Below are 109,503 nucleotides of genomic sequence, written 5' to 3' on the forward strand. Positions count from 1 at the left end.
TCGCAAGGAAGGCTCCAAGGGCTGAATTTGATGTGCTTGACAGCTCCTTGAGCAGTATCCTGGCAGCCTCGTTGGTGGCGGTAGCGCTGGCTGCCGTGTTGATTTCCCGCAGGCTGCTGGATGCCATTGGCCAACCGGAGGCCTTTTCCCAGACTTTCGACAATGTGTTTCACCTGAACGCCATTCGTTACATCCTCGACACCGGCTCGGGATCGTCCCTTACTCTCAACTCAATGACAGGGGCTGCATCGTACCCAGCTGCATGGCATGATTTGGTTTCGCTGGTCGTTACTCTCGGCGGCGGCGCAATCCCAGTCTCAGTAAACGTTGTCAACATAGTTGTAGCTGCCGTCGTTTGGCCTCTCGGCTGTATCTGGCTCGCGCAGACCATCTGGGGAAGCCGTCCGGCGGTAGTCCTTTCAGCCGGTGTGCTTTCGGCAGCCTTTGGTGCTTTCCCTATTTCCCTACTGGACTTCGGGGTTCTTTACCCAAACTTTCTTGCTGTTGCGCTCCTGCCGCTGGTTATAGCCGCATCGCTGGAAGTCTTCGGGTTGTCGGCAGTGCCTATCCATTCCAGATTCATCGGACTGCTGGTCCTGCTGGCCGTTCTCCCCGGTCTTGCCCTTGCCCATCCCAGTGCTGCCATGGCCTGGATTGCGCTCATGTCGCCGCCTGCAACCTTTGTCTACGTCCGCCTTTTGGTGCGGACGCTGTCAAGCGCGCGCGGACGGACTCGGTTGATAGCTTCAGCGACCTGGCTTGCTGTTGCTGTGGTCGCCGTCGTCGTTGTGCGCATCCTCTGGGACGTCGTCCGCCCGCCGGCGGAGGCAGCGTTCTGGCCACCCGTGGAGAGTACTGGCCAAGCCATCGGTGAAGTAATCACCAGCTCGGCTATTGGACGTCCGGTGGCGTGGGTCGTCATGGCTTTAACGCTCATTGGGATCTTCGTTATCATCAGGTCTGGCCAGCAGCTGTGGTTGTTGGGTACTTATACAGTGGCGGCGTTCCTCTTCGTCGTGGTGAGTTCCTTCCCAGCAGATGAATTCCGAGCCTACTGGACAGGTATTTGGTACAACGATCCTCCGAGGCTTGCTGCACTGCTGCCGCTGGTGACAATACCACTTGCCAGCCGTGGTGCGTTTTTTGTCTGGGAACTCCTGCTCCAGGGGGCCACCCGTGGCCTGGAGGTCTTGCAGCGGACGCGTTTAGAGAGGTCAGGCACAAGGCTTGGGTACCCCGGCCGTTTACGCCCGGCCTTTTACGTCGGGGCTGCTGGTCTGGTAATTGTGTTGGGCCTGGCCTTTGCCACTCAGCGGGGAAACGTGCGCCAAGCCCAGGAGGCCATGGCCGGCTCCTATCGGCTGTCCTCTGACTCGGCCCTAATTTCCAGCGATGAATTGCTACTGATTGACCGCCTACCCGAAGAAGTGCCAGCTGAAGCAGTCATGGTAGGAAATCCTTGGAACGGCAGTTCCCTGGCCTATGCCCTTGCCGACAGAAAACTCATTCAGCTGCACATCCTTAGTGCTGTTCCAGAGGGGACTGCTGCTCTTCTGAATGGACCTACCCCGTCAAAGGGTGATCCTGCTGTCTGCCCAGCGGTTCGGAAGCTAAACATCAGTTACATTCTGGACTTTGGCCATCGCGAAGTGCATGGCCGGGACAGCGGTTACAAGGGACTGGACAGCCTTATCGCCTCTGGTATGGCAACACTTGAGGATTCGGAAGGCGAAGCGAAGCTTTACAAACTGCACCTCTGCGGGGCACAATAGCCCGAACTCCGGCGGGAACCCGCCGAGTTGGACTGTGCTCTTGCCGTCACCTCCTGAAGAGGAGTTGTGAGAGCCCTCTACCACCGGGCTTGAATGGACCTGTAGTTCATGTGGCGCTTTCCCTAACGTCCCGCTTGCGGTTCAGGGCCGCGGTGGCCTGTCAGGGACGGGATCCCTGCAATAGCCCGCATGATAGATGCACATCCCCATCGTAGAAGTGCGGTGCAACCTTAATGACAGCAGTCATCTCATGCCCTGAGCTGCACTCCAGACGCGCTGTGCTCACCTGCTCCGCCCATACGGGGCCCCCGTCCCGGTTCGTACCGGGGACGAAGTACATGGCTACGGCAAAGAACGCAAAACCCGCCAGGATAACTTTCTGTGAGCCCTGCTTCCGCCGGCTTAGTGACATCCCGAGCGTGGGAATTATAGCCAGGATAAACATCGTTGGAACGACGGAATACCGGGTGAAGCTGAAGAGTTCGACCCATTCTTTGCTGCTAAAGACCGCATAGTCGAAAAATATCGATCGATTGGCAATTACACAGGCAAAGTAAACAACGATGGAAGCGTAAGTGAAGAGAGCGATTATCATCCGCTCTTTGCGATTACCGATGGCAACGGCCGTGACGATGAGGCCAGCCACGGCTAGTACGGCCAACAGCAGGGGCGCTGCCCCAAAAGTCAGGACGAGTTGCACGACGCTGCCGGAATCACCGTAGACCATCGGTCCCGCCGTGTTGAGAGCCCAGCCCATGACTGCCGAAAGTGGATGTAGTTCGTAGTCCGTCCCGCCGGGGCGGGGATAGGCCAGTGTGGTGTACATCTGACCTGTGAGCCCAATCATCAGGCCCGCCCGCGCGTACCAGTACCCTCTCGTTTTGAACTTGACGAGCAAAAGGGGAAGGAAGATGATCGAGATTATTTCTGTCAAGGAAACTGCCGCCGCCGCAACGAACATAAGAATCCCAGAGAATGGAGACTTCGCTTGGCGTAGCAGGAGCCAGGGGGTTAACCACAGCAGGTACCAGTGAAGGTTTGCAAAGTTGCCAAGGGTCTCTATGGCGCCCACGTTGGTTAGCACTGGTATACCGGCCCATGCAGCCCGGACCCAGACGAGATCAGTCAGCGCACTTGAGCAGTAATAGGTGACGAGAGCGACACCTGCGAGCATCATGCAGGCGAGTATTGTCATTGCAATTGCATAGCTCTCAGGTTCGAACAATCGAACAATAATCGCAGCGGCAACCCGTGGCAAGACATGAAGGTAACCAGCATAAGGACGGAAGAAGGATGTCAAGCCAGCATGGTCCAGAGCGCCCGCAATGAAAATGTTCCCGTCCTCGGCCCACATAACTCCCCGGCTCCGCCCGGGGATCCTCCACAGGGCTATCAAGGCTAAGGAGACAAAGGCGAGTAGGTAGATGGACGCGGTCTTAATGGCAGACTTCAAAGGTTCCCCAGCGGTATCGCGCCCCAATTCGGGGCGATCACCTAACAACTTATTCGACTGGGCAAAAACTCGCCACTTGCGGCCTCCTGCCGACGGCGATTTGCTGTGCTGCCAGCCGTTGGTTCTCCGAGCTATCGGTGAACCGAAAGATGGCGTCGCAGGACGTGGACCTGGACTAGGGCAACGGCAACTTCAGAAACTGCCATGCCCCAGATGACTCCGGAGACGCCAAAAAATAGCGCTCCGGCCACTATTAGGGGAGTGCCCAGGACAGCGCCTACAACGGTCGAGGTGGCCAGGTCGCGAGCCCTGCCGATTGCTACGAGGCACGCTAGGCCAATGACCTGTGAAACTGCTACTGCAGCAAAGCTGACACCGACGGGAAGGCTTAGATCGTAACCAAAATCGGTGGGTTCCCGAACAAGAACCTGGGCAGCCACCGGACCCAGCCATACGAGACCGACTCCCCCTAGGAGCCCAAGCAGGGGTGCCAGTTGAAAGGCCCTCCTAATGCGGTGATTAAAGGACTCACTGCCTCCCTCCGGTATCCAGCCTTGGACAAACTGCAGCACAGGTGAGAAGGCCGTCACGGCAAACCGGAACAGGCGGTCCGCGATTGCATAGGTGCCCAACTGCGCCGGTATGAAGGTGTTCACAACCAATATTGGGAGATTGACATAAAAACTTCCTGTTGCGGCCGTGATAACCCCATGACGTTGCATGGACATCTGCTTCAGCGAGTTGCTAAGGGCGAAATTGGCCTTGGCGTAAAGGTTTTGGCGAAGGATGACGGCGGTGCTGATGCAGACGGCAACAAGATTGAAGACCAGTTGAGTAACGACCATCAGCGTGAAGTTTCCCGTCGTGACAAGTACGCCTAGGCCCGTCAGGGTCCCAAGCAGCTGGGGGAGCGCATCATAGAGGAACAGCCGGAGCGGTCGCCCTTCCCCCACGAAGTACCAGGAGGCGCCCAGAAACGGCAAGAGGTAGGCCACTGATGCGACCGAAACGAACACTGCTTCCCGGGGCCTGAGCGCGGTCATTAAGAGAATCATGAGCGGGGCAGCGATAAGAAGCAGGTAGGCCCGGGTCACGAGGGAATCCAGGAAAAGCTGAGGCCGCAAGGCCTTAGCCGTCGAAGCTACAAGACCTGGACCAACTGTTCCCCAGCCGAAGGCGACCAGGACACCGAACAAGGTCGCTTGTGACTGCACGAGGACTTGTACACCCCAGGCGTCCGCCCCGACAACGCTGGTTATGACCGGGATAGCCAGCAGCCCAACTATCGTGCCTGCCCCCACAGTCAGGGCGAAGGTCCCCAGCCTCAGGAGCGCGGACATGATTGCTTTCATAGGCGGCAATCCATCCTTTCGTACCGTGGCGCAGGGGCAATACCAAAGTCTCCAGCTTAGAGCAGCCCGAACCCCGGACGCGCCGGATGCGCGGCCCGTTCGACTAAGCTGTGTGGGTACCTCGCACCGCAAAGTCAGGATGATGCATGTCCGTAGCAGCCGTAGTTGTGTCCTATAACAGACTGAACTACCTGAAAAAGTGCCTAGCAGCTTTGGAGGGGCAGACACACCCACTGGATGAGATTATTGTCGTCGAGAATGGGTCGACGGACGGTAGCGCTGACTATGTAAGGCTAAAGCACCCGGGTATTACGCTTTTTGAAACGGGTGCGAACCTTGGGGGCGCCGGAGGATTTGCCTGGGGAATTGAACTTGCGTTGCAGCACGGGCACACTTTTGCCTGGTTAATGGATGATGACGCCGAGCCACACAGGAACGCACTGGCACCCCTGCTGAAGGCCATGGAGAGCGAACTGCGGCCAAGCTTCGCCGCACCCCTTGTTGAAGACGTGGCAGGGGAAGTAGTGGTGGGTAATCTTCCGACTGTTTCTACTGATGCAAATGCCCAGTTGGCCGCCCAGAAACTTGGTGGTATTGCCCTGGCCCATACAACATTTGTCGGCGTACTTATAGATCTGAAACTAGCAGCTGCCATGCCGCTGCCATACGCGGACTTCTTTATCTGGTTTGACGACGTCGAGTACACAAAGCGGCTGGCGCAGTCTTCTCTCGGAGTCCACGTTGTGGACGCCCGCATGATTCATCCAAATAATGCCGGGGTCGAGGACATGGGCTGGCGGCTCTATTACTACCTTCGAAACCAACTGTGGCTGACCCGGCTCAATCCCCGCCCTTGGTCGTTGACGAAACGTCCCGTCTTCAGGCTTGCTGAACTCGCTGTACTGGCAATGCAGCAGTTCCCGGTGGCAAAGGACAAGAGGCAGTGGCTTTTGGGTACCCTCAAGGGCCTGAGCGAAGGAATGTTCCGACTCCCAGCCGTGCTGAGTCCTGGCGACCTGCTGAAGACGTTGCCGGCGGGAAAGCGTATGCAGTTCAGCAAGAAACCTTAGCCTGCCATCCGCCGCAGGGCTGCAGCAAGGAGGATCTCAAGGGCCCTCATGCCCGAGACATTGCCCCTGCGGACGCCAGCGAACACAACCTGGATAAGCGGGAACGTGCTGGGGGAAGCATAGGAATCCAGGCTGGCGGGCAGATCGGCCGGGAGGCGGGCTGTGTCGTTGTTGATCCGTTCGAGTAAGGTTCTGGCCATCAGGGTCCGCCATCCCAGCCCGGTTTTGTAAATGATTCTGCAGATACTCTTCAGGGACGCATTGCCCTCGTAGCGCTTCACGAATCGGAGGGTGTTGCGGATGGAAGTAATCAAGCTCTGCCGGGATTCGCCGACCACGTTTCCGCCGTGCTGGATGTAGTCCTGCAGCACCAGGTTTTGGATGCTAATTCCCCCGCAAGCCAACGCGCAAAGTCCGATCCAGTGATCGTGGTACTGGGAGGGCGCGTGAAGTGAAGGGAAGGGCAGGGCCAGGTCAAGCACCTCGCGGCGAAAGACGCATAGGGACCCTGTCACTTGGTTGTTGGCTATAAGGTCGGCAGCTCCGACGTTTCTCCTGTCCGTAAAACTGCCGCGTGCCGGATCCCGGTCGATGGCAGATACTTCCGAGGTCACAACCCGCGCCTGTGCTGTAACAAGTGCGGCATGTTCCAGCCGGGGGAGGAGCGTCGACAACTTCTCGGGATACCAGTAGTCGTCCTGGTCGCTAAGGGCAACCCAGCGGGCTGCCGGCGGCACCGCTTTGAGAGCCCGCTCGAAGTTGTGGTGGAACCCGAGCCTACTGTCGTATCCGACAACCTGAAAGCGGTCATCATCGCCACATGCACGGAGCACCATGTCCGCAACACTTTGGTAGTCACCATCAACGGAGATGAGACAGATGAAGTTGCTGTGGGTCTGCGCCTGGATGGACAGCAGCTGGCGGGCGAACATGGGCTCATCCGGCTGATAGGCGGCTAGGGCCACCGCGCCGAACGTCCCTGCCATGCCGGACTGCCCGGAGGAAGAGGGGTTTGGCGTTGTCATCGGGCCTCCGGCTTTCTACCCAAGGCCACGAAGAAGGCCCGAATAAGCATAATTCTCGCCCGCACAATTACCTGCACAGGCCGACGGGTTTTCGGAGTCGTGTTGTCGTCATGAAGGCGCCGTGCCACCGTAGGCGTTGCCACGTGGACCATGTTCCGATTGAGGTTGGCCACAATGGCAATCCACTGATCGTGGGTCTCGGTCAAAAAGTCCGGAAAGGGGAGGATGAGCTTCTTTGCCGCGGCCCTGAAGGCCATGGTGCATCCGTAATAGGGGCGGATTCCTATCCAGGTGGCGACGAGGTTGGCTACCCACCGCCGGCTGTCGGATTCTTTGAGCTGGACCCGGTGGTACCTGTTGCCAGGACCACCGAAAACGGTGAAATTGCTGGCCGCGAAGTCTTTGGTTTGGAGGGCACTGATGAGGGCGTCCACACGCCCAGGCAGCCAGACGTCGTCCTGGTCCGACAACATGATGTATTCGCCCGTGCTGGCGGCCACCGCCTTTTCGAAGCTGGCAACGTAACCGTGGTTCTCCATGCTTGGCAGGAAAACGATGCGTGGGTCGCCAAGGCGACGGACGACGTCGCGGGTTGCATCCTTCGATGCATCGTCAACGATGATCAGTTCATCCTCCGGGGTCAGTTGGGCCAGGATGGATTGGACTTGCTCGGCTACATATTCCTGCCCGTTGTAGGTTGCCATGCAGACGGAAACGCGCACTGTCCCGGTCCCGGTCATGCACTGATCTTCCGCTGCAAAGCCGGGTCAATTTTGCCCAGGTGCCCGCGCCAGCCGTCGACGAAACCCTGCGCAAATGCACGGTACTGCCCTTTTCTGTTGGCCCCGTAAAGCATCCTGAACACGTCACTTTCCACTTGGAAGCGAAGCCTGCGAACCAGCCAAATGGGAAATCTGAAACCGTACTGCCGCCACAGATGGATGTTATTACGGGTCATGTAGTAAACCCGGAAGGGCGCATGTGAATGTACGTGGCGCTTCCTGCCCAAAATCGAGACGTGCCACCCGAGGAGCATCATCGGCTGTGCCTGGCCCAGGGCGTGGGTCATATTGCATCCCTTGCCGACGAGCGTGGCAAGGCCGTGGGACCTGACGCGAAGGTTGAATTCAGAATCAACGCAGTCGATGAAAAGTCGGCCGTCCAGCATTCCTGCGGTTTTCAAGGTGGAGACAGGAATGACAGCCCCGGACTGCAGGGGGTCGAAGGCCTCCGGGAACCGGGCACGTTTCCTCAGCAGTGGAACATCCAGGCCGTTGTGCGACTGCGCGCTGATCAGACCGACTTCAATTCCGCTGTCGCGGGCGTCCGCGCAGGTCTTTAGCGCGGCTGCGATATAGCCGTCATCAAGTGCGGAGTCCTGGTCCAGGGTGACCACGAAGTCCGGTGACCAGTTTTTCAGCGCAGTGTCGATACCCGCATTCAGCGCTGCGGCGATTCCGACGTTCCCGGGCATGCGCACCACTGTGCAGCCGAGGGCTTCTAAATCGCGCAGGACGGTGCTGGTTCGTCCGATGTCGGAGCCGTCGTCGACCACCACCGTATGGATGACCTGCCGGTTGAGTTGCTTAACCCTCTCCGGGAGGTCCTGGGGAGGGTGAAAGGCTGAAATTACAGCCACCACGCGCGGGTCACTCTGGTGCGTCACGTCGTATGGTTCCTTTTCGCTAACCCGAATAGACAGTTCCAATACCTCAGGGAACTGTCAGACAGCAGGCTTCAGTCTATCGTTGCCGGAAGGAGGCCTCCGTTTGTCCGCTGCCGGCCGGCGTGGGAGCGTTTACGAATGGCCGCTCGAGGCGACACGGTAGCATTGACGGGGTGCTCATCTCCGGGCAAACAGATCCAACCCTGTGAATTTTCAAGAAAAGGACCTACCTGGCACATGGCCATTGATGTATTGCTTCCCTATTACGGGGACGTCGACCTGATGAAACTTGCGGCCCAGAGTGTCATGAGCCAGCAGTTCGAGGATTGGCGTCTCATCGTGGTCGACGACGGATACCCCAGCCCGGAACCCCAGCGTTGGTTCGAGTCTATGTCGGATTCCCGAGTTAGTTACCTGAAGAACGAAGAGAACCTCGGCGCCAACGGCAACTACCGCAAGGCTCTTGAGCTCGCCGAGGCGCCCATCGTTGTGGTCATGGGCGCCGACGACATCATGCTGCCGAACTACCTCGACGTCGTTTCCAAAGCGTTCGAAGACTACCCCGAAGCCAGTGTCGTCCAGCCGGGCGTGCAGGTTATCGATGAGAAGGGCCGTGCCTGCTCGCCGCTCGTGGACATCGTGAAGAAGGTCTACGCGCCGTCTACCAAATCGACCGTGCTGCTGCAGGGTGAGAAGATGGCCACCAGCCTGGTCCGGGCCGACTGGGCTTACTTCCCGTCCCTGGCGTGGCGTACGGACGTAATCCGCCGCATCGGCTTCACGGAAGGTTTGCATGTAGTGCAGGACCTTGCGCTGCTGCTTGATATCGCCGCCGAGGGCGGCTCCATGGTGGTTGATCCGACACTGTCGTTTCTCTACCGTCGGCATTCGGCATCAGACTCCTCAGTCAAGGCCCTTGACGGCCGCCGGTTCGATGAAGAGCGCGCTTACTTCGAGGGACAGGCTCGGCGTTTCCGGGAACTCGGCTGGAACGGAACTGCGCGGGCTGCTGCTTTCCATACAACCTCACGGTTGAATGCCGCCACCTTGGTGGCCCGTTCGTTGATGATCGGAAAGACCGATTCGCTGCCCCGGTTGCTGAAGCATGTTGTGTCCTAGCGAACGACCTTAAGAAGCAGGTGGCTGCCCCGGGAACGGGGCAGCCACCTGCTTTCTTTAAGGCGTTGGATCGTGCGGCGGCATGGCTTCCGGCCTGGGCATGTTGCCGGCTGCATGGCCACCACGTGTTCGATCCTCTTCAAGTTCGAGAACCTTAAGCCGAAGGATTCCGACTTCCTCTGCCAATACCCGGATTTCGTCTTCAGCCTGCGACTGTTCAAAGGACAAGTGGAGGCAAACCGATACCAGCAGCACAAGGGCCATTGCGAACAGGAGGTTGGACGGCACCTGGACGCCCAGTACTCCGCTTAACCAGAAGAGCAATTGCGGGAAGGCCGCCAGCACCAGGACGCCGATCCCGATAATGATCCAGATGACAGCGTACTTCTCCCGCAAGTGCCGACGGCGCAACATCTCAAAGATGATGAGCAAGATGACCAGCACAAAAATGAAGCCAACAAGGGTGGCCATGGAAACTCCTAGTTGGATGACGGTTCGTTCTTCTTGCGCGTCAAGGCGAAGAGAAGCGCAAAAGCCGAACGGCCCAAATAGACGGCTGCCTTGACAGGGTCGTGGCTCGGGGTGCCTCCCTGGCGTTCGCGCATGGACACACCTACTTGACGGACGGTGCACCCGGAACGGATGGCAACGACCAGCGAGTCAATGGTGTCGCCCAGGTACTCAGCCGGATAATGGTCTACGTATTGGCGGATGGCCTTGGCGTTTGCGGCGCGGAAACCCGACGTGACGTCCGTAAGCCGGGTGTCAGCAATCCGGGAAATAGTCCATGCAAGCACATTCATGGCCCATTTTCGTGGCCCGCTAACCGTGTAGTTGCCCTTATCTGCAAAGCGTGCGCCGATGACTATGTCGGCCTCGTGCAGACCGTCCAGAACTGCCTTTATGTCCCGGGGATCATGCTGCCCATCGGAGTCAACTTGAATGACCTGGGTATAGCCGTGCAATTTTGCGTATTTGAAGCCAGCTCTCATGGCACCGCCCACACCCATATTAAAGGGGAGTTGCACAACCAAGGCACCCGCTTCCCGCGCCACCTGTGCTGTGCTGTCGCGGGACCCATCGTCCACCACCAACACGTCGCAGTCAGGGCCGAACTCGAACACTTCCCGGATGGTGTTACCTATGGCCTCCGACTCATTCCAAGCCGGCATGATCACCAGCGTCTTGCGACGCTGTTGTGGGGGAGTCATGCTCGATCTACGTCCAACTTTAGGTATTCGGCAAGACGCTCCGCAGCCTCTGGGACACGAAAACCAACTGAGTGCACCTTCGCCAGATTCAGTGTGCTGTTGAGGGGCCGCGGTGCTGCAGGTTTGTCCTTGAAGTACTCAGATGTGCTGATTCCCGTGACATCATTCCTGGAGGCTCCGGAGTGTTCGTAAACGTCCGCGGCGATATCGGCCCACGTCTGCGGCGTTCCTTCGTTGCTGAAGTTGTAAACGCCGTACTGTGGCTTGGCGTCAAGGAGATGCCTGATGAAGGCTGCGATGTCCTGTGTGAAGCTCAGCCGTCCTATCTGGTCATTGACGACGGAGGGCTTCACACCGCGGCCAGCGAGACTGGCCATTGTGCGAACGAAGTTATTGCCTTCGCCGATGACCCAGCTTGTCCGAAGAATGTAGTGCTTGGGAACAACGCTAACTGCGGCATCGCCGGCGGCCTTGCTCTGCCCGTAAACGCTCAGGGGGCTAAGCGGCTCATCTTCATCATGAACATCCCGTTCGCCGTCGAAAACATAGTCAGACGAGATATGGACCAGGGTAAGGTCATGCTCCACGGCTGTACGTGCCAACCGGGCAACCGCGGTGACATTGACGGCCCAAGCGGCAGCGCGGCCTTCTGCCGTTTCAGCCTGGTCCACGGCAGTGTAAGCGGCGGCGTTGACGATGGTGGAGTACTGCTTCCAGTTCCTCTGGCTGACACTGCTCTCATCGGAGAGATCAAACTCCTGGCGGCTGGCGAATTCCACCCCGGTGTCGCCGTCGTAAACCTTCCGTAGGGCCAGGCCCAATTGTCCATTGGCGCCGACGACCAGCGTCTTCTTGGGCGGCATGGGTACGACGTCGGCGAGGCGGGGATGTGCCTTGTCTTTGTCCGAGAGTTCTGCTTGCCCCAGTGGCACCGGCCACGCTATGGCCGCGGTCTCATCCGCCAGGTTGAGGAAGGTGTATTGTCCCTGGGCGTCCGCACTCCAGTGGTCATTGACCAGGTATGTATAGGCGGTGTTGTCCTCCAAGGTCTGGAACGAGTTGCCCACACCACGGGGGATGAAGATAGCTTGGCTGGGGTCAAGCTCAGCAGTGAAGACTGCACCGAACGAAGGACCCTCGCGCAGGTCCACCCAAGCCCCGAAGATCCTGCCGGTGGCTACAGAGATGAATTTGTCCCAAGGCTCTGCGTGGATGCCGCGGGTGGTTCCGGCCTTTTCGTTGAAGGAGATGTTGTTCTGGACAGGACGGAAGTCAGGCAGCCCCAAGGCCACCATTTTCTCCCGCTGCCAGTTTTCCTTGAACCAGCCACGGTTGTCGCCGTGCACCGGCAGGTCGTAGAGAACGACGCCGGGAATGGGGGTTTCGTGGGCAGCAAGCTTCCTTGAGAACTCCAAAGACATGGACTACTGGCCCTGTTCCTTGTATTTGGCTTCTGTGGCTGCTTTCTGGGGCCGCCACCAGTTTTCGTTGTCCCTGTACCAGGCGATGGTGTCCTCGATACCTTCGTCAAAATTGGAGAACTGCGGTTCCCAGCCCAGCTCATCGCGCAGCTTGGACGAATCGATGGCGTAGCGCAGGTCGTGGCCGGGCCGGTCCACCACATGGTCGTAGGCGTCCGGCGCTTGTCCCATGTGCTTGAGAATCAGTTCAACGACGTCCTTGTTGTTCTTCTCCCCGTCGGCGCCAATGAGGTACGTCTCGCCGATCTTGCCCTTGGCGATGATGGCCAGGACCGCGGAGGAGTGATCGTTGGCGTGGATCCAGTCCCGGACGTTTTCGCCCTTGCCGTAGAGCTTGGGACGGATTCCGTCGATGACGTTGGTGATCTGGCGCGGGATGAACTTCTCCACGTGCTGGTAGGGGCCGTAGTTGTTGGAGCAGTTGCTGATAGTGGCCTGCAGTCCGAAGGAACGCACCCAGGCACGGACCAGCAGATCGGAGCCGGCCTTTGTGGAGGAATACGGGCTGGACGGGTTGTACGGAGTCTCCTCTGTAAACCGCTCCGGGTCATCCAGTTCGAGGTCACCGTAGACCTCATCTGTGGAGATGTGGTGGAAACGCTTGCTGTGCTTCCGTGCCGCTTCTATCAGGGTGTAGGTGCCAATGATGTTGGTGTCCAGGAACGGGCGGGGATCGTGCAGTGAGTTGTCATTGTGGGATTCGGCTGCATAGTGAACCACAACGTCGGTGTCAGTCACCAACAGGTCCACCAGTTCGCTGTCTGCAATATCACCCTGGACAAACGTGAAGCGGTCCTCCGGGAGGCCCTTCAACGATTCCAGGTTGCCGGCGTAGGTCAGCTTGTCCAGAACGGTGACGTGGGAGTCAGTGTTTTCCAGTGCGTAATGGACAAAATTTGAACCAATGAAGCCGGCGCCGCCGGTAACAAGAAGTCGCTGCATAATTCCCAAGACTACCGGATTTGCCGCGGCACTAAGCGAAGGGAAAGATGGGTGCATGCGCGGAATAATACTTGCCGGCGGTACCGGCTCCCGGCTCCACCCCATCACACTTGGCGTCAGCAAGCAGTTGGTCCCGGTCTACGACAAGCCTATGATCTACTACCCGCTGTCCACGTTAATCCTTGCCGGGATCCGGGACATACTTATTATCACCACGCCCCATGACGCGGAGCAGTTTGAGCGTCTCCTGGGAGACGGCTCCCGGTTCGGTGTTTCCATCACCTACAAGCAACAACCATCGCCGGACGGACTGGCGCAGGCTTTTGTGCTCGGCGCGGACCACATCGGTGAAGACAGCGTTGCCCTCGTTCTGGGTGACAACATCTTCTATGGTCAAGGAATGGGGACGCAGCTTCGCCGCTTCAAGGACATCGACGGCGGCGCTGTCTTCGGCTATTGGGTGAAGGATCCGTCCGCATATGGCGTAGTTGAATTCGACGGCGATGGCCGAGCCCTGTCCCTTGAAGAAAAGCCATCCGTCCCCAAAAGCCACTATGCCGTTCCCGGGCTGTACTTCTATGACAACAACGTGGTGGATATCGCCAAGAACCTCGAGCCGTCGCCCCGGGGGGAGCTTGAGATAACTGACGTCAACAGGGCTTATCTGGACGCCGGAAAGTTGCAAGTGGAGATACTGCCACGGGGAACCGCTTGGCTGGACACGGGGACCTTCAACGACCTGAACGATGCTTCCAACTTCATTCGAACAGTCGAAAACCGTCAGGGTTTGAAGATCGGTGCTCCGGAAGAAATCTCGTGGCGTTTGGGGTTCCTGACCGATGACGAGTTGCGGGAACGCGCAGAGCCCATGGTGAAGAGCGGGTATGGAGCCTATCTGTTGGAACTGTTGGCCGAGAAAGGCCGCTAGCGTCGAAATGAAAACATGGAAAAAGGGTGAAGCCGAAAGCTTCACCCTTTTTCCTGCCCTTTAAGCGGCTAGTACGTCACGGTCCGACAACCCAAGGCGCTGTTACCTGTGGAAAAGGGAGAAATTCCGATGCCATAGGTGCACATCGTGTACGTCCCCCGTTGCGTCAGATCAACTTTGGCCACGTACCCGTGGATGCCTGATACGCCGAAAGCTTGGTTGACGTCAGCACGGTCGATGGTTGTGGAGAAAGTATATCCGGTGGTCTTTCCATCAGGTGCGGTCACGTATGCGTGAACGGGATTTGATAAAGCGGGCATGTCCGGGTCGTACGACCAGCCGGTAGCCACCAGCGAGGAGACGCCTCCTGCGCTTTGGACTGCTACTGAGTCCAGACGGCCCTGTGGTGCCCCGCTCTTACCTGCATCCGCAGAGCGGCAGCCTAGGAGCGGATTGTTGGGGGCCAACGGACTGGGTGCTATGGCATATGCGCAGACTGTATAGATGCCAGGACTGCTGATAGGTATCGACGGTTTATAGCCGTGGTCTCCCGGAACTCCGAGGATAGTGTTGACGTCAGGCCGGGGCTGGGTAGCTGTGAAGGGATAGCCCTTGATGGAGCCGTCAGGAGAGGTTACGTAGATGTGTACGTCGATGGGTTGAGCTGCATCTGCCTTATCGAGCGCCCAGCCAGAAACGTTTAGTGATGCAGACGTGCTCGTCTTGTTGACGGCTACCGCGTCCAAACTACCGACTGGAGTGGCGACCGCTGCGGCCTCAACAGAGCGGCATCCCAGGAGCGGATTTCCTGGTGCGAGCGGACTTAGCGCTATCGCGTAGGAACACACTTTATAGACGCCGGGAGCGCTGATGGGAATTGCTGCAGCGTAGCCATGATTTCCCGTGACTCCCAAGGCGCTGTTTACGTCCGCTCGGGCCTGGGAGGCCGTGAACGGATAGCTCCTGGTCAATCCATCAGGAGAGGTCACATAGACATGTATGGCGATGGATCGCGCTGCATCCCCGTGGTCCAATGCCCAACCTTTTACCGAGAGAGCGGCGGTTGTCGACGTTTTAATGAGGGTTGATTCGTCGAAGCTGCCGACTGGGGCAGCGGCGGGAGCAAAGTGTAGGTTCCGGCACGCGATTTCTGAATTGCTGTACTGCCCGATCGCATAGACGCAAAGCGTGTAGGTGCCGGGGCTTGTGATGGCAATATCCTTCTGGAAACCGTGGTTGGCGCCCAGTCGGAGAGCTTGATCAACGTCAGGGCGTGAGAGGTTGGCCGGAATAACGAAGCCAGTGCGCTTGCCGTCGGGGGCAGTGACATAGGCGTGAGCCTCGGTGGAGGTGGCTGGATTGGCCACATCGATCGCCCAACCGCGCACCGAAAGCGTCACCTTATCAGCGGTACGTATCTCTTTTGCCTCGTCCAGGCTTCCGATTGGCGGTTCAACACCTTTCGCATCCAGTGACTTGCACCCGATGGATGTGTTGCTGAAACTGCCTATTGCGTGCACGCAGACTTGGTAGGTTCCGGATTTTTGAATCCTTATTCGCCCGTCAAAGCCGTGCTGTCCACTCACCCCGAACGCAGCATTCACGTCAGGACGGGCTGTGTTGGCTGGGATCACGTACCCAGTGCGGGTGCCGTCAGGCGACGTGACATAGGCATGGGCTTCGGTTGAGACGGAAGGTCGTGCGAAATCGACGGCCCAGCCTCGAAGGCCGAGTTCGACGGTAGGGCCAGTACGTTGGAGTGTTAGCCCATCGAAGGAGCCACTTGGGGCTGGTGCGCCAGCGAAAGCACGAAGTGAAGCGTAATCGCCGTTCCAGACATTGGAGTCACCTGCAAAGGGTCCGGTACTGCTGTACTGCCAGATGCTGTAGGTGCTCCAACTTGCCGTTGGCACCGGTCCCGCATTGTTGGTCGGTGAGTTGGGGTAAGCAGCGACCCAAAGGGGGTAGTCACCAAACCCTGCTGGGTTGCCCAGGCACTGGTTCCACCAACTCGTGTTCGTGTAGATGACGGGAAGCCTTCCGGTCATCGAGCGAACGGTGTTGCCGAAGTCCCTCACCCATGATTGAAGCTGGGCCGGTGACATGTTGTAGCACGTGTTGCCGAAGTAGAAACCGTTTATGGTTTTGCCTTCATAGGGGTTGAACTCGAAGTCCAAAACGGGCGGCATGGTATATCCGTCGGCAGACCAGCCCCCACCGTTTTGAACGAAAAAGCGGGCCTGGTCCGCTCCCGAGGACCAGTTCGGAATAGCGAAGTGGTACGCGCCCCGGATCATGCCGACGTTTCGTGAACCCTGGTATTGCGAGCTGTACGACGGGTTGGTGTAGTAGTTTCCTTCCGTGGCCTTTACATAGGCGAACCTTGAGCCCATGTTCCACTGCTGCTGCCAGTCCACACTGGGCTGGTGTCCGCTGACGTCCAGGCCTTGGACACCGAAGGTGGGCATCCATGTGCCCTCTGAGGACAGAGACTCCGTGCTGAGGCGCCTGAACGATTCCGAGGGGGTTGATGCGGTGACTCGAGCGGAACGCTGTCCCATCTCAGCGCCGCCCACACCCACGGCCTCCGCCATGGACTGCGTGGCGTCTGCGGAAGGCCTGGCAGTCTGGCTTTCCGCTGAAGATGTCTTCTCGGGTGGCGGAGTCGTTGATGGAACAGTCGGAGCGGGTGCTGCAGTCTGCGAGGCATCACCAGTGGGCGAAGCTGTGGGGGTCGGCGGGAGTTCGACGGCGGAAGCGACCTCCGCAAACCCGGGGCCAGCAACCAGAGAGGCAGCCAAGAGGGCTATCCAAAATGGCTTCATTACAGGGTGACGGGACTGAGACAGGTTCCGTTTCATATTGGCTCCGGAGACAATGAGGCGCTCACAGGAGCCCTCATCTGGTTTGCTGTTCCGGCTGGTTCCCCAGGAATCACCGGGACAGGAAATTTTGACACTTAACGCGCTCACCATAGCACCGTGTTGCTGGTGGAAATAGAGGTGCTGGTGGTGCATGTGTTAATACTGTTGCGATCCTGCGCTTATCCACATAAAGTCCTAAGGACTTGGCAGCAACATGTGTGCTCTCTAGTCTTTATCCCAGTTGCACTGCCTCCGCCGGAGGCGGCAGTTGTATTGGGGAACTATGGACGCATTGGGGATTGTCGAGGACGAAGTCCGCGAGCTGATTCGTCGCCGTGGGCTTGACCCGCTGCAGCAGGCAGGAGAAGTGCGCCGCCTCGTGGATGCGGCGGTATCGGACTATGACGAGCGGGCACTGATGGGTCCGTTGCCTCCGATTGGCCCTCTTGATGCGGCGCGTAGGTTTCTCTTCGACGCCGTGGCAGGGTTCGGCGTCCTCCAGCCGCTCCTGGATGATCCGACCATCGAGGAAGTCTGGATCAACTCGCCCAATGAAATCTACGTAGCCCGCAACGGCGAATCCGAGTTGACCTCCCTCAGTCTGACGGAGCAACAGGTGCGGGATCTGGTCGAAAGGATGCTCAAAAGCTCCGGCCGCCGGCTGGACATGTCGTCGCCCTTCGTAGACGCAGCCCTGCCTGACGGGTCGAGGTTGCACGTAGTCATCCCTGACGTGACGCGGAGGCATTGGGCAGTTAACATCCGGAAGTTTGTGGTCAAGGCCAGTCGGCTGGAACATCTGGTCGAGTTGGGTACGCTGACGCCGCAGTCGGCCCGGTTCCTCGGGGCCGCCGTTTCCAGTGGGCTCAACATCCTGGTCTCAGGAGCGACCCAAGCAGGCAAGACTACGATGCTCAACTGCCTTGCGGCCAGCATCGGGAGCCGGGAACGGGTGATCACTGTTGAGGAAATTTTCGAGCTGCAGTTCCCACTTCGGGACGTTGTTGGGTTGCAGTGCCGCCAGCCCAACCTGGAAGGCGAGGGTGAGATACCACTGCGTCGGCTGGTGAAGGAAGCACTCCGTATGCGTCCGGACCGGCTGGTAGTGGGTGAAGTCCGGGAAGCTGAAAGCCTCGACATGCTGATTGCGCTGAACTCAGGCTTGCCCGGCATGTGCACTGTCCACGCAAATTCCGCGCATGACGCAGTCACGAAAATCTGCACACTCCCGTTGCTGGCCGGCGAGAACATCTCCAGCGCCTTCGTTGTGCCGACTGTCGCTTCGTGCATCGCCCTTGTGGTGCATTGCAGCCGCCGAGCTGACGGGCGCAGGGAAGTGACAGAAGTCCTCGCCCTCGGCCGACGAGTGGAAAACGGCATCATCGAATCATCACCGGTGTTCACCATGGAGGACGGGGCACTGCAATCACGGCCCAACTCCATGCCGGCACAGGAAAAATTTGCCCGGGCAGGGTACGACGTCGCGGCGTTGCTGGACCCGCGATGATCTCAACTCTTCTGGGAGTTACTGCGGGGACAGGGCTTTTCCTGATCTGGTGGTCCTTTTGGGAGTCGCCGAAACCAGCGCTCCCCAAGCAAAAGACCAGCCGTCTCGGGGACCTGCTGGCTGGAGCTGGAATCGAGAAGGTTTCTGCGTCTGGACTGGTGGGAACCTGCCTGGGGCTTGGGCTTTTTGTAGTGCTAATCTTTTTCGCCGTAACGCGTTCCTGGCCGATCTCCTTTTGCTTCGGCCTCTTTGCGGCTTGGCTTCCCATAACCGTTCTCCGCTGGAGGGCAAAGAAGAGGAGCGCGTTGCTGCGCACGCTCTGGCCCGACATCGTCGACCACCTGCGATCCGCAATTCGCGCCGGGCTTCCGCTGCCGGAGGCGCTTATTCAGCTCGGTGAAAAAGGACCTGAAGAGCTCCGGCACGTCTTCCGGGATTTCGGTGCTGACTACCGGGCGGGCGGCCATTTCGAAGCGTCGCTCAACCAACTCAAGCACCGGCTCGCCGATCCTGTGGCGGATCGGATCGTTGAAGCGCTGCGCCTTACAAGGGAAGTTGGAGGCTCAGACCTCGGAAAGCTCCTCGGAACTCTGGCCGAGTTTCTGCGGGAAAACGCCGTACCCGCAGCGAACTGGAGGCACGTCAGTCCTGGACAATCAACGCGGCACGGCTCGCCGTTGCCGCGCCCTGGATCGTCATGATGCTCCTTGCCACCCGGCCGGAGGCAGTCCAGGCCTACAACACACCAGTGGGAGCTGCGGTTCTGCTGGGCGGCTTGGTCGTCTCCTTGGTTTGCTACTCCCTAATGCTTCGGATCGGGGCGCTTCCCCAGGACGAGAGGGTGCTCAGGTGATGGCAATTTCACCCCCGGCAGTGGTGTGCGGCATCCTGATGGGCGTTGGTCTATGGTTGATGATTTTTCGGTCTCCCTTCATGCGTGCTGTCACGTTTTCGGAGCGCATTGAACCACAGCTAAAGTCCCAAAATCTTGAATCCAGGCTGTTGAACACCGGGGAACACAACCTGGCGCCCTTCGGCCCGCTCGAACGGATACTTCGGCCAATATTGCGCGACGGTCTGGCGGCACTTGGCCGACTGAATCCCGTATCACAAGCTACGGCCCGCAGACTGGCGCAAGCGGGAATCAACAAGTCGCCTGTTGACTTCCGCGCTGAACAGCTCTTGTGGGCGGCAGCCGGCTTCGCTATCTCGATCGTCTTCATCGTCCTCGGTGCGGCTTCCGGCAAATTCAACCCAGTCCTGGCGGCCGTTGCTGTTCTTGGCAGTGCCATAGGCGGGTTCATGTTCCGGGACTACTGGCTCGGTTCCCAGATTCGCCGCCGGGAGTCGAAAATGATGGCGGAGTTCCCCAGCCTGGCAGAACTGATGGCGTTGGCAGTCAGCGCGGGGGAGAGCGCAACAGGAGCTCTGGACCGGGTGTGCCGCAGTGCCAAGGGTGAGCTTACGAAGGAATTTTCAAAGGTTCTCACTGAAACGCGCGCAGGTAAACCGCTGATCCAGGCGCTTCAAGAGTTTTCGGCAAGGACGGACCTGGCGCCGCTCGTCCGCTTCGTGGACGGCATTGTCGTAGCTGTAGAGCGTGGAACGCCATTGGCTGATGTTCTCCGTGCCCAGGCCCAGGATGTACGTGATACCGCAAAGCGCGACCTTATGGAGGCAGCCGGCAAGAATGAAATCGCCATGATGGTACCGCTCGTATTCGGCGTGTTGCCCCTGACTGTGGTTTTTGCGGTCTTCCCGGGCATCGCCGCGATCAACCTGGGCCTCTAGAGGTCAGACACAAACCGAAACACCAAAAGAACCAAAGCCGGAAATGGAATCAGGAATGGGACGGAAATGATGGAGAAAATGGGGATTCGCTGCATGGTGCTGTTCCTGGCGGTCATGGCGACGCTGCTTCCAGGAAATGGCAGCTGGAAGGAAAAACACATTCGGGGAACAGCGGGGGTCCATGTATCCCGTCCCCGCCGCTTTCGCAGCCTCACTGCGGGCGACAACCCTGAAAGGGGTGACGTCCCGGGCTGGGTCATGATCACCTTGATGTCCGCTGTCCTCGTAGCGGCGCTGCTGGCGCTCGCAGGTCCGGCGCTGGAAGCCATGTTTAACCAGGCCATGGACAAGGTCGGAAGCTAACCGATGTCACCGTCCACCCCCGGTTGGACCACCAACCGCGCTCTGGACATCCGCCGAAAAGATACGCCCTGGGGCAAGTCAGCCCAGGACAGGGCATCCCAGCGGGAGGCCGCGTCGCGGGAGCGAGGCTCTGCCGTGGTTGATTTTGTCCTGGTCGGCAGCCTGCTCACGCTGTTCTTCCTTGCGATCATTCAGCTGACACTGGTCCTGCATGTGAGGAACACGCTGATCGACGCGGCGGCCTCCGGTGCACGCTATGGGACTCTCGCTGACCGAAGTGCCGCGGACGCGGAAGAACGGACCCGCAGCCTTATTCAGTCCGCCCTCAACGCAGGCTTTGCGCAGCAAGTGAGCACCACTGAGGTTACGTACCAGGGCTTCCGGACTTTGGAAGTGACCATCCGTGCCCCGATGCCGGTGATCGGTCTTATCGGTCCCCGAAACTTGCTGGAGGTGAAAGGTCATTCCGCCGTGCAGCCTTAACCCGCTCCTGAAACCCCTTTGTGCCCGTTTGATGATTGCCCTCTGCCGTGAACCGCGAGTTGCAGCGGCGAGACCCTTCGCTAAGCACGAGTCACCGTGTCCAACAAAAGTCACACCCCGCCAAGAAGGTGCGCACCGCAAACAATTTGCGCCGCGGAAGCCGGGCGCCGAAAGCCATGAACGGGGGAGCGCGGTAGTGGAGTTCACTTTCCTTGCGCTCCTGCTGATGGTTCCGCTCGTGTACTTCATCATCACGATGAGCCAAATTCAGGGCGGCTCATTTGCAGTCGTCGGCGCAGCTGACCAGGCCGCCAAAGTCTACATAGCGCAGCCAGACCCGGCCACCGCCCAGGCAGCAGCTGAACAGGCGGTGGCGATCGCGCTCGCCGACTTCGGGCACCAGCCGGAACAGGCGAGGGTAGCAACGTCCTGTAGTGCCGCAGACTGCCAGGCGGCCGGCAGCACGGTCACCGTAACCGTGGCCCTCACGGTGCCCCTCCCGTTCCTGCCGTTTAATGACGATTTCCGCCTCAATGCCAGCGAGGTGGAGGCGTCGTCGACGCAACTCGTGGGCAGGTTTCGGTGAAAGCAGTGACCAAGGATGAAGACGGCCAGATGATGGTGATGATCCTCGGCTACGTCGTCCTAGCTTTGCTTGTTACAACTGTTGTCATCGGTATCTCCTCCGTCTACCTTGAGCAAAAGCGGCTGCTTTCACTGGCCGACAGCGCCTCCGTGGCTGCCGCGGATAGCTACACCCTGGGCGAGGTAGCAACACAGGGCGGCAGCCCCTCGGCAGTCCTGAGCCCCGGAAGAGTGAGGAACGTGGCAGCAGACTTCATTGCCAGGAGCCCCGCGTCGCAGCGCTTCCGTGGCCTCGCCGTCACAGCGGCAACAGGCAGCCCTGACGGTGCCACCGCCGTCGTCGTCTTGACTGCTGCTGTTCACCCGCCGGTGGTGAACTTCCTGATGCCTGGCGGCATCCGGATCGAGGCGACCTCGACCGCCCGCTCACGGCTTACGCGCTGACCGCTCTCGGACGCCCCAGCTGGCCGAGCGACCCCGGGCTGGTCGCCAGGTGGCAAGGTCCGGGCCTGCAGCCGGATGGCGTAGGCTTAAACCACCATGGCCAATATTGATTTTTCCGCTGAAATCCGCGCCCTTCGCGCCACCTACGACTCGATCGAGAGGGTCTCCGATGTGGAGGCGCTGAAGGAAGACATCGCCGAACTGAGCGAGCGGGCGGGCGAACCGGACCTGTGGGACGACCCCTCAGCGGCACAGAAAATCACCTCACGGCTTTCCCACCGCCAGTCGGAGCTTGAGCGCCTGAACAGCCTGACTTCAAGGATCGACGACCTCGAAGTACTGGTGGAGCTCGGGCAGGACGAGGACGACGCCGACTCCATGGGAGAGGCCGCGGCAGAACTCGAGTCAATCAAAAAGGCATTGAAAGACCTCGAAGTAGTCACCCTGCTCTCGGGCGAATACGACGAGCGTGAGGCCGTCGTTTCAATCCGCGCAGGAGCAGGCGGCGTTGATGCTGCAGACTTCGCGGAGATGCTGATGCGCATGTACCTCCGCTGGGCCGAGCGGCACGGGTACCCCACCACCGTTATGGACACCTCCTACGCAGAAGAGGCCGGTCTGAAGTCCGCAACGTTTGAAGTGAAGGCACCCTACGCCTTCGGCACCCTCAGCGTTGAAGCCGGAACACACCGGCTCGTGAGGATCAGCCCCTTCGATAACCAGGGCAGGCGCCAGACCTCCTTCGCCGCCGTCGAAGTCATCCCGTTGATCGAGCAGACGGACTCCATAGAGATCCCGGACAACGAGATCCGCGTCGACGTCTTCCGCTCCTCAGGCCCGGGCGGCCAGTCGGTGAACACCACCGACTCGGCGGTCCGCCTCACCCACATTCCCACCGGAACCGTCGTCTCCATGCAGAACGAAAAGTCGCAGCTGCAGAACCGCGCCGCCGCCATGCGAGTGCTGCAGTCCCGGCTTCTGCTCCTCAAAAAGGAGCAGGAAGACGCCGAAAAGAAAGCGCTGGCCGGCGACGTCAAGGCGTCCTGGGGTGACCAAATGAGGTCCTACGTGCTCAACCCATACCAGATGGTCAAAGACCTCCGGACCGAGCACGAAGTCGGCAACACCTCGGCAGTGTTCGATGGGGAGATCGATGACTTCATCGACGCCGGCATCCGGTGGCGGACGGACAACCGGAACGCCGAAAAATAAGGCACTGAAGGAACTGCCGGACGAACAGGAACCGGCGACACACCCCCTGAAACCCGCGTGATACACCGGAAGTACTGCGTATAGTCAAGGGGCCGGGGCCCTACTTTCCCCCAACGAAACCCGCGCACCGGCTGCAGAACTGGGCTGCATCAGAATCAGCCATGCCTGCAGGGTACTTAGGGCCATGATCCGATTCGAAAATGTCACCAAGGTATACGACCAGAAGGCAAGGCCTGCACTGGACGCCGTCAACCTTGAGATTGACCGTGGCGAATTCGCCTTCCTGGTGGGCGCATCCGGCTCCGGCAAATCCACGTTCCTCCGGCTTGTCCTCAAGGAGGACCGGGCAAGTTCAGGTGCGGTGTACGTCGCAGGCCAGAACGTCGCCAAGATTTCCAGCTGGCGCGTCCCGCGGCTCCGGCGTGGAATCGGCGTCGTCTTCCAGGACTTCCGCCTCCTGCCGCAGAAAAACGTCTTCGCAAACGTGGCCTTCGCCATGCAGGTCATTGGCAAGAGCCGCAGCGTCATCCGGGACACCGTTCCCGAGGTACTTAAGACAGTGGGCCTGGAGGGCAAAGAGCACCGGATGCCGCACGAATTGTCGGGCGGTGAGCAGCAGCGCGTGGCCATCGCCCGCGCCGTCGTCAACCGGCCCGGCATCCTCCTGGCCGATGAACCCACCGGAAACCTGGACCCCACCACCTCGATGGGCATCATGGGCATCCTGGACAAGATCAACCAAAACGGAACCACCGTGGTGATGGCAACCCACGACGACGACATCGTCAACGAGATGCGCAAGCGCGTGGTTGAGCTCAAGAACGGCATCATCATCCGCGACGAGGCAAAGGCGCTGTACACCTCGATGATCCCGGTCGTCGGCCAGTCGCGCCGGCTCAAGGACGCCAGCGGCAGGGAAGACCCGGAAACGGGACAGCTGCAGGAAGACGGGGGACGGCGATGAGGCTCGCGTTCATCCTCAGCGAGATCGGCAGCGGACTCCGCCGCAACGTCTCCATGGTGGTCTCGGTCATCCTGGTCACTTTCGTCTCACTCACCTTCGTCGGTGCGGCAGGAATGCTGCAGATGCAGATTAACCAGATGAAGGGCTACTGGTACGACAAAGTCCAGGTGGCCATCTTCCTGTGCAGTGAAGGGTCGACGGCGGCTGGTTGCGCGGGCGGTCCCGTCACCGCCGAGCAGCAGGAAAGCCTCAACGGGTTGCTGGAATCCCCCGCCGTGGCGCAGTACGTCAACGACTTCCAGTTCGAGTCCAAGGAAGAGGCGTATACGCACTTCAAGGACCAGTTCTCGAATTCGCCGATCGTGGATTCCGTGACGCCGGACCAGTTGCCGGCCTCCTTCCGGATCAACATGAAGGACCCGGAAAAGTACCAGATCATCAGCGAGACCTTCTCGTCCCAGCCCGGCGTCGAAACCGTCATCGACCAGCGCCAACTGCTTGAGCGGCTGTTCTCGGTCATGAACGGCGCCTCCCTAGTTGCAGTGAGCATCGCCGGTGTAATGATTGTGTGCGCCATCCTGCTGATCGCCACCACCATCAGGCTCTCCGCCTTCAGCCGCCGCCGCGAAACGGGCATCATGCGCCTGGTGGGCGCCTCAAAGACGGTGATCCAGCTTCCCTTTATCCTCGAAGGCGTCATCGCCGCTGTCATTGGCGCCGCCCTGGCCTCCGCGACACTCTGGGCCGTGGCGCACTTCTTCCTCGGCGAATACATGTCCCAGCAGTACCCCGATACCGCCTTCATCTCGTCCGGCCAGACACTGATCCTCGTGCCGGCACTGATAATCCTTGGCGGATCCTTGGCCGGAATTTCGTCCCTCTTGACCTTGCGCAGATACCTTCACGTCTAGGTATGCAAACCGAACAAGGAATGCCCATGAACTTTACGGACCAAACTTCCTCCATGCACAGGCCGGCCCGCCGGCGCAAAGGCCTGCAGCGAAGCGGAGTCATCAGCGCCTTGCTCGCCGTTGTCCTCGCAGCGGGGCTTGCGTCCTCCACCCCGGTGGCTTTTGCGGATGAGCTTGAAGACCGGCAGAAAGCCCTCGAGGCAGAAGCAGCCAGGGTCCAGCAGTCGTTGGAGTTCGTCGATTCCCGTATCGCCAAGGCTGCAAGCGACCTGGTCCTGTACCAGGGCCGGCTGCCCGGCGCCCAGCAGTCGCTTCTGGAAGCCCAGGGCCGAGTAGCCGGGGCAGTCAAGGAAGTCGAAGCACTTTCCGCCCGCGTAGACATGGCCCAGCAGAACAAGGCCAAAATTACGCAGCAGATGGAAACGGACAAACAAAAGATCGCCGACACCAAAAAGCTGATCGGCCAGATCGCCACCCAGGCGTACAAGTCCGGGGGAGTACCCTCAAACCTCTCACTCTTTTTCGGCTCCAACAATGGCGGAAGCTTGACCGAGACCATGGACCTGGCAGACCAAGCCATGCGCAGCCAGAACGCGGCCATGGACAAGCTGCAGCAGCAGAACGCCACGAACGTGAATTCCGAGGCCCGTCTGCAAGCGGTGGAAGTCGAAATCAAGGACCTGAAAGGGAAGGCTGACGCAGCCCTTGAGCGGGAGAAGGCCGCCCGCGACGAAGCCGCTGTTAAGAAGGAAGAAGTGGACAGGCTGATCGCGGACACCACCCGCCTTGACGCCGAGCTCCAAGCAGCCAAGCCTGGCATCCAGACCCAGCTCGCCGGGGTCCAGGCAAGTCAGGACGCCGTTGCAGCTGAGATTCAGGAACGTGACCGGAAACTGCGTGAAGCGTGGGAAGCCGAGCAGCGCCGCCTGGCGGAAGCAGCCGCAGCGGAGCACCGGAGGCAGGCGGAAGCTGCCGCTGCTGCCGCTGCTGCCGCGGCGGCAGCACGCAAACAGCCGCCACCGCCCGTGCAACCCTACGTGCCCCCCGCACCATCGGCGCCGGTGGTAGGTTCGCCGTCGGCCTTTGGCCTCCGGCATCCCTTCAACGGCGGCGTGCCGATCACATCCGGGTTCGGGTGGCGCGCCACCCCGCTCGGCACCATCGACTTCTATGGGAAGGGCGGCTACATGCACACCGGCCTGGACTTCGGCGCAGCGTGTGGTACACCCGTTTACGCTGCAGCGGCAGGGGAAGTTTTCAGCTCCGGCTGGAGCTCTGCCGACGGCGGCGGCTGGCGGGTGAAGATTTCGCACGGCCTGGTCCAAGGCAACACGCTGACCACTATCGTTTACCACAATGCCAGCGTCGTGGTGTCGAACGGCCAGCGGGTCTCGCAGGGCCAGTTGATCGCCTACTCCGGCAACACCGGCAACTCCACAGGCTGCCACGCCCACTTCGAAACCTGGCTGAACGGCAACGCCGTGGACCCGACGGGACTGCTGTAGGGCGCTTTACCCTGCCGTACACTGGTATGACTCCGCACCGGCTGGGCTGGAGGACATCCGATTCTTGAACTGAGGAGCATTCCGTTGCCTAAAGAAAGTGGCCGTAAAGTGGTGGCCACCAACCGCAAGGCCCGGCACGATTACCACGTGCTGGATACCTACGAGGCTGGAATTGCCCTTATGGGGACCGAAGTGAAATCCCTGCGCGAGGGCCATGCCTCCATGGTGGACGGATTTTGCACCTTCTACAATGACGAGCTGTGGATGGAAGCCATCCATATCCCCGAATACAACCAGGGCAGCTGGACCAACCACGCCGCCCGCCGCCGCCGCAAGCTGCTGCTGCACCGCGAGGAACTGATCAAGATCTCGCATAAGGTGCGCGAATCGGGCTACACCATCGTCCCGCTGCAGCTGTACTTCGTTGACGGCCGGGCCAAGGTGGAGATTGGGGTGGCCCGCGGCAAGCGCGAGTACGACAAGCGCCAAACCCTCCGCGAGCAGCAGGACAACCGCGAAGCCCAGCGCGAAATGCGTGACCGCAACCGCCGCCGCTAGCCTGGAATGAATACCGCGCAGGATGCGTTATAGTGAGTAGTCCGGCGGGCTTGCCAGCCGGTTTGGTAAAAGAATATGGGGATGATCGGTTTCGACGATGTTAGTCGCGACAGGTGAAGCGGGCCGAGGATGCAGAATTATCTCGTAAACGCTTTCTGCAAACCAATAAGTGCCGAATCTAAGCGCACTGACTTCGCTCTTGCTGCTTAACCAGTAAGACAGTCCGTCAGCCCGAGGTTGCTATCGCCCCGGATCCTGGCGTCATTTAGATAGCCACTGCTGTTCACCTCCGTCATCGGGGTGAACGGGACTCTTAGATGACTGGGCCCGGATCAGCCAGCTGTTTGCGGCATGGCTGGGGCCGAGAAATTCCGACGCAAACTGCGCCCGGAGAAGCCCTGACAACACGACATCGGACGGGGGTTCAATTCCCCCCATCTCCACCAAAAAAGCCCCGGTTTTCCGGGGCTTTTTTATTGTCTGTGCACAGAAGTACGGTGGCTGTGTACAAATCTGAGGGGTGGAGAGCATGGCAAGCATTACCGAGCGGCCCGGCAAGAAGGGTCCGTCCTTCCTGCTGCGGTGGCGGTTCGAGGGAGTCCCGGACAGCATGACGCTCCCAACGCGGGAGCAGGCCGAGGTCTGGAAGGCGATTCTGGAGGCCAACGGCCACTCCCTGACTGCCGCCCAACGGGCCATGGATAACGCAAACATAGGCGGCCCCACAGTGGTGCAGCTGCTCCACAAGCACATCTCCCTCTTGACCAATGTGGGCGGTGACCAGATGGGACGGTACAAGAGATCCATCACCCACCACTTCGCCGGCACAGCCCTCGGCCGGCTCCCCGTCGCCGCCGTGACCTATGAGGACGTCATCCTCTGGGTGAAGGAGATGCAAGCCAAGCCCGGCCGCAACCGTGGCACCACGATGGCAGCCAAGACCCTGGCCAACCACCACGGCCTCCTCTCTGCGGCCTTCTCCACAGCCGAGATCCTCGGCTACCGGGACGGGAACCCCTGCAAGGGCATCAAGCTCCCCAAAAAGACAGAGGGAGGAGACCAAATGCGCTTCCTCACCAAAGCCGAGTTCCGCACCCTGGACGAGGCCATGGATCCACACTTCCGTCCATTCTTCAACTTCCTCATCGACACCGGCCTCCGCTTCGGGGAAGCCACCGCCCTGCTCCGGGAGGACTTCGATCTCGACGCCTCAGTGCCCGTGGTGAGGGTCAACAAGGCGTGGAAGGAAGACGAGTCCGGGGCCTACTACGTCGGCCCGCCAAAGACGGAACGCTCGTGGAGGACCGTGCCCATGGCCGGGTTCACGGCAGAGCTCGTCCGGCCCCTCGTGGAGGCCGCCGGCAGCGGACTGGTATTCACCCTCAAGCGCGGCGGGCCCATGCGCTCAGGCGCCACCTATAACCGGGCATGGGAGCCAGCCTGGAAGAAGACCGGCGTCCCAAAGGAAAGGTGGGCCAGGATCCACGACCTCCGGCACACGCACGCCTCGTGGATGATCGAGGGCGGCATGGACCTCTTCCAGCTGTCCTACCGCCTCGGGCACCAGTCCACCCTGACCACAGACTCCCGGTACGCGCACCTCATGCCCTCATCGAGGCAGTCCGGGGCGGCCATAGCTACTTCCGCCTTGGCCCGCTAGAAGGGGACGTACCGTCCGCGCCACTCACCCTCCGCAGGGCGGCGCACGTCGGCCGCCGGCGTCCAGCAGTCGAAATGCTGGAAGTTGTCGTCATTCCACACCACGGTGACCCATTCCTGGGTGTAGTGGGTGGCGTAGCCGTGGACTTCCAGAGTCCCACCGTCCGCAAGCGGGACCTGTGCAATGACCTGCGGCTCGGTGCCGTGCTCAAACCTGCTGACGCTCCCAGCGGCCAGCTCCGGCTCCAGGTTGGCATGCTCGTTCGTGGTGCCGGTCAGCGTGAACTTGGTTCGTTTCTCGATACGTGCCACCCGACCACTTAACCACCGAAAGCGCCCGCCCACCGAAGTGGACGGGCGCTCATAACGTTGGGGAACTTAACCGGTCTTATGGGCACCTGTAGAATCAATAGTTCATACGTGACAAATTCCTGGGGGGATTGCTATGGGTCTTGCATCACTGCGCGCAAATGGGCTTGAGACGCTACTGAACACGGTGGGAGGCTCGCCCCTCTGGCCCTTCAAGCTACGCTCCGCCATCCTTCGGGTGGGGGGTGTCCGCGCCGGGCAGGCGGCGGTATCGTCCGGGCAGCGGTTCATTTCAGGCGGGAATGTGACCATCGGCCGCGGTTCATATGTGAACCATGGATGCCTGTTCGATTCAGCCGCAGCTGTCACGCTGGGACGAAACGTTGCCGTAGGCCCAAGGGTTTCATTCATCACGTCATCGCATGAGATCGATGACAACCCTTCACACCGATCAGGCCGGCACGCACACAAGCCCATCAGCGTGGGTGACGGGACATGGATCGGAGCCGGGGCCACGATTTTACCAGGCGTCACCATCGGCGCGGCTTGCGTCATCGCGGCAGGCTCTGTCGTGACTAAAGACTGTGAACCTAACGGGCTGTACGTAGGAGTCCCCGCAGCGCGTGTCCGTGAACTCCCCAGCTGACATGTCCGGGCGATTCGCCCGGTCTGCGATCCGCTTCAATTACTGCTGCTGGGGAGCAACTAATGGCAAATGAGCGCCAAGCGTGGATGGACCTAATCCGTGGCTGCGCCATCGTCATGGTCATCTGCCACCACTCGGTGTACCTGACCACGCTGTTCCTGGGGAACTCACCTGAATTCCTTGGAGTGCTTGACCGGTTTTGGGAACCATTCAGAATGCCGGCGCTCGTGTTTCTGTCGGGGATGCTCCTGGCTAAGTCGCTGCGTAAACCGGCGCTACCGTTCGTGACAGGCAAAGTCCGTGCTCTGGCGTGGCCGTACTGGCTCTGGTCCCTCATCTTCCTGGGCATGTCCACCGGTGTCACGCCTGATGTGCTGCTGCATGTACTGCTAGTGCCACCAACGTACCTTTGGTATCTCTGGTACCTGTTCGCGTTTTACCTCGCCGCCTTGGTAGTCACACGCCTGGGCATCCCCATTCTGGGCGTTATCGCCCTCGCCCTAGCCGCAGCCTTCGTCGTCACGCCGCGCTATGGGCTGGCAGGATTCTTTTACCTAGCAGTGTTCTTTATGCTTGGGCATCTGTACTCCACCCATGAGGGGCGGATTAGGGCGGCTCTATCGCCGGCATGGTCTACTGTCGCCGCCGCCCTGGCGCTTGGGACGGCACTGCTCAGTGCCGCTGGTGTGCATGTGAAGTTTGAAGCCGTCTGGATAGGTGGCGTGGCGGCTGCTATCGCTTTGGCGGTTCGCTTTGCCCCAGCCGCACCAGAGAGCCTCGTCACCGATACCATGCAGCGGGTAGGCCGTGATTCGATAGTGTTTTACCTCGCGCACTGGCCGGCGATGTGGCTGGCTTGTACCCTACTCGTGGCACTCGGCGTCCGGTGGGATTTGGCGTATATCGTCCTGAACGTCTGTGTCGGGTCGCTTGCAGGGTGGGGCATGGCAGCCCTTAGACGGAAGGTGCCAGCTATGAATGCACTGTACGTCTGGCCCGTCCGAAACCGGGTCCACCGCGTGTAAGAAGTTCGATATATCCCACCCGTATAATTGCGGAATGCGGACCACTACCTGCGTCGATTGCAGCCACTCAGATGGAGGCGCACGGAACCTCCTAATTGACGCTTTCCGCCGCCTATTCAAGCTGTCACCAGTAGCCGCAAGGTGCGCCTACGAGGACGAGGGCTCCGGGGACGTTGTAGGTGGCCCGGCATGTGACTGCCGGGCCACCTTTCACAACTAGACGAGCGCGATGCCGTACTTGGTCACTAGAGGGCCTGTAACGCGCCGTTTACTGGAGTAAGGCTGTCCGCGAAGATGCGCCTACCGGGCTTATGTGGCCCTTATACTGAGGCCATGTCTTTTGGGGGAACAGTTCTTCAGCGTGCGACACTTCGCACGGTCATTGGCTCGTTCATCGCGGTCATCGTTTGCTGGGCGCACGTTTCCGTGGGCAGCCCTGAGCTTCCTTATGACGTGATGCTTGCTGCGGCCGCTGTCACGTTCATCATGTCACTGCTGGGTCTGTGGTGGTTCGGTGTTCCTGAGCGGGAGCATTAAGCAAGCAACGCCCCAACCGTAGTAGGGGCGTGCCTGGGCCGGTCTCCTGGGGGATGTTCGGCCGTTATTCACGTTACCTGACAAGCGTGGGCCTTGGACGTTCACTCATCTGCGTCGTCAGGATGTCGTCCCTCGTCCCGTGCAGTGTCATGATGATGCCGAGGAACCACCAGAACGGGATGGCGCCGAATGGTGATTCAAGGACGACGCCGAGCGTGCCCACCGGTATCAGAACAAGTACACCAACCGCTGCGGTGGTTAGGGTTTCGTCTTCGCTGATCCTGCGACGGTTCCGGTAAATGGTCGCTGCCGTGGATATGAGGACGGCGAGGATAAGCCCCAGCCCGATGAGCCCTGTCCTGGCAAGGATGCCTACGAACCAGTTATGTGGGCTCCTGACTGAGACGTACTCGGTGCCCTCAAGGAACTGCTTGACCCCGGACTGGCTAAGAAAGTCGTTGCCGAACCCGCCGCCCACAACAGCCCTCGCGGTATCGTCATAGGTCCAGTCGATAACACCAGACCAAGTTAGCTCCCTGGCCCGCTCTGTGCCTCGTGCGCTCTGTTCATTGAGGGACCCTGTTGACGTGGTTGTGATTGATGCTAGGAGTCGTTCGCCGGGTGTTGTTTGCGCTAGGCCGGCGAGGGATACGGCGAGAAGTACCGGGACGGCCATGACCATCATGAACCGCCGGTTGCTGCGTTGCGGCGCTGAGCTGTAGGTCAGCCCAAACGAAACGGCCAGTGCAAGGGCGAGGGAGATTAGCCCGGCGCGTGAGTGCATGGATGCTGTTGTCACGACGGCGAGGACGAGCCCGATGGTGCCCCAGAATCGGCTGCACTCGCCACGGATCAGGCGTCGAAGAAGCAGCGCGGCCGTGAGCCCTAGGAACGCCATGTCAACGTCGGGGCGGACGGAAAGGAATGCCACATCGGAGCCGGGCATACGAGGGAAAGCGCCGAACGGGATCCGCCCCAGTATGACCACAGCCACCCACGCAAGGTGGAACAGCATCGCCCACCACAGATACTTCATGGTCTTCTTACGCTCGTCAGGGGTGGAACGGGCATAGGCGCCGGCGGACAGGAAGGCGAGGACGCCGTATAGGAACGGCATGAGGTCCCGCACCCATTCCATCGTCAGTAGGTGCGGCGAGAAGATGCCGCGGAAGGCCACGTACACAAAGAAAGCTATGAACAACAGCGTCGGGTGAGCCTTGCCCGTCACTGGAAGCTTAGGGGCACCGTTAACGGACCTGGCTAAAGCGCGATCCACAACAGCGGCAGCTATCAGCACGTCCGTGAGGAACAGGGGCGAGTAGCCGATGTACGAGCCCCACCTTGTTCCGGCGAGCATGAGCGCTACGGCGAGAGTGCAGATCAGTGCTTTAGTGGGCGCAGGTTTGCGCTCCAGAAGATACCCCATGAGGGGTAATTCTACGTGGCCCCGGCGCTAAGGCTGGCGGGGCCACGTAGCTCTGATTAGGTGATGGTGTCATAGATCGGCACGAAGCCGAGGGAGGTTCCGTTGGAATCGAAGATCTGGAACTTCTTTACCACCGCGCCCGGCGTCGTTCCAGCCGTCGAGTTACCGATAGCGAACGTCTTGCCGTTAGCTATGCGCAGATTCGAGTTTGCGATGATCGGGTTTGTCCCCTTAGCCCGCAGGTTTAGGGTCACGTTCGCCGCGGAACCTTTTGCGTCCACCCACGCATCCCCCGTGCCGAGCGCACCGAGTTGCAGGTAAGCGGCGGGCGGGCCGACAAATGCATCAGACGGTACTACTAGGCCTGTGTTCACGCCCGAGTTGCTGATGTTCGTTGTCAGCGCCGAGAAGTTGAGCCCCGCTAGCTGCGTGTTTCGGGCGTTGGTGGTGATCTGGATGCCGGTGCCGCCCGTTCCGTGACCTACAAATTCGCAGGCCATTGCAACATTTCCGTCACCTGCAGGTGGCGACGGGTACAGCGCCGGGTTGCCGTCGAAGATGAGTCCGATAGCGTTACCCGTCAACTCAAAGGCGCATTGCAGGATCTGCGAGGCATACCCCTTGGTGCGGATACCCACTGCGTTGGCGGTCGCGTCGATCTTTATCCCGTGGATACGCATCGGGGCGGAGTGCCCATCGAGGTCGATGGCGTAGTTAGCGCAGGCGTTGAAGTCGCCGCCTCGGACATTACCCGATGACCCGACAGAACCAAGGATGCCGGTGTTGCAGGACCAGAACGAGCAGTCAGTCACGTCCCACCATGAGCAGTCCCCGCCCGTGCCGACCTCACCCGAGTCGAACTGCACGCCGATGGCCGCGTTCTTGAAGTTCACGCGGCGGAAGCTGACGCGGTTGGTATTGCGGACGTAGACCAGCCTGACCGTGTGCAGCCCAGTGGTGTTGTCCCCGAGGATCAGATGCTCAAAGGTAGGGCCGGTCTGATTGACCTGGGAGCCAGGGTTGATGGTGAACAGGGTCATCCCAGCCGTGCCGGCATAGATACTGGAGCCGGGTGCGTTGGTAGCGTCCTCGCTGTTGCCGATTGAGCCGGCACCAAGCAGTCGGATGCCGCGCAGCAGCGTGAGTCCAGTCAGGCACTTGTAGTGCCCAGGCGGAAAGTAGACGGTACCGCCCGCCGTGCCCGTGTAGGTGAGAGTCTGGTCGATGGAATCGAGCGCCGCCTGGATGGCCGGCGAATCATCACTGGCCCGGTCGCCTTTCGCGCCGAAGTCCTTGACGTTCACGAAAATCTCGCCCTTACGAATGGGCGCCTTGTCGCCGACGAGCGCGGGGGCATAAGTGGCATTAAGTGCCGTCTTTGCTGGGCCGTCCGTGGTCACTGCCTGGGCGATAGCCTCAGCCGTGGGCAGGACGTTGGAGCCGTCGAGGCCCTTGTCGCCCTTGTCGCCCTTTGCACCGGGCGCGCCCTTCACGTTGCCAGCATCGACGGTCCCACCGTCAGCCTTGGTCAGGATCAGCTTGCCAGCCCCGTCAACAGCCGCCGCTGTCACGGTCTGGGCAGCAGCGGTAGCAGCAGTGTTGGCTGCGCTCTGCGCTGCCGTAACAGCCTGCACAGCCTCATCCCGCAAGCCCTTGTACGAGTTGAAGTAACCCTCGAACCCGCCCGACTTCCACAGCGTCTGCGGAACCGTGGCGACACGTGGCGGCAGGAACCCGTTCGCGTTCGACGGGAGCGGGTTGGGTAGTGGCGAACCGGTGGGGTCCTTGAGCGCCAGCAGCGTGGTGCCGGCAGTGTCGGACGGGTCATAGATCGACACCATGCCGTTGGCCACCACGTTGGCCGGGTTCAGTGGGTCCACCACAAGATCCATGTCGTATGGGTAGTCAGTCACAGGGCCCTCCTTGGGCACTAAAAAAGCGCCCTGTGAGAGGCGCTGCGGGTTTGGGCGGAAAGGTTAGGCGCGGTGGTCCGGGCCTTCTACGCGGTCCAGAGACTGGGCTGCGATACGGGCAGCTTCCGCGGACGTGGAGGAAGGTGGGTTCACGGGGGTGACGGGCGTGTATGTGGGCGTCTTAGCCGATCCGAGCACAGCGCGGGTCAACCAGTCAGGCAGACGGGGCTCCAGCCACCGCCAGAACGCGTACCAGGCGCCGATGATTACCGCGGTGAGGATCGGGAGGATGATGTCCGCCACGCCCAGCAGGTGGGCTTCCAGCGGCGCGAGGAGTGGGGCGACACCGAGGAGCCACGCCACGAGGCTGCCCCACAGGGCCGGGACCAAGGTGCGGAGGATGGAGGTCAGCAGCACGGCTTAGCCTTCCTTGATTGTGACGGTGGTGGTTTCCGTGGTCTCGATGGAGTCGATGGCGGACTTCACGCCAGCCTCCGCCGCCGCCTGGACACCGGCCAAAAGCTTTGCCTCATCGAAGGATTCACCCTTGGACACGTTGGCCAGGGCTGAGATGAGGTTGTTGATTTGGGCGTTCTGGGAGGCGACTTCCTGCCGGAGGGGGACGAGCTGCTGCCGAACAATCCGGTCAGTCATCGCCCCGAGCGTGGTGGAGGCGTACTCGCCGCGGCCAAGCTCGTGGTTGTGGATCATGGGCATGCCGGGGCCGCCCCATACTGCCGCGTGAAGTTCTGCTGGTGTTGCCATTTCGTCCCACTCCTTCTTGGTAGTGCTGCCTGATTGGGTGACGCTCCCCGCGTAGGAGAGGTTGCTGATGTATCGGTTAGGGTCCACACGCCCGTAGAACGGTGCGTCGTCCACGTCGAACGGTGCCAGGACAAGGTCAAAGTGCAGGTGCTTGCCGAAGCTGAACCCGGTAGCTCCTACCGTGCCGATCCGCTGCCCGGCCGTGACCCACTGGCCCGCCTTCACCCAGACTTCTTCCTGATGTCCGTAGCCGGTGAGCGCGACTGGGACGCCGTTCTCGTAGTGCTGGATGATGGTGTAGTTCCCGGCCGAGGAGTCCTGATTGTCGGACCGGTTGAAGTCGATGTTGACGTACATGATGTTCGGCCATGCGAGGCCGCGGGAGTCGCCGGCGAACAACACCTTCCCGTCCGCTGCGGCGTAGACCTCCGGAAAGATTTCCCGGCCGTTGCTGTAGGCGTAGTCCTGCCCGGCGTGGGGGTTCCCGTCCGGCTGCCGGTTGGCGAAAGGCTGGGTGATGTGGCCGCGGGACGGCCTAACGAATTGGATCATGGTGTTCCCCCAACGGGTGGTGTGATTTGGTTGCGGCACTGGCCGCCGTCTGAGGTGGCGCCGTCCGTGTAGGTGATGGTCCAGCGGCCGTCGTCTCCACAGAACGCGGAATTGATGCCGCGGCCGGGCTCGCCTTGAGGCCCGGAAGCGCCGTCAGCGCCAGCGGGGCCGGGCGGGCCAGGTGGACCCCGGGTGGAGGAGTCAGTACCGGGGGTGCCCGCGGGTCCGGGCGGGCCAGATGCGCCCATCGGTCCAGTAGGCCCAACAGGCCCCATCGGCCCAATAGGCCCGGGTGGACCCTCCGCGCCGTTGACGCCGCTAGCACCAGCCAAGCCGAGCATCCCAGCCAAGCCCATATCGCCCTTGTCGCCCTTCGGCCCCGCAGGCCCTTGGAAGCCCTGCTCACCACGAGGCCCCGGGACGCCTTGAACACCCTGCGGACCGGCCAGTGCACCGCCCGGTTCGGACGCTACCTGTTCTGCTTTCCGGCAAATGTTGGACCCGGCCGGGGTCTGCTGAAAGTCAGCGGTTTTGCAGGCGTCATCGAACTCCTGCGCAAGGTTTTGCTTCTCCTGCTGCTGCTCGATACCGTACGCTTTGTTTGCCTCCGCAAGGTGCGCGTTATCGTTCGCCAGCCACACCGCCACAGCTACAGCGCCGAAAAGGATGATGGACAGGAGAGCGAGGCCCAGCATCGTCCACTTCGCCGTCCGTCTGGAACGGGCAGCTTCCTCCTTCGCGGCCTGCAAAGCCACATCAAACTCACTCATACAGACTCCTCCGGCCATTCAGCGGGTAACGGGTCAATACCATTAGCGATCAACTGGTCCCGCCACTTACCCGCGGTAGACCGGAGTTTCGCGTAACGCTGCTCAACGGCGGCAGCCAAAGCCTTCGCCTCCGACGCTTGGGTTTTCAGTAGTTCTTCCACTGCCGCCTCCCGCCGTTCCCGCTTCCGGTCCATCCGGTCGATGATGTACTTTGCACCGGCCCCGAGGACCCCGAGGGCGCCGACAATGGCTGTGATGATTCCGGCGTCCACACGTCTAGCCCTCCCTGGATGGGTGCTGCTTTACCAGCCGACGACAGTGACAAACATGGAGATGGAGCCGTAACCGTTGGCCCAGCCGGACCCGTCCAGTCGGCGGGCGCGGAACCGGATCCGGGTGGTGTTGTAGTCCTGCACCACGGGCACGAACATGAACGCCTCAGTGGGGTGGAATCCGGTCAGTTGGACCCCTGAGATTCCAGCAAAATTTGGCAGACCGTTTACGCCGAATCTGAGCTCCCCATAACCGTTCACGTCAGTGCCTGAGACGGCGGTGATGAGGGCTGGGCCGAATGGCCGCCACGGCACATCCGCTGGCTTCCCAACCGTGGATTCAATCTGAGATGACTGCCGCCACTCCGGGGTATCGTTGGCGCCCACAACCCGGATCCAGTCAGAGCCGTTGATCCATATCCGCGTGCCCACGGAGTTGAGGTAGGTCCGGACAAGGTCACTGACCGCGACGAGGCCGCCGCCGTCACCCACCCAGGTCCGCAGGTCAATGATGCTGGTCGGCTGCGTCTGCCCGGCCGTGACCTGCACCAGGGCGAGGGGCTGGTCATGGATGCCGGGGCCGGAGAGTCGGCCACCGGGGATCACCGCGGTTGCCCCGCCGTTGACCTTGGTGAACTGGGAGACTCCGGCGGTGGGGGTGGGGTCGCGGCGGCAGGCGATCAGATCCCAACGGGACCCGGAGGTGATCGCGTCCAGCTGGATCGTATCGTTCGCTACCGTCTTGTCGATCACACCCCTGCCCAGGCCCCGGCCAGCGGCGATAGATACCGTGCGGTCAGCACCCGAAACGGCGGATACCTTCCAGTCGGTGGGGGATCGGACGGCATAGGACGCTTGCCCGATGGCTGGAAACATGTCGTGCCACACCGACTCCGAGATGCCTTCTCCGGGTTTGGTGTCGTATCCGTAGGAAATGAAGTCAACTGCCATCTATCGGCGCTCCTGGTTGCGTAGGCCCTTAGCGAGGGCTTTGAAAAGATTGGCGGTTTTCCGCTCTGGCTGGTTGGTGATTTCCCCGAGGACGGGGTCCACGGTGGCGAAGTTCTTGGCCTTCCACACAAGGGTGGTTTCCTTGACTACCTCGGTTAGGACGATGCCCTCGATGACCCTGACGGGGGCGCGGTCGCCTACGTGGAAGCCGCCGGGCCCGTACTGGAAGATCCCGGACCCAGCCAGGGTGATGGCCACCCCGTTGGTGGGTCCGAACTCGTCCATGGTTTCCTGCCCGCGGGCGTCCATGGTCACGGACGCTACGGCGCCGGTGTCCGGGTCGTCCTTCGCGTCCCGGGCGTCCCGGAACGTCTCGGCCCGCATCCCGTAGGCTGCTTCCCGGGCAGCGTCGGTGAGGTACCGGAAGGTCCGCTCTGTGCCTTCGCCGGGGCCTCCGACGATGACGCGTGAGGCGCGGGGCCGGGACCTGGTCATCGTGACCTGCTTGAGCGTCCTGCCGCCCACAGACAGGGTGTGCGGGTGGGTTTCCGGTTCGTACACGTCCAGCACCAGGGATGCCCCGATCTGCCGGACGGTGACCCCCAGCCCGGCCTCCGTGACCGCGGGGAAGAGCTGGTCATAGAGTGGGTGCATCCGCAGCGGGACCCCGCCCGGGACCATGATGCCGCGGTTCAGGTTCGGCGCTACCGTCAGCCCGGGCACGCCGAGACGGGTCACCCCGTTCTCGGTGACGGCCGTTTTGACGATGGTCTCCGCGTTCCCGGTGTAGGTACGGTACTCTGCCGCGCCCTGCCCTGTGATCCCGGCGGTGGGGACGGGGAAGCCGGCGATTTCCTTGAGTACCCGGAAGTCGTCCTCCACATAGACCGTGTAGGTGTCGTTCTTCCCGCCGTTCGCCTCAATCTCCTCCCGGATGATCGGCCCGGAGAGAAGGTGCTCACCCTTGAAGGTGACCTTCAGCCGGGCGCCGTCTGCCATGAGCGCCTGCACCCGTTTGTGGTTCAGGGGCAGGGACATGGTGAGGGTGGAGACCTCGTTGTGTTTGATCGTGGCTGTAAGGCTTGTGGGGTTCCCGATGGGGCACTGGTACACCCGGTCCTTGTCGTAGACCGAGATGCGGAAGGCACTCACCAGGGCCTCCTGTACAGGGACGGCAGCAGGGCCTCCACTACGCCGGAGCCCATCAGGGCCAGGGACAGCGGAACCTGTTTGCCGGCGGGGATCGGTGCGAAGTCCACCTCCCCGAGATCCTTGGTCTTATCCACCGGGTTGAGCAGGTCCACACCGATCACCCGGGCGGACGGCTTCATACGTTCCTTGGGGTCCAGTGCCAGCTGCTCCGGGCTGATGTCATACATGGTGGCGCCGAGATCATCCAGCGCCGGGTCTGACTCGATCACCAAGCACTTCCCTTCCGGGGTAGTGAACGGGACCGTCACGACAACCCCGCCCACACCCACCTCCGCATAGGTCACTTCGCCGTCGATGAACCACCGGGCGAAGGACTCCACGTCCCCGAGGTTGTCTATCGCGGCGTTCTCCACCGAGTACCCGGAGATAAGGTTGACGAGGTGCGGGCCGTCCGGCTCGAAGAACGGTTCCGGCGGCGGTGGGGCCTTGAAGGACTGCACCTCCGGCTCGCCCTCCCAGTACGGCTGTTCCGCCACCAGGGTGATGTTGTAGTTATCCCAGCCCGTCTTGATCGGGTTCTTCGTCCTGGTGTGGTCCCCGTCGTCCCGGAACCTGAGCCGCAAGGAGCGTTTCGCGCCGTCCGGGTGGATGATTTCCCACACCCCGGTGTCTTCCGGGTCCATGCCCGCCCAGAACGCCCGGTCCCGCAGCATCCACGCGGTGGAACCTTCGTTGGAGTAGATCCGCAGCGGCCAGAACACCTCCCGGTCAAGGACCGAGACGCCCTCATGCCGTGACCCGGCCACCGCCGGCGAACTCGAGGAGTGCCGTTCGGTGGTGATCGTGCCGAGGCCCCTCACGCCCGGGCGAAGGAACACTCCCGTCCGCCGGTCAGTGAGGGGCCAAGTAACACCCTTGGCCGTCCACGTCATCGGCATCCCGGACCAGGCCGGGGCCGGGTCTGCGGGGACCACCGAAGGAGCCCCATAAATAATGCCTGCCAATGTGGCTCCTTCGGGTTAGTCAGCGAGAGAGTTGAGCAGGTCCATGGCGCGGGCTTTATCCCGACGCATGACCGTTTCAGGGTCCTCGCCCATGTACTGGTACGTCGGTGAGTAGGTCACCCCGGCGGATGCGTTCCCCACGGCCAACTTGTGGATGTCAGCCCACTGCTGATCCGAGAGGACAGCGTCCGGTTTGGACTTGTTGTGTTGGACGAGCTGCGGTCCGCCGGTGTTCTCCAGCCAGCCGCCGCCGTCGTACACGGTCGGTGCCACACCCATGGTGGAGCCCTTGGCGTTCTTGTCGGTCCCGGACTGCCCGGTGACGAAAGCCACCGCGCCGTCCAGGATCTTCTTGCCCGCCCCGATAGCGAGATCCGCGATGAACCCGGCAGCCGGGAACGCCTCTTTGAACTTGCCAAGGAGGCCTTCCACGATCCCGCCGAGGGGGTTCCAGGGTGTGCCGCCGGAGGGGATGTCTCCGCCGCCTTCGAGGTACCCGGCAGGGTTGACGTAGTTCGGCCAGCCGCCTTTGAGGACCATGTAGTGGAGGTGGTTGCCCGTGGAGTTACCCGTGGTGCCCACCCCGCCGATCCGGGTCCCGGCCTTGACCATGTCGCCCAGCTTCACCGCGAACGATGACAGGTGCGAGTACCAGGTCTGGAGCCCGTTCGGGTGATCCACATGGACTTCGTTGCCGCCGCCGCCGGAGGACCAGCCGGCCATGGACACCCGTCCGGGGCCGGCAGCGCGTACCGGCGTCCCGGCGGCTGCCGCGAAGTCGATACCGTTGTGCACGCCACCGGCGCGGGGGCCGTACCCGCTGGACACCGGAGCGCCCGGGAGCGGGTGGATAAGGCCACCTTCAGCCCTGCCGGGGTGGAACCCGTTCGCCAGGAGGTTACGGACAGCCCCGATGCCGCGGTTACCCGCAGCGTTGAGCGTGTCAATGAAGCCCCTGCCGGCGCCCCGGACAACCTCCGGGACCAGGACACCCTCACCGGGACGCATGGGAGTGAGGACGGTGTCACGCTTCCGCGCCTCGTACCCGGGCAGCACGCCGCCACGGGAGAACCCGGAAGGCAGTTTGACGTGGTCCATGGGGTCCAAGCCCATGATCTTGCCGATACCGTTCAACCCGTCGATCAGGCCCTCGTTGATGACCTTGTTGATGACGAACCGGACCGGGACCTTAGCGATTTCCTGGAGCTTTTCCCACTGTGTCTTGATTATCCCGATGCCGAACTTAGAAGCCTCCGGCAGGGTTTCGTTGATGAACTTGTGGAAGGTGTCCAGGTGGGGTTTGACGTGCTTTTCCCACATGAGCCGGGTGGCCAGGCTGATCTTGTCCCAGTTCAAGAGGATCAGCGCAGCGAGCCCCACCACGGCGGCGATAACCCAGGCGATGGGGCCCAGCGCGATAACCCACGCCAGAGCCATCCGGGCGCCGTGAATTAGTGCCTGTGCGCTCATGAGAGCCCAGGCACCAACCACGATGACGCGCTGTACTGCCATGGCCGCGCTGAAGATCCCGGCGGCGATTGTGGCGGCAGTGAATACGCCGATCAGGATTCCCATGGCGGTGGGGCTGCCGGCGATCAGGACCAGCAGCGGTGACAGGAACTCGATAACTCCTGCCATGCCGTCCGCCATGAACGTCAGCACCTGCACCAGGGCCGGACCGATGACCTCAGCGATGGGAGCTGAGGCCTCCAACAGGCGCCCGAAGGCCGCTGCCATGCCGGGAAGGTGCGGGGCCGTAGCCTCAACACCCACCTGCAGACCCTCCATAAAGGTGGTCAGCCCGGCACCGAAGGCAGGGTCAGACAGTGCAGTGAACACGCCGCCCAGGAAGGTGCCCGCGATCAGGCCGCCCAGCCGCAGGAACTCTGCCATAGCAGGGGCCCCGCGCACAAAGGCCTCACCGATAGGCCCAAGAGCTGCCAGCAGCCCCTGCGCACCCTTCTCCGCGCCGGAGAAGATGGTGGCCATGGTGGCCTGGAAGACCGGGCCTTGCATGATGGCTTCGACGTTGCGGAGGGCGGCAGCCATCCCGCTAAGGGTGGCGACAGCCCCACCGGCCTCCGCCGCCTTGTTCAGTGCGGAGAAGATCCCGGACACGGAACCGGCGATGGACCAGAGGTCCTTCATCCCGCGGATGCCGTCTTCAATCCACCGGTCCAGGCTCCCGTCAGCGGCGGCAGCCTGGATAAAACCGTCGAACCGGCCGGCGGCGTCAGCGATGGACTGGGCAAGGCGCGGCATGTACTTCATGCCCACCACACCCAGGGTGGTAAAGGACGCGACTAGCGGGGTGATGCCCGTGTTGAGGATCGCGGTGCTGTCAGCCACGCCCATCAGTAGGGACTCAAGGACCCCGCCGCCCAGCGCCCGCTCAAGGGACCCCATGAACAGTTGCGCCCCGGACCCTAGGGCGGAGGCGATAGCCCCCACACCGGCGGCCAGCTGCGGCATCACAGATCCGGACAGGCTCAGCAGTGGCGCGGCGAACCCCTTGAAGAAGTTCTCCTGCGCGATCCGCCGGATACCGCCCAGCTGCTCCTTGACCTGGAGAAGAGCGCCAACAGCTTCGCGTGCCGAGGGGGTGAGCTTGTCCATTGCCTCAGTGGACTTCGCCCCTGCCTGTTGCGCGGCGTCGGCCTGCTGCATCTGGACGCGCTCAAGGTTCCGGTGTGCTTGCTCCACGGCGCGGGCAGCGTCAACCTGAGCCTTCTCAGCTTGCTTCGTGGCGTCGGTGATGGCCTGCTGTGCGTCAGCGACACGCCGGGCGCCTTCCTGCTCCTGCTTCACAGCATCGGCTTGGGCATCCTTACGGTTCTGGACCGCGTCGCCATGGTCCTGCCGGGCGTCAGCGAGCCGCTGCTCCGCCTTCAACACCTTCTCGGTGTTCGCGTCTGATACCGGCAGGGCCTTGGCCTCAGCCAGTTCCTTTTCCGCTTCCAGAAGGTCGCGGGCGGCCTTTACTTCATCCCGTTCGGCCATAACAACGGCTTTAGCGGCAGCTTGTTGCGCTTCTGCGTTAGCCGTGACGATGTCCATGAGGGCGCGTTTAGCATCAGCAACCCGGCGGGCGGAGTTCTCCTGCGCTTCCGCCGCGTTTTCCTCAGCCATCGTGATGGCCAGCATGGCGTCTTCCACGGCCATGGCTGCCAGCCGTGGGTTAGGCCCGGCAAGTGCGGTGGAGGCATCCAGTGCGCTCTTGAGTGCGTCCCCGACGCCGGAGAACGCAGTGATCAGCACCCCGGCGCCGGCGCCTACGGCCATCAGACCGGCAGGGACCAGCGCTGCGACGCCCGCGAGTGAGGAGAGGGACGCGGCGAACGTGACCGCGTTACCGGCCCCGGCCACCATGGCTGCCCCGGCAGCACCCACAGCGGGCGTGATGGCGGACAGGCCACCAGTGACGCCCAGGAACGCCTGGGTGAATGCCCGGCCGCCGCGTGAACCGGCCCGGGCGACGTTCTGGGACATCTTCTCGTAGTCGACGCTGATGCGGTTGGTGCTGCGTGAGACGGTGTCAGCCAGCCGCTCCTGCGCCTGCTGGAGGGTGCGGGTGGAGCGTGCGGTGTTATCCTGCGCGTCCTGGACCCGGCGGTGGGCCGAGGCCAGCCGGTCCTGCGCACGGATAACCTGCTCCGAGTCCGCGGCGTGCTTGCTGCGGGCGGAAGCGAGGGAAGCCTCAGCAGCCGCTACCTTCGCGGTCGCGTCCTCTTCCCGCCGCTTCGCCTTCGCAATGTTCGCTGACGCGCTCTCTACCGCGGCCTCGTACTTCTTGACCTGCGCCTGCATCTTGTCCGTGGAGGCCTGGCCCGCCTTCGCGGTGTCCGCCATGCCCTTCTGCACCCGGCCCAGAGAGAACAGTGCCGGCTTCTCGTTCAGGCTGATAACGCCGGACAGTTCACCGAGGGACAGGGCCACGGGTGCCTCCTATTTAGTTACGGGTTTCGGCGGGTTCAGTGCCAGCCCGATACGGGTCAAGGGCATCTGGGCCCCGTCCGGCATGAACCCGGGCGGTTTGTTGATGAGCCCCATGACGCGCACGGCGAACCAGCGCCACGAACGCTCCCGCAGGATGCCGGAGGAGAGGTCTATTCCGAGATCTTGGAAGTCTGCTTCGATGGCGTTCCAGTGGGTGAGGATTTCGCGCCACGTGCGGCCGTTCCGGTTGCCTTGCGGGTACTCGTAGTACTCGCTGAGGCCCGTTTCCGGGTTGTAGTTGCCGCGGCCGTAGATGTCCGGGTCGCCGTTCGGCGCTGTTCCCGGTTCTGCGCTGGCGCTTTTCCCCCCGTGCGCCACATCTCTTGGGCGACGTCGAGGGATTGGGTGGTCCACACGAACACGACGGAGGAGACGAACTGGATGCCCTTGTAGGAGATGCCGTCCTCCACGAGCTCCTGGTAGACCGGGCCGAGGATGGTGGTGAAGAAGTCCGGTTCGTCCTCGTCGGAGACGAGTTCGATGTCTTTGGTGGTGATGTCTTCGCCGGACGCGGCTTTGAGCCCGACGCTGAGGAGGTTCTGGAGCCGGAGGCCGGTGGCGGCGTCCACGGCTGGGACCCGGTATTCCTTGCCGTTGATGGGCAGGAGCAGGGCCGGGTTGAAGAAGTCGTCGAGTTCTTTGAGGTCAGTGATTTCGGGCATGGTGGTCTCCAGGGGTTGTCGGTCGGGGGGTTCCAAGGGTGTGCAATGTGGTGCATTGGGGGCCGTGGCCGCCTGCCCTTGGAAACAGGCGGCCACGGGGTCTGGTGGGGCTACGGGGTGACGACGGGAGTGTAATCTTCCAGCTCACCGCGGCCGGAGAGGGTGAACTCCGCCTTGGTCAGGTCGGTGCGGGATCCGCCGCCTTCGGTGAAGGTCGCATCAGCAACACCGGTGTAACCGGTCGTCGCGCCCTTCTTGATGACGCGGAAGTGCACGTAACCGTCCTCAGCGACACCGCGGCCGGCGGTGCGCAGGATCTCCTGGCCCGGGTCAACGGTGGCGGTAGCGCGGGGCACCTTCACCGTGCCGCTGATCTCGTAATCGAGGCCGGTGGCGGTCTGGGAACCCCAGGCGCCGGAGTCGAAGTCCGAGTCATCCTCAAGGCTCTTGGAGACGCCCGGGGGAGTGAAGTCGGTGATGCCGTACACGCGGGTGTAGGAGGCGGGTTCTGCGCCGGTGGTGTACGCGGCGACTTCAAGGGTCCAGTCGGAAACAAGTCCGGGAGTGATGGCCATGGTTCTAGTCCTGTCTGTTCGGACCCTCGCGGGTCAAAGTGATGTAGTAGTTGGCGGTGTGTTCGGGCCTGTTGCTGCCGTCCTGCCCCAGGTAGGCGCCGGACTTGAGTTCCACGAGGACGATGGGGACACCGGCCCAGGTGATGCCGCTGAGCCCGTCCAGGGCGTCTTCCGCCCGGTCCAGGATGTCCTTGTCTTCGGTCCGGTTCCCGGGCTTCCCCCGGATCCGGAGCTGCAGGCCCATGACCACGTCCGGTCCCTCGCTGGAGACCGGGTAGAGGGTCAGTGCGATGGCTTTGTCCGGGGCGGAGGGGAGGACATCCACGGCGATGGCCGTGTCAGTCGCAGCCCAGGGGCTCGTCCACTTCGCCACACCCTGGGATTGGAGGTACTGGCCGATGGAGGACAAGAGGCTGATGCGGAACCCTGCGGCGCCGTAGGCGATAGCCATTTAGAGCTCCCCCCTGATCGTCATGGCCACGATGTCCCGGACCGTGTCGATCTCTGCGTTGATGGCGTTCTCCAGGTACTTCGGTTCCCGGCCGGCGTCGTGCTTCAGCCCGAACGTTTCGTGCTGGTACACGGCATAGGGGGTGTCAAAGGTGACAGCCACCTTGAGGTTGGCCGGGTCGGTGGAGACGGCCCCGGACTCCTCCAGGATGTGCTCCTCAATGGGGACCCGCCGCTTCGCCTCACCGAGCACGTGCTCCCCTGCGAGGGCGAGACCGCGGGCGGCTTCATCGTGGAACTCCTTGACCAGCTTCTTGTCCAGCTTCAGCTTCCATGAACTGCCCTTATCAGCCATGGGGCCTCCTAGGTCAGGGTCACGGCGATATGGTCCGGAAGGTCCAGGGGGCCGCTGTCCGCTGTTTTGCAGAGGATGACGGTCGCGGTCCGGTCCGTAAGGTGCACGAGGGATTCGGGCTTGAAGAGGTCCTTGTGTTCCTTGCCGGTGTAGAACGTTGATTCGGACACCACCTGATCGCCGGCGGCCGAGCGGACCAACTGCCGGGAGTCATCCAAGAACCCCGGGACAGGGTCCGAGAGCGTGGTGTGGACATTCCCGAAGGGGTCCTCTCCGCCATGGGTTTCAACCCTGACTGTGTGGACCATGAACTCCTCAAAGTCCTCGATCACAGCAGTTGCACCGTCCCGCCCAACAGGCCCGCGTCTGCGAGGAGGTAGTAAGCGTCCGGAGCGAGAACCCCAACCGCTTCCACCTTCGCCGCCGTCGCGCCCTGCTCATAGGTGATTGAGGCGCCGCCGATGGACTTGGACGCGGCAGCCGGCTTCACACCAGCAGCCCCAAGGGTCGGGTCTACCCCTAGGTCCGCCCAGAACTTGACCTGTGCGCACACAGCCTCACGGAACGCTTGCCGCAGAGCCGTGTCAGTCGGATACCCGTCCGCGTCCGTGGCGTACCGGGCGGACCGGGTCTCCGCCCGAATAGTGGACGAAGCGGAGCGGAGGAGGGCCGCCGCGTTGCTCGGGGCGGTTGCTGGTTCCATCCATGCGGATAGTTCAGCTTCGGTGGCGTAGAGCTTCACGGCGGCCTCCTACTTATTCGGCGGTGACGTTGGTGACGGCCTCGCGGATTTCATCGCGGGAGAGGTCCTCGAGGGACTCCTCAGGGATGCCGATGGACAGCGCGTAGGCGCGCCAATCAGCCTTGGATGCATTCCCTGCCGGAGCGGTAGGGGCTGCGGTGGGGTCGGTGACGTGTTCGGTCTCAGCCTTGTCCTGCTTGGCGATGTCGTCCACGTGCACGTCTCCGGGCTTGACCGGGCGGACACCTTCGGAGGCGTGGATCTCCGGGGCGATCACTTCCGGGCCGTGGGGGTTGGCCTCGCCCGCGTTCGTGGGAACGAGGTAGTCCTCCGGCTTCGGGTCAACTGCAGCGTCTCGCAGTGCCGTGCCGAGCTGCTGCAGACCGTCGACGTCGCGGGGGTCCACGAGCTCCGGCGCTGCCGGGGGTGTGGCTTCGCTGTCGAGGCCGTAGCCGGCGCCCTGCAGGTACAGCCGCACACCCGCGGGAAGGTCTCCGTCGTGGTCGGCTACGCCTTCCTTGAATTGGAGAGTGGTGGATCCGTACGCCGAGGTTCCGGTGTACGTCTTGTCTGGGCTGGTGATTTTCATGCTGCCCTCCTAGGGCTGTAGTCCGGAGCCGGGCCACCCGTGGGCAGCCCGGCGCCGGTCGTACTGGTCAGAGGTTAGGCAACCTTGATGTTGCGGAAGACACCCGCGGCCTTGGTCTTCTTGAGGACCACGGCGGCCGGGCCGAGCTCAGCCTCACCGGTCTTCACAGCACCGGCGGTGGAGAAGTCCGGCATCCAGTTGCGGACCAGGGAGCCCGTGGTGGACACTGCGTGGAAGCCGTCCAGGCCAAAGCGGACCGCGTACAGGTCACCGAGGCCGGTGATGGAACCGCCGGCGCCGCCGCCGTCAGCGTCACGGGCAGCAGTTGCGAGGACGTCCGTGTTGGAGCCGTCCTTGGTGCCCGGGTCGATGAGCGGGATGCCGTTGTACGAGCCCACGGTGCGGCCGAAGGCGTCCGTGGTCTTCTCGTACTGGTCAGCCCACATGGCCAGGCGCTTGAACATGGACAGGACCTTCTTGGGGCCGTAGATGGCGTCCGGAGTCTGGTCCAGAAGCGACAGCCAAGCGTCGATCTGCTCGATCTCTGCGATGGCCTCAGCCTTGGTGTCCACCGTGGTCCAGTCGCGGTAGCCCGTGCTGGTGCCGTTGGTCAGCGGCAGGTACTCCGTGGTGGTGCCGGTCAGGATCTTGGACAGTCCGTCGAAGCCGTTGGCGTCCACCGCGGTGTCACCGTTGAAGACGGCGTCGTTGAACTTCGCCGACGTGGCCTTCAGGAGTTCGCGCATCTGGAACGCGGTCTCACGGGCCTGCCCGATGCTGTCCAGGACACGGTCAATCTGGAACGAGCCGCCGAGGGGCTTCAGGTCCACGGAAGCGCGGACCTTGGTGGCTTCCTGCGGAGCGTACTCGGAGTTGATCGCACGGAACGACGCGCCGCGCTGGGTCAGCTGCCGGGTGTACGAGTAGGTGAGGGTCGCGCCTCCACCTGCGGGGGAGACAGCCTCATCGAACGTGATGCGGTTGAGGATGTCGTTGGACTTCTGGAACTCATCGATGATCTGGACATCGACGGCGTCAGTGACGTTGAGCTTCGCCTGGGCGAGTGTTACGGGCATTGCATGCTCCTAAGGGGTTAGCGGGCCATCTTTTTGGCGATGGCGTCTTCGAGGGTGGTGGGTTTCGCAGGCTGTTCCCCGGTCCCGCCGGTGAAGTCGCCGCCGCTCGTGCCGGCCGCCCGGGCCGCCTTGAGCTTGGGGTTGTCTTTGACTGCGTCCTGGATGGCCTTTTCGATGGCCTTCGTGTCGGACGGGTCAATGTCTCCGAGCTTCGCCAGGAAGCCGCGGGAGTCTAGGAGGGCGTCAGCGTCGGCGCCGTGTTTTCCGGCTGCTTTGTAGACGGCCAGTTCGGTCTTGGCCTGTTTGGCTTCGGCCTGCTGCTCGGTGAGGGAGCGGGTGAGAGCGTCCGGGTCTGGCTTCTCGCCGCCCTTGGCGTCGGGGTTGAGCGCCTTGGTGATGGCGTCCAGGGTCTTCTTGGCTACCCGTTCGTCACCGTCAGCCTTGCGGAGGTCGTTGATGATCTTCTGAGCGCCTGCGGGCAGGGACTCCACCTTGCCGTCCCACTCAGTGGGCTTCGGGTCCTCCGCCGGCTTGGGGTCACCCTGCGGGGCGGGATCACCGGCCGGGGCCGGGTCACCAGCAGGGTCTCCAGCGGGATCGCCTGCGCCTGCTTCCATGACGGCGTCCCCGAAGGCCAGCCGGTGGTGTGCCAGGAGGGCCTCGACGCCGCCCGGGGCGTATGGATCGATACCGTGGATTGTGCGCTTCTTGCTCATGCTGCCCTCCAAGTGGCATAGAAAAAGCCACCGCAGGAAGCAGTGGCGTGGAATTGGTTAGAGTTCTTCTGGTGTGTGGGCCAACAGGTGGTTCACCATGAACTCAGATTGGGGAAATGGCTATGGGTTACACGGTCAAATTGTCGGACGGGTCAGAACCGTTCGCCAACGACAAAGAGGGCGCTTACAACATCACGAGCAGCGGTGTCTTGCAGCTCATCGATACCCGTGACGCTACTTCCTCGAAATGGAAAGTCGTGAAGGAATACGCTCCCCACGCATGGGTAGACGTTCACGGTATTCGTCACGTCTCTTCGACGGACGCCCTGAGCGGTAAAGGTGGCCGGTTCACCAACGGGAACTTCTACAGCTAACGGACGGTCAGCGATGTCCGGTAGCTGAGGTTCTTTCGGCCGTGGTCTTCGCGCCAAGCTTTGAACTCTTCTTGCTTGGCGCGGAGCTTCGCCCGGGCCTGTGCCGCGTTGTTACCACCGAACTCGTCAGCGATGGCCACCTGCCGCTTTAGCTCCCGGATGCGCCGCTCATAGGCCCGCTGCTGCTGCCGGAGAGCGTCACCCTCAGGGTCTGCGGTGTCCGTTTCGGGGCCCTTGGTGATGCCCGGAAGGTAGATGCTGTGTGAGTGGCGGCAGTTCGGGTGGTAGAGGCCGCGGGCTTTCGCTTCAGCGAGGGAGGCCATCACCGTGTTGCCGTCCCGGAGCTGCCCGGTGGTCTGCCCGGACAGGGAAAGGACCTTGCCCTCAAACGGCCGGCAGATCTCACACTCCTCGGGCGCGTTGGACACGATGACGGTGTCCACGCCGAGTTCCCGGATTCTGTCCGTGTGGCCCTGCAGCATGGCCTTCGAGGTGGAAGTTCTGGCCGCCATCTCGGCGTAGGAGACCATGTTCCAGTTCCGGCCGCTGTTGTCCCGGAACCCGTTGATCCCTGCCTTGCCGAGGCGTTCCAGGATGATCCCGGACGCTTCCCGCCTCGTGACCACACCAAGGGCAGCCTGCGCGACTGCCTGGCGGACCACCTGCTGGTAGATGTCATTCACGGCCCGGACTATCTGGAGCCTCATGGGCCGCAGCAGTTCGAGCATGTCCGAAACGATGGCAGTTACCGCGCCGGTGGGCTGCACCTCCGCGAAAGCCCCATGGATCAGACCCGCCCTGGTCAGGTCACCGCCGGCAGTTGCTATGCCGCGGTTGTAGGCGAGCCCCACAGCCTCCTCAACGGCGCCGGGGACTCCTTGCTGGAGGCGGGCGATGATCCCGTCCGTTTGTGCGCGGAGGGCCTGGATGTTGCGGAGCTTCCGTTCCGCCCACTCAGGCCCATCCTTGCCGTCTGCCAGTGCCTTAGCGATCTTCTGGAGGAGGAGGGTTTCAGCTTCTGCGAACTGTTCCCTCAGCCCTTTCGCCAGGGTCGTGGCATCATCCGGGCGGATCGCCATGCGAGCATCCTAACTGGTGAACGAATCTGAGAGGTTGTTCCCGTTCTCGCCCACGGCGTCAGGGTCAGCGAGTTCTCCAAGGTTGAAGTCCGCACGGATGCGTTCCACTTCCTCGTCCACCGCTGTCTGATCCCAGTCCGGGTTACGGCGCTTCACCCGCTCCTCGATGGAGGCGGACTGGCTGCTGTAGTCCAGCTGGTTCTGACGGGCAACTGCCTCAGCGTCTTCCGCGACACCGTCCGTGAAGTCCACCCGCACAGGGTAGGGCGTCACGCCGGTGGTGAAGATCAGCGCGTCCACAGCGAGGGCCTTGGTGAGGATGCGTTCCATGGCCGGCTTGAGGCCGAGGATCTTCCGCTTCCTCGTGGTGTAGCTCGTCTGGGCTTTCGCTGCCACCTCGGTGGCCGTGACCGCAGCGCCGGAGGAGTCCTGCATCCCGAATGTTGCGGGGGAGTAGCCGGCGGCGGTGATGATGATGCGCCGGAAGTGGTCGATGGCGGTGAGGAAGTCCTCGGTGCGGATCTCGAACTGGACCTGCTCAATGGCCATCTTTGAGTCACCCATGGACGACGGGGCCGCCTTCACGGGGGTGAAGATGGACGTGTCCAGGTCGAAGCCCGTGCCCTTGCCGGCGCCGAGGTCCTGCAGCATGGACTCACCGACGATGAGGCGGCCCTTGCCGAGGCGGATGTCCCGCAGCCAGGAGGAGTAGAGCTCGTCCAGGGCGTCGAGCTTCTGCTCAATGCCTTCGAGGTCTGAGCGTCCGAGGTGCGCGCCCACCGGGTCATTCCTCCACAGGGCGGAGGGGGTGATGTTGGGTGCGTACTCTACGGCGAGACCCGGGGTGAGGGTGGAAAGGGTGTCCCCGTCGAGGAGGAGTTCCACGTTGCCGGGGGCTGCTAGCCATGCTGTGGCCTCGTGGGCATCGAACGTGGTCCGCTGGCCGAGCTTATCCACAGTGCCGACGTACAGGCCGTGGGAGATCATCCCGACGCCGTCAGCGTCTTTCCAGTGGTGCTCCAGGTGGCGGGTGACCTGCTGCCCCTCGGTCTTCACGGTCCGCCAGAAGGTGACGGTGTGGAGGCGGCCCCAGCGGAAGACCGGCCATGCCATGTCCGCGTCCACCTTGGTGATGAACACGTGCTCAGCGGTGGCCTTGTCCCACGTTGCGCGGAGGAACACGCCACCGAGCGCGGCGGAGATCTCCGCGCCGGCCACGACGGTCTGTTCGAACTCGGGCCCGGTGATGAGATCCAGGCGTTCCTGCGCTGCAGTGACCTTGTCCTCAGCGGTGCCCTCTTCGACATCAATGACCGCGGACGCCGGCTCAGAAAACAGGAGGTTAGCCGAGGTCCGGCAGATCTCCTGAGCCAGAGAGATGTGGATCGTGGACAGGTCCTGCTGGCCGGAGGTCTTCGCCCCGACAAACCATGTCCGAATGCGCTCCAGCAGGCCCGGGCGGCTGGTGGACTGGGCGTAGATGCTGGACAGGGTCGCCGTCTCGTTGCTGTACCAGGCGGCGTAGCTGCGGAGTCGGGGGAGGACGTTGCCAAGTTCCTTGGGCGGCCACGCGATGCCGTTGTCAGGCAGTGCCAATGTGGCCTCCTCAGGGGTTAGGCGGCGAGGTCCACGAGGGAACGCCAGTTCGTTTCGGTGGTCGTGACGACGTACCGCGCAGGGTCAATGGAGTCGTCGGCGGTCTTGATGGGCTTGTCTTCGCCGCGGGCCGTGGCCACGGGATCCCAGCTGTACCCCGGCATCTCTTGGATGAGGCCGGTGCAGCGGGAGGAGACCTTGAGCTTGCCGTTGGCCATAAGCGAGGACATAGTCCGGATGCCGTACAACACCTCGTTGTTCGCGGCGATGACGTTCCGGACACCCTGCGTGCCGAACTCCACATGGAGCGAGGCTGCGGCGGGGTCGATGATGACCCACTCAGGCTGCAGGGTGGAGGGGTGCGGCGTGTGCTGGACCGGCAGCCACTCCTTGATCGCCGTGGTGATGGTGGCATCGTTGAGGCGCATGGACCGGTCAGCGGCTTCGTACCGCCACTCGTCCACAAAGTACAGGACCCCGTCCACGCCGAGCCCCAGGATGATCGCTGAGGTGGCGTGCGTAGTGCCGTAGTCGATGCCGCAGCCGAAGTAGCGTTGCATGGGCGGGAGATCCTCCCACCGGACGACGTGCTCTTGTTCGTCCCAGAAGTCGAACACTGCGCCCTCAGCAGCCACCCACAAGCCCTCAATGAAGCGCTTGTAGAACAGACCGGTAAATTCGAGCTTCTTCTCCTCGATGTACTCCGGGGAGAGGCTGGGGTTGTCGTCCATGGTGAACCGCCACCGGGTCCAGTGGGGGAGCATGCCCTTGCCCTTGCCGATGCGGTCCAGGAACTTCTTTTTGAACCAGTGGGCGGGCCCGTCCGGGTTGGTGGTGCCGAAGAGTTGGGCGCCGGCGACGGACATGCGGCCGAGGAGTTGGGTGAAGAACTCCTCCGGGATGGTCGTGATCTCGTCCACCATGGCGCCGGCGACGGTGAGGCCGCGGAGGACCTTCTCGGACTTCGCGTCACTGGCTCCGAGGACGTGGACGAGGCGGCCGAAGATCTTGACCGTGGGGGCGCCGTAGTTGCCTACGACGTCGTCAGCGAGGGCCCCGAACAGGGTGTCATCCTGCAGGGGCCCGATCATGTTCCGCCACACGGAGTCCCTGGTCCGGCCCACCATGACGAGGGCGCCGGTCTTGGGGGCGGTGGCCACGAACATCATCCACCGGACTAGGGCGATGATGGTTTTCCCGGAACGGATGGACCCTTCGAGGATGTTGACCTTACGGTTGCTGCCCCTCAGGAAGTTCAGTTGTTTCGGGCTCACTGCTGGGAGCATTGGTGACCCCCAATTGTTCTGCGAGCCGGGAGAGCATGGATTGGGCTTCGGAGCGTTCGGGGACGGCGTCTACCTTTTCGAGGAGCATGGCTTTATCCAGGTAGACGGCGACGCTGGTGGCGAGGTTGCGTTCTTCACCGGCGGGGACAAAATCGAGGTCGCGGGGTGATTGCTGGCCGGGCCCGATGGGGACCAGGGCGGAAAACGTGGGCGCTTCGAGGCGGTTGAGGATGAACTCCGCCCGGTCATACATGCGCCCGACGAGTTTGGCGCGGCGGGCTTTGTTGTCCTGCGTCTTCGCCTCGGTCGCTGCTTTGACCCTGTCGGAGCGGGCGAAGGTGAGTCCGGCATCCCTGACGACGTTGCTTATCCAGGCTGTGGAATATCCGGTCTGCCGGGCGATGTCGTTGCGGCTGATGTCTTGGGCGTGGAGGGCGAGGACGATGTCTTTGTCCGCTTGTGTGCGTTTCGGGTTGGGCACAAGAGGTTAGTCACCGCCTTCGGGGTTTGGGATGGGTGGAGTGCTACACGGCTCGTCCGCGGTTCGTTGGTGGTTGCCCGGCGGCTTTCACACTTAGTTGCGCGGGTCGGATTCGAACCGACGACCTCAAAGGTTATGAGCCTTGCGGGCTACCACTGCCCTACCGCGCACCGTGGCTGGTACAGGTCACTACGCCGATTTCGCGCCGAAGCCCTGCCCGGAAGTCTTCGATCAGTGTCTTCCACTCCATGGCCAGCCGCCATGTTGGTCCGATATGCACTTGCCTTTGACCCCTCGGAATTCCCATAGGGTCGGGTTTCCCGCCTCAGCCGTGGGGGACGGCTTTTCAGTGGGGGAAGTTGGTGGTGGCGGGCCCGTGCGGGTCAGTACTCAAGGCTGGATGGGCCGAGCTCGCCGCTTGGAGATCTGTGCAGCAGACACCCGCCACCACGTTTATGCCTACCCGCACTAGGGGGTAGAAACCAAAACGTCTGAGGAGACACTACTCCGCAGACGTGACCAGCCTAGCAGAAAAAGCACCAACAGTGCGTGATATGCGCACGCTCAGACGTTCACGAGTGCATGGGAAAGCCACTGGACGTCATCACCGTGCCACTCCGCACCACACGCCACGCACGAGGCGTCCCACTTTGAGGGGTGCATCATGTCCTCATGCTCATCCCAGCAGTTCATGGTGAGGGCGGGTTCGCGGTCCGGGCCGTGGTACTTGATCCCGCAGGCAGGGCAGGGGCGGTGGAGGCGGCGGCGGGGCTTCTTCGGGTGCAGGAGGGCGGTGATGGCGTCGATCCACTCGGTGGCGAGGTCGGCCAGGTACTGGTCCCAGTCCTCCGGCAGTTCGGTCCACGGCGTTCCGGTGAGGTCGCGGAGGAGGTTCTCCAGCGTCCCCACATAGACGAATCCGCGGTAGAGGCGGTACTCGTTCCGGGCGGCCGTCTCGATGCGGCAGAAGAGATCCACCGCGGAGAGGTTCACGGGGACGGGCTTCCCGGAGTCGCCGCCGGCCTTCCCACCATCGGAACCGGGAGTGCTGGCATTCCGCAGTCTTGTGAGGAGGGGTTGGTGGTATTCGCCGTTGCTGAGGTGTTCGTGGGTGAGTGTGTGGACGTGGACGGCGAAGCTCGGCAAGTGGTTCCCCCTAGAGGCGTGTTTGGAGTCTGGTTCGTGGTTGGCGGCGCTGGGTGAGACGACGGGCCAGCGCCGGATTATGAGCGTAAGCGGCGGGTGTGTTGATGAGCCGGTTCACCTGCTGCCAGTAACGGGTGGGTGTAAGGCCGAACTGCTGCTTTGCCTGGTCTTCGAGGGACCCGGCGTACTTGAAGGATTGTCCGGCGAGGTCGAGCATGGCTTTTTGTTGGTCAGAGAGCATCTCGACGAGCCTATGCATTGGGGCTGACACAAACTGCTTTCGTTGACCCCACCCTGTAGTTTTGGGTGGGCATATTTCGGCTGAGATGGGGTAGTGATGGCGAGTACAATTTGCGGGCGATGCGGAACATTTAGCCACATGACGTTTTTTGGGGCCGCAAACGCCCGCAAGATCAACGACTCGGAATTTTCGTGGCTGGAGAGTGCATTCAAATGCGACTCTTGCCAGCGCCTCAACATCGGCTCGATGAAAGCTAAGAGCGTTCCCAACATAGCTATGCCTGACCAGGTCCGGGCCTGGTGGGACCGACTGGACCCGTTGGAGTGGTCTCCTATTCACGTGAAGGGGCAGGACTACCCTGACGTCCCCATGCACGTCGCGACTCCAGCTTCCGAGGCCCACAGGTGCAGGAGCATCGGAGCTCTCATGTCGTCCATCCTGATGGCCAGGGCTGTTATTGAGTCTGTTGCGAAGGACAAGGGCATCACGTCGGGCAGTCTGTTCAAGAAGATCGATGATATGCACACTGCTGGCCTTATCGACGCCTTCGCTAAGGAGACGGCGCACACCATCCGTGTGTTTGGCAACGATATGGCTCATGGTGACTTCACTGTTGCGGTTGACGCCACTGACGCTGACGGTGTTCTCACTTTCATGGACTTGTTGCTGTATGGGGTGTACCAGTCGAAGGCCCAGCTTCAGAGGCTGAAAGATGCTGCCGCAGCCCGTGCAGCCGCTCAGACCCCGTAGAAGTAGCGTCATGCATATCACTCCAGAGGTCGCCGGGTTGGTCGCCCAGGTGTACCCGACCCTCATCCTCGCCATCCTTATCGAAGGCCGTTTACCTCGCGGCGCCCGTCGTCGGGCTCGCTGGTCCTACTTAACGATCCATGTCACGAAACTCATAGCTGTGACTGGTGGCGCTCTTTCAACGTTCGTGTGTCTTTTCGCGTTCAGCACCAAGGAGGAATCGCTGGGCCTTGACTGGCTTGTCAGTTGCTCGGCTATCGCCATGTTTTTTTCCTTGGCCTTTATGACTGGACTTCTGACTGGTGATGAGAACGAAGAATTAATGCGCTTGTTCCAAAAGCGGGACAAGGCTACTGAGGGCGGCAGCAGAGCGGAAGGCAAAGAGCACTCTGCGTCATGAGGTTCTTCCGGGCCCGTGGCTGGTGCATCCGCAGCGTCGGGTGTCGGCGTCGCGGGTGGTGATGGCGGTACAATTCTCGGCTCCGTGCCAGTGCCCGCAGACGTGGCAGTGCCATCTCACTTGGGGCCGCTTCCGTTAGCCGCGATCATGTCTGGGTATCTCCTGGGTATCGGGCGCTAGGTAGGTTGATCGTGGTTGGTTCCCGCTGGCGTACGGTGTCGGGCAGCCGGCACTCTGCGTCCGCCGGGGCGATCGTGCCGTCCCCTCATTGTCCTCTGAGATGGGGAAGCCGGCGGCTGCCCAGCGTTCGAGTTCGAGGTCCACGTACTCAACAGTCAGCGGCTCGGCGTGGGCGTTCATGCTGCCGCCTGCTTCTGGGCGCCGCAGAACATGCACTGGTCCGCGCCGCCGTAGTACTCAATCGATTCCGGGTCGGCCGGGTACTTGTGGCCGATGGTGGTGTGATCGCAGGGCAGCCATTCGAACTGGGTGACCTGTGTACGGCGGTAGAGGTCGCGGAACCCCGGAAGGATGAACTTGGGCAGCTCGCGGTCTTTCCAGTCTGCCCACCGGTGGTTCGGCCATTCGTCGGTGAGTTCTTGGTACTCGTACCCGCTCACGATTCCGCAGATGGTTTGGTCCCGCTTGATCTCGGCCTTGGTCTGGTCACAGTGCAGGCAGCGGAGCGGCTCGGTTTCAGTGCTCATGCTGTGGCCACTTTGGTGATGGTGTTCCGGAGGTTGGGGTCCATGCGCCGGAGTTTAGCGATGGGGTGCGTGTTCGTGACCGGCTGCCCGAACGTCTCAGCCGCAGCTACAGCGCCGCGGAGGAGTAGCTGGTCGGTCATGCCCTCCACCAGGCGAGCCTGCTGGTCGGCTTCGGCGCCCAGTTTCTGGAGTTCCCCGGCGGTCATGATGCGAGGCCCATGTCATCTTGGACCGTCAAGCCCTCGGGCGGGATGCCACGAGCCCTACGGGCCCGGATGTACGCCTCCAGAGAGGACACCGCCGCGGTCACAACCTCGGGCGCCACCCATTCGCAGGACGCGTCACAGCGCTGGCACAGGTCCCCGATCCGCTTCCTCGTGCCGGGTGCGTCGGCGGACTTCAGCTTCTGCGGCCGTGTGGGGTGGTTGCAGTTGCGGCAGGGCCGGATTGCTTGGGCGTACTCTTTGGCTTTCTGGTCGGCAACAGCGTGGCAGCGGTGGCACATGTTGTTGGCGTATCGGCGGACGGTGCCGGGTGCTTGGGTGAGGGTGTGGCGTGAGGAGCGGAGAAGGCGGCCGCAGGTGCCGGCGCACTTGGTCACGCCCACGTTGTAGGTTCTGACGGTCATGCTCGCACCTCCGGAGAGTAGAGGACTGCGAACGTCTCGCAGTTCTTAATGTGGTCGAGGTAGAGCGGCTGGTAGGTCTGTTCGATGTCCTCGGGCATCTGGTAGGTCATGCGTTCCCGGGGATCGCCTGTCTCCAAGATCCACGCGCCGTCCGGGTCGGTGCAGAATGCCGAGTACAGGATGCCTTCGGTGAGGATGGCTGTGTGGTCGCAGCCGTGCTCGTAGTTCAGGTCGGATAGGTACTCTTCCAGCGCTTCGAATTGTTCGAAGATGACGGGCTGGTTTGGGTTGCTCATTGTTTGTTCCCCCTTCGGGTGGGCCATCCCTGGCCGATGTCTGCTGCTAGTGCCTACTCTACCGCCTACCAGTACCACAAGCAAGCACTGACAGTGCGTGGATTGGTCACGCTTTGCCGGATAGTTCCGCCACGATCCGCCCCGACACGAGATCCGCCGGCCGCCACACACCAGCATCAGCACCCGCCGCCGTCAGGCCAGCCAGCCACTTGAGCTGATCGGGCGAGGTCCGGCCCTTGTCCGTCTTCAGCTCCCGGAAGAGGACCCGTGCCCGACGCGTCGACACGAGGACCAGATCCGGGAACCCAGGAGCTGAACGCCGGGAATCGTGCGTGTGATACGCCAGCTCGAACCCATGCAACTGCGCCACCTCCATCACAATCCCCTGGAACTCCCGCTCAGACATCCCCGGCCGCAAATGAAACCCATATACGCGTTGTTCCCCATGTCCGGTAACGCGCTCAGTGCCTGTCTGCCGCACTATCAGTGCCTTCCGTGGGCATGGAGACGTTCGGGGGTGTTTGCGGCGTTCCTGCCGTGCTGTGGCGGTTCTGGTTGCCCTCGTACTTGGTGTGGTCGTAGGTCTTTGGGCGGGCGTTGAAGTGTTTGGGGTTTTCCATGCGGCGGAGGCGGAGGTATTCGATGGTTTGTTCTTTGGTCCATTGGCGGCCGGGGAAGTATCTGCGGAGGGTTTCCATGTCTACGCCTTCGGTGCGGTGGATTTCTTTGAAGGACCATCCGTCGTCGAGCATGGTTTCGAGTTTGTTGAGGCGGTCCGGGGTCATCTTCTTGGGTGGGATGCCGATGCCGAGTTCGGTGCGGATGCGGCTGATGGTGGAGGGGTGTGCTTCGAGGTGCCTGGCGATGTCTTCGGTTGTCCAGCCTTGGTGGACCAGGCGCTTGACGTCTTGGCGGTCGATCTTGGCTTGGCGGGTTCGGGTGGTGGTCATTTGAGGTCTCCTACGTAGGGCCAGTTAGTTGTGTCCATGCCGAGTGCGGTGCGCAGCTCGAAGGTGGTGACGTGGCAGTAGAGGCTGCCATGCCGGGACTCCGCGAGTTTGATGAGGTCCTTCACAGCGGCCTCCTGCACGGGGGTCATGCTGCGACTGCCTTTGCTGCTCGGTAAGTGCGGATGGCGTGGGTGATGGCATGGAGGCACCAGACGAAGTGGAGGCCGTAGTCGTCGAAGCTGCCCCAGTCCCATGCGTCGTGGTAGTTGAATCCCGGCATGGGGCTCTGGAAGTCCTGCAGGAGGGCGTGGCAGGCGTTCGCATCGTGCCGGTCGCTGTAGTCATCGAGGATCTGGTCCAGGATGGCTTCCCAGACCATGCGGGCATCTTCCGGCTCGAAGTACTCCCGACGTTCCCAGAAGTCCTGGAGGATCTGCTGCTTGAACAGGTCCTCGTCAAACTCCTTCGCCGGGCTCTGCTTATCCACGGCGACCAGCTTCTCTGCCCAGTAGCCCTCGTTGACGTATCCCGGGGCACGACCACCGAAGAACTCGAACATGTCCTCAAGGCGGGCGAAGGTGTAGCTGCCCATGTCGCCCCTGATGGTCAGGTTGCCGGGCCATGTAATGACGTCGAACCAGTACATGCCGGTACCGGGAGCCTTGAAGCGCAGGTGCCGGTAGATGCCCTGGTCTAGCAGGACGGCCATCGCGTGGTCCTCGGTGTCGATGGTGAAACGGCGGAAGTGGTCAGTCTTGGTCATGATTCGGTTTCGCTTTCTGGTGTGTGGTGTTTGCCGAGCATGTTCTCCGGGCGGAGGCCGGCTTTGATGTCTCCCCAGCAGGCCCTGCAGCAGGAGGCCTCGAATGTGGGGTGGTCTTCGCAGGGTTTCCAGCTCCTGGGTGATTGCCAGTCCTCGGGTGCTGTGGCCGTCCAGTGCTTCCCGTCTTGCGGGTAGAAGTTCGGGGTCCGCTTCGCATGAGCCCCAGAGGCGTCCACCTGGGTGGCGTAGTGGGCGAGGGCCCGGACGCAATGCCCGAAGTCCCGACCCGGGAACCCCTCACCCTCGTTCGCTTCCTTGAGCACCAGCCCGGGCTTGTTCGGGATCCAGTCCGGGCGGGTGTTCGTCATGATGGCGGTCAGCCTCGCGCCTTCCTGGTCCGTGAGCTTGTACATGGATTTCTCCTTGATCAAATGTGAATCGTCGTGCGTCCCGGTGGGCCTATCACCTAAGCGACGATCGACCGATTTCTTTACCCCAAGGTCTTTAGAACTGGAGTGGCACCTGGGTGAGTTAAGTACTTGGTCTTGGTCTTGGTCTTGGGCACTTGTGCCGCCGCCGTTCTTCTGGCGTTCGGAACGGTGACGGAACGGCGTTCCTTATCCGTTCTTGCCGTGTTCTTCCTGCCACTTTCGTTTGCGGTCTGCGGCTTTCTTTTTGTCGATCAGGACCTGTTCCCGTGTGCGCTGGTATTCGGCCCATGCCCGGAACTGCCAACCGTCCTCGGTGACGTCCCAGAACCCTGCCTTGACGAGCTTCCCGGCGAGGGTCTTGCCGCGGGGCCAGGAGTCCACGAACCATTCCGGCACTGCACCGTCCGTGAGGTAGTCGGTGCAGTAGGTCCCGGCCAGGGTCCACAGTCCGATCGCTTCGAGCCCTGCGGCCCTCGACTTCGGGTGTGAGTGCATCTTGTCGTCTGCGTTGAACCACGCCATTTCATTCACTCCAGTTCGGGACCCGGCGGGTCCAGTGCCAACTGCCGTATTCGCATTCATAGAACCGACACACCTCCAGCAGCGCGTCGGGCCCTGCGATCTCCCGTCTAAGGCGTCTGGCCTCGTCCCTGGTGGAGGAGTAGACCTTCCCGCATTGGCAGGTATACAAGTGCGGTTTTCGGTGCTGGACCCGGTACGCCTGCTTCGTGCTCAAGCTGCCACCTGTCGTTCTGCTGCACGTGGCTGGTGGAGAGGACAGGGAGCGGGCTCTCCGCAGGCTTGGCATTGTGCGTAGTAGCCGCGGGTGGAGTTCCATCGACTGATGGTTCTTGCGTCGTGCCTGAGTGGTTCACGGCAAGCTGTGCGCTGGACGGCCGATGCCAGCCCTGCGAGGAAGTCCAGTGTGAGCGGCTCGGTGTCCAGTTCGGGCGCCTTGACCTTGGTTCGGAGCGCGTTGCCTGATTTCAGGATGAGGCCCCAGTCTTCGGGCAGTTCGCCCGGCTTCACGATGGAGGCGTCAGGGATGACGAGCCACCAGAAGTTGCAGTACCGCTTGATGCGCTCGGCCTTGGTTGGGTCCCGCAATTCGGTGAGCCAGTCAGATCGGGAGACTTTCACCTCGTGCCCGTGCATTGCCTGTGAGCTGCTGTACTTGTCGATGGCGATGAAGTCAGCAATGCTCAGCAGCTCCCGGTAGTCCTGAGTGCTGCGGACGTGTTCGGCCCGGGTCCAGCGGTCCGCTATCGTGCCTTGCCTTTCGGTGTTGTAACGGGCAAGCAGCAGATCCAGCATGTCCCGTTCGGTAATTGCGTTCATCGAATGTCCTTCCAAGGGGGTGGGGGGGCTCCCACTAGTGGCGTGGGAGCCCCGGGTGTTGCGCGTGGCCCGGTTCTGCAGGCGCTGCGGCGCGGGTCTACTTGGTGCAGCCGGCGCACTCTTCGGTGCGGTTTAGCGGCTTGTCGCACGAGGAGCGGAGGATGATGTCCGTCTGCCGGCGGGGGATGTTCAGGACCGGCTTGGGCGGCTTGAGGGCAATGGTCTTCACGCCGCGGCCTCTTCACCACGGTGGGTGATGTGCTTCCGGATGTTGTGGGGCTGCAGCCCTGACCAGTGGCGTTCCCCTTCAGGGGCGGAGACGACGACAGTGGGCGCCTGCTTATAGCCCAAGGTCTCGGTCACGTAGCGGTATGCGGCCTGGTCCTGCTCCATGTCCACTTCGGTGTACTCAATTCCGGCGCGGTCCAGGAGTTCTTTGGTCTTGCCGCAACCCCAGCACTCGGACTTGGTGTAGACAGTGACTGCTACGCCGTCGCGGGCTTCGATGCGAGGTGTGAGGTCGGTGATGGTCAAAACGTGTTCCTATCTGGGGGTTCAGGTGGCGGGCCTGAGCGCCCGCCACCAGGGGTTTAGAACGGGGGTTCAGTGTCGGGGCCGTTGCCCCAGCCGCCGGCAGTGGCGGTGGAGTTACCCGCCCACTGGTCCTGCTGCTGGTTACCGCCCCAGTTACCGGAGGCTGCCTGGTTGTTACCACCGCCCTGAGTGCTGCGCTGGGTGCGGTTCACCTTGGCGTTCGCGCTCCGGAGGCTCGGCCCGATTTCGTCCACTTCGAGCTCCATGGAGGTGCGCTTTTCGCCCTCTTTGGTCTCGTAGCTGCGGGACTTCAAGCGGCCCTGGGCGATGACGCGCATGCCCTTGGTCAGGGACTCCGCAACGTTCTCGGCCGCTTCCTTCCAGACCGCGGCCCGGAGGAAGAGGGTCTCCCCGTCCTTCCACTCGTTGCTGTTCCGATCAAAGGTCCGCGGGGTGGAAGCAATGGTGAAGTTCGACACCGCGCTACCGCTCGGGGTGAAACGGAGTTCCGGGTCGTTGGTCAGGTTGCCGATCACTGTGATCGTTGTTTCGCCGGCCATGTTTAGGCTGCTTTCTGTAGTGGTTGGTGCTGCATGTCGAGGTAGTTGCCGGCGTCGTCCAGGAAGACAAAGGCGCCGAGCTTGGGGATGTAGACGGGGAGGGTGTCGATCTCGTGGTCCGTGCGGAGCTTCCAGCCGTTCTTCCGGGCTTGGGCTGCGAGGTCCGGCATGTCTTCCACGAGGGTGTTCCAGCGGGAGCAGACCAGGAGGCCGTTCGCTACCCGGTTGCGGGACTTCACCCCGCCGGCGCCGCGGCCCTTCCGGTGATGGTGCAGGAGATCCCCGACGCATTCCCCGCCCGCGCCGTGGATGACGCATCCGAGGTCACGGGTGGAGATGGTGATCTTCTGCTGCCGGGTGAAGCCGGTGTTCTTGCTCATGCCGCCCCCTGCTGCCCGGCCGGCTGAGCGGCCCACTCGGACTTGATTGCTGAGTTGAGGGACCGTCCGATGTCGAGCCGGTCGCGGAGGACTCGGATGGACTCCCGGGCCGCCCGGAGCTTCTGGTCAGCGATCTCGGCGTCCAGCTTGTAGGATGCTGCGTCGATGATGGACTGGTGCTTCCGGACATCCATTGGCCCCTCTGCCTGGAGGAAGGAGCGGGAGAGGCTGATCTCGTACCGTGAGCGGAGCCGGACCGCTTCCTCATCAAGACGGCTAATCTCGCCCTGCTTGGCGTCCAACTCCCGGCCCAGACGGGCCAGGAGGAGGACGACATCGTTGGCGGTGGGAGTGGTCACGCAGCGGCTGCCTGCTGGTGAGCCTCAATTTGGGGGAGTGCGGAACCGGCAGCAAGGTCGTTGAGGAGTCCCCGTCGGTACGCGGTGGCGATCTTCTCCCGACCGTCCTTGGCGTAGGTAATGGTGAAGGACGAGGGAGCCTTGCCCGGGACACGGCGGACACCGGGGATGACTTCGCCGGTGACGACGTCGATAAGTTCCCCGTCGTCTCCCTCGATGGCGTTCTTGATCTTCTCGGCCAACCAGGAGGCCCGAACCTTCTTTACGATCCGCTTCCGGGTGGCCGGGATGACTTCCTCATCAATGCCGCCCTGAGCTTCCGCCCACTCGAAGAGGGCCGCCTCGTCCACGGTCTGGTCCGAAGGCTTCCCCTCCGGCAGGGTGATGTTTCCGACGCGGGTCCCGTCCGGGAGGACGATGGCGAAGGACTTGGTGCCCTCCTCCTCGTACTTCTCCAGCAGCTGCTCCAGGTGCTCGCCCCGGGCGTCCTTCATGTAGTCCATGAGGGCGTCCGCGAAGGTCTTGATGAGGGCAATGCGGAGGTTCTCGGTCTTGATGCTCATGCTGCTGCGCTCCGTTCCCGCAGGGCTTTGCCTGCCGCGGTGATCTTGTCGATGGTTTCTTGAGGGGCTTTCATGCCGTTGGCCTTGGCGAGGAGATCCAGGAGCATGTCCCGGCTGTTCTTCGCGGCATCCAGCAGCGCGTCCCAGTTGGGCTGCTCCTGCCGGTACTGGCTGAGGCTTACCGCTGCAGCGTCCCCACTCTGATGCTGCTGCTGGACCGCTACCGGCCGCTGCTCCTGAGCGGAAGCGGTGGCGTCCACGTCGGCGTGCTGCCGGGGAGCGGTTGCTCCCTCTTCACCGAGGCCCAAGGTGGTCCACAGCTCGTGCACGGTGAAGTTCTTGTAGGACTTCCGCTCATCCAGGCGGACGTCCATCTTCAAAGACCGAGCACCGGTGATGAAGGTTTCCCCACGGGCGGGCATCTCCACGACAATCCCGACGTCGTAGGGCAGGGACTTCTGGGACTTGATCTTGGAGGTCTTCTCCTTGGTCGGTTTCCCGGAATCGTCCAGGACGGTGACGACGTCGAGGCGTGCCGTGACCAGAGACGGGCCCTCGTGACGGCGGAGGACGTTGACCACGGACTGCCACCGGTCCGTTGCCCGGTTCCAGAGGTCCATGCCGATGGGGGAGTCCTGGTCCGGGTTGTTGTTCTTCCGGCGGCGGTTCGCCAGGACCTGTGCCTCATCCGACAGGAGTTCCCAGAGGCGGGTGGCCGAGTCGAGGATGATCAGGTTGGGCTTGCCGTCTACCCGCGGTGCTGCGGCTGCTGCTTCGAGGGCGGCGAGGATTGAGCGGTAGGTCCCGTCATGCTGGGCGATCTTGAAGCGGGCCCCGGGGATTGCGCCGTACTCGTCCGGGTCGTCCTCGCCCACGCCGATCCAGAAGGTTTCTCCGATGAGGTCAGAGGAGGATGCGAGGGCGCATGAGTAGGACTTGCCGGCCTTCTCCGCTCCGGCGATGAGGGTGATGGGCCACGGGGGTTTGCCTGTGGGCTCTCGGAAAGTGGTCATCGGGCTTCCTTCTGGTCTATGTCGTCGCACTGGCAGTTGCCGTTGCAGGTGTGGGAGTCGCAGTTGGGGCATAGGCCGTAGCCGCGGCAGAAACAGATCACAGTCCCACCGCCAGTGCGATGGCGGCCGGGATGGCGTGGGCGAGGACCAGCCAGGCGGCCAGTGCGAGGACGAGGACCGCGAAGCGGACGGTGGACCGGACCCGGAGCTGGCGGGGGCTCACGCTGCAAGCTCCATGGTGGGGATGAAGACATCCCGGCCACCGAAGGGGAAGGACGTGATGACGTCGCGGACGGCGGTGAGGAGGTCGCCCTCAAAGCGCTCGATCAGGTCCTCCCGGTCATTCGCGTCCAGGTCCATGTGGGTGCCGTTCTCCACTTTGCGGAGATCATCGAGGGACTGCAGGGCGGCGGCGACGTAGTTGGGTTCGGGCTTGATGCCCAGGAGTCCACTGATGTCGTAGGCCAGGGCCTCTTCGTCCTGCCACTCGTTCGGGTAACGCTCGAAGTAGTTGACGATGGTGGCGCGGGCAGCGGTTTCGGCCTGCCGTTTCGTGAAGTGGTAGGTGTACATCGGGTATCCTTCCGGTAGATGAGCTTCTTGCTTGTTCATGGGTCCCGCGATGCTTTGGCCGGCTGCGGGGCCCTTTTCTATTGGGTGAAGATGGCGGTGGACCGGATCTTCTTGTTCCTGGCCCTGCGGTCTTCCTTGCTCTGCCGCGGCGCCTGCTGGCCTTTGTTGCGGATCGCTTCGATGTCTTCCTCTCCGAAGCGGATCTGTGTCCCGTCCCGCCAGGCTGGCCACTTGTTCCCGCGGACCCTGCGGCGGACGGTCTCTTCGCAGACCCGGAACATGGTGGCTACCTCGGGGACTGTGTAGTAGGTGGTCACGATGCGATCCATTCCCGGAGGATGCCGCCGTGCCGTGACCGGTGCTTCGAGTTGCTGATCCCTGCCTGCTGGATGAGGCCGCGGGAGCGGGCGATCTTGAACGCGGTTCCCACTTTGTTGGGGTGGGGTGCTGGGCGGTGGTTTCTCCGCAGGTCGTCGGCAGTGACAGTTCCTCCCCGGCGGGCGAGTTCCGCGATCCTCTCCACGGCTTCTTCGGTCCAACTGGTGTCTTCCAGGGCCATTCCTTGTGTCATGTCGGCGTGTCCTTTCTCAGGCTGCTTGTAGACGCTGTGAGCGCGTGGTTTGCCGCTTGGCAGACGGCGCAACGGGCTCGAAAAGGACCTCAAGAGGGATGTTGAGTACCTCCGCGATGCGGGATGCCGTCTCCGGTTCCAGGCAGCGGCGCCGGCCGCTGGTGAGGTGGTTGATGAATGACGGATGGACGCCGACGCGGTCAGCCAGACCACGCTGGGTCATCTTGTGCGGGATCGGGGCCCCGGCCTTGTGGGCTTCGATGTCCTTCTGCGTGATGAGGAATGCGCGGAGTGCTTCCTTTGAGACCAGTCGCATGTACGTTCCTTTCGGCCAACGGGCCTTAGTGCGCCAGGGTGACATGAGCTCTCCTTCTGTTTCGGTAGGCGGTTTGCCTGTTATCTGCTGCCCTTTGAGTATTGCCTACCGGTAGGCGTTGCGTCAAGCACTGACAGTGCGTGTTTTCCGCACCGCTACTAATCAGTAGAGGGATGGGGGGTTATTTCTGGTAGGCGGAACCTAAAATTAGGTGTACCGCCTATCGGTAGGCATAGTGCCCACTACCGGCGTTGCGCCCCAAGGCAGCCCACAGGAAAGCTCAGAGCATGACCACGAACGCAGGCCCCAACTTCCAGCAGCTCGTCCTGATGCACAAGCGGGACGACTCCTACGAGACGATCTCCAAACGCGCCGGAGGCGTCCCCAAAGCACGCGCACTACAGTCCATCGTCAAAGACGGCTTCACCCGCATGCCCTCACCGGAGACCTTCGCCGGACTCTCCAAAGCCTTCAGCATCAGCCCCCGCGAACTCGTCCTGGCAGCTGCCCGGACCCTTGGCGTCGACGTCGGAGACGACCGGGACGCGGACCTCGTCCTCTGGGGCGCTGGACGCCTCCCGCAGGAGTCCCAGGATGTCCTCCGAAACACGGCCGGGGAACTCATGAACTGGATGGACGGCAGCCGGCGCAAGTCAGTCGAAGCTAACTCCGACAATGTTGTGCAGTTCCCCACATCCAAGTCCGAGCCCTCCCGCATCGACTTCGCCAAGATGGCCGGCATGACTGAGCCTGAATCCGAGGGAAAACGGGAAGCAGCACACTCGGCAAAGCGCGGCGAGGAATCCCAGGAACGGGAGTAACAAACCGGCGCTTGTCGGTACCGTCCCCTATGGTGGCGGCATGGAATCGGGGGAACGCTTGGCTGAGTCGATGGGTGTGCGTATCGTCACCCACCGCCTGCCCGGGTTCCTTGTTGCCGCCACGGACGGCAGGACCATTTACTTGGATGACCGCCTCACCTACCGGGAGCGGCGCTGCGCTATCTACCACGAGCTGGTCCACATCGAGGCAGGGCACCGAGACTGCCAACCGCCGGCCATCGAGAAGAAGGTCCGTGCTGCTGCCGCTGCCCGTCTCGTGTCCTGGGAAGCGGTATGGGAACACGCGCCGTGGGCGCACTCGCTCGATGAGTTGGCCGAGGACGTCATGGTGACCCGAAGCGTTCTCTCGGATTGGATCGGGAGCCTCTCGGAGGAGGCCAGGACGCGCCTGCAGCGGCGCTTCGAATGCTCCGTATAGCCTGTGCACAATGTGCACAGGAAGCGTCTTATCCGGTTGTAGATGGTAGTTTCGAGTCGTACGGACTCGCGGAATGTAGGCATTTTCCGGGGCTATAGCTGGTGGCTGGGGCGGTTCAATTCCCCCCATCTCCACATTTGATATGCGTCGGCACATCCTTACGGATGGGCCGACTCATCAGATAACACCCCGGTCTGCGGACCGGGGTGTTTTTCTTTGCCCGTGGCAGGTGCCCGCGCGCTGCAAGTCCCCGCGTCCAGGCATCGTTCACCCAAGGCGTAGCGCAGGCGGGACTAGTGGCAGCCGCCCGGTCGTTGTCTCGGGTAGGACCCGGACGTGCAGACCGCCGGGATCCGGCTACATGCAGGAGGTGCCCCATGAACCAAAGCAGCGAGCCAGTTTCGGAAGCGCCCGACGTCGACGCGCTGGATTCGTATTCGCAGACAGTCATGCGCGTGGCCGCCGCCGTTACACCTCACGTTGCCGCCTTGGAGATGTCTGCCCCGCGCCGCAACGGCCGCATGCGTGTAGGAGCCGGTTCGGCCGTGCTTTTCACCGAAGACGGCTACCTTCTGACCAATGCCCACGTGGTAGCCGGTACCCAGCGCGGGCACGCGGTGTTCGCCGATGGCAGCCGGATGGAGCTGGAGCTTGTGGGCGCCGATCCGTTGTCCGATCTTGCTGTAGTTCACGGCAGACCACCGCGGATACCACCGGCGCAGTTCGGCGCTGCGGAGTCTTTGCGGGTAGGCCAGCTCGTGGTGGCCGTGGGCAACCCCTTGGGCCTGTCCGGTTCGGTGACGGCGGGAGTAGTCAGCGGTCTCGGCCGGGCCATTCCTGTCTGGTCCGCCGGCAACAGGCGGGTCATCGAGGATGTCATCCAAACAGACGCCGCGCTGAACCCGGGCAACTCCGGCGGAGCGCTGGCGGATACGCACAGCCGAATCGTTGGCATCAACACTGCAGTTGCAGGTGCCGGCCTTGGCCTGGCGATCCCCATCAACGCCACCACCCAGCGCATCATCTCGGCCCTGCTCAAGGATGGACGGGTACGCAGGGCCTACCTTGGCCTCGTCAGCACGCCAACCCGGCTCACCCCCAGTGCCGTCATCAGAACGGGCCAGCGGGATGCGCTGCGGGTGGTGGAGGTGCTTCCCGGTTCTCCGGCGGACAAGGCAGGCCTGGCAGCAGGGGACATCCTCCTTGCCGCCGGCGGACGCCCTGTCAGCGATGCCGAAAGCCTTCAGCGGCTGCTCTTCTCGGACGCCATCGGCGAACCCCTCCAGCTCGCGGTGCTCCGGGACGGCACGGAAATCCGTCTCATCGCCGTCCCCGAAGAGATGACCAGCAACGGAAAGTAACGTGCACGGTGCGGTGGCCGCAGATGCCGTGGCTGGTGTAGCGCTAGTCCTGCCCCGGCACGTCCGCAATGCCCACGAAACGCGTGCCGACGCCGTCGAACTCGCTGCGGACGTATCCCTCGCGCACGCGCGGAACATCCTCAGGCCGATGGTGGCCGCACACAACGTAGGTAAAGTCGGGCCACCACTTCTTTGGCCGCGCTGCTTCTTCGTATCCACAGACGGCGCACTCAAGATGGACCCAGACAGCCCGCTTGCCGGTACGGTTGGCGCGGGACTGGACCAGCCAGGGCGGCGGGTTGTCCAGGATCTCGCCCAGTTCGGCCTCGGTCATCCACTTTGGAAGGCCGTGGCGCTGGGCCATTTCCATCGGTACATCAAGGGCAATGGCCGCGTCACGTCTGCTAATCATCACCATCCACCATACGGGAGCCTGCCAAATCGTCAGCGGCTGCGCTAAGCGGCCAGCTTAAGGCCGGCCCCGGCAGCGCCAAAGCCGAGGATAAGGTTGGCCGCCACATTCCACATGGCGGAGCCGAACCGCGCTTCAGCCAGCAGCCGCACCGTCGCCGTGGTCCAGGAACTGAAGGTGGTGAGACCGCCTGCCAGCCCCGTTGCCAGTGCCGTCTGCCATTCCGGAGCCAGCCCCAGCTTCAGCGCCATGGCGTGGGAAACGCCGATGAGAAAGCAGCCCAGGACGTTCACCAGCAGCGTGGCCCAGGGCCAGTGCAGCCTCGCCCTGGCCTTCCAGCCGCGACCGGGACCGGGACCGGGACCGGCAGGGGAAGCACCAACCGCATTGGCGGTCCGGATGGAGGTGTGATGGGCGAACCAGCTGTCCACCGCGAAGCGCAGAAGGGCTCCCGCGATGCCGAACAGGCCCACCAGAACAGCAGCCATCACGAGGGGGTACCAGGCAAGCTTTCGTGGCGCCGGGCCACCAGCGTGCCGAAACGCCATCCCACGCCGGCCGCGGCCAACCCCAGAACAACCGACAACACCAGGTAGGCCACCCACAACACATGCGCCCCCGCCCGGGCCAGCTGGTCCACCGAAAACACCACCGCAGAAAACGTCGTGAAGGACCCAACCAGCCCAGGCCCCAGCCCGGCCCGCAACCAGAACGCGGTATGCGGCCTGGCGATCCAGACAGTAGTCAGCGCGGCCAGCACGAAGCTGCCCGCCACGTTGATCCACAACGTGGCCCACGGCACCGAGCCAGCAGCATCCGGGAACACCAGCCCCAGTCCGTACCGCAGTTCAGTGCCGAGTAGGCCTCCGGCGGCAACAGCAAGCCACGCGCGGCCTGCCGGCATGCCGGCGTGCATTCAGCTCTCTCCCAGCAGGCAGCCCGGGTGCGGATGGTCGCTGTGCACCCACAGTGCCGAGGTGATTTCGTCCGCGAGGTCATAGTCCCTGGTCCTGCCCGCATTCCTGATCCGCACTACCAGGGCACCGCCGAACGGCTTGCGGCCCACCACCTCCACTTCGGCGTCGAGGTCAATCTCCTCCGCGGAAAGGTAGCGGAGCAGGTCCGGGTTTTCGTCGCTGATCCGGGTGATCCGGCCGGTATGGCCCTGGTCCAGCTCACCCATCAGGTGGGCCGGAGGCATCAGCACCTTCCCGTCCGCCGTGGGAATGGGGTCGCCGTGCGGATCACGCTGCGGGTTCCCAAGTTTTTCGGCAACGCGCTCAATAAACGTGTCTGAGACTGCGTGCTCCAGCAGTTCAGCTTCGTCATGGACCTCATCCCAGCTGTAGCCCAGCTGCTGGACAAGGTAGGTCTCAATCAGGCGGTGGCGCCGCACCATGGACAGTGCCAGCCTAACGCCGGCGTCCGTGAGCGTGATGGCACTGTAGGGCTTGTGGTCGACAAGCCCTTGGTCCTTCAGCTTGCGGACCATCTCGGAGACTGAAGAATTGGCAACACCGAGCCGCTGAGCCAGCTGGGAGGACGTGATGGGCTTGTCCTGCCACTCAGTGAACGAATAGATGACCTTGACGTAATCCTCGATGGAGGAGGAGGGCGCGCTGGTCTTCACAGCTCCAAGCCTACCCGTTGCCCGTTTCCCGTCACGCTTTGAAGGCCCGCCAGGTGAGCGTCAGGTAGGGCAGGTCAAGCTCTTCATCCTGGCCGTGTCCCAGGTGCTCGTGGAGGTACCAGTCCAGGTTGGCCAGCACCTTGTCCCGGATTGCTTGACCTGCGCGGAGGTAATAGCTTCGCGACTTGGTGAGTTCCACCAGGTCCGTGGTGGTGACGCGGTCCTGCCAATGGGTCACATGGCCCTCAAGCCCCTTGAACTCCGGTCCCACGAGCGGGCGGAAGTCCGGTTTGTACACGTCCCCGGCGTGCATGATCCGGGAGAGCCGGTGGACCCAGGGAACCGATGTATCCAGCTGGTTCCAGACCAGTCCCAGCGTTCCGTTCGGACGCAGGACGCGTGCCAGTTCCGTGCTCGCGGCCAGGGCATCGCACCAGTGCCAGGCCTGGGCAACACTGACGACGTCGAAGGCCTCCGGTGGCAGGCCCGTTGCCTCTGCGGTGGCATGGACCGCCGTGGCGCCGGGGTAGTGCGCCTGCAACTGTTCGAGCATGTCGGCGGAGGGGTCCAAGGCGGTGACGGTAAGGCCCAGGCCCAGCAGCAGTTCGGTGAACTTTCCGGTGCCGGCTCCGGCGTCGAGGGCGTCAAGGGCTCCCTGCGGCACCAGCCACTGCGCGGATTCTTCCGGGTAGCCAGGGCGGACCTGCTGGTAATGCCGGCCACCGTCCTGGAAGCTCTGGCCGAGCTCCCGTCGCCGTCCGTGATCAAGTTTGGGGCCGCCCCGTACCACGTGTGGCCTCCTTCGCCTGATGCCCTGGGTATCCTTCGAATTTACCGTACCCGTCGTGCCGGCAAGGCCAGAAGGCAGAACCAGCGGGCAGCAACAGGAGCTCCCGGCAGGGAGCTCAGTCGTCGAGGCAGGGGGCCGCGCCGGCGGTTCCCGGCGTGTTGGGGGCCCAGTGCGGGTAGGTGCGGGTGTCGTTGGCGGGGACCCAGCGCCCGGCGTCCACCACGTAGTCCCACCCAAGGCCGTGGCGGCGCAGCGACTCGATGCCGGCAAGGAGCCGTTCGGCATCCTCAAGGCGTGAGCCGACGCCGAAGCTGGCGCGCAGTGAACCGGAGGGCAGGCCGAGACGCTTCAGCAGCGGGTGGGCGCAGAAGCGGCCGTCGCGCAGGCCCACACCGTGCTCAGCAGACAGGTAGGCGGCCACCAGTCCGGCGTCGTAGCCTTCCACGGAGAAGTTGACCACGCCGATGGTGTCCGTGTCCGGGTTCGTGTCCTTGAAGATCGTGTGGACGGTTACGCCGTCGATCCTCTGCAGGCCTTCCACCAGGTACGAGCGGATGGCGGACTCGTGGGCGTGCCACTGGTCCTGGTCAAGCCCGGCAATCACCTGTGTGGCGCGTGCCAGAGTGGCTGCGCCCAGGACGTTGGGGGAGCCGCCCTCGTGGCGGGCCGGGCCGGTGGCCCAGCTGACGCCGTCGAGCCTTGCTTCCTTGACGGCGCCTCCCCCTGCGAGATGCGGCGTTCCGGCGTCCAGCCAGTCCGTGCGTCCCACCAGCACGCCCGCGCCGAACGGTGCGTAGAGCTTGTGGCCGGAGAAGGCGAGGTAGTCCACGCCGTCTGCTGCGATATTGATGCGGCGGTGCGGTGCCAGCTGGGCGGCATCCACCACAATCCGTGCGCCGTGTTCGTGGGCCAAAGTGGCCAGGATCCGGACGGGAAGGATTTCCCCGGTGACGTTGGAGGCACCGGTGACAGCAAGCAGGCTCACGCCGCCCTGCTCCAGTTCGGCGCGGACCGACTCGATGGTCCCGGCGATGGTGTCGGCGGCGACAATGCTGCGGTGGGGGACGCCCTGCCACGGAAGCAGGTTTGCGTGGTGCTCGATGTCCAGGTACAGGACGTCGCCGTCGGGCCGGCCATCCGTTTCCGGCAGGCATCCAGCCAGCAGGTTCAGCGAATCAGTGGTGTTCCGGGTAAAAATCACCGAATCATCCGGACGGCCGCCCACGAATCCGCGCACGATGTTGCGGGCGTTTTCATAAACGGACGTGCTGATCTGGGACGCGTAGCCGGCTCCGCGGTGGACGCTGGCGTAGAACGGCAGGATCTCGTTGAGGTAGGCCGAGACCACGGAGAGGGCGGGAGCAGAGGCTCCGTAGTCGAGGTTGGCGTACCGGACGTGCCCGCCGGAGATCAGCGGCGCCTGGATTTCGGCGCCGGTGACGGCGGAAAGCGGCCGCCCGGCAACAGCCCGGCGGGCGTCGAAGGCGGCAGCATCAGACTGGACAAATTCTGGCTGGGCGGCGGCGTTGGGGGAGACGGTGGCAGTAGTCACGGGCAGACCTCACTCTGAAAGGACTCCCAGCACCGGGAATCCGCGCTTGCCGCATCCGTTCCGGACCGGCCTGGTCGTCACCCGGGGCACCCCACCGCGGTTGGAGGGTTGCCGGCCAGCAAACCGGGGTTTCGCGCTGGCACTCGTGACCTGGTTAAGAGCGTAGGACATGCAGCAGGAAGGTTCGAAGCCGGCTGGAATGTTAAGCGTTTTGTTACGCACCGACTGAAAAGTCCCGCTATGGCCGAAGAAAACGACGGCGGGCGCCTCCTTGGGGAGGCGCCCGCCGCTGATTGTTCGATGCAGACGCTTAGAGGAGATCGTCAAGGTCAGGGTTCAGCCGGCGGAGAACCTCGGAGTGCAGGATGGAATTTGTGGCCAGCGCGTTGCCGCCAAAGGGCCCGTCCTCACCCTCCAGGGAGGTGAAGCGGCCACCCGCCTCGACCACGATCGGCACAAGTGCCGCCATGTCGTACAAGTTGAGTTCGGGTTCGCAGGCGATGTCCACCGAGCCTTCAGCCACCATGCAGTAGGACCAGAAGTCGCCGTACGCACGGGTCCGCCAGACATCCTCGGTAAGGCCCAGGAAATTGTCCAGGCTGCCGCGTTCCTTCCAGCCGCCCAGGCTCGAGTAGGACAGCGAAGCATCGGACAGGTTGGCGACGTTGGAGACGCGGAGCCGGGTGGCGGCCGCCAGTGACCGTCCCATGTAGGCGCCCATGCCCTTGGCCGCCCACCAGCGCTTTCCCAGGGCCGGTGCGCTCACCACTCCGACGACGGGCTCGCCTTCATCCACCAGTGCGATCAGGGTTGCCCACACGGGGACGCCGCGGACGAAGTTTTTGGTGCCGTCGATGGGGTCGATGATCCAGCGGCGGGACCCGTGGCCGGTGCTGCCGAACTCTTCCCCGAGCACGGCGTCACGCGGGCGGGACCGGGACAACTGGCCGCGGATGGCTTCTTCTGCGGCCTTGTCCGCGTCGGTGACCGGCGTCAGGTCCGGCTTGGTCTCCACGTGGAGGTCCTGGGCCTTAAAGCGGCTCATGGTCTGGTCATCCACGGAGTCCGCCAGGACGTGGGCCAGGCGCAGGTCATCGTTGTAGCTTGAAGCGGGTTGGATCATGGTTCCAAACTACCGTCTGTGCGGGGTTCTGCTGGGAGGTCGGCCTTGTCAGTTGACGCTTCCCAGTTCCTTGGTCTCCTGCGCCTCCAGGCGTGGGTCGGTGCCCAGCAGGCGCCGCAGCGAAGCGAGCCGTGCTGCCCCCGTGGCGCCGGCGTGGCCGCCGCCCACCCAGGCGTCGAGTCCGCAGTTCACCGCGGTGGCGGTGTGCTTGCAACCGCGTTCGCAGTCCTCGATGCCGGGGGAGAGGTCCGGGAAGGAGCGCAGGATCCGGTCCGGATCCACGTGGGCCAGGCCGAATGAACGGATGCCGGGGGTGTCGATGATCCAGCTGCCTACAGGTGCGTCTGCCAGTCTCAACGCCAGCGCCGACGACGAGGTGTGGCGCCCGCGCCCCGTCACGGCGTTGACCCCGCCGGTGGCCCGTTCCGCGCCGGTCAGGGCATTCACCATGGTGGATTTGCCCACCCCTGAATGCCCCAGCATGACCGTGACTTTCTCATCAAGGTACGCGCGGAGCTCAGCCACGGCTTTGCTGTCGAGCCGTGCGGAGAGTCCGTCGTCGGAACGGGCATCAATGCCTGAAGCGCTGGAGTCGGCAGTGCGGCTGATGATCACCGGGAAGTCCAGGTGCGTGTAGTTGGACAGCAGGTCCGCCGGATCCTTGACGTCCGCCTTGGTGACCAACAGGATCGGCTCGATCCCGGCGTCGTATGCCGCCACCAGGGCACGGTCGATGAAGCCGGTGCGCGGCTCGGGGTTGGCCGCAGCCACCACAATCACCAGCTGGTCCGCGTTGGCCACCACAGCCCGCTCCACCGGGTCCGTGTCATCGGCGCTGCGCCGCAGCAGGGTCCGGCGGTCCTGGATCTTCACCAGCCGGGCCAGGGTGTCCGGTTCGCCCGAGACGTCACCTACAAGGGAGACGAAATCCCCCGCCACCACCGGGTTGCGGCGCAGCTCCCGGGCCCTCGCGGCTATGACAACCCGTTCGTTTCCTGAGTCCTCGCCCACCACTGCCGTGTAGCGCCCGCGGTCAACGGTGATGATCCGGCCGGTTACGGCGTCGTCGTGGCTGGGCCGGTCTTTGGTGCGCGGGCGCGAACCCTTTTTGCTGGGCCTGATGCGGACATCGGATTCATCCCAGGAGTCAGTGCTGCGCGCCACTGGTGGTACCTTCCGCGCGGGCTGTGGCCGGCCCTGCCTGGGCCAGCATGTCCGCCCACAGCCGGGGGAAGTCCGGCATCGTTTTCGCGGTAGTGGCGATGTCCTCCACCTGCACGCCCTCCACTGCCAGGCCAAGGATTGCTCCGGCCGTGGCCATGCGGTGGTCGGCGTAACTGCGCACGACGCCGGCGTGCAGCTGGGCGGGCCGGATCACCAGACCGTCACTGGTTTCCTCGGCATCACCGCCCAGGCGGTTGATCTCGGTGACCAGCGCCGCCAGCCTGTCGGTTTCGTGGCCGCGGAGGTGCGCTATGCCGCTGAGCCGGGAAGGGCCGGTGGCCAGCGCGCAGAGCGCTGCCACGGTGGGGGCGAGTTCGCTCGTGTCCGCAAAATCGGCGCCCTTGATTTCAGGTCCGCCCGTTACGGTGAGGACGCCGTCCCGAAGCGTGACGTCCGCGCCCATTTCAGTGAGGATGGTCCGCCAAAGGTCTCCCACCTGCTGCGTCTGTTCCGGCCAGTCCGGGATGCGGACTGTTCCGCCGGATGCCAGGGCAGCGGCCAGGAAGGGACCGGCGTTGGACAGGTCCTGCTCGATCCTCTGGTCGAAGGCGCGGATGGGTCCCGGGGCAACAACCCAGTGGTTGGGAACCGAATCGTCAACAACAACCCCGGCTTCGCGCAGGACGGCTACGGTCATGTTGATGTGGTCGAGGCTCGGCACCGGCTTCCCGACGTGCTCAAGGTGCAGTCCTTCGGTGAACCTTGCGCCCACCAGAAGCAGCGCCGAAACGAACTGCGAGGACGCGCTGGCGTCGATGACCAGGTGGCCGCCGCGCACCTCTCCGGTGCCTTCCACCACAAACGGCAACGACGACGGCGCCCTGCCGCCTTCGGCGGTGACCGCCACCCCCAGCGCCTTGAGAGCTTCGATAATGGCCCCCATGGGCCGGTTACGGGCGTGGGGGTCGCCGTCGAACTCGCTGGCCCCGTTACGGAGCGCCGCCAGCGGCGGAACAAAGCGCATCACCGTGCCGGCAAGGCCGCAATCTATCCTCGTGGAGGACGGTGCCGCACCCGCCGGGAGCGGGACCACTTCCAGGTCCGGACCGAACGCGCCGTCACCCGGGACCTCCGTGATGGTGGCGCCCAGCTGCCGGAGCGCATCAATCATCAGCGCCGAATCCCTGGAATGCAGCGGCGCGCGCAGGCGTGACGGGCCCTCGGCCAGCGCTGCAAGTACCAGGTACCGGTTGGTCAGCGACTTTGAGCCCGGAACCCTGACAGTGGCATCGACAGGCCGAGATGCGAAAGGCGCAGGCCAGTGGGGAAGGGACGTTCCTGCGTTGTCCTGGGTGGCGGCGGCTGCTGCGGTCATGTCCTGCTTATGCCCCCGTGGCCTGTTCAACGGCGCGGCGTACAGCCTTATCAGCTTTGTTCAGCTTCTTGTTGGTGGTCTTCCTGGCGTCCGCGGCAAGGTGCGCGGCACCCTTCCTGGCATCGGCAGCCAGGTGCTCAGCGCGCCAGGCCAATCCCGGCTTGCCGTTGGTGTCAACAGACGCCAGGAGTGCCCCGCCGCTCAGCGAGAGGTTCTTCAGCAGCTGGCTGCGGCGGTTCCCGCGCCCTTCCTTGCTGCTGATGTCCGCACTGCGCCATTCAACGAAGGTGTTGAGGAGGGAAATGACGGTCAGCACGGTGGCCGAAAGCCGCGAAAACTTCCCGAGCCCAAAGAGGACACCCGCGCCCACCTGGGTGCCGCCGATGACCCGGGCCAGCGTTTTCTCATCAGTCCGGAACGGCAGCGCCGCCGTGGCCTTGCTCAGAAGCGGTGACAGCTGCTGCGCAGTGTCATCGGCATTTTTGAGCTTATCCATTCCGGCAAGAACAAAACTGGAGGCCAACATTGGCCGTGCGAGAGTGCGGACAAAGGACATGAATTTCCTCCTGGCTGGACGAACCGCGTCGGGTGCGGCGAAGTCGGTTCTAGTCTTGCACTTTTGGGGAATATTTGCCCGGGGGCCGGGGTTATCGAAACTGGGTCCGCGAAAGCCTGGCCCGACAGACAAAGCACCGGACAACAGAGTGGAGTTGGCCCTTGAGGCGGGTGTTGGACGGAATTGACGCAGCAGGCCCGGTGGCAATGGACTCCCTGGAGACCGAACCCCGCGGGTACGGCTCACCGCGTGCGCGGAGCCTGACAGTAGACTTGAAGGCAATGAGCACCTTGGATCCGGCCGTTTCGGCCATGTATGAGGCTTCCCAGAGCGAAGCCAAGACTGACGCACGGCCGGGGCCTGCAGAGCCAACGGCAGAAGTACAGCCGCTTGATGCGGAAACTACTGACTTGGCAGTCGATGTTTCCATGGAGTCCGCGGAGGCGCGCCGCGCCCGTTTCGAGCGTGATGCCATGCAGTACGTCGATCAGCTGTACTCAGCCGCGATGCGCATGGCCCGGAATCCCGCCGACGCCGAGGACCTCGTCCAGGAGGCCTACACCAAGGCCTTCTCTGCGTTTCACCAGTACAAGCCGGGTACCAACCTTAAGGCCTGGCTGTACCGCATCCTGACAAACACCTACATCAACCTGTACCGCAAACGGCAGCGCGAGCCGCTTCAGTCCAACTCGGACACCATCGAGGATTGGCAGCTCGCGAGGGCCGAATCACACACCTCCAGCGGGCTGCGGTCCGCAGAGGCAGAGGCGCTGGATCACCTGCCCGATTCGGACGTCAAGCGTGCGCTCCAGGACATTCCCGAAGAGTTCCGCCTTGCGGTGTACTTCGCGGATGTCGAAGGCTTCGCGTACAAGGAAATTTCGGACATCATGAACACGCCCATCGGCACGGTGATGTCCCGGCTCCACCGCGGCCGGAGGATGTTGCGGGACATGCTCGCAGAGTACGCCGCAGAGCGGGGATTCAAAACGGCCGCCCCCCAGCAGGACGCGGCGGAAAGCACACAACAGGAGAACAGGAAATGAGCGACTGCCAGGGATTGGGCGACTGCGACGATACCCGGATGCAACGCATCTATGAGTATCTGGACGGCGCCCTGACCCGTGAGGACATCACGGAAATCAAAACGCACCTTGATGAATGCCCCGAATGCACGGAGCAGTATGACCTTGAGTGCGTCATCCGCAACATGGTCAAGCGCTCCTGTACCGAAGCTGCGCCGGATAACCTTAAAAACGCCATCCTGGACCGGATCCACTCGATCCGGCCAGTGGATGTCTAGCTCGGCTGTCCGGCCACAGGGCCAGGGCCGCGATTTCCTCACCTGAACACAAAGGAACCCCGAAAGCCATGTGGCTTCCGGGGTTCTTTTGCTGTGAACCGTAGTACCTGGCCTTTGCCTAGGTGTTGGGGCGCTTCCCGTGGTTCGCGCCGCCACGCTTACGGTCACGACGCTTGCGTGCACGCTTGCTCATAGCTGGCCTCCTTACTGTTGTACTCAAAAAGAGCTGCCCTCAAGTCTCCCACATGATGTGGCGCCCCGCGAACCGGCAACAGCCACGTGACCTGCGGTTCGATGGAGCTCTCGTGTGGCAAAGCTATTTTTCCGCAAGGGAGTTGCGGACTGCGATGCGGGCCTGTTCCAGCACCGTCCGAAGGGTTTCCAGGGCCACCGGGCTTATGGGCTGCCGGCCCGCCTGCTGGCGCAGCTCGGCTCGGAGGTCGTCCCGGAACGACTGGAGCAACATCTCGGCTTCTTTAAGGGCGCGTTTGCCTTCCGGTGCGGACCTGGTCCCGGCGGCAGTGAGATCGACGGAACCGGCCGCGGCCCGCGCCGCTTCGGCGGTGGCTGCGAGGTCAGCCCGCAGCCCGCGCATGTTGCTGCGGATGTCCTCCCGCAGGTTGTCCGCAAGCCGCCGGACAGAAACGGAAATTTCCTTTTCCACTGCGGCCAGTTCTTCCCGCCGCAGGTTCAGTTCCGCGACCCCTGCAGGCGTGATGCGGTAGTTGGTGCGGCGCCCGGCCGATTCCGTGGCCACCAGCCCTTCTTCCTCGAGCTTCCCCAGCCGCGGGTAGATGGTGCCCGCGCTGGGGGAGTAGGTGCCGCCGAACCTGTCCTTGAGCGCCTTGATGAGTTCATAGCCATGCTTCGGGCCGGATTCCAGCAGCGACAGCAGGTAGAGCCGCAGGGCGCCGTGGGCGAAGACGGCGGGCATCAGGACCGTTCTTCCGCGTTTCCGGCCGCTCCGCTGTGGATGATGGACGTGGTGCCTGAGACGGAGTTGGTCCTGACCAGCATGAGTTTGGCGTCAGGTCCGGCGATGGTTTCTACTTTGCCGCCGGGCACGTGATACTCCTGGTGGTCGATGACCACCGTTCCGCTGGCAGACTTGGCGACGATGTCCACGCCGACGTCGTCGGGAATCCGGATGGTGAGGTCACCGGAGACTGAGTTAGCACCGAAGTCCTGGGTATAGCCCAGCAGGTCGAAATTCATGCCGCCGCTGACCGTATTGGCCCGGATGTGGCTGAAGTTTCCTGAGGCCGTTACCTCGCCGGAAACAGTCTTGGCCGTGAGGACGCCACTGTGGTCCCGGGCGCTTACCTCGCCGCTGACGGTGTTGACGTGCAGTTCGCCGTCAGTGCCGTCGGACATGACAGAACCGGAAACAGTGTTCAGGCGGGTGCGGCCCGCCATCCCCGAAACGAGGCCGTCACCGCTCACGGTGCCTGCCTCCACCTCAACAGTGGCGGGAACCGCAATGCTGATGACTGCGTAGTTCTCGCTGTTATGGTTGACCGTTCCCATCAGGTTCTTGAACCAGCCCTGGGGACCGTGCAGCTGATGGCGGACCTCAAGCCGGCCGTCCTCGAGTGAAACGGCCACGGGGTCGCCCCGGACCTCCGAGATCTCGATCCGGGTAACCGGCTCGTGGTGCGCCACCACATCGAAGCGGCCGCGCACCATGCCCAGCTTGAGGGACGTCACCGAGTCGACGTCGATGGTTTGCGCGCTTGTGACATCCCAGGTCTGATCAGCCATTGGTCCTCCAAAAACGATATATCGCGTGATGCACCCAACGTACCGCCCCGGGCAGCCCGGGTCAAGATATATCGCGATCCGTACCTATTCGGGTACGGCCATCCCCAGCCACTGGAACCAGCCGCGGTGCAGGACCAGCCAGGCCATCAGCCCATATCCGGCCTGCCCCGGAGTGCCCCCGTTTGCCGCCAGGTCCTGGCGCCACTGTTCGTGGTTGAGGAGGGGGGAAAAAGTATCCACATAAAGATGCTTCCGGCGGGTGGTGACGTCAGCGAAGGCTGTGTTCAGCTCGTCCAGGCGGCGGTTCTGTGCGGGGTCCAGGGTTGGGGGAGGTCCCACCACAAAGACTCCGAGCCGGTTCTGGGACGCTGAGTCCAGGATGTTGGCAAGATTGAGCCGGCTGCGGGCGGTGGAAAGCCCGAATTCGATGTCGCGGCCGGACAGGCCAATCACCAGGCGGTTCTCGGTTTGCCCGCTGAACCGCCGGCCGGCTTCATCCATCCACCGGGCGGCCAGGCCTTCCGTTCCTTCCTGCGGACAGGGGAGGGCGTAGCTCTCCAGGAGCACGCCGTCCTGGGGAGTGCGGGCCAACACGCGGCCCAGCCAGCCGAGTGCCCGAGGGTCACCGAGCCCCGCCAGCAGTTCATCGCCTACAGCTGCGATACGCAGCTTCCTGTCTTCCACACGTTCCTCTTAACTTCGGTGCTGACTGCCCGTCGCCAACCGGACCACTTAGGGGGATCGGGCAGGCGCTGTCCATCCCATTAAACAGAACTGCCCGGCCGGAGTCTGGTATTTCGACGTCCGGCCGGGCAGCCTTACTGATTACTACCGCGCAAATGCCTGCTTCAAGAGGGCATCCTGTTCCGCGGCGTGGCGCTTCATGGAGCCGGCGGCCGTGGAAGCCGAGGCCGGACGCGACACCAGGCGGACGCGCCGTTCAAGGGCGTCCGGCAGGTTCAGGCCGATGAACGGCCACGGTCCCTGGTTGGCAGGCTCGTCCTGCGCCCAGACGACCTCGGCGTTCGGGTACTTTGCCAGCTCCGCGGCGATCTCCGCGGAGGGCAGCGGGTAAAGCTGCTCCACGCGGACGATCGCCGTCGTCTTGTCATCGGTCTTCTGCCGCGTGGACAGGAGATCGTAGTACAGGCGGCCCGAAACCAGCAGAACGCGTTCGACGGCTTCCGCAGCCAGCTGTTCATGGTCCCCGATGACAGGCTGGAACGTGCCATTGGTGAAGTCCTCCACGGAAGACGCGGCACCCTTAAGGCGCAGCAGCTGCTTCGGCGTGAAGATGATCAACGGCTTCCGCGGGCGGCTGTAGGCCTGGCGGCGCAGCAGGTGGAAGTGCGAGGCTGCCGTGGTGGGGTTGGCCACGATCATGTTTTCCTCGGCGCACATCTGCAGGAAGCGCTCAATCCTCGCCGAGGAGTGGTCCGGGCCCTGGCCCTCGTAGCCGTGCGGAAGCATCAGTACCAGCGAGGAACGCTGGCCCCACTTTTGCTCGGCCGAGGAGATGAACTCGTCAATGATGGTCTGGGCACCGTTGACGAAGTCGCCAAACTGGGCTTCCCACAAAACGAGGGCATCGGGGCGTTCCACTGAATAGCCGTATTCGAAGCCCATGGCCGCGTATTCGGACAGCAGCGAGTCATAGATCCACAGCTTGGCCTGGTCATCGGAAAGGTTGCCCAGCGGCAGCCATTCCTTGCCGTTGGCGCGGTCGTGGAAGACGGCGTGGCGCTGCACGAACGTTCCGCGGCGTGAGTCCTGGCCCGCCAAGCGCACGGGGACGCCTTCCATGATGAGCGAGCCGAAGGCTGCAATCTCGCCAAAGCCCCAGTCGATGCCGCCTTCGCGGGACATCTGTTCGCGCTTCTCCAGCAACTGCTTGAGTTTGGCGTGGACGGTGAAGCCTTCCGGAATCTCCAGGTGGGCTTTACCGATCCGCGCCAGGGTGTCAGCGGAAATGGCGGTGGCCACCTGGGAACCCGTGCCGGAATCGGACTGCTGGGCGATGGGCCGCTCGATGTCCGAGACGGCTGCCGAGTCCGCGGTGATGATCGGAATCGGGGATGTCTGGGCCGCGTGGGTCTCAGCGAAGACCCGCTCCAGGCGCTCCTGGTAGTCGCGGAGCAGCTGCTCGGCTTCTTCCTCGGTGATGTCACCGCGGCCGATGAGGGACTCGGTGTAGAGCTTGCGGACCGACCTCTTGGCTTCGATCAGGTTGTACATCAGCGGCTGGGTCATCGAGGGGTCATCGCCCTCGTTGTGCCCGCGCCGGCGGTAGCAGACCATGTCGATCACAACGTCCTTGTGGAACCGCTGGCGGAACTCGTAGGCGAGCTGGCCGATCCGGACCACAGCTTCGGGATCGTCGCCGTTCACGTGGAACACCGGTGCCTGGATCATTTTGGCAACGTCGGTGGAGTACGTGGAGGACCGGGACGATGACGGGGCGGTGGTGAAGCCCACCTGGTTGTTGACCACAATGTGGATGGTTCCACCGGTGCGGTAACCGCGGAGCTGGGACAGGTTAAGGGTCTCAGCCACCACGCCCTGGCCAGCGAAGGCGGCGTCGCCGTGGACCACGATGGGCAGGACCGGGAACGACTCGCCCTGGTCCAGGCGGTCCTGCTTGGCGCGGACAATGCCCTCCAGGACGGGGTCGACTGCCTCCAGGTGGGACGGGTTGGCGGCCAGGTAAACCTTTGTCTCCTTGCCGTTGTCCGAGGTGAACGTCCCCTCGGTGCCCAGGTGGTACTTGACGTCACCGGAGCCCTGGACCGAGCGCGGATCCTGGGTGCCCTCGAATTCGCGGAAAACCTGTGCGTAGGTCTTGCCCGCGATGTTGGTGAGCACGTTCAGGCGGCCGCGGTGCGCCATGCCGATGGCTACCTCGTCAAGGCCGTCGTCAGCGGCATCGGACATGATGGCGTCCAGCAGCGGGATCAGGGACTCGCCGCCCTCAAGGGAGAAGCGCTTCTGGCCCACGAACTTGGTCTGCAGGAAGGTCTCGAACGCCTCAGCGGCATTCAGCTTCGAGACAATGCGGAGCTGTTCCTCACGGCTGGGCTTCGAGTACGGGTGCTCCAGCTGGTCCTGGAACCACTTGCGTTCCTCCGGTTCCTGGATGTGCATGTACTCGATGCCCGTAGTGCGGCAGTAGGCGTCGCGCAGGACGCCGAGGATGTCGCGGAACTTGAGCATCGGCTTGCCGCCGAAACCACCGGTGGGCCACTCGCGGTCCAGGTCCCAGAGCGTCAGGCCGTAGGTGAGGACGTCAAGGTCCGGGTGCTTGCGCTGGACGTATTCGAGGGGATCAGTGTCCGCCATCAGGTGTCCGCGGACGCGGTAGGAGTGGATGAGCTGCTGGATCCGGGCGACCTTGTTGATCTCGTCCGCCGGGTCCACCTGCTTGTCCGCGCTCCAGCGTACGGGCTCGTACGGAATGCGCAGGGACTCGAAAATTTCGTCGTAGAAGTTTTGGGCACCCAGGAGCAGCTGATGTACCAGCTTCAGGAATTCACCGCTGCCGGCTCCCTGGATCACACGGTGATCGTAGGTGGAGGTCAGGGTGAGGACCTTGCTGATGGCGTTCTGCGCGATGATCTTCTCACTGGCGCCCTGGAACTCGGCCGGGTAGTCCAGCGCACCGACGCCAATGATGGCTGCCTGGCCCTTGGAAAGGCGCGGCACGGAGTGGACAGTACCGATGCCGCCCGGGTTGGTCAGCGAAACGGTGGTGCCCTGGTGGTCCTCAGCCGTCAGCTTGCCGTTGCGGGCGCGCTTGATGAGGTCCTCGTAGGTGTGCCAAAACTCGGAGAAGTTGAGGGTTTCAGCCTTTTTGATGTTCGGCACCATGAGCAGGCGGGTTCCGTCGGGCTTCGGCATGTCGATGGCGATGCCGAAGTTGACGTGTGCCGGCTGGACGGCAACAGGCTTGCCGTCCACTTCGTCGTAGTAGACGTTCATGGAAGGGAACTGGGAGAGCGCACGGATGACCGCGTAGCCAATGAGGTGCGTGAAGGAGACCTTGCCGCCGCGTGCACGGGCCAGGTTGGAGTTGATGACAACGCGGTTGTCGATCAGCAGCTTGGCGGGAATGGCCCGGACGCTGGTGGCGGTGGGCACCTCGAGGCTGGTGACCATGTTGGTGGCAATGGCCTTCGCCGGGCCGCGGAGGACCGAAACGACGTCCTCTTCGGGAGCCGTGGGTGCCTTGACATTCTTGGGCAGCTGCGCCGGGATGGGCTGCGAGCCCGTGCCGGTACCAGTCTTCTTGGAACCGTCGCGGGCCACAGTGGCAGGAGCCTTCTTGACGGGCGCCGGGGCCGGGGCGGCAGCAGGGGCCGCAGAGGCGGGGGGCGTCGACGGAGGGGCGGGGGCTGCAGCTGGCGGCGCTACCGGTGCCGCAGGAGCCGCATTCACAACCGGCAATTCCCTCGTTGCAGGGTGGGCAGCGGCGTGCCCGGAATTTCCGTTGGAAGAAGAACCCGCGGCCGCGCCAAAGGATGCAAACAGCGGCCACCATTTGGCGTCCACCGAGTTCTTGTCCTTCTGGTACTGCTCGTACAGTTCGTCAACGAGCCACTCGTTTCCGCCAAATTCCTCTGGTAGACGGTGGCTTGGCTGCTCTGGCACTTGAAATACGCCTCTTCCATGAGTTTGATTTCTCTCCGGCCCACGGTGCCTCAGCACTACGATCCAACCGGTCTCTGCGTCCTCTGAACCCAGACCATTGCCAGTCTAGTAAGCATCCTGTGGTAACTGCCAATAAGGGTGACCCAAATCATGAAGTGACGTGAAAAGGCCGGAATATGGCGGTTGGAAAGAAGACAGGGAAGGGTTTTTTAGGCCTGGGCAGGGCGCCCGGAAGGCTGCTCCGGGAGTCGCCGCGGGGGTGGTTTGCTCCCTGTAGACTGAAATTCTTATGGACAGTAAATCTAGGTGCCGGCCTGGGGGCTGTCAGCGGAGCGTCAAGAGCGCCGCGCAGTCCACCCGCAGAGCCGGCAAACCCCGAACACACGCCCATCACCATTCGCCGGCACAGCCGGCAGGGGCCGTAAAGGATACTGCGTCGGCATCGACCGACCATCCTCCGCCGGACCGATCTCCCTGGCCCCCCTTTTCTCCGTCAATGCCCTGCCACGCGGCCGCGGCTGTCCGGGCGGGATGCTGAATGGAATGGCTTCTCCTGGCAGCAGGTTTGCTGCTGATCGCCGGCACGGGCTTTTTTGTCGCCGTCGAATTTTCCCTGATTGCCCTGGACCAGGCCACCGTCCAGAGGGCCATCGACGACGGTGACACCGGCGCCGTCCCCTTGCTCGCGTGCCTTAAGTCCCTTTCCACCCAGCTCTCCAGCTGCCAGCTGGGCATCACGCTGACCACCCTGTTGACCGGGTACGTGATGGAGCCATCAGTGGGCCGGCTTTTGGAAGCCCCGCTGGCCGCCGTCGGGCTTCCCGGCGTTGCAGTGGCCTCCATCTCGTTGGTCCTGGCGATGGTGATCGCCACCCTGCTGTCAATGCTCCTGGGCGAACTGGTGCCCAAGAACATGGCAATCGCCCTGTCCTTCCCTGTGGGCCGCGCCCTGGCCCGGCCGCAGCTCATGTTCACCGCCGTGTTCAAACCCGCCATCGTGGTGCTCAACGGCTTCTCCAACAAAGTGCTGAACGTCTTTGGACTGGAGGCGAAGGAGGAAATTTCCGGTGCCAGGACCCCTGCCGAACTTTCGTCGCTGGTGCGTCGGTCGGCCGAGATGGGAACCCTGGATGCCGGGACGGCCAACTTCGTGTCGCGGACACTGAACTTCTCCACCCGGACCGCGGCGGACGTGATGACGCCGCGCATCCGCGTGGAAACCATCGAGGCGGACCAGCCTGTGGCTGACATCCTCGCGGCGGCGCGCAGGACCGGGTACTCCCGGTTCCCGGTCATAGGTGAATCCGCCGATGACATCAGGGGGCTGGTCCACGTCAAGAAGGCGGTGGCTGTTCCCTGGGAGCGCCGGCAGAACCTGGAGGCCGGGGCCATCATGACCGAGGTGCTGCGGGTGCCGGAGACCATCCACCTTGATGCCCTGCTGGCTGAACTTCGCGACGGCAACCTGCAGCTCGCGGTTGTCCTGGACGAGTACGGCGGAACGGCGGGCATCGCCACTCTTGAGGACCTGGTTGAGGAGATTGTGGGCGAGGTGGCGGACGAGCATGACAAGGTCCGCCCCGGTTTGCTCCAGAGTGCATCCGGCGACTGGTACTTTCCCGGACTCCTCCGCCCGGACGAGCTGTCCGAGCAGATTGCCGGCCTGACCGTTCCTGATGAGGCAGCATACGAAACAGTGGGCGGCTACGTCATGAGCGAACTTGGCCGGATCGCCGTGGTGGGCGATACCGTCCCCGTTGGCGGCGGAACGCTCAGTGTCACCAGGATGGATGGCAGGCGGATCGACCGCATCTGTTTCCGGCCGGCGGAACCTGAACCGGAGTCCGGCAACAACGACGACGGGACTGGACGATGAGCGACTGGGCCGGAATACTGTGGCTGGTTGTCCTCCTGTTCGGCAACGCGTTTTTTGTCGCTGCCGAGTTCGCGGTGATGTCAGCCCGGCGCAGCCAGATTGAACCGCTGGCGGACGCAGGGTCCAAGCGGGCGCAGACAACCCTGCGTGCAATGGAGAACGTTTCGCTGATGCTGGCATGTGCGCAGCTCGGCATTACCGTCTGCTCCCTCCTGATCCTGCTGGTGGCAGAGCCGGCCATCCACCATCTGCTGGCCGTGCCGCTGGAGATGCTGGGCCTGCCGGTGGAAGTTGCCGATGTGGCGGCCTTCGCCGTCGCGTTGCTGGCGGTGACGTTCCTGCACGTGACCTTTGGCGAGATGGTGCCGAAGAACATCTCTGTGAGCGTCGCTGACAAGGCAGCGCTCCTGCTCGCCCCGCCGCTCATGTTCGTCGCAAGGCTCGTCCACCCTGTCATCTCGGTCCTCAACTGGTCCGCGAACCACATCCTCAAGATGCTCAGGATCGAGCCTAAGGACGAAGTTAACTCCTCCTTCACCCTGGAGGAGGTGCAGTCGATTGTTCAGGAGTCCACCCGTCACGGCCTGGTGGATGACGAGGCGGGACTGATCACCGGTGCGCTTGAGTTTTCCGAGTACAGTGCGGCGGACATCATGGTTCCGCTGAAAAAGCTGGTCATGCTGAAGGCGGCAACAACTCCGGTGGAGTTCGAGAAGGCCGTGAGCCGCACCGGATTCTCGCGTTTTCCAATGCTCGATGATGACGACATGCTGTATGGCTACCTCCACGTAAAGGACGTCCTGTCCATTCCCGAGGCGGCTTACGGCCGTCCCATTGCCGAAAGCCGGATCAGGTCCCTGGCCAACCTGGCCCTTGATGACGAAATCGAAAAGGCGATGTCCGTCATGCAGCGCACCGGTTCCCACCTGGCGCGCGTTATTGGTCCCGACGGCAATACCAAGGGTGTCCTGTTCCTGGAGGACGTGATTGAGCAGCTGGTGGGTGAAATCCGCGATGCCACCCAGGCCACCGGCGTCCGAAGACTGGGGCAGCCGAACGCAGGGTGAAGCTCCCGGAGCTCCGCGGCGCGGGGCTCCGGGGTCCTCTCGGACAGGCGCGCCTATTCACCTAAATAGGAATCATTCCCATTTAGGTATAAGCTGAAGTGGTTCTTTTTCCTTCCCGTCCCGTTTGAACCGAGGTTTCCGTGCGCCGTCTCTCCGTTGCCCGATCATCCCTGGCCGCCCTTGCCGGGCTTGGCCTGCTGCTCACGGGGTGCAGCCCCCAGCCGGAGGGTTCACCCGAAGCGGCCGACGGGATCAACGTGGTGGCCTCCACCAACGTCTACGGCGATATCGCGGAAACGATCGGCGGGGACAAGGTCAGCGTTACCGCGATTATCACCAAGACCAGCCAGGACCCCCATTCCTACGAAGCCACCGCCCAGGACCGGCTGACTGTGTCCAAGGCAGATCTCCTCATTGAAAATGGCGGCGGGTACGACGACTTTCTGCATACCCTGGCGCAGGACAGCAGCATCGACGCCGGCAACGTGCTGAACGCCGTCGAACTCTCCGGGCTGGCACACCCCGGGGAGGAAGCCTCCGGCGGGGCAACACCTGCGGAGCCAGAGGGCGAGGACCACGCACACGACCACGGCGAGCTGAACGAGCACGTCTGGTACAGCCTTGATGCCATGGGGCGGCTGGCTGATGATCTGGCAGCAAAGCTCGGCGAGCTGGAGCCCGGTTCAGCTGCTGCCTTCGATGAAAACGCTGCTGCCTTCAAGGCCCGGCTGGAAGAACTGACCGGGAAACTGGAAGGGCTGAAGGCCGGGGCCGCCGGCGCCTCCGTTGCTGTGACCGAGCCCGTGCCCGTGTACCTGCTGGAGGAAGCGGGCCTGGAGAACGCTACGCCTGAGGACTACACTGCCGCGATCGAGGAAGGCTCTGACGTTCCGCCGGCCGTCCTCAAGGCCGCCACCGATTTGGTGTCCTCCAAGTCGGTGCGCTTCCTTGCCTATAACGGGCAGACTGAGGGTCCCCAGACCGAGGCGCTGAAGAACGCTGCGGAATCGGCAGGCGTTCCTGTAGTCGATTTCAGTGAAACCCTGCCCGAGGGCAAGACCTACGTGCAGTGGATGACGGACAATGTGAACAACGTCAGCAAAGTTCTGGAGACAAATAGTTGAAACCCGTGGTCAGCCTCACCGGGGCGTCCCTCACTTTCGGTAAGCGGACGCTCTGGGAGGACCTGGACCTGGAGATCAGGCCCGGCGAATTTTTTGCCGTGCTCGGCCCCAACGGCAGCGGTAAAACCAGCTTCCTCAAGGTCCTGCTGGGTCTTCAGGACCTGCACAGCGGAAAGGCCACACTGGGCGGGAAGCCGGTTGAACGCGGCAGCAGCCTGATCGGTTACATCCCGCAACAAAAATCGTTCGCCCGCGATACGCCCATGCGCGCCCGCGACCTGGTGGGCCTCGGTGTGGACGGCCACCGCTGGGGTCTGCGTATGTCGTCCCGCCAAGCGAACCGCAGGATTGACGAACTCCTCGAACTGGTGGGGGCAACGGACTATGCCAAAGTACCCGTGGGCCAGCTCTCCGGCGGTGAACAGCAGCGGCTCCGGGTGGCGCAGGCCCTTGCCACTGACCCTAAGGTCCTGTTGTGCGATGAGCCGCTGTTGTCGCTTGACCTGCACCACCAGCAGGCAGTCAGCGCCCTGATCAACAAGCAATGCCACGAGCAGAACAGCGCAGTGGTGTTTGTTACGCACGAGATCAACCCCGTGATTGACTACGTGGACCGCGTGCTCTACCTGGCCGGCGGGCGGTTCAAGGTGGGCACTCCGCAGGAAGTCATGACCACGGAGGTCCTCTCGGATCTTTACGGCAGCCACGTGGAGGTCATCCACGCCAACGGCCGCATCGTGGTGGTCGGGTTGCCCGATGCCACCACCCATCACCATGCCGAGGCCCACGCCCTCGCCGGAGAGGTGGCCTGATGGATGCGGACAGCATCATCGGGGCGATCTTCAGCTTCGAGAACTACGGTGAGTTACTGGTCCTTGTCCAGAACTCGATCTGGGCAGGAGCGGTCCTGGGGCTGCTCGGCGGGCTGGTGGGGACGTTCGTGATGAAACGTGACCTGGCGTTCGCCGTGCACGGAATATCGGAACTGTCCTTTGCCGGCGCCGCTTTTGCACTGCTCATCGGAGCGGACATCGTTTTCGGCTCGCTGATCGGCTCGGTAGCGGCTGCTCTGCTTCTGGGGCTCATGGGCGTGCGGGCCAGGGACAAGAACTCAATCATCGGGGTGATTATGCCCTTCGGTTTGGGCCTCGGGATCCTGTTCCTGTCCCTGTACGAGGGCCGTGCCGCGAACAAGTTCGGTTTGCTGACCGGGCAGATCGTCTCAGTCGACACCGTCCAGCTTCAGGCGCTCGCCGGAACAGCGGTGGTGGTGATGGTGGTTCTGGCGGCTATTTGGCGGCCGTTGAATTTTGCCAGCGTGGATCCGGAGCTGGCCGAGGCCCGCGGTGTTCCCGTCCGAACGCTTGCCATCGTTTTTATGGTCCTGCTGGGCGTCAGTGTGGCTCTTTCCATCCAGGTGGTGGGAGCCCTCCTGGTGCTTGCTCTGCTGATCACGCCGGCTGCGGCGGCCCTTCGGGTGACGTCCTCCCCGGTGGCAGTGGTGGTGCTGAGCGTTGCTTTCGCCGTCACGGCGACCGTCGGTGGGATCCTGCTGGCCCTCGGCGGCCGCATCCCCATCAGCCCCTACGTCACAACGCTGTCGTTCCTGATCTATGTGGTGTGCCGCGTCGTCGGATCCGTCCGATCTTCCAGGGGCATCAACGGACGGGTACTGCAGGCACGCTGACCCTGCGCTTCGGGGGCCTAGAGGGTGCCGGCTGCCTTGCGCGAAGTGCAGTCCGGGCAAAGCCCGAAAATCTCCACGGTGTGCGCCACTTCCGTGAAGCCGTGTTCGTTGGCCGTGCGGGCTGCCCACGTTTCAACGGCGGGCGCTTCCACCTCCACTGCCTTGCCGCAGTTGCGGCACAGCAGGTGGTGGTGGTGGCCGGTGACGGCACATCGGCGGTAGACCGCTTCGCCGTCGCCGTTGCGCAGCACGTCCACCAGCCCCTCGTCCGCCAGGGACTGGAGGATGCGGTAGGCGGTGGCCAGGGACACCGATACGCCCTGGTTCTGCAGGATGCGGTAGAGCTCCTGGGTGCTCACAAAATCAGCCAGCTCATCCAGCGCGGCGCTGACTGCCAGCCTTTGCTTGGTGACGCGCTGTTCCTTGACGGCAGTGGGACCGGCGACGCCGGCAGGCTTGGTAGCGGTCCCTGCGTTGGCTTTCGTGGCTGCGGCCGAAGCGGGATTGGTGGATTCAGCCTTGGCGCCGAACGGCATGAACAGACTCGCTTCCCTCAGGATGGTGGCAGAGATCAAGATTACCAGCCGCAGCTTCGTGGACAGGGTTCAGGTCCGACCCTAGGCTGGCGCTATGAAGTTGACCAAGTACACCCATGCCTGCATCCGCCTTGAGAAGCAAAACCGGGTCCTGGTGCTGGATCCGGGGACTTTTTCGGAAACGGCTGAGGCCCTGGCGGGCGCCGAAGCGGTCCTGGTCACGCACGAACACACCGACCACATCGACGTTCCCGCAGTGGTGGCTGCTCTCAAGGGCAACAGCGCGCTGGCAGTTTTCGCCCCGGCAGGCGTAGCGGACAACCTGCGCAAGGAAGCCCCCGCAGCAGCACCGAGGATCCACAGCGTCGAGCCCGGATCATCCTTCCAGGCAGCAGGCTTCGAAGTGCGCAGCTTCGGCGGCCAGCACGCCTTGATCCATCCGCAGATCCCGATGGTTGCCAACATCGGCTATTTCCTGGACGGGAGCGTTTACCATCCCGGTGACTCTTTCATCGTTCCCGACGGCATCAGCGTCCAGACGCTGCTCGTGCCCATCCACGCGCCATGGAGCAAGTCCGCCGAGGTGGTGGACTTTGTGATCGGCGTGCGGGCACCGCGGGCATTCCAGATCCACGACGGTCTGCTCAATGAGAACGGCCTGAAAATCGTGGAAGGTCACGTCAAACGTCTTGGAGCCAAATACGGCACCGAGTATCAGCACCTGGCCCCGGGAGAGTCCGTGGAGGTTTAGGCCCCGCCGCCGTCCCAGCTGCCGGTATCAAAGAACCGCCGGATCACCGCTTCATACGGCTCGGGGTCCAGGCCGTGGGACGTCAGCCACTCCGGAGAGTAGTAGTTGCCCGCGTAACGCTCGCCGCCGTCGCACATCAGCGAAACGACGCTGCCCCTGCGGCCTTCGGCAAGCATTCCCGCAACAATCTGCCAGACGCCCCACAGGTTTGTTCCGGTGGAGGGACCGGCATGGAGACCGGCAAGGGTGTGCAGGTGCCGCATGGCGGCCACGGATGCGGCGTCGGGGACTTGGATCATGTGGTCGATCACGGACGGCACAAAGCTGGGCTCCATCCGGGGCCGGCCGATACCCTCGATCCGGGACGGCAATCCGGAAGCGGGGTGGGAGCTGCCAAGCCAGCCCGGGTAGAAGGCCGAGTTCTCCGGGTCCACCACCAGCAACCGGGTGGGGTGGCTGTGATAGCGGAGGTACCGGCCGATGGTGGCGCTGGTGCCGCCGGTCCCTGCGCCAACCACGATCCAGTCCGGCACGGGATGTTCCTCCAGCTCGAGCTGGCCGAAAATGGATTCCGCGATGTTGTTGTTACCCCGCCAGTCCGTGGCGCGCTCGGCGTAGGTGAACTGGTCCATGTAGTGCCCGCCGCTGGTGGCAGCGACTTCTTCCGCGGTTGCGTAAACCTCGGAGGCGTGGTCCACCAGGAGGCAGGAGCCGCCGAACTGCTCAATCAGCGCAATTTTCTCGGAGCTGGTGGTGCGCGCCATGACGGCGATGAACGGCAGTCCCAGGAGCTGGGCGAAATAGGCTTCGGATACCGCTGTGCTGCCGCTTGAGGCCTCAACGATGGTGGTGTCCTCCCTGATCCAGCCGTTGACGAGGCCGAACAGGAACAGGGACCGCGCCAACCGGTGCTTGAGGCTCCCGGTGCGGTGCGTGGACTCATCCTTGAGATAAAGCTGGACGCCCCAGTGCTCGGGCAGGGGTACCGAGTAAAGGTGGGTATCGGCGGAGCGGTTGTTTTCCGCCGTGATTTTGCGGATGGCTTCGTCGGCCCAGTCCCTGCCCGCGGTGCGCTCGATCTTCACCGCACCAGCCTACCTGCGGCCATCCAAGCTGCCGTTAGAGTGGGAGCGTAGGCTGCCCACGCTAAGGAGCAGGATGAATCCGTTGATGGATGTTTCCGAACTGGAGAAGCGCGGCGCCGGCGGCCTGCGCACAGTGCTGCTGGATGTGCGCTGGGCGCTGGGCGACCCGCACGGCCACGACCACTACCTGAAGGGGCATCTGCCGGGCGCCGTATTCGTTGACCTGGCGACCGAACTTGCGGACCCTGCAGTTCCGGAGCGGGGCAGGCACCCGTTGCCATCAGTGCCCCGGTTCCAGGATGCGGCGAGGCGCTGGGGCATTAACAAGGGCGATGTTGTGGTGGCCTATGACGACAGCGCAAATATGGCCGCAGCACGAGTGTGGTGGATGTTGAGAAATGCAGGCCTGGCTGAGGTTTACCTGCTCGACGGCGGCCTGGCCGCTTGGCGGGCTGCAGGGCTGCCGCTCGAGCAGGGCGAGGTGGCGCCTCCTTCCGGCGACGTCATCCTGGAGGAAGGGCAGATGCCGGTCCTGGACGCTGCCGGCGTGACCGCCTGGATGGAAAGCACCCCGATGGCGGGAAGTGCCGGCCATGACGGTCGCCTGCCTGACAGGATCCTGCTCGATGCGCGCGCGGGGGAGAGATACCGCGGCGAGATCGAGCCTGTTGATCCCCGGGCCGGGCACATTCCCGGCGCTGTCAGTGCGCCGACCTCCGATAACGTGGACAGCGCCGGACGGTTTCTGGCTCCCGCGGAGCTGCGCCGGCGTTTCGAGTCGCTGGGCATCAGCGACGACTCCCAGGTGGGCGTCTACTGCGGGTCCGGTGTTACGGCAGCCCACCAGGTGGCCGCCCTGGAGCTCGCCGGCTTCCGCGCCGCTCTCTACCCCGGGTCCTTTTCCGAGTGGTCAAGCAATCCCTATCTGCCGGTGGTGGCGGGGCCGGAACCCAGCGGCGGCGACGGCGGCCCTGCTGAGTGGAAACTTGGCGGCGCTCAAGGGTAGCGTCGCACTATGACTCCTGGACGTCCCGTGCCGCCGCCCCTCGCGAAACCTGTTGGCCCCGGACCTGTTGCTTCCGACGGCGGTGTGCTGGCTGCCGCTTACGGCGCCACGTCCGCGGACAGCGGGTTGGTCCCGCTGACCCTTGCCCGGCGCGCTCCCCAGGCGGACGACGTCGAAATTGCGATTGAGTTTTGCGGGCTGTGCCATTCCGATGTCCACGCAGTGCGCGGTGAGTGGGGCGGCCAGGTCTGGCCGCTGGTGCCGGGACACGAAATTGTCGGTACGGTCAGTGCCGTCGGCTCGGCCGTTACCGACTTTGCGCCCGGGGACCGCGTGGGCGTTGGCTGCATCGTGGACTCCTGCCGGGAATGCGAAAGCTGCCTGGACGGCCTCGAACAATACTGCGAAAACGGCATGACCGGGACGTACGGTTCCGTGGACCGAAGGAACGGCGATTCAATCACACAGGGCGGCTATTCCTCCTCCGTGGTGGTGGACCGCCGCTACGTCCTTCACGTCCCGGACTCCCTGGACCCCGCCGCCGTCGCGCCGCTGCTGTGCGCAGGAGTCACGACGTTCTCCCCCCTGCGGCATTTCGACGTAGAAGAGGGAGACGTTGTGGGTGTGGTGGGGCTTGGCGGGCTTGGCCATATGGCCGTCAAGCTTGCCAAGGCGATGGGGGCAAAGGTGGTGGTGTTCACCACCTCGGAGTCCAAGGTGCCGGCCGCACTGGAACTGGGGGCCGACGAAGTGGTGCTGTCCACGGACGAAACTGCGATGGACGCGGCAAACCGGACCATTGATCTGATCATTGACACCATCGCTGCTCCGCACGACCTGAATCCGCTGTTCCGGACCCTGCGCGTTGATGGTGCACTTTTCCAGCTTGGCCTTCCGTCCGAGGCGATGCCGCCAGTAAACCCGCGGGCACTGATCAGGCGGCGGATCGCCTACGCCGGGTCGTTGATCGGGGGCATAGCCGAGACTCAAGAGATGCTGGACTTCTGCGCGGAGCACGGCGTGGTGGCCGACATCGAAGTCGTTCGCGCGGACCAGCTGAACGAGGCCTACGACCGCATGGTGGCAGGCGAAGTGAAATACCGGTTTGTGCTGGACACCAGCACGTTGCAGGGACCCGCCAAGGAGGCAGACGTATGAGCACGCTTTTCACCCGCATCCTGAACGGCGAGATTCCAGGCCGCTTCGTGTGGCGGGAAAACGACGTATCCGCGTTCCTCACCACCGGGCCGCTGGCCGACGGTCACACCCTGGTGGTTCCCACGGAGGAAGTGGACCGCTGGACGGATGCATCACCGGAAACACTGGCGAGAGTCATGGAAGTCGCCCGGCGGATCGGAGCCGTCCAGGTGGACATCTTTGACGCGCCCCGCGCAGGGCTCATCGTAGCCGGCTATGAGATCAACCATCTCCATGTGCACGTCTGGCCGTCGAGGAGCATGGCCGACTTCAACTTCGCCTCCGCGGACCAGAATCCGGATCCGGAGGTCCTGGACGCCAACGCCGAGAAACTTCGGCAGGGACTCCGGGCAGCAGGATACGGCGATTTCGTTCCAGCCTGACGGCCTGCCCGGCCGGGTGCTGGCCCGGCTAGGCCGGGGCCAGTGCCTTGTTGAGCACCGCGCGGATCCGTTTCTCGGACACAGAGTAGGCAGTTCCCAGTTCGACGGCGAAAAGGCTCACCCGGAGCTCTTCGATCATCCAGCGGACCTGCGCCAGTTCGCCGCCGGCCCGCCGGCCGGGAAGCAGCGCCGACACGGCGTCGTCGTAGTCATCCTCGAGCCGCTGCACCACCGCCATGCCGAGCCCGTCCCGCTGGACGTTGCCCGGGAGGCGCTCCAGCCGCTTTTCAATGGCGGCAAGATACCGGGGAAGCTGGCTTAGCTGCGCATACCCGGTGCGGGCCACAAAGCCCGGATACACCAGCTGTTCGAGCTGGCTCTTGATGTCATTGAGCGCGCTGATAAGGGCCAGGCTGGTGGTGCCCTTCAATTGCTTTTCAATCCGCCGGGTACTGGCGAGGATGCGCTCCACCACCGCCGTCACGCTGAACACGGTGTCAATCAGTTCAGCCCGAACCAGCTCGTAAAGCCTGTCAAAGGACGGCCGGTCCCACGGGAGCTCTGCGGGAGTGAGCTTGTCGATGGCCGCCAGTGCACAGTCTGCAATGAGGGCGGCAACCGAGCCGTGGGGGTTCTGGCTGAATGTCAGCTTCTCCGTGTTGCTCAGGTGCTCCAGCACATAGCGGTCAGGAGCAGGAACGCGCAGGGCCAGCAGCCGGATCACGCCACCCCGCATCGCGTCCTGCTGTTCGTCTGCAGTCTGGAAAACCCGGAGGGCCACCGACGTGCCCTGGTCCTGCAACGCCGGATAACCCGTGACGGTGTGGCCATTGACTACGCTGCTGACCTGGCGCTGGAGGGTTCCGAAGCTCCACTCGATGAGCCCATCCTGCTCCCTGAACCCGGCGGGGACGGACCCGCCCGGCACCTGGGCGGGCTGCTGCGCGGGGGGCCGCCCGACGTCGGCCTTGCCCGGGGCGCGCCCTGCCTTGCTGCGTCGGGCGGCGGAGGCGGGCGTGGCACCCAATGACTCCGCGATGGCGCGCCGCGTGGCAGGGGCAAGCCTTTCCTGGAGGGCAGCCAGGTCCTTGCCCTCTTCCAGCACTTTGCCCTTGCTGTCAACTACCTTGAACGTCACACGCAGGTGCGGGGGCACGGCGTCCCAGTTCCACGAACCGGGCGGGATAACGTGCCCGCGGACGCGGCGGAGCGCAAGTTCAAGGGACGGTTCAAGCTCGTCGGCGGCTGGATCGAAGTCGGACTCGAGGACTGACACTGCCTGCCGGGCCACGTCCGGGGCAGGCACAAAGTTTTTGCGGATCTGCTTGGGAAGGGACTTGATCAGGGCTGTCACGAGTTCCACGCGCGGGCCGGGGATGAGCCAGCGGAAGGCCTTGTCGTCCAGCTGATTAAGGAACAGGACGGGGACTTCGGCGGTGACGCCGTCGCTCGGGTTGGGCGGCGAGCCGGGAGCTACAGGATGGAACTCGTACGTCAGCGGCAGTTCGAAGCCCTTGTGCAGCCAGGTCTTCGGGTAGGCGGAGACATCGAGGTTGTCGGCGTCGTCGCTAAGGAGGAGGGATTTGTCGTAGTCCAGGAGGTCAGGGTTCTCCTGCCGGGCGTCCTTCCACCACTTATCGAAATGGCGTTCGGACACCACGTCGGGCCCAATCCGCGCATCATAAAACTCAAACAGGGTTTCGTCGTCCACCAGGAGGTCCCGGCGCCGCATCCGCGCTTCGAGTTCCTCAACCTCCTGCAGGAGGGCCCGGTTCCGGTGGAAGAACTTGTGGTGCGTTTTCCAGTCACCCTCCACCAGGGCATGCCTGATGAAAAGCTCCCTGGCCACGACGGGATCCACCCTGCCGTAGTTGATCCTGCGCTGGGCGATGATGGGTACGCCATAGAGAGTGACCTTTTCGTAGGCCATCACTGCGCCCTGGCGGGTGGACCAGTGGGGTTCGCTGTAACTGCGTTTTACCAGGTCAGGCGCAACCTGTTCTGCCCAAAGGGGGTCGAAGCGGGCGGCAACCCGGGCCCATAGCCGGCTTGTTTCCACCAACTCCGCCGCCATGACGAATGTTGGCGACTTTTTGAACAGGGCCGAGCCGGGGAAGATCGCGAAGCGGCTGCCCCTGGCGCCGGCGTACTCACGCTTCCGTTCGTCCAGAATGCCGATATGGCTCAGGAGCCCGGACAGGAGGCTGATGTGGATGCCGTCGTGGTTGCCGACCGGGTCTGCAAGGCGTTTGTTGTCCAGGCTGATGCCGAGGGGGCGGGCCAGCTGCCGCAGCTGGGCAAACAGGTCCTGCCACTCCCGGACGCGGAGGTAGTTGATGAATTCGGTCCGGCACAGGCGCCGGAAGGCCGACGACGACAACTCCTGCTGCTTCTCCTGGATGTAGTTCCAGAGGTTCAGGAAGCCGGTGAAGTCCGAGTTCTCATCCTTGAAGCGGTTGTGCTTTTCCGCTGCAAGCTGCTGCTTGTCTGTCGGACGCTCGCGGGGGTCCTGGATGGTGAGGGCTGCTGCCAGGATCATGACCTCCCGGACGCACCCCCGTTTTCCCGCTTCCACGATCATCCGGCCAAGCCGGGGGTCCACGGGCAGCTGTGCGAGTTTCTGCCCGACGGCGGTGAGGCCGCCGCCGCTCTTAGCCCCCTCCGTGCCGTTTTGGGGCCGCGCGGCAGCCAGGGCGCCGAGTTCGCGCAACAGCGTGACGCCGTCGTTGATTGCCCGGGTTTCCGGAGGCTCCACGAAGGGGAAGTTCTCGACGTCCTTCGGCCCGCGCGCTACCCCCATTGCTGTCATCTGAAGGATGACGGCGGCGAGGTTGGTGCGCAGGATTTCAGGATCGGTGAAGCGGGGCCGGGATTCGAAGTCGTCCTCGGAGTAGAGGCGGATGGCAATGCCGTCGGACACACGGCCGCACCGCCCGGAACGCTGGTTGGCCGATGCCTGTGAGACGCGTTCAATGGGGAGCCGCTGGACCTTGGTGCGGTGGGAGTACCGGGAGATGCGGGCCGTGCCGGTGTCGATTACGTACTTGATGCCCGGCACGGTCAGCGACGTCTCGGCAACGTTGGTGGCAAGGACGATCCGCCGTTTGCTGCCGGGGTGGAACACCTTGTGCTGTTCCTGCAGGCTCAGGCGCGCGAACAGGGGGAGGACTTCGGTTCCGGCCAGCCGCCGGTTGGACTGGATGCGGGCCTGAAGCGCTTCGGCCGCATCCCGGATCTCGCGCTCGCCGGAAAAGAACACCAGGATGTCGCCGGGCGCTTCCGCCGCGAGTTCATCCACGGCGTCACAGACGGCATCGAGTGGATCCCGGTCTTCCTCAAGTTCGTCGTCGGAAGCGTTCTCTTCATCTGTTCCGGCGGGCGGCTGTGAGAGCGGGCGGTACCGGATTTCCACCGGGTATGTGCGCCCCGAGACCTCGATGATAGGCGCAGGGTCTTCCGGCGTGCCGAAGTGGTTGGCAAAGCGCTCGGGATCGATGGTGGCGGAGGTGATGATCACCTTCAGGTCGGGCCGTTGCGGCAGGATCCGTTTGAGGTAGCCGAGAATGAAGTCGATATTGAGGCTGCGCTCGTGGGCTTCGTCGATGATGATTACGTTGTATTTGCGCAGGAGTTTGTCGCGCTGAATTTCCGCGAGCAGTATCCCGTCGGTCATCAGTTTGACCTTCGTGTTCCGGCTGACCTCGCCGGTGAACCGGACCTGGAAGCCGACTTCCTGGCCAATGTCCACGCCCAGTTCCTCCGCGATGCGCTCAGCGACTGTGCGGGCTGCAAGCCTGCGCGGCTGGGTGTGCCCAATCAGGCCGTTGTCTCCCAAACCGAGTTCGAGGCACATCTTGGGGATCTGGGTGGTCTTACCCGAGCCGGTCTCGCCGGCAATGATGGTGACCTGGTTCGCTGCGATGGCGGCCATCAGGTCTTCGCGGCGCTCGGAAACCGGGAGCTCGGCAGGATAGGAGATGTGAAGTGTCATGGCTGCTGCCAGTCTACTGCGGGAGCCCGGGCTTCCCGTTTCGACCGGTTGCAGCTATCCCGGTTGAGGCGGCCGAAAGGTCAGAAGATGCGCAGCGTGTAGTTGGTGCTGGGAAGGTCCAGCGCGGACCAGGTTTCATGCGATTCGACAGGAGGCATATGACCGCGGCCGTCTTGCAGAAGTGCCGACACGGTGGCGGCGAATACGAGGAGCAGCAGGACGATAAGGATGGTTGTGAGGATTTCCATGGCTCCATGCTTCTCCTGTCCTGAACCGGGAAAAAGTGGCAGAAATGCCCAAAAAGCTAAAATTCCTGCCACAATGGAAGCATGCTGAAATCAGTAGCCGTCATCGTTGTTCCCAACTTCGCTATGTTCGAATTTGGCACTGCCTTCGAGGTGTTCGGCCTCGACAGGACCGGGCGGGGGAGCGGCGTCCCGGCCTTCGATTTCCGGGTCTGCACCCCCTCACCGGGCAACGTCCCGCTCAGGTCCGGTTTGTCCATGAACGTGGATTTGGGGCTGGAAGCCGCCGCTGACGCCGACCTCGTGATCATGGCTCCTTACGGCAGGGATGAGCAGTTGCCGGATTCCGTCCTGGAAGCCCTTCGGGCTGCAGATGCACGGGGAGCGTGGGTGATGTCCATCTGCTCCGGTGCCTTCGCCCTGGCCCAGGCAGGCCTCCTTGATGGCCGCCGCTGCACCACGCACTGGCACTACTCGGGCCAGCTGGCTGCCGAATATCCGAACGCGCACGTGGACGAAAACGTCTTGTACGTGCAGGACGGCAATATCGTTTCCTCGGCCGGTACAGCAGCCGGTATCGATGCCTGCCTGCACCTGGTGCGTGTGGAATTGGGCGCGCACGTCGCCGCCGCCATAGCCCGGGACATGGTGGTTCCCCCGCACAGGGATGGTGGCCAGGCGCAGTTCATTGACCGCCCCATGCCTACCTGCGGCTCGGCACCGATAGAGGAACTCCTTCGCTGGATGGTGCAGCACCTGGACCGTGAGCATACGGTGAACGAGCTGGCGGCGCGGGTGCACATGTCGCCAAGGACATTCGCCCGGAAGTTCCGGTCGGAGACCGGTGCGACGCCCGCAGCCTGGCTCAATTCCCAACGGGTGCTTCGGGCGCAGGAACTCCTTGAGGCCACTGACATGAACATCGAGGAGATTGCGCGGGAGTCCGGATTCGGCCACCCGGTCCTGCTGCGGCACCACTTCGGGAAAGTCCTGGATACCAGCCCCCAGTCTTACCGCAGGGCCTTCCGGGGCCAGCTTGCCGAGGTGGGGTAACAGCAGGGTCTACGTGTCCGGGCGTTGTTCCGTGCGGGCTTCTTCAGCGGCCGCCCGGGTGCTGTCCACCAGCACCCGCCACGGGCCGGTGACCGCCCGTTCGGGCAGGGCTGCGCGATGCTGCCCTGCCCGGATGGAGTAGATGAACCGGTCCGGTTGTGCTTCCTGGAATTGGGATGCGGCGGCCCGCGGTGTCCTGGGTACAGCGTCCCAGGGGCATGCTTCCACAATGGGCTGCCATCGGTTCCTGGCGGTCTCGGACACGGCATTTACAGTCCAAACCCGGGTCATCGCGGCGATGCCACCGGTGCGCTCCACACTGATCTTCATGGCATGGTTCCTGGGTACATCGGGCCTGATCGCCCTTGGTGCGACAGCCAGGCATCCCGTTAAAGTTTGACCTTCACAGTTTCCCACGCGTTCCGCACGGCGTCATGCTCTTTTGAACCAGAACCGAAAAGCTCCCGGGCCGTAGCCGCTGTAGCGCGGGCGAATACCGTGAAGGTGGCCCCGGTGGGCAAATCACCGCCGGTGAGCGTTTCGTACCAGATGCGCCCGGGGGAGTCCCAAGCGTTCCCACCCAGCTGTTCGGCCACGAGGTAAAACGCCCTGTTGGGGATACCTGAGTTAATGTGCACTCCGCCGTTGTCGGCGCTCGTCCTTACGTAAGTGTCCATGGAGTCCGGCTGGGGATCCTTGCCCAGCACGTCGTCGTCGTACGCGGTTCCGGGGGCTTTCATGGAGCGCAGGGCGCGCCCTTCAACTTCAAGGGTGAAAAGGCCCTCGCCAATGAGCCAGCTGGCCTCTGCGGCACACTGGTTCTTCACGTACTGCTCCACCAGGGCGCCAAAGACGTCCGACATGGACTCGTTGATGGCCCCGGCCTGGTTCCGGTACACCAGGGCGGCGGAGTGCTGGGTAACCCCGTGGGCAAGTTCATGGCCGATGACGCTGAGGGACTTGGTGAACCGCTCAAAGACTTCCCCGTCACCGTCGCCGAAGACCATTTGCGTCCCGTCCCAAAACGCGTTGTCATAAAGCTTGCCGAAGTGCACGGTGGCGTTTAGCGGCAGCCCCCGGCCGTCGATGGAGTTCCTTCCGAAGACATCGGCGTATAACCGGTGGGTGTGGCCCAGCCCGTCATAGGCTTCGTTAACTGCCGGGTCCCCCGTAGCGGGCTCACCCTCCTTGCGGACGAGCTTGCCGGGTAAAGTTTCCGAACCGTCGGCGTCGAAGACCGAGCGGTTTGCAGGTCCTGGTTTGGCTTGCCGCACTCCGGCCGGGACGTCGGGCGCGGCCTGGGTGCGTGCTGCATGCACTGAGCGCACATGCCCCAAAGCTTCCTTGGCGGCTCTTGCGGCTGCGGAAAACTCCGGAGCGTCCTGCCGGGCCAGCCTCCTCAGCAGGTAGGGCGGAATGATGGAACAGAATGGAACGTGCATGGCGTACCCCCTCAACTAGGTGCGTTCAGACTACGAGGGGGTACCGACAAAGCGGGGGATTCACGCGCAGTTTCGAAGCGGTCGAATGCAACCCTCGGGTGCAGCCGGATTGTCTGACCCCCTTGCCATGATGAGTACATGGGTAAAGCGGCGGTGGTGAAGGCGTTTGAGGACATCAACGCCGCCCTTGCCGTGCTTTATGCCGAAGCGGCGGCTCCGGGTTCCAGGGTGGTTGATGGTGCTGATCCGTTGGCTGCCCTGGCTGATGGTTGCCTGGACATCCTCTCCGGCGCGGCAGCCGTGGAGGCACGGGTCGCGGGGCTGAAGGCCCGGGCGGCGGTGACGTACGCGGACACGGTTCATGCTGTCGCGGCGCCGGGAACCCTGGTGCAGGCGCGAGAGATGGCGGTCGCGGCGGAAATCGGTACCCTCCTGGCTCTTGGCGGCCGGGCCGCGGGTTCCTTCCTGGCCACCTCCCACGCCCTTGTGGCCACGCTGCCGCTGACCCTGTCGGCCCTGCGCGCTGGGACGGTTTCGTGGCGGCACGCCCAGGTCATGGTGGAGGAAACGGCCTCCCTGGACCCGGCCGGCGCCGCCGCCTTCGAAGCCCACTTCCTGGGCCCGGATACACCCATACCATCCACGGCCGCGCCGATCGGGGACGTTCCGGCGTATCGGTTCAAAGCTAAAGCCCGGGTGTGGCGGGAACGCCACCACGCCGAGTCCATCGAACAGCGGCACGCCAGGGGTGTGGTCGACCGGCGGGTGGAATACCGTCCGGACCAGGACGGGATGGCCTGGCTCTCGGCCTACCTGCCCGCTGACCAGGCAGCGGCGATTTGGAACCGCACCACCGCCCTCGCCCGTGGACTTCAGGGCCCCGACGAGCCCCGCACCCTCACACAGTTGCGGGCCGACACCGCCGCCGGTTTGCTGCTCACGGCCCCGGGCGCAGGTACCGCGGACCGTGGGGATGGGGGCGCTGCAAGCGGGGGCGGGAAGGGGGACGGTGAAACTGCTTACGTTGCGGGCATGGGAAAGGTTCCGGCCCCGAAGGCGGACGTGCTCGTCACCGTCCCGGTGTTCGCGTTGATGGGACTGACCGAGGAACCGGCCATGCTGGACGGTTACGGCCCGATCCCGGCGTCGATGGCACGCAAACTCGTCGCGGAGGGGGCCAGCTCGTTTCACCGGGTCCTCGTTGACCCGCGGGACGGCGCGCCGCTGGAGATCGGCCGGACCAGCTACCGGGTCACGGCAGCCATGAAGAAAGCCCTGCAACTCAGGGACGGCAAATGCACCTTCCCCGGGTGCAGCAACAACTCCCTGGACAACGAAGCGGACCACCTCACCGCCTGGCACCACGGCGGAACCACCGGAATCAGCAACCTCGGCCAGCTCTGCCCCAAGCACCACCGCCTCAAACACGCCACCGCCTGGAAACCCACCCCGGCCACCAAAACCGCACCGCCCGGCTGGATCTCACCCAGCGGCCGGCACTACAAAAGCGAACACCACCACTGGGAACCACCACACTGGCCGGCAGAGCTCAAGGACCTGAATTTCCCACCGCCCGCCGATCTTTCGCAAGCCTGCATGACCACCCACGACCAGCCCGCCGAAAACCTGTTTTGGCACGAAGAGTTTCCGGAAGACACTTACGACGACTGGCTGCTGCCCGGGTATACGTTGCCCAAGGACCCTCTGCCCGAAGAAATCTGGTGGGCGATGGCCTGCGAGGTCTAGCACGATGCCGGGGCACAAAAACCCGAGGACGAAAGTGTCACCGTCGGGAACTCGACCAACAAAAAGAAGCACCCCGGCCGGTGGACCAGGGTGCTTCTGTTGGTGCCCTCGATAGGATTCGAACCTACGACCTTCTGCTCCGGAGGCAGACGCTCTATCCCCTGAGCTACGAGGGCAGTCCGGGGATTTCCTGCCGTTGCCGGCGGGACGTCCTAGAGCTTAGCAGGAAGGTGGCCCGCAAGGGAAAATTGCCACTCCTGAGTCGAAAAGGCGGCGTCCCGAGATGCGGATCAGTAACCGGAAAACGAGTCGACGTGAATTCGCCGGGCCCCGGCTTGCCGCGCCGCACGCCTCAGGGAGGCGACGCTCGCCGGTGAGCCCGAAATATAAACCTCGCGGTCAGCGACGTCGGGAATAAGTGCTTTGATCGCGTCACCGTCCAGCCTGGTCCCGTCTGCGGGGAAGGCGGTTATGTGCGGTGGCGGTTCGGAGCCATCGGCGATGCGGGCTACGACCCGGACACCGGCAGCTTTCAATTCATCCACGTACGCGATCTCGTCGGCGCTCCTGGCCAGCAGGAGCAGCACGGCATCCCGGTCCCGTAAGCCTCCGGAGGCGATATGGGAAAGGAATGGCGTAATGCCGATGCCGGCAGCCATCATGAGAACGGGCTTATGCGGATCGCGGGGAAGGACAAAGTCTCCGCCAACTGACGTTGCCGTCAACTCATCACCCGGGTGCAGCGAAAGAAGGACCTTCTTCGCAGCCGACAGGGGCTCGGCTGTCCGCACGCCGAACTTCACCAGGCGCTCCGTGGGGGAGCCGGTCATGCTGAACACCCGGCGTCGTCCCTTCCCATCAGACTTGGCATGCGGCAGGTCCAGTTCCACGTACTGACCAGGGACAAACCGCACGGGACGGGAGGGCTCGAAGGAGAACTCAGTGGTGCTGGGTGTCAGCCGCCTGGTCCCGTTGAACTTCAGCCGCACACCGCCCCGCTGACCCACCATGAAGGCGAGGAGATTGCCCAGCAGCAGCGCGGCCTCAGGGGAGTTGGCGATGAACCCGAAGTTGTAGGGAACTGCAAAAACCACGCCCACAACAGCGGCAAGGGCCAATTGCTGCCACCTTCGCGGGGGCAGCGTCAGTGGCTCGGTAAGCATAAAGCCCACAAAGAACAGCAGTGGCCGCTGCGCCAATGACTGCCACAACGCCGTCCCCACGGACATGTTGGCCTGGAGCAGTTCCGCGGTGATGATGGCGCAGGCCACCATGAGGAAAACCGAGGCCATCAGGAACTTTCGTGTGCGGTGCAGCACCAAAAGGACCCCCGGGACCAGGAACAACAGCATTGCAGGGGTGGCTGCCCACCAGGTGGCGATATTAAGTCCCGTGAGCCCAACCACGAAGGCCCCGGCAGCGGCAGGGTTGAAAATGTGGCGTCCCCGCCACGCGAGCGCGTACTTCGAGGCCGACGCCACGACGCAGGCCAAGGCCACTCCAGCTACGTCCAGCGGCGCGAAGGAGGGCCAGAACAGAAAGTACAGCAGCAGCCCTGTGATGAGTGAAGATTCGGAGTGGGGCCGCACACGGAACAAAGCCGCCAGGGCCCGGTTCGATGCGTACGTCAGGCCGAGGCACAGCACAAGGTGCGCCAGCATCTCCGGAATGCCAAACGTCAGCCAGCCGAGGACATCGAGTAAAAGGCTGTACGCGGCAAGCACAGCGAGGACGATCAGGATGAGCCGGTACATAGTGAACCGGCCCAGCACCGTATCCAGCCGGGCAGCCACCGAGGGTGCGTAGCCGGCTTTCGGCGTTTCCACTGGGCTCATCTGAACAGTGTCCCTTCAAACTCGGCGGAGTGGGCGGCGCTCCCGTCGGAAAACACGGTCAGCCACGAGAAATCGAACTCCTGCTGCAATTCGCCGCCGGGGGCAAAGAACAGCGCAGTAGCCAGGGCATCGGCCAGCATTGCCGTCTCTGCCATGGCCCACGTGGCGACGGCGGTCCGGACCGGCTGCCCTGTTCTGCCGTCCAGGACGTGGTGCAGGCCGTCGCCCCAAGCCCGGCGGTTGGACGCCGAGGCGCAGAGTGCACGCCCGGCAAGGGGAACAATGCCGATAGCCTGGCCAGGGTCATAGGGATGTTCCAGAGCCACCCTGGTTGACCGGGCGCCCCTTGCCAGCAGGTCTCCGCTGCCGTCGATGACAAAGGAATCGATTCCTTCAGCGTCCAGTTCCCCGGCAAGCAGATCAACCAGCAAGCCCTTGCCTGCTGCCCCGATGTCAAGAACCACGGGCGACCTGGTGGTGATAGTGGTTCCCGCCCACTCGAAAACCTCATCCCAGCGGGGTGCCGGCAAGGGCGGTCCTGAAGGCTCAAGGCTGTAGCCGGGGTCGTACCCCAGCCGCTCAAGGGAGGCGCCGATCAGAGGAGTCACGGCGCCGTCCGTCAGCCGGTAAAGCGTCCGGTACAGCCGCCCAAGCCGGTCCGCCTCGTCCGGGAAATCGAACCGGCCGGACCCCCGCGCCAAGGCGCTGACGCGGGAACCGGCACGGAAACGGGACCAGTCGGCGTCGAACTTTTCCACCCGGCCAAGAAGGCGCGCGCGGACAGACCGGGGAAGCGGAAGAGGCGTGGAGATCTCCCACTGCGTGCCGATTCCCTCGAACGCAAAGTCGTCCCAGTCCCCGTCCGGCACCGTCTACTGCGCCTGCGACTTAATCTGTTCCACGGCCTGGTTGAAGCCACCGCTGGTCAAAGAGGAGCCAGCTACCCGGGACACGTTCAGTTCGTCGATGTTCTTCCCCACCACCTGCGCTGCAATTCCGCCGGCAAATTCACCTTGGTACTTGCGGGTGTTCGGGTTTGACGGATGCTGTGTGATGTTGACGTCCGTCACTGTGCCCTCAGCCAGGGTCAGTTCCACGCCAACTGTCTCGGTGCCGTTTGGGGAGACATAGTTTCCGTCGGCGCTGTAGGTGCCGTCCTTGTACCTGGAGCCACTGGTGGCCAGCGGCGAAGCTTCTGCAGCCGGGGTTGCCGCGGAGGTTGCTGCCGCGCCGCCCGTGGGGGCTGCCGGCGTGCTCTCAGTGGCGGACGGGGCGCACCCGGCTACCGTTCCGGCGAGGGACAGGCCGGCGATTCCGGCGAAAACACTCTTGCGGACTGACGGTCTCATAAAGGCACTCATTTCGATTAAGTGTTTGGGACGGTGCTTACGCTGGTGTCAACGTTGAACCCAGCGTATTGGTTCAACTTTGCAAGTGCCTTGTGGATTTCCTGTGGAATGCCTACGGCTCCGGACAATTACCCAATTCTTTTGCTGTCACTGGCCCCCGGTAGGCTAGAGGGGTGACTCCCGAAGAACTCTCCCTCGCCATATCCGCCTGCCTGAAAGACGCCGTCGCCGCCGGCGAGATTGCCCTTTCAGCATCAGCAGTGCCAGACGAGGTACGCGTGGAGCGGCCCAAGAACCGGGACCACGGCGACTGGGCCACCAACATCGCCCTGCAGCTTGCCAAGCAGGCAGGCACCAACCCGCGCGAGTTCGCCACCGTACTAAGTGCACGGCTCAAGTCGATCAACGGCGTCTCCGCCGTGGACATTGCAGGGCCCGGGTTCCTGAACATCACCGTTGACGCCGCAACAGCCGGCGCCCTCGCCAAGGCCATCGTTGAAGCCGGCCAGCAGTACGGAACGAACACCGCGCTCGCCGGCCACACGGTGAACATGGAATTCGTTTCTGCGAACCCCACCGGCCCGCTGCACATCGGGCACACCCGCTGGGCTGCCCTCGGCGACGCCATCGCCCGGGTATTGCGCGCTTCCGGTGCCGACGTCACGGCCGAGTACTACATCAACGACGCCGGGTCACAGATGAACGTCTTTGCCAACTCGGTGTACTCCCGCCTGCACGGTTTGCCCGTGCCCGACGGCGGCTACCCGGGCCAGTACATCGCAGACCTGGGCCACGAGGTCCTCACCGAGCACCCCGCCATCCGCGAACTGACCGAAGTTGCCGCCCTTCCGGTCATCCGCGCCGCGGCCTACAAGGCACAGATGAAGGACATCAAGGCCACCCTCGCCGACTTTGGCGTTGAGTTCGACGTGTTCTTCTCCGAGCAGGAACTGCACGACGCCGGCGCCATCGAAAGTGCCGTAGCCCGCCTTCGCGAGCAAGGCCACGTGTTCGACGACGGCGGTGCTGTCTGGCTGAGGACCACTGACTTTGGCGACGACAAGGACCGGGTGATGATCCGTGCCAACGGCGAGCCCACGTACTTCGCCGCCGACGCAGCCTACTACCTGTCCAAAAAGGACCGCGGCTTCACCGAAAAGATCTACCTGCTCGGCGCCGACCACCACGGATACATCAACCGGCTCAAGGCCATCGCCGCCTGCGCCGGGGATGATCCCGAGGTAAACATCGAGGTGCTGATCGGCCAGCTGGTTTCCGTCAACGGTGCCAAGCTGTCCAAGCGCGCAGGCAACATCATTGAGCTGAAGGACCTGATCGACTGGCTTGGCAAAGATGCCGTCCGCTACTCCCTGGCCAGGTTCCCGGCGGACTCGCCGCTGACATTGGACCCGGAGCTGCTGAAGAAGCACAGCAACGAGAACCCTGTGTTCTACGTGCAGTACGCCCACGCCCGCTCCCGCGGCGCAGCACGCAACGCCGTCGATGCCGGCGTGCA

At 63.1% G+C, this 109,503-nt stretch carries 122 protein-coding genes, 2 tRNA genes, 1 other RNA gene, 1 pseudogene and 1 riboswitch (2 of these 127 only partly in view); of the genes and pseudogenes, 41 read left to right on the plus strand and 85 right to left on the minus strand.

Annotation, left to right across the window (positions count from 1 at the left end; translation table 11 throughout):
• Positions 1-1,772, plus strand: the 3' portion of a protein-coding gene (locus tag AC5RVN_RS02105) for a DUF6541 family protein (RefSeq protein ID WP_494136936.1). The gene continues 250 nt to the left of window position 1, outside the view; the window shows 1,772 of its 2,022 coding nt (coding positions 251-2,022); its start codon lies off the left edge, out of view; the stop codon is at positions 1,770-1,772.
• Positions 1,773-1,932: 160 nt separating this feature from the next.
• On the opposite strand, the gene AC5RVN_RS02110 is transcribed toward AC5RVN_RS02105, so the two are convergent.
• Together AC5RVN_RS02110 and AC5RVN_RS02115 are read right to left on the minus strand one after the other, a co-directional pair.
• On the minus strand, positions 1,933-3,225 hold the full coding sequence (locus AC5RVN_RS02110) for a hypothetical protein (RefSeq protein WP_494136937.1): 1,293 nt from the start codon (positions 3,223-3,225) through the stop codon (positions 1,933-1,935).
• Positions 3,226-3,356: 131 nt separating this feature from the next.
• On the minus strand, positions 3,357-4,577 hold the full coding sequence (locus AC5RVN_RS02115; protein ID WP_494136938.1) for a lipopolysaccharide biosynthesis protein: 1,221 nt from the start codon (positions 4,575-4,577) through the stop codon (positions 3,357-3,359).
• A 146-nt stretch (positions 4,578-4,723) separates the two neighbouring features.
• On the opposite strand from AC5RVN_RS02115, the gene AC5RVN_RS02120 reads away from it, so the two are divergent.
• Positions 4,724-5,647 (plus strand): glycosyltransferase family 2 protein, encoded by a 924-nt coding sequence (locus tag AC5RVN_RS02120; protein ID WP_494136939.1) that lies wholly within the window; start codon positions 4,724-4,726, stop codon positions 5,645-5,647.
• On the opposite strand, the gene AC5RVN_RS02125 is transcribed toward AC5RVN_RS02120, so the two are convergent.
• The 3 genes from AC5RVN_RS02125 to AC5RVN_RS02135 are packed head-to-tail and all read right to left on the minus strand — an operon-like array spanning position 5,644 to position 8,338.
• Entirely contained in the window at positions 5,644-6,672 is a 1,029-nt protein-coding gene (locus AC5RVN_RS02125; protein ID WP_494136940.1) for a glycosyltransferase, read from the minus strand. The two genes, AC5RVN_RS02120 and AC5RVN_RS02125, sit on opposite strands and share 4 nt — an antisense overlap.
• The gene (locus AC5RVN_RS02130; RefSeq protein WP_494136941.1) at positions 6,669-7,412 is read right to left on the minus strand and encodes a glycosyltransferase; all 744 of its coding nucleotides are present in this window, start codon (positions 7,410-7,412) and stop codon (positions 6,669-6,671) included. Before AC5RVN_RS02130 ends, AC5RVN_RS02125 begins: the two co-directional genes overlap by 4 nt.
• Positions 7,409-8,338: a glycosyltransferase gene (locus AC5RVN_RS02135; RefSeq protein WP_494136942.1), complete on the minus strand. Its 930-nt coding sequence runs from the start codon at positions 8,336-8,338 to the stop codon at positions 7,409-7,411. Before AC5RVN_RS02135 ends, AC5RVN_RS02130 begins: the two co-directional genes overlap by 4 nt.
• A 237-nt stretch (positions 8,339-8,575) precedes the next feature.
• Between AC5RVN_RS02135 and AC5RVN_RS02140 the strand changes: the two genes are divergently transcribed.
• Positions 8,576-9,457 carry a glycosyltransferase family 2 protein gene (locus tag AC5RVN_RS02140; RefSeq protein ID WP_494136943.1) on the plus strand — a complete coding sequence of 294 codons (882 nt, stop codon included), beginning with the start codon at positions 8,576-8,578 and terminating at the stop codon, positions 9,455-9,457.
• Between the two features lie 57 nt (positions 9,458-9,514).
• On the opposite strand, the gene AC5RVN_RS02145 is transcribed toward AC5RVN_RS02140, so the two are convergent.
• From AC5RVN_RS02145 to rfbB, 4 genes are read right to left on the minus strand one after another with little or no spacing between them, the layout of a single operon-like run.
• Positions 9,515-9,928: a DUF2304 domain-containing protein gene (locus tag AC5RVN_RS02145; protein ID WP_494136944.1), complete on the minus strand. Its 414-nt coding sequence runs from the start codon at positions 9,926-9,928 to the stop codon at positions 9,515-9,517.
• 8 nt (positions 9,929-9,936) lie between these two features.
• Positions 9,937-10,668 (minus strand): glycosyltransferase family 2 protein, encoded by a 732-nt coding sequence (locus AC5RVN_RS02150; RefSeq protein WP_494136945.1) that lies wholly within the window; start codon positions 10,666-10,668, stop codon positions 9,937-9,939.
• Positions 10,665-12,089, minus strand: coding sequence for a sugar nucleotide-binding protein (locus AC5RVN_RS02155; RefSeq protein ID WP_494136946.1), 1,425 nt, complete (start codon positions 12,087-12,089; stop codon positions 10,665-10,667). Before AC5RVN_RS02155 ends, AC5RVN_RS02150 begins: the two co-directional genes overlap by 4 nt.
• A gap of 3 nt (positions 12,090-12,092) precedes the next feature.
• Positions 12,093-13,091 (minus strand): dTDP-glucose 4,6-dehydratase, encoded by a 999-nt coding sequence (gene rfbB, locus AC5RVN_RS02160; RefSeq protein ID WP_494136947.1) that lies wholly within the window; start codon positions 13,089-13,091, stop codon positions 12,093-12,095.
• Between the two features lie 55 nt (positions 13,092-13,146).
• On the opposite strand from rfbB, the gene rfbA reads away from it, so the two are divergent.
• Positions 13,147-14,019, plus strand: a complete 873-nt coding sequence (rfbA, locus tag AC5RVN_RS02165) for a glucose-1-phosphate thymidylyltransferase RfbA (RefSeq protein WP_494136948.1) — start codon at positions 13,147-13,149, stop codon at positions 14,017-14,019.
• A 68-nt stretch (positions 14,020-14,087) separates the two neighbouring features.
• On the opposite strand, the gene AC5RVN_RS02170 is transcribed toward rfbA, so the two are convergent.
• Positions 14,088-16,487 carry a lysozyme gene (locus AC5RVN_RS02170; protein WP_494136949.1) on the minus strand — a complete coding sequence of 800 codons (2,400 nt, stop codon included), beginning with the start codon at positions 16,485-16,487 and terminating at the stop codon, positions 14,088-14,090.
• Between the two features lie 679 nt (positions 16,488-17,166).
• Between AC5RVN_RS02170 and AC5RVN_RS02175 the strand changes: the two genes are divergently transcribed.
• The 14 genes and pseudogenes from AC5RVN_RS02175 (at position 17,167) to AC5RVN_RS02240 (ending at position 28,866) form a co-directional block, all read left to right on the plus strand.
• A complete protein-coding gene (locus tag AC5RVN_RS02175; protein WP_494136950.1) occupies positions 17,167-18,390 on the plus strand; it encodes a TadA family conjugal transfer-associated ATPase in 1,224 nt (407 codons plus the stop codon).
• Positions 18,387-19,243: pseudogene (locus AC5RVN_RS02180) on the plus strand (type II secretion system F family protein). The gene AC5RVN_RS02175 and the pseudogene AC5RVN_RS02180 overlap by 4 nt, the downstream one beginning before the upstream one ends.
• Positions 19,243-20,181, plus strand: a complete 939-nt coding sequence (locus tag AC5RVN_RS02185) for a type II secretion system F family protein (protein WP_494136951.1) — start codon at positions 19,243-19,245, stop codon at positions 20,179-20,181. The pseudogene AC5RVN_RS02180 and the gene AC5RVN_RS02185 overlap by 1 nt, the downstream one beginning before the upstream one ends.
• A gap of 69 nt (positions 20,182-20,250) precedes the next feature.
• On the plus strand, positions 20,251-20,544 hold the full coding sequence (locus AC5RVN_RS02190; protein WP_494137092.1) for a hypothetical protein: 294 nt from the start codon (positions 20,251-20,253) through the stop codon (positions 20,542-20,544).
• Positions 20,545-20,547: 3 nt separating this feature from the next.
• A complete protein-coding gene (locus AC5RVN_RS02195) occupies positions 20,548-21,027 on the plus strand; it encodes a TadE/TadG family type IV pilus assembly protein (RefSeq protein WP_494136952.1) in 480 nt (159 codons plus the stop codon).
• 196 nt (positions 21,028-21,223) lie between these two features.
• Entirely contained in the window at positions 21,224-21,613 is a 390-nt protein-coding gene (locus AC5RVN_RS02200; RefSeq protein WP_494136953.1) for a hypothetical protein, read from the plus strand.
• A 5-nt stretch (positions 21,614-21,618) separates the two neighbouring features.
• Positions 21,619-22,056 (plus strand): pilus assembly protein TadG-related protein, encoded by a 438-nt coding sequence (locus AC5RVN_RS02205; RefSeq protein WP_494136954.1) that lies wholly within the window; start codon positions 21,619-21,621, stop codon positions 22,054-22,056.
• A gap of 96 nt (positions 22,057-22,152) precedes the next feature.
• Positions 22,153-23,268 carry a peptide chain release factor 2 gene (prfB, locus tag AC5RVN_RS02210; RefSeq protein ID WP_494040102.1) on the plus strand — a complete coding sequence of 372 codons (1,116 nt, stop codon included), beginning with the start codon at positions 22,153-22,155 and terminating at the stop codon, positions 23,266-23,268.
• Positions 23,269-23,452: 184 nt separating this feature from the next.
• On the plus strand, positions 23,453-24,232 hold the full coding sequence (ftsE, locus tag AC5RVN_RS02215; protein ID WP_494040101.1) for a cell division ATP-binding protein FtsE: 780 nt from the start codon (positions 23,453-23,455) through the stop codon (positions 24,230-24,232).
• The gene (gene ftsX, locus AC5RVN_RS02220; RefSeq protein ID WP_494040100.1) at positions 24,229-25,143 is read left to right on the plus strand and encodes a permease-like cell division protein FtsX; all 915 of its coding nucleotides are present in this window, start codon (positions 24,229-24,231) and stop codon (positions 25,141-25,143) included. Before ftsE ends, ftsX begins: the two co-directional genes overlap by 4 nt.
• Before the next feature lie 26 nt (positions 25,144-25,169).
• A complete protein-coding gene (locus AC5RVN_RS02225) occupies positions 25,170-26,648 on the plus strand; it encodes a peptidoglycan DD-metalloendopeptidase family protein (protein WP_494136955.1) in 1,479 nt (492 codons plus the stop codon).
• A gap of 84 nt (positions 26,649-26,732) precedes the next feature.
• A complete protein-coding gene (gene smpB / locus AC5RVN_RS02230) occupies positions 26,733-27,206 on the plus strand; it encodes an SsrA-binding protein SmpB (RefSeq protein WP_494136956.1) in 474 nt (157 codons plus the stop codon).
• Between the two features lie 77 nt (positions 27,207-27,283).
• Positions 27,284-27,652: a transfer-messenger RNA gene (ssrA, locus tag AC5RVN_RS02235) on the plus strand.
• 83 nt (positions 27,653-27,735) lie between these two features.
• Positions 27,736-28,866, plus strand: coding sequence for a tyrosine-type recombinase/integrase (locus tag AC5RVN_RS02240; RefSeq protein ID WP_494136957.1), 1,131 nt, complete (start codon positions 27,736-27,738; stop codon positions 28,864-28,866).
• Here AC5RVN_RS02240 and AC5RVN_RS02245 read toward each other — a convergent pair.
• Positions 28,863-29,177 carry a hypothetical protein gene (locus tag AC5RVN_RS02245; RefSeq protein WP_494136958.1) on the minus strand — a complete coding sequence of 105 codons (315 nt, stop codon included), beginning with the start codon at positions 29,175-29,177 and terminating at the stop codon, positions 28,863-28,865. The genes AC5RVN_RS02240 and AC5RVN_RS02245 overlap by 4 nt on opposite strands.
• A gap of 133 nt (positions 29,178-29,310) precedes the next feature.
• On the opposite strand from AC5RVN_RS02245, the gene AC5RVN_RS02250 reads away from it, so the two are divergent.
• The 3 genes from AC5RVN_RS02250 (at position 29,311) to AC5RVN_RS02260 (ending at position 31,382) form a co-directional block, all read left to right on the plus strand.
• On the plus strand, positions 29,311-29,820 hold the full coding sequence (locus tag AC5RVN_RS02250; RefSeq protein ID WP_494136959.1) for an acyltransferase: 510 nt from the start codon (positions 29,311-29,313) through the stop codon (positions 29,818-29,820).
• Between the two features lie 62 nt (positions 29,821-29,882).
• Positions 29,883-30,845, plus strand: a complete 963-nt coding sequence (locus AC5RVN_RS02255; protein WP_494136960.1) for an acyltransferase family protein — start codon at positions 29,883-29,885, stop codon at positions 30,843-30,845.
• Positions 30,846-31,178: 333 nt separating this feature from the next.
• Positions 31,179-31,382: a hypothetical protein gene (locus AC5RVN_RS02260; RefSeq protein WP_494136961.1), complete on the plus strand. Its 204-nt coding sequence runs from the start codon at positions 31,179-31,181 to the stop codon at positions 31,380-31,382.
• Positions 31,383-31,455: 73 nt separating this feature from the next.
• On the opposite strand, the gene AC5RVN_RS02265 is transcribed toward AC5RVN_RS02260, so the two are convergent.
• The 19 genes from AC5RVN_RS02265 to AC5RVN_RS02355 all read right to left on the minus strand — a co-directional run bounded on the left by AC5RVN_RS02265 (position 31,456) and on the right by AC5RVN_RS02355 (position 49,348).
• Positions 31,456-32,808: an O-antigen ligase family protein gene (locus AC5RVN_RS02265; protein WP_494136962.1), complete on the minus strand. Its 1,353-nt coding sequence runs from the start codon at positions 32,806-32,808 to the stop codon at positions 31,456-31,458.
• 56 nt (positions 32,809-32,864) lie between these two features.
• Entirely contained in the window at positions 32,865-34,721 is a 1,857-nt protein-coding gene (locus AC5RVN_RS02270; protein WP_494136963.1) for a glycosyl hydrolase family 28-related protein, read from the minus strand.
• A gap of 63 nt (positions 34,722-34,784) precedes the next feature.
• Entirely contained in the window at positions 34,785-35,138 is a 354-nt protein-coding gene (locus AC5RVN_RS02275; protein WP_494136964.1) for a hypothetical protein, read from the minus strand.
• Between the two features lie 3 nt (positions 35,139-35,141).
• Positions 35,142-36,038: a M23 family metallopeptidase gene (locus tag AC5RVN_RS02280; RefSeq protein WP_494136965.1), complete on the minus strand. Its 897-nt coding sequence runs from the start codon at positions 36,036-36,038 to the stop codon at positions 35,142-35,144.
• The gene (locus AC5RVN_RS02285) at positions 36,035-36,808 is read right to left on the minus strand and encodes a hypothetical protein (protein ID WP_494136966.1); all 774 of its coding nucleotides are present in this window, start codon (positions 36,806-36,808) and stop codon (positions 36,035-36,037) included. The genes AC5RVN_RS02280 and AC5RVN_RS02285 overlap by 4 nt, the downstream gene beginning before the upstream one ends.
• On the minus strand, positions 36,805-37,080 hold the full coding sequence (locus tag AC5RVN_RS02290) for a hypothetical protein (RefSeq protein WP_494136967.1): 276 nt from the start codon (positions 37,078-37,080) through the stop codon (positions 36,805-36,807). The genes AC5RVN_RS02285 and AC5RVN_RS02290 overlap by 4 nt, the downstream gene beginning before the upstream one ends.
• Before the next feature lie 30 nt (positions 37,081-37,110).
• Positions 37,111-38,031, minus strand: a complete 921-nt coding sequence (locus AC5RVN_RS02295) for a hypothetical protein (RefSeq protein ID WP_494136968.1) — start codon at positions 38,029-38,031, stop codon at positions 37,111-37,113.
• The gene (locus AC5RVN_RS02300) at positions 38,032-39,183 is read right to left on the minus strand and encodes a Gp37-like protein (protein WP_494136969.1); all 1,152 of its coding nucleotides are present in this window, start codon (positions 39,181-39,183) and stop codon (positions 38,032-38,034) included.
• On the minus strand, positions 39,180-40,187 hold the full coding sequence (locus AC5RVN_RS02305; RefSeq protein WP_494136970.1) for a hypothetical protein: 1,008 nt from the start codon (positions 40,185-40,187) through the stop codon (positions 39,180-39,182). Before AC5RVN_RS02305 ends, AC5RVN_RS02300 begins: the two co-directional genes overlap by 4 nt.
• Before the next feature lie 15 nt (positions 40,188-40,202).
• The gene (locus AC5RVN_RS02310; RefSeq protein WP_494136971.1) at positions 40,203-44,123 is read right to left on the minus strand and encodes a peptidoglycan DD-metalloendopeptidase family protein; all 3,921 of its coding nucleotides are present in this window, start codon (positions 44,121-44,123) and stop codon (positions 40,203-40,205) included.
• 170 nt (positions 44,124-44,293) lie between these two features.
• The gene (locus AC5RVN_RS02315; RefSeq protein WP_494136972.1) at positions 44,294-44,845 is read right to left on the minus strand and encodes a DUF7426 family protein; all 552 of its coding nucleotides are present in this window, start codon (positions 44,843-44,845) and stop codon (positions 44,294-44,296) included.
• A gap of 110 nt (positions 44,846-44,955) precedes the next feature.
• Positions 44,956-45,420 (minus strand): phage tail tube protein, encoded by a 465-nt coding sequence (locus AC5RVN_RS02320; RefSeq protein ID WP_494136973.1) that lies wholly within the window; start codon positions 45,418-45,420, stop codon positions 44,956-44,958.
• 4 nt (positions 45,421-45,424) lie between these two features.
• A complete protein-coding gene (locus tag AC5RVN_RS02325; protein WP_494136974.1) occupies positions 45,425-45,871 on the minus strand; it encodes a minor capsid protein in 447 nt (148 codons plus the stop codon).
• Entirely contained in the window at positions 45,872-46,225 is a 354-nt protein-coding gene (locus tag AC5RVN_RS02330; protein WP_494136975.1) for a hypothetical protein, read from the minus strand. It abuts the gene before it with no gap.
• Positions 46,226-46,233: 8 nt separating this feature from the next.
• A complete protein-coding gene (locus AC5RVN_RS02335; protein ID WP_494136976.1) occupies positions 46,234-46,533 on the minus strand; it encodes a hypothetical protein in 300 nt (99 codons plus the stop codon).
• A gap of 20 nt (positions 46,534-46,553) precedes the next feature.
• A complete protein-coding gene (locus AC5RVN_RS02340) occupies positions 46,554-46,967 on the minus strand; it encodes a hypothetical protein (protein WP_494136977.1) in 414 nt (137 codons plus the stop codon).
• Between the two features lie 13 nt (positions 46,968-46,980).
• Positions 46,981-47,556, minus strand: coding sequence for a hypothetical protein (locus AC5RVN_RS02345; RefSeq protein ID WP_494136978.1), 576 nt, complete (start codon positions 47,554-47,556; stop codon positions 46,981-46,983).
• Positions 47,557-47,630: 74 nt separating this feature from the next.
• On the minus strand, positions 47,631-48,632 hold the full coding sequence (locus tag AC5RVN_RS02350) for a major capsid protein (RefSeq protein ID WP_494136979.1): 1,002 nt from the start codon (positions 48,630-48,632) through the stop codon (positions 47,631-47,633).
• A gap of 17 nt (positions 48,633-48,649) precedes the next feature.
• On the minus strand, positions 48,650-49,348 hold the full coding sequence (locus AC5RVN_RS02355; RefSeq protein ID WP_494136980.1) for a hypothetical protein: 699 nt from the start codon (positions 49,346-49,348) through the stop codon (positions 48,650-48,652).
• A 116-nt stretch (positions 49,349-49,464) separates the two neighbouring features.
• On the opposite strand from AC5RVN_RS02355, the gene AC5RVN_RS02360 reads away from it, so the two are divergent.
• Positions 49,465-49,722: a hypothetical protein gene (locus AC5RVN_RS02360; protein ID WP_494136981.1), complete on the plus strand. Its 258-nt coding sequence runs from the start codon at positions 49,465-49,467 to the stop codon at positions 49,720-49,722.
• Here the strand turns inward: AC5RVN_RS02360 and AC5RVN_RS02365 are convergent.
• From AC5RVN_RS02365 to AC5RVN_RS02395, 7 genes are all read right to left on the minus strand, one after another.
• A complete protein-coding gene (locus AC5RVN_RS02365) occupies positions 49,719-50,801 on the minus strand; it encodes a phage minor capsid protein (protein ID WP_494136982.1) in 1,083 nt (360 codons plus the stop codon). The genes AC5RVN_RS02360 and AC5RVN_RS02365 overlap by 4 nt on opposite strands.
• A gap of 9 nt (positions 50,802-50,810) precedes the next feature.
• The gene (locus AC5RVN_RS02370) at positions 50,811-52,397 is read right to left on the minus strand and encodes a hypothetical protein (protein WP_494136983.1); all 1,587 of its coding nucleotides are present in this window, start codon (positions 52,395-52,397) and stop codon (positions 50,811-50,813) included.
• Positions 52,398-52,414: 17 nt separating this feature from the next.
• Positions 52,415-53,671, minus strand: a complete 1,257-nt coding sequence (locus AC5RVN_RS02375; protein ID WP_494136984.1) for a PBSX family phage terminase large subunit — start codon at positions 53,669-53,671, stop codon at positions 52,415-52,417.
• A complete protein-coding gene (locus AC5RVN_RS02380; protein WP_494136985.1) occupies positions 53,628-54,164 on the minus strand; it encodes a hypothetical protein in 537 nt (178 codons plus the stop codon). The genes AC5RVN_RS02375 and AC5RVN_RS02380 overlap by 44 nt, the downstream gene beginning before the upstream one ends.
• A gap of 97 nt (positions 54,165-54,261) precedes the next feature.
• A tRNA-Met gene (locus AC5RVN_RS02385) sits at positions 54,262-54,334 on the minus strand.
• A gap of 394 nt (positions 54,335-54,728) precedes the next feature.
• Complete coding sequence (locus AC5RVN_RS02390) at positions 54,729-55,310, minus strand: hypothetical protein (RefSeq protein WP_494136986.1); 582 nt, start codon at positions 55,308-55,310, stop codon at positions 54,729-54,731.
• Between the two features lie 10 nt (positions 55,311-55,320).
• Positions 55,321-55,551 (minus strand): DUF3263 domain-containing protein, encoded by a 231-nt coding sequence (locus tag AC5RVN_RS02395; RefSeq protein ID WP_494136987.1) that lies wholly within the window; start codon positions 55,549-55,551, stop codon positions 55,321-55,323.
• Between the two features lie 138 nt (positions 55,552-55,689).
• On the opposite strand from AC5RVN_RS02395, the gene AC5RVN_RS02400 reads away from it, so the two are divergent.
• Positions 55,690-56,301, plus strand: a complete 612-nt coding sequence (locus AC5RVN_RS02400) for a DUF4145 domain-containing protein (protein ID WP_494136988.1) — start codon at positions 55,690-55,692, stop codon at positions 56,299-56,301.
• Between the two features lie 10 nt (positions 56,302-56,311).
• On the plus strand, positions 56,312-56,701 hold the full coding sequence (locus AC5RVN_RS02405; protein WP_494136989.1) for a hypothetical protein: 390 nt from the start codon (positions 56,312-56,314) through the stop codon (positions 56,699-56,701).
• A 356-nt stretch (positions 56,702-57,057) separates the two neighbouring features.
• On the opposite strand, the gene AC5RVN_RS02410 is transcribed toward AC5RVN_RS02405, so the two are convergent.
• From AC5RVN_RS02410 to AC5RVN_RS02520, 23 genes are all read right to left on the minus strand, one after another.
• On the minus strand, positions 57,058-57,408 hold the full coding sequence (locus AC5RVN_RS02410) for a hypothetical protein (RefSeq protein WP_494136990.1): 351 nt from the start codon (positions 57,406-57,408) through the stop codon (positions 57,058-57,060).
• Positions 57,405-57,614 carry a hypothetical protein gene (locus AC5RVN_RS02415; protein WP_494136991.1) on the minus strand — a complete coding sequence of 70 codons (210 nt, stop codon included), beginning with the start codon at positions 57,612-57,614 and terminating at the stop codon, positions 57,405-57,407. The genes AC5RVN_RS02410 and AC5RVN_RS02415 overlap by 4 nt, the downstream gene beginning before the upstream one ends.
• Positions 57,611-58,036, minus strand: coding sequence for a hypothetical protein (locus AC5RVN_RS02420; protein ID WP_494136992.1), 426 nt, complete (start codon positions 58,034-58,036; stop codon positions 57,611-57,613). Before AC5RVN_RS02420 ends, AC5RVN_RS02415 begins: the two co-directional genes overlap by 4 nt.
• Positions 58,033-58,332, minus strand: a complete 300-nt coding sequence (locus AC5RVN_RS02425) for a hypothetical protein (protein WP_494136993.1) — start codon at positions 58,330-58,332, stop codon at positions 58,033-58,035. Before AC5RVN_RS02425 ends, AC5RVN_RS02420 begins: the two co-directional genes overlap by 4 nt.
• Positions 58,333-58,438: 106 nt before the next feature.
• On the minus strand, positions 58,439-58,738 hold the full coding sequence (locus tag AC5RVN_RS02430) for a VRR-NUC domain-containing protein (RefSeq protein WP_494136994.1): 300 nt from the start codon (positions 58,736-58,738) through the stop codon (positions 58,439-58,441).
• A gap of 55 nt (positions 58,739-58,793) precedes the next feature.
• Positions 58,794-59,282, minus strand: a complete 489-nt coding sequence (locus AC5RVN_RS02435) for a helix-turn-helix domain-containing protein (RefSeq protein WP_494136995.1) — start codon at positions 59,280-59,282, stop codon at positions 58,794-58,796.
• The gene (locus tag AC5RVN_RS02440) at positions 59,279-59,431 is read right to left on the minus strand and encodes a hypothetical protein (RefSeq protein WP_494136996.1); all 153 of its coding nucleotides are present in this window, start codon (positions 59,429-59,431) and stop codon (positions 59,279-59,281) included. Before AC5RVN_RS02440 ends, AC5RVN_RS02435 begins: the two co-directional genes overlap by 4 nt.
• Entirely contained in the window at positions 59,428-60,045 is a 618-nt protein-coding gene (locus AC5RVN_RS02445) for a hypothetical protein (protein WP_494136997.1), read from the minus strand. Before AC5RVN_RS02445 ends, AC5RVN_RS02440 begins: the two co-directional genes overlap by 4 nt.
• Positions 60,042-60,458 (minus strand): hypothetical protein, encoded by a 417-nt coding sequence (locus AC5RVN_RS02450; RefSeq protein ID WP_494136998.1) that lies wholly within the window; start codon positions 60,456-60,458, stop codon positions 60,042-60,044. Before AC5RVN_RS02450 ends, AC5RVN_RS02445 begins: the two co-directional genes overlap by 4 nt.
• Before the next feature lie 204 nt (positions 60,459-60,662).
• Positions 60,663-60,998, minus strand: coding sequence for a hypothetical protein (locus AC5RVN_RS02455; RefSeq protein ID WP_494136999.1), 336 nt, complete (start codon positions 60,996-60,998; stop codon positions 60,663-60,665).
• A gap of 210 nt (positions 60,999-61,208) precedes the next feature.
• Entirely contained in the window at positions 61,209-61,814 is a 606-nt protein-coding gene (locus AC5RVN_RS02460) for a hypothetical protein (protein ID WP_494137000.1), read from the minus strand.
• A gap of 97 nt (positions 61,815-61,911) precedes the next feature.
• Complete coding sequence (locus tag AC5RVN_RS02465) at positions 61,912-62,043, minus strand: hypothetical protein (RefSeq protein WP_494137001.1); 132 nt, start codon at positions 62,041-62,043, stop codon at positions 61,912-61,914.
• Positions 62,040-62,348 (minus strand): glutaredoxin family protein, encoded by a 309-nt coding sequence (locus AC5RVN_RS02470; RefSeq protein ID WP_494137002.1) that lies wholly within the window; start codon positions 62,346-62,348, stop codon positions 62,040-62,042. Before AC5RVN_RS02470 ends, AC5RVN_RS02465 begins: the two co-directional genes overlap by 4 nt.
• A 56-nt stretch (positions 62,349-62,404) precedes the next feature.
• Positions 62,405-62,908 carry a single-stranded DNA-binding protein gene (locus tag AC5RVN_RS02475; protein ID WP_494137003.1) on the minus strand — a complete coding sequence of 168 codons (504 nt, stop codon included), beginning with the start codon at positions 62,906-62,908 and terminating at the stop codon, positions 62,405-62,407.
• Between the two features lie 2 nt (positions 62,909-62,910).
• The gene (locus AC5RVN_RS02480) at positions 62,911-63,288 is read right to left on the minus strand and encodes a hypothetical protein (RefSeq protein WP_494137004.1); all 378 of its coding nucleotides are present in this window, start codon (positions 63,286-63,288) and stop codon (positions 62,911-62,913) included.
• Positions 63,285-63,647 carry a hypothetical protein gene (locus AC5RVN_RS02485; protein WP_494137005.1) on the minus strand — a complete coding sequence of 121 codons (363 nt, stop codon included), beginning with the start codon at positions 63,645-63,647 and terminating at the stop codon, positions 63,285-63,287. The genes AC5RVN_RS02480 and AC5RVN_RS02485 overlap by 4 nt, the downstream gene beginning before the upstream one ends.
• Positions 63,644-64,210, minus strand: a complete 567-nt coding sequence (locus AC5RVN_RS02490; RefSeq protein ID WP_494137006.1) for a hypothetical protein — start codon at positions 64,208-64,210, stop codon at positions 63,644-63,646. The genes AC5RVN_RS02485 and AC5RVN_RS02490 overlap by 4 nt, the downstream gene beginning before the upstream one ends.
• Positions 64,207-65,223 carry a hypothetical protein gene (locus AC5RVN_RS02495; protein WP_494137007.1) on the minus strand — a complete coding sequence of 339 codons (1,017 nt, stop codon included), beginning with the start codon at positions 65,221-65,223 and terminating at the stop codon, positions 64,207-64,209. The genes AC5RVN_RS02490 and AC5RVN_RS02495 overlap by 4 nt, the downstream gene beginning before the upstream one ends.
• Positions 65,224-65,320: 97 nt before the next feature.
• Positions 65,321-65,446 (minus strand): hypothetical protein, encoded by a 126-nt coding sequence (locus AC5RVN_RS02500; RefSeq protein WP_494137008.1) that lies wholly within the window; start codon positions 65,444-65,446, stop codon positions 65,321-65,323.
• Positions 65,443-65,796, minus strand: a complete 354-nt coding sequence (locus AC5RVN_RS02505; RefSeq protein ID WP_494137009.1) for a hypothetical protein — start codon at positions 65,794-65,796, stop codon at positions 65,443-65,445. The genes AC5RVN_RS02500 and AC5RVN_RS02505 overlap by 4 nt, the downstream gene beginning before the upstream one ends.
• A gap of 77 nt (positions 65,797-65,873) precedes the next feature.
• Positions 65,874-66,125: a helix-turn-helix domain-containing protein gene (locus AC5RVN_RS02510; RefSeq protein ID WP_494137010.1), complete on the minus strand. Its 252-nt coding sequence runs from the start codon at positions 66,123-66,125 to the stop codon at positions 65,874-65,876.
• Positions 66,110-66,367 (minus strand): hypothetical protein, encoded by a 258-nt coding sequence (locus tag AC5RVN_RS02515; RefSeq protein WP_494137011.1) that lies wholly within the window; start codon positions 66,365-66,367, stop codon positions 66,110-66,112. Before AC5RVN_RS02515 ends, AC5RVN_RS02510 begins: the two co-directional genes overlap by 16 nt.
• A 16-nt stretch (positions 66,368-66,383) precedes the next feature.
• Complete coding sequence (locus tag AC5RVN_RS02520) at positions 66,384-66,683, minus strand: helix-turn-helix transcriptional regulator (RefSeq protein ID WP_494137012.1); 300 nt, start codon at positions 66,681-66,683, stop codon at positions 66,384-66,386.
• Positions 66,684-66,970: 287 nt separating this feature from the next.
• On the opposite strand from AC5RVN_RS02520, the gene AC5RVN_RS02525 reads away from it, so the two are divergent.
• The 3 genes from AC5RVN_RS02525 to AC5RVN_RS02535 all read left to right on the plus strand — a co-directional run bounded on the left by AC5RVN_RS02525 (position 66,971) and on the right by AC5RVN_RS02535 (position 69,304).
• On the plus strand, positions 66,971-67,504 hold the full coding sequence (locus tag AC5RVN_RS02525) for a hypothetical protein (protein ID WP_494137013.1): 534 nt from the start codon (positions 66,971-66,973) through the stop codon (positions 67,502-67,504).
• 40 nt (positions 67,505-67,544) lie between these two features.
• Positions 67,545-67,943 (plus strand): ImmA/IrrE family metallo-endopeptidase, encoded by a 399-nt coding sequence (locus AC5RVN_RS02530; RefSeq protein ID WP_494137014.1) that lies wholly within the window; start codon positions 67,545-67,547, stop codon positions 67,941-67,943.
• Between the two features lie 377 nt (positions 67,944-68,320).
• Positions 68,321-69,304, plus strand: coding sequence for a S1C family serine protease (locus AC5RVN_RS02535; protein WP_494105393.1), 984 nt, complete (start codon positions 68,321-68,323; stop codon positions 69,302-69,304).
• Positions 69,305-69,347: 43 nt separating this feature from the next.
• Here the strand turns inward: AC5RVN_RS02535 and AC5RVN_RS02540 are convergent, their stop codons facing one another.
• The 10 genes from AC5RVN_RS02540 to AC5RVN_RS02585 all read right to left on the minus strand — a co-directional run bounded on the left by AC5RVN_RS02540 (position 69,348) and on the right by AC5RVN_RS02585 (position 77,906).
• Positions 69,348-69,716, minus strand: a complete 369-nt coding sequence (locus tag AC5RVN_RS02540; RefSeq protein WP_494040097.1) for a hypothetical protein — start codon at positions 69,714-69,716, stop codon at positions 69,348-69,350.
• A 44-nt stretch (positions 69,717-69,760) separates the two neighbouring features.
• Positions 69,761-70,204 (minus strand): FluC/FEX family fluoride channel, encoded by a 444-nt coding sequence (locus AC5RVN_RS02545; protein WP_494137015.1) that lies wholly within the window; start codon positions 70,202-70,204, stop codon positions 69,761-69,763.
• A complete protein-coding gene (locus tag AC5RVN_RS02550) occupies positions 70,204-70,620 on the minus strand; it encodes a fluoride efflux transporter FluC (protein WP_494137016.1) in 417 nt (138 codons plus the stop codon). Before AC5RVN_RS02550 ends, AC5RVN_RS02545 begins: the two co-directional genes overlap by 1 nt.
• Positions 70,621-70,632: 12 nt before the next feature.
• The gene (locus AC5RVN_RS02555; RefSeq protein WP_494040094.1) at positions 70,633-71,346 is read right to left on the minus strand and encodes a metal-dependent transcriptional regulator; all 714 of its coding nucleotides are present in this window, start codon (positions 71,344-71,346) and stop codon (positions 70,633-70,635) included.
• Positions 71,347-71,377: 31 nt separating this feature from the next.
• Positions 71,378-72,136, minus strand: a complete 759-nt coding sequence (locus tag AC5RVN_RS02560; RefSeq protein WP_494040093.1) for a class I SAM-dependent methyltransferase — start codon at positions 72,134-72,136, stop codon at positions 71,378-71,380.
• Between the two features lie 115 nt (positions 72,137-72,251).
• Positions 72,252-73,688: an aminotransferase class V-fold PLP-dependent enzyme gene (locus tag AC5RVN_RS02565; RefSeq protein WP_494040092.1), complete on the minus strand. Its 1,437-nt coding sequence runs from the start codon at positions 73,686-73,688 to the stop codon at positions 72,252-72,254.
• 37 nt (positions 73,689-73,725) lie between these two features.
• A riboswitch (SAM riboswitch) is annotated at positions 73,726-73,839 on the minus strand.
• A 159-nt stretch (positions 73,840-73,998) separates the two neighbouring features.
• Positions 73,999-74,811, minus strand: a complete 813-nt coding sequence (gene hisN, locus AC5RVN_RS02570) for a histidinol-phosphatase (protein ID WP_494040091.1) — start codon at positions 74,809-74,811, stop codon at positions 73,999-74,001.
• 48 nt (positions 74,812-74,859) lie between these two features.
• Positions 74,860-75,975 (minus strand): ribosome small subunit-dependent GTPase A, encoded by a 1,116-nt coding sequence (gene rsgA / locus AC5RVN_RS02575; protein ID WP_494106403.1) that lies wholly within the window; start codon positions 75,973-75,975, stop codon positions 74,860-74,862.
• A complete protein-coding gene (gene aroA, locus AC5RVN_RS02580; RefSeq protein WP_494040089.1) occupies positions 75,959-77,350 on the minus strand; it encodes a 3-phosphoshikimate 1-carboxyvinyltransferase in 1,392 nt (463 codons plus the stop codon). Before aroA ends, rsgA begins: the two co-directional genes overlap by 17 nt.
• Before the next feature lie 7 nt (positions 77,351-77,357).
• Complete coding sequence (locus AC5RVN_RS02585; RefSeq protein ID WP_494040088.1) at positions 77,358-77,906, minus strand: DoxX family protein; 549 nt, start codon at positions 77,904-77,906, stop codon at positions 77,358-77,360.
• Between the two features lie 206 nt (positions 77,907-78,112).
• Here AC5RVN_RS02585 and AC5RVN_RS02590 point away from each other — a divergent pair, with 206 nt between their 5' ends.
• Both AC5RVN_RS02590 and rsrA read left to right on the plus strand, forming a co-directional pair.
• A complete protein-coding gene (locus AC5RVN_RS02590) occupies positions 78,113-78,952 on the plus strand; it encodes a sigma-70 family RNA polymerase sigma factor (protein WP_494137093.1) in 840 nt (279 codons plus the stop codon).
• A complete protein-coding gene (gene rsrA, locus AC5RVN_RS02595) occupies positions 78,949-79,209 on the plus strand; it encodes a mycothiol system anti-sigma-R factor (protein ID WP_494040086.1) in 261 nt (86 codons plus the stop codon). Before AC5RVN_RS02590 ends, rsrA begins: the two co-directional genes overlap by 4 nt.
• Before the next feature lie 118 nt (positions 79,210-79,327).
• Here the strand turns inward: rsrA and AC5RVN_RS02600 are convergent, their stop codons facing one another.
• The 5 genes from AC5RVN_RS02600 to AC5RVN_RS02620 all read right to left on the minus strand — a co-directional run bounded on the left by AC5RVN_RS02600 (position 79,328) and on the right by AC5RVN_RS02620 (position 85,614).
• Positions 79,328-79,402, minus strand: coding sequence for a 50S ribosomal protein bL37 (locus tag AC5RVN_RS02600; RefSeq protein ID WP_369299106.1), 75 nt, complete (start codon positions 79,400-79,402; stop codon positions 79,328-79,330).
• A 123-nt stretch (positions 79,403-79,525) separates the two neighbouring features.
• Positions 79,526-80,143: a PadR family transcriptional regulator gene (locus AC5RVN_RS02605; protein WP_494040085.1), complete on the minus strand. Its 618-nt coding sequence runs from the start codon at positions 80,141-80,143 to the stop codon at positions 79,526-79,528.
• Complete coding sequence (locus AC5RVN_RS02610) at positions 80,143-80,970, minus strand: DUF4097 family beta strand repeat-containing protein (protein WP_494040084.1); 828 nt, start codon at positions 80,968-80,970, stop codon at positions 80,143-80,145. The genes AC5RVN_RS02605 and AC5RVN_RS02610 overlap by 1 nt, the downstream gene beginning before the upstream one ends.
• Positions 80,971-81,054: 84 nt before the next feature.
• Positions 81,055-81,654, minus strand: coding sequence for a GDSL-type esterase/lipase family protein (locus AC5RVN_RS02615; RefSeq protein WP_494040083.1), 600 nt, complete (start codon positions 81,652-81,654; stop codon positions 81,055-81,057).
• A gap of 144 nt (positions 81,655-81,798) precedes the next feature.
• Positions 81,799-85,614: a multifunctional oxoglutarate decarboxylase/oxoglutarate dehydrogenase thiamine pyrophosphate-binding subunit/dihydrolipoyllysine-residue succinyltransferase subunit gene (locus AC5RVN_RS02620; protein WP_494137017.1), complete on the minus strand. Its 3,816-nt coding sequence runs from the start codon at positions 85,612-85,614 to the stop codon at positions 81,799-81,801.
• 538 nt (positions 85,615-86,152) lie between these two features.
• Between AC5RVN_RS02620 and AC5RVN_RS02625 the strand changes: the two genes are divergently transcribed.
• From AC5RVN_RS02625 to AC5RVN_RS02645, 5 genes are all read left to right on the plus strand, one after another.
• Positions 86,153-87,490 carry a hemolysin family protein gene (locus AC5RVN_RS02625; RefSeq protein WP_494040081.1) on the plus strand — a complete coding sequence of 446 codons (1,338 nt, stop codon included), beginning with the start codon at positions 86,153-86,155 and terminating at the stop codon, positions 87,488-87,490.
• Entirely contained in the window at positions 87,487-88,557 is a 1,071-nt protein-coding gene (locus AC5RVN_RS02630; RefSeq protein WP_494137018.1) for a hemolysin family protein, read from the plus strand. The genes AC5RVN_RS02625 and AC5RVN_RS02630 overlap by 4 nt, the downstream gene beginning before the upstream one ends.
• A gap of 140 nt (positions 88,558-88,697) precedes the next feature.
• Positions 88,698-89,681, plus strand: coding sequence for a metal ABC transporter solute-binding protein, Zn/Mn family (locus AC5RVN_RS02635; RefSeq protein WP_494137019.1), 984 nt, complete (start codon positions 88,698-88,700; stop codon positions 89,679-89,681).
• Positions 89,678-90,493, plus strand: coding sequence for a metal ABC transporter ATP-binding protein (locus AC5RVN_RS02640; protein ID WP_494106407.1), 816 nt, complete (start codon positions 89,678-89,680; stop codon positions 90,491-90,493). The genes AC5RVN_RS02635 and AC5RVN_RS02640 overlap by 4 nt, the downstream gene beginning before the upstream one ends.
• Positions 90,493-91,368, plus strand: coding sequence for a metal ABC transporter permease (locus tag AC5RVN_RS02645; RefSeq protein ID WP_494137020.1), 876 nt, complete (start codon positions 90,493-90,495; stop codon positions 91,366-91,368). Before AC5RVN_RS02640 ends, AC5RVN_RS02645 begins: the two co-directional genes overlap by 1 nt.
• Before the next feature lie 17 nt (positions 91,369-91,385).
• Here the strand turns inward: AC5RVN_RS02645 and AC5RVN_RS02650 are convergent, their stop codons facing one another.
• Positions 91,386-91,904 (minus strand): Fur family transcriptional regulator, encoded by a 519-nt coding sequence (locus AC5RVN_RS02650; protein WP_494137094.1) that lies wholly within the window; start codon positions 91,902-91,904, stop codon positions 91,386-91,388.
• A gap of 94 nt (positions 91,905-91,998) precedes the next feature.
• On the opposite strand from AC5RVN_RS02650, the gene AC5RVN_RS02655 reads away from it, so the two are divergent.
• On the plus strand, positions 91,999-92,655 hold the full coding sequence (locus AC5RVN_RS02655) for an MBL fold metallo-hydrolase (protein WP_494137021.1): 657 nt from the start codon (positions 91,999-92,001) through the stop codon (positions 92,653-92,655).
• Here AC5RVN_RS02655 and AC5RVN_RS02660 read toward each other — a convergent pair.
• Positions 92,652-93,740: a PLP-dependent cysteine synthase family protein gene (locus AC5RVN_RS02660; protein ID WP_494137022.1), complete on the minus strand. Its 1,089-nt coding sequence runs from the start codon at positions 93,738-93,740 to the stop codon at positions 92,652-92,654. The two genes, AC5RVN_RS02655 and AC5RVN_RS02660, sit on opposite strands and share 4 nt — an antisense overlap.
• A 73-nt stretch (positions 93,741-93,813) precedes the next feature.
• Between AC5RVN_RS02660 and AC5RVN_RS02665 the strand changes: the two genes are divergently transcribed.
• From AC5RVN_RS02665 to AC5RVN_RS02675, 3 genes are read left to right on the plus strand one after another with little or no spacing between them, the layout of a single operon-like run.
• Positions 93,814-94,746, plus strand: a complete 933-nt coding sequence (locus AC5RVN_RS02665; protein WP_494137023.1) for a sulfurtransferase — start codon at positions 93,814-93,816, stop codon at positions 94,744-94,746.
• A 9-nt stretch (positions 94,747-94,755) separates the two neighbouring features.
• Positions 94,756-95,904 (plus strand): NAD(P)-dependent alcohol dehydrogenase, encoded by a 1,149-nt coding sequence (locus tag AC5RVN_RS02670; protein WP_494137024.1) that lies wholly within the window; start codon positions 94,756-94,758, stop codon positions 95,902-95,904.
• Positions 95,901-96,326, plus strand: coding sequence for an HIT family protein (locus AC5RVN_RS02675; RefSeq protein ID WP_494040072.1), 426 nt, complete (start codon positions 95,901-95,903; stop codon positions 96,324-96,326). The genes AC5RVN_RS02670 and AC5RVN_RS02675 overlap by 4 nt, the downstream gene beginning before the upstream one ends.
• Before the next feature lie 28 nt (positions 96,327-96,354).
• On the opposite strand, the gene hrpA is transcribed toward AC5RVN_RS02675, so the two are convergent.
• Both hrpA and AC5RVN_RS02685 read right to left on the minus strand, forming a co-directional pair.
• Entirely contained in the window at positions 96,355-100,317 is a 3,963-nt protein-coding gene (hrpA, locus tag AC5RVN_RS02680; RefSeq protein ID WP_494137025.1) for an ATP-dependent RNA helicase HrpA, read from the minus strand.
• An 80-nt stretch (positions 100,318-100,397) separates the two neighbouring features.
• Positions 100,398-100,565, minus strand: coding sequence for a hypothetical protein (locus tag AC5RVN_RS02685; RefSeq protein WP_494137026.1), 168 nt, complete (start codon positions 100,563-100,565; stop codon positions 100,398-100,400).
• Positions 100,566-100,646: 81 nt separating this feature from the next.
• Between AC5RVN_RS02685 and AC5RVN_RS02690 the strand changes: the two genes are divergently transcribed.
• Positions 100,647-101,615 carry a GlxA family transcriptional regulator gene (locus AC5RVN_RS02690; protein WP_494137027.1) on the plus strand — a complete coding sequence of 323 codons (969 nt, stop codon included), beginning with the start codon at positions 100,647-100,649 and terminating at the stop codon, positions 101,613-101,615.
• Positions 101,616-101,624: 9 nt separating this feature from the next.
• Here the strand turns inward: AC5RVN_RS02690 and AC5RVN_RS02695 are convergent, their stop codons facing one another.
• A complete protein-coding gene (locus AC5RVN_RS02695; RefSeq protein ID WP_494040068.1) occupies positions 101,625-101,945 on the minus strand; it encodes a protealysin inhibitor emfourin in 321 nt (106 codons plus the stop codon).
• Positions 101,946-102,004: 59 nt separating this feature from the next.
• Positions 102,005-103,057 (minus strand): M4 family metallopeptidase, encoded by a 1,053-nt coding sequence (locus tag AC5RVN_RS02700; RefSeq protein ID WP_494137028.1) that lies wholly within the window; start codon positions 103,055-103,057, stop codon positions 102,005-102,007.
• A gap of 138 nt (positions 103,058-103,195) precedes the next feature.
• On the opposite strand from AC5RVN_RS02700, the gene AC5RVN_RS02705 reads away from it, so the two are divergent.
• Complete coding sequence (locus AC5RVN_RS02705) at positions 103,196-104,803, plus strand: HNH endonuclease signature motif containing protein (protein ID WP_494137029.1); 1,608 nt, start codon at positions 103,196-103,198, stop codon at positions 104,801-104,803.
• Between the two features lie 100 nt (positions 104,804-104,903).
• On the opposite strand, the gene AC5RVN_RS02710 is transcribed toward AC5RVN_RS02705, so the two are convergent.
• From AC5RVN_RS02710 to AC5RVN_RS02725, 4 genes are all read right to left on the minus strand, one after another.
• A tRNA-Arg gene (locus AC5RVN_RS02710) sits at positions 104,904-104,979 on the minus strand.
• A gap of 114 nt (positions 104,980-105,093) precedes the next feature.
• Positions 105,094-106,638, minus strand: coding sequence for an FAD-dependent oxidoreductase (locus tag AC5RVN_RS02715; RefSeq protein WP_494106418.1), 1,545 nt, complete (start codon positions 106,636-106,638; stop codon positions 105,094-105,096).
• Complete coding sequence (locus tag AC5RVN_RS02720; RefSeq protein ID WP_494106419.1) at positions 106,635-107,507, minus strand: FAD:protein FMN transferase; 873 nt, start codon at positions 107,505-107,507, stop codon at positions 106,635-106,637. The genes AC5RVN_RS02715 and AC5RVN_RS02720 overlap by 4 nt, the downstream gene beginning before the upstream one ends.
• 3 nt (positions 107,508-107,510) lie before the next feature.
• A complete protein-coding gene (locus AC5RVN_RS02725; protein ID WP_494106420.1) occupies positions 107,511-107,987 on the minus strand; it encodes an FMN-binding protein in 477 nt (158 codons plus the stop codon).
• 173 nt (positions 107,988-108,160) lie between these two features.
• Here AC5RVN_RS02725 and argS point away from each other — a divergent pair, with 173 nt between their 5' ends.
• Positions 108,161-109,503, plus strand: the 5' portion of a protein-coding gene (gene argS / locus AC5RVN_RS02730; protein WP_494137030.1) for an arginine--tRNA ligase. Its footprint extends 322 nt past the window's final position; the window shows 1,343 of its 1,665 coding nt (coding positions 1-1,343); its start codon is at positions 108,161-108,163; the stop codon falls past the right edge of the window.

This window comes from Arthrobacter sp. sptzw32 (assembly GCF_059089735.1).

Excerpts from the sequence above, each read along its gene's own strand:
- AC5RVN_RS02140 (WP_494136943.1), top strand. The coding sequence starts at position 8,576 with ATGGCCATTGATGTATTGCTTCCCTATTACGGGGACGTCGACCTGATG.
- AC5RVN_RS02425 (WP_494136993.1), bottom strand. The coding sequence starts at position 58,332 with ATGAGCAACCCAAACCAGCCCGTCATCTTCGAACAATTCGAAGCGCTG.
- AC5RVN_RS02335 (WP_494136976.1), bottom strand. The coding sequence starts at position 46,533 with ATGGTCCACACAGTCAGGGTTGAAACCCATGGCGGAGAGGACCCCTTC.
- AC5RVN_RS02455 (WP_494136999.1), bottom strand. The coding sequence starts at position 60,998 with ATGGCGTGGTTCAACGCAGACGACAAGATGCACTCACACCCGAAGTCG.
- AC5RVN_RS02145 (WP_494136944.1), bottom strand. The coding sequence starts at position 9,928 with ATGGCCACCCTTGTTGGCTTCATTTTTGTGCTGGTCATCTTGCTCATC.
- AC5RVN_RS02395 (WP_494136987.1), bottom strand. The coding sequence starts at position 55,551 with ATGCTCTCTGACCAACAAAAAGCCATGCTCGACCTCGCCGGACAATCC.
- AC5RVN_RS02400 (WP_494136988.1), top strand. The coding sequence starts at position 55,690 with ATGACGTTTTTTGGGGCCGCAAACGCCCGCAAGATCAACGACTCGGAA.
- AC5RVN_RS02625 (WP_494040081.1), top strand. The coding sequence starts at position 86,153 with ATGGAATGGCTTCTCCTGGCAGCAGGTTTGCTGCTGATCGCCGGCACG.
- AC5RVN_RS02295 (WP_494136968.1), bottom strand. The coding sequence starts at position 38,031 with ATGGCAGTTGACTTCATTTCCTACGGATACGACACCAAACCCGGAGAA.
- AC5RVN_RS02420 (WP_494136992.1), bottom strand. The coding sequence starts at position 58,036 with ATGACCGTCAGAACCTACAACGTGGGCGTGACCAAGTGCGCCGGCACC.
- AC5RVN_RS02440 (WP_494136996.1), bottom strand. The coding sequence starts at position 59,431 with ATGACCCCCGTGCAGGAGGCCGCTGTGAAGGACCTCATCAAACTCGCG.
- AC5RVN_RS02665 (WP_494137023.1), top strand. The coding sequence starts at position 93,814 with ATGAATCCGTTGATGGATGTTTCCGAACTGGAGAAGCGCGGCGCCGGC.
- AC5RVN_RS02695 (WP_494040068.1), bottom strand. The coding sequence starts at position 101,945 with ATGAAGATCAGTGTGGAGCGCACCGGTGGCATCGCCGCGATGACCCGG.
- AC5RVN_RS02550 (WP_494137016.1), bottom strand. The coding sequence starts at position 70,620 with ATGCCGGCAGGCCGCGCGTGGCTTGCTGTTGCCGCCGGAGGCCTACTC.
- prfB (WP_494040102.1), top strand. The coding sequence starts at position 22,153 with ATGGCCAATATTGATTTTTCCGCTGAAATCCGCGCCCTTCGCGCCACC.
- AC5RVN_RS02545 (WP_494137015.1), bottom strand. The coding sequence starts at position 70,204 with ATGGCTGCTGTTCTGGTGGGCCTGTTCGGCATCGCGGGAGCCCTTCTG.
- rfbA (WP_494136948.1), top strand. The coding sequence starts at position 13,147 with ATGCGCGGAATAATACTTGCCGGCGGTACCGGCTCCCGGCTCCACCCC.
- AC5RVN_RS02445 (WP_494136997.1), bottom strand. The coding sequence starts at position 60,045 with ATGACCAAGACTGACCACTTCCGCCGTTTCACCATCGACACCGAGGAC.
- AC5RVN_RS02125 (WP_494136940.1), bottom strand. The coding sequence starts at position 6,672 with ATGACAACGCCAAACCCCTCTTCCTCCGGGCAGTCCGGCATGGCAGGG.
- AC5RVN_RS02325 (WP_494136974.1), bottom strand. The coding sequence starts at position 45,871 with ATGGCTATCGCCTACGGCGCCGCAGGGTTCCGCATCAGCCTCTTGTCC.
- AC5RVN_RS02130 (WP_494136941.1), bottom strand. The coding sequence starts at position 7,412 with ATGACCGGGACCGGGACAGTGCGCGTTTCCGTCTGCATGGCAACCTAC.
- AC5RVN_RS02715 (WP_494106418.1), bottom strand. The coding sequence starts at position 106,638 with ATGAGCCCAGTGGAAACGCCGAAAGCCGGCTACGCACCCTCGGTGGCT.
- AC5RVN_RS02690 (WP_494137027.1), top strand. The coding sequence starts at position 100,647 with ATGCTGAAATCAGTAGCCGTCATCGTTGTTCCCAACTTCGCTATGTTC.
- AC5RVN_RS02585 (WP_494040088.1), bottom strand. The coding sequence starts at position 77,906 with ATGTCCTTTGTCCGCACTCTCGCACGGCCAATGTTGGCCTCCAGTTTT.
- AC5RVN_RS02450 (WP_494136998.1), bottom strand. The coding sequence starts at position 60,458 with ATGTACAAGCTCACGGACCAGGAAGGCGCGAGGCTGACCGCCATCATG.
- AC5RVN_RS02510 (WP_494137010.1), bottom strand. The coding sequence starts at position 66,125 with ATGGATCGCATCGTGACCACCTACTACACAGTCCCCGAGGTAGCCACC.
- AC5RVN_RS02280 (WP_494136965.1), bottom strand. The coding sequence starts at position 36,038 with ATGATCCAATTCGTTAGGCCGTCCCGCGGCCACATCACCCAGCCTTTC.
- AC5RVN_RS02150 (WP_494136945.1), bottom strand. The coding sequence starts at position 10,668 with ATGACTCCCCCACAACAGCGTCGCAAGACGCTGGTGATCATGCCGGCT.
- AC5RVN_RS02460 (WP_494137000.1), bottom strand. The coding sequence starts at position 61,814 with ATGAACGCAATTACCGAACGGGACATGCTGGATCTGCTGCTTGCCCGT.
- AC5RVN_RS02355 (WP_494136980.1), bottom strand. The coding sequence starts at position 49,348 with ATGAGCAAGAAGCGCACAATCCACGGTATCGATCCATACGCCCCGGGC.
- AC5RVN_RS02590 (WP_494137093.1), top strand. The coding sequence starts at position 78,113 with ATGGACTCCCTGGAGACCGAACCCCGCGGGTACGGCTCACCGCGTGCG.
- AC5RVN_RS02480 (WP_494137004.1), bottom strand. The coding sequence starts at position 63,288 with ATGAGCAAGAACACCGGCTTCACCCGGCAGCAGAAGATCACCATCTCC.
- hisN (WP_494040091.1), bottom strand. The coding sequence starts at position 74,811 with ATGATCCAACCCGCTTCAAGCTACAACGATGACCTGCGCCTGGCCCAC.
- AC5RVN_RS02645 (WP_494137020.1), top strand. The coding sequence starts at position 90,493 with ATGGATGCGGACAGCATCATCGGGGCGATCTTCAGCTTCGAGAACTAC.
- rsrA (WP_494040086.1), top strand. The coding sequence starts at position 78,949 with ATGAGCGACTGCCAGGGATTGGGCGACTGCGACGATACCCGGATGCAA.
- AC5RVN_RS02405 (WP_494136989.1), top strand. The coding sequence starts at position 56,312 with ATGCATATCACTCCAGAGGTCGCCGGGTTGGTCGCCCAGGTGTACCCG.
- AC5RVN_RS02195 (WP_494136952.1), top strand. The coding sequence starts at position 20,548 with ATGTCACCGTCCACCCCCGGTTGGACCACCAACCGCGCTCTGGACATC.
- AC5RVN_RS02525 (WP_494137013.1), top strand. The coding sequence starts at position 66,971 with ATGACCACGAACGCAGGCCCCAACTTCCAGCAGCTCGTCCTGATGCAC.
- hrpA (WP_494137025.1), bottom strand. The coding sequence starts at position 100,317 with ATGACACTTCACATCTCCTATCCTGCCGAGCTCCCGGTTTCCGAGCGC.
- AC5RVN_RS02505 (WP_494137009.1), bottom strand. The coding sequence starts at position 65,796 with ATGTACACCTACCACTTCACGAAACGGCAGGCCGAAACCGCTGCCCGC.
- AC5RVN_RS02700 (WP_494137028.1), bottom strand. The coding sequence starts at position 103,057 with ATGCACGTTCCATTCTGTTCCATCATTCCGCCCTACCTGCTGAGGAGG.
- AC5RVN_RS02115 (WP_494136938.1), bottom strand. The coding sequence starts at position 4,577 with ATGAAAGCAATCATGTCCGCGCTCCTGAGGCTGGGGACCTTCGCCCTG.
- AC5RVN_RS02435 (WP_494136995.1), bottom strand. The coding sequence starts at position 59,282 with ATGACCACCACCCGAACCCGCCAAGCCAAGATCGACCGCCAAGACGTC.
- AC5RVN_RS02260 (WP_494136961.1), top strand. The coding sequence starts at position 31,179 with ATGTCTTTTGGGGGAACAGTTCTTCAGCGTGCGACACTTCGCACGGTC.
- AC5RVN_RS02365 (WP_494136982.1), bottom strand. The coding sequence starts at position 50,801 with ATGGCGATCCGCCCGGATGATGCCACGACCCTGGCGAAAGGGCTGAGG.
- AC5RVN_RS02185 (WP_494136951.1), top strand. The coding sequence starts at position 19,243 with ATGGCAATTTCACCCCCGGCAGTGGTGTGCGGCATCCTGATGGGCGTT.
- AC5RVN_RS02725 (WP_494106420.1), bottom strand. The coding sequence starts at position 107,987 with ATGAGACCGTCAGTCCGCAAGAGTGTTTTCGCCGGAATCGCCGGCCTG.
- AC5RVN_RS02655 (WP_494137021.1), top strand. The coding sequence starts at position 91,999 with ATGAAGTTGACCAAGTACACCCATGCCTGCATCCGCCTTGAGAAGCAA.
- AC5RVN_RS02630 (WP_494137018.1), top strand. The coding sequence starts at position 87,487 with ATGAGCGACTGGGCCGGAATACTGTGGCTGGTTGTCCTCCTGTTCGGC.
- AC5RVN_RS02330 (WP_494136975.1), bottom strand. The coding sequence starts at position 46,225 with ATGGCTGATAAGGGCAGTTCATGGAAGCTGAAGCTGGACAAGAAGCTG.
- AC5RVN_RS02170 (WP_494136949.1), bottom strand. The coding sequence starts at position 16,487 with ATGCCCACCTTCGGTGTCCAAGGCCTGGACGTCAGCGGACACCAGCCC.
- AC5RVN_RS02705 (WP_494137029.1), top strand. The coding sequence starts at position 103,196 with ATGGGTAAAGCGGCGGTGGTGAAGGCGTTTGAGGACATCAACGCCGCC.
- AC5RVN_RS02175 (WP_494136950.1), top strand. The coding sequence starts at position 17,167 with ATGGACGCATTGGGGATTGTCGAGGACGAAGTCCGCGAGCTGATTCGT.
- AC5RVN_RS02410 (WP_494136990.1), bottom strand. The coding sequence starts at position 57,408 with ATGAGCACTGAAACCGAGCCGCTCCGCTGCCTGCACTGTGACCAGACC.
- AC5RVN_RS02490 (WP_494137006.1), bottom strand. The coding sequence starts at position 64,210 with ATGAGCATCAAGACCGAGAACCTCCGCATTGCCCTCATCAAGACCTTC.
- AC5RVN_RS02315 (WP_494136972.1), bottom strand. The coding sequence starts at position 44,845 with ATGCCCGAAATCACTGACCTCAAAGAACTCGACGACTTCTTCAACCCG.
- AC5RVN_RS02685 (WP_494137026.1), bottom strand. The coding sequence starts at position 100,565 with ATGGAAATCCTCACAACCATCCTTATCGTCCTGCTGCTCCTCGTATTC.
- AC5RVN_RS02350 (WP_494136979.1), bottom strand. The coding sequence starts at position 48,632 with ATGCCCGTAACACTCGCCCAGGCGAAGCTCAACGTCACTGACGCCGTC.
- AC5RVN_RS02495 (WP_494137007.1), bottom strand. The coding sequence starts at position 65,223 with ATGACCACTTTCCGAGAGCCCACAGGCAAACCCCCGTGGCCCATCACC.
- AC5RVN_RS02345 (WP_494136978.1), bottom strand. The coding sequence starts at position 47,556 with ATGAAAATCACCAGCCCAGACAAGACGTACACCGGAACCTCGGCGTAC.
- AC5RVN_RS02250 (WP_494136959.1), top strand. The coding sequence starts at position 29,311 with ATGGGTCTTGCATCACTGCGCGCAAATGGGCTTGAGACGCTACTGAAC.
- AC5RVN_RS02515 (WP_494137011.1), bottom strand. The coding sequence starts at position 66,367 with ATGACACAAGGAATGGCCCTGGAAGACACCAGTTGGACCGAAGAAGCC.
- AC5RVN_RS02610 (WP_494040084.1), bottom strand. The coding sequence starts at position 80,970 with ATGGCTGATCAGACCTGGGATGTCACAAGCGCGCAAACCATCGACGTC.
- AC5RVN_RS02320 (WP_494136973.1), bottom strand. The coding sequence starts at position 45,420 with ATGGCCATCACTCCCGGACTTGTTTCCGACTGGACCCTTGAAGTCGCC.
- AC5RVN_RS02255 (WP_494136960.1), top strand. The coding sequence starts at position 29,883 with ATGGCAAATGAGCGCCAAGCGTGGATGGACCTAATCCGTGGCTGCGCC.
- AC5RVN_RS02120 (WP_494136939.1), top strand. The coding sequence starts at position 4,724 with ATGTCCGTAGCAGCCGTAGTTGTGTCCTATAACAGACTGAACTACCTG.
- AC5RVN_RS02430 (WP_494136994.1), bottom strand. The coding sequence starts at position 58,738 with ATGTCTGAGCGGGAGTTCCAGGGGATTGTGATGGAGGTGGCGCAGTTG.
- aroA (WP_494040089.1), bottom strand. The coding sequence starts at position 77,350 with ATGACCGCAGCAGCCGCCGCCACCCAGGACAACGCAGGAACGTCCCTT.
- AC5RVN_RS02530 (WP_494137014.1), top strand. The coding sequence starts at position 67,545 with ATGGAATCGGGGGAACGCTTGGCTGAGTCGATGGGTGTGCGTATCGTC.
- AC5RVN_RS02285 (WP_494136966.1), bottom strand. The coding sequence starts at position 36,808 with ATGAGTGAGTTTGATGTGGCTTTGCAGGCCGCGAAGGAGGAAGCTGCC.
- AC5RVN_RS02535 (WP_494105393.1), top strand. The coding sequence starts at position 68,321 with ATGAACCAAAGCAGCGAGCCAGTTTCGGAAGCGCCCGACGTCGACGCG.
- AC5RVN_RS02265 (WP_494136962.1), bottom strand. The coding sequence starts at position 32,808 with ATGGGGTATCTTCTGGAGCGCAAACCTGCGCCCACTAAAGCACTGATC.
- AC5RVN_RS02650 (WP_494137094.1), bottom strand. The coding sequence starts at position 91,904 with ATGCCGTTCGGCGCCAAGGCTGAATCCACCAATCCCGCTTCGGCCGCA.
- AC5RVN_RS02360 (WP_494136981.1), top strand. The coding sequence starts at position 49,465 with ATGGCTATGGGTTACACGGTCAAATTGTCGGACGGGTCAGAACCGTTC.
- ftsE (WP_494040101.1), top strand. The coding sequence starts at position 23,453 with ATGATCCGATTCGAAAATGTCACCAAGGTATACGACCAGAAGGCAAGG.
- AC5RVN_RS02540 (WP_494040097.1), bottom strand. The coding sequence starts at position 69,716 with ATGATTAGCAGACGTGACGCGGCCATTGCCCTTGATGTACCGATGGAA.
- AC5RVN_RS02240 (WP_494136957.1), top strand. The coding sequence starts at position 27,736 with ATGGCAAGCATTACCGAGCGGCCCGGCAAGAAGGGTCCGTCCTTCCTG.
- AC5RVN_RS02605 (WP_494040085.1), bottom strand. The coding sequence starts at position 80,143 with ATGCCCGCCGTCTTCGCCCACGGCGCCCTGCGGCTCTACCTGCTGTCG.
- AC5RVN_RS02190 (WP_494137092.1), top strand. The coding sequence starts at position 20,251 with ATGGAGAAAATGGGGATTCGCTGCATGGTGCTGTTCCTGGCGGTCATG.
- AC5RVN_RS02475 (WP_494137003.1), bottom strand. The coding sequence starts at position 62,908 with ATGGCCGGCGAAACAACGATCACAGTGATCGGCAACCTGACCAACGAC.
- rfbB (WP_494136947.1), bottom strand. The coding sequence starts at position 13,091 with ATGCAGCGACTTCTTGTTACCGGCGGCGCCGGCTTCATTGGTTCAAAT.
- AC5RVN_RS02415 (WP_494136991.1), bottom strand. The coding sequence starts at position 57,614 with ATGACCGCCGGGGAACTCCAGAAACTGGGCGCCGAAGCCGACCAGCAG.
- AC5RVN_RS02675 (WP_494040072.1), top strand. The coding sequence starts at position 95,901 with ATGAGCACGCTTTTCACCCGCATCCTGAACGGCGAGATTCCAGGCCGC.
- AC5RVN_RS02670 (WP_494137024.1), top strand. The coding sequence starts at position 94,756 with ATGACTCCTGGACGTCCCGTGCCGCCGCCCCTCGCGAAACCTGTTGGC.
- AC5RVN_RS02520 (WP_494137012.1), bottom strand. The coding sequence starts at position 66,683 with ATGCGACTGGTCTCAAAGGAAGCACTCCGCGCATTCCTCATCACGCAG.
- AC5RVN_RS02155 (WP_494136946.1), bottom strand. The coding sequence starts at position 12,089 with ATGTCTTTGGAGTTCTCAAGGAAGCTTGCTGCCCACGAAACCCCCATT.
- ftsX (WP_494040100.1), top strand. The coding sequence starts at position 24,229 with ATGAGGCTCGCGTTCATCCTCAGCGAGATCGGCAGCGGACTCCGCCGC.
- AC5RVN_RS02225 (WP_494136955.1), top strand. The coding sequence starts at position 25,170 with ATGAACTTTACGGACCAAACTTCCTCCATGCACAGGCCGGCCCGCCGG.